Below are 113,401 nucleotides of genomic sequence, written 5' to 3' on the forward strand. Positions count from 1 at the left end.
GTCGTCGTACTCGAACCAGAGGATGGAAGTCCCGAGCACCCCGCGCTCTGCCAGGTACTCCTGGACGCCCGGCTCGAAGGCGCCCAGGTCTTCACCGACAACAACGGCACCCGCCCGCTCCGCCTCAAGCGCAAGAATGCCGATGAGCGCCTCATGGTCGTAGTACACGTAGGCGCCGTCGCCGGGCATCGAACCCTGCGGGATCCACCACAGGCGGAACAGGCCGAGGATATGGTCGATCCGGATGCCGCCCGCGTGGCGCAGGATGGTGCGCAGCATGTCGCGGTATGCGGCATAGCCGGACTCTGCAAGCCGCTCCGGGTGCCACGGCGGCTGCGCCCAGTCCTGGCCCTGCTGATTGAACATGTCCGGCGGAGCGCCGACGCTGATGCCGGAGGCCAGAACATCACGCAGGGTCCAGGCGTCAGCACCTGCGGGGTGAACGCCCACCGCGAGATCATGCATGATGCCGAGGTTCATGCCGGCTTCCATCGCGGCCTGTTGAACGGCTTCGAGCTGCTCGTCGCATAACCACTGCAGCCAGGCGTGGAACTCAATGCGGTCCTCGAGCTCGGTTCGCTGTTCCTCAAGAAACTCGGGATCGCTCCACTCTGCAGCACCTTCGGGGAGCGTTTCTGCGAGCGCGGACCACAGGGCAAAGTTCTCCAGCCCGGGACCGGCTTCGGAACGGAAGCGTTGGAACGCCTCCTCCCGCTGCGGCTGCCGTGGGACAGTGAACACCAGTTCGAGTGCCTGCAGCTTGGCAGCGTAACTGGGATCCCGATCGATGATGTCCGCGTTCTCGTTTGCGGCCCGGAACTCTGCCGCCAGATCGCGGATGGTGTGCGCCTGCGCCTCCGGTAGGTCCTCGAACTCGACGACGTTCTCCACGCGCAGGTAGATGGGATTGAAGAACCGGCGCGTTGTCGGCAGGTAGGGGGACGCCTCGACCGGCGGTTTGGGCTGGGCGGCATGAAGCGGGTTGATCAGCACGAACCCGGCGCCCTTGTCAGCTGAGATTTCCGCCAGCCTCGCAAGGTCATCGAGGTCCCCGATGCCCCACGAGGACCGTGACCGCACCGAGTACAGCTGCGCCATCAGTCCCCACGTCCGGGTCAGGGAATCGGCGGTGGTGAGCTTTCTCGGTGTCACAACGAGCGTGCAGTCGGCGGTACCGGATTCGAACCTAACCGTGAGGGTGTGCCAACCAAGCGGGAGATCGAGCGGGATCTCCACCGTGAACCGGCTGACCTCTGTCCCGTTCACCTCCCGGGTGCGTGCGGAACCCGCAGGCAGCGTCCGCTCGGTTCCGTCTTCCAGAAGGACGTGAATGGAGGGCGTGGTGCCGGCCGGCACAGTGACCGGCACGGTGGTGGCGTCACCGTCCCGGATGACGACGGCGGGAGGCAGCCTACGCAGCCACGGCGCACGTTCGGCTGCGCGGAGGGAGGCGGCGACGTCGTCGTTCGTTGCGCAGGGCACACCAAGCGCGGTGAGGACTGCGATCAGCGTTTCATCGCTCACCGTCTGGGGCGTGCCGTCCCAGCCCTTGAAGTCGATTCCGACGCGGTGCTGCTCGGCAAGTTGCTGGAGCGGTGTGAGCTGGGCCATGGTCCTAATCTATTGGCTAGCGGGACTTGGTGCTCGCACGCCGAGGTCCCCTCCCGCACCCGCGGGAGGGGACCTCGGTTATTCGGTTGTACTCGTTCAGCTACTGCACGATGGTGTAGCCGTTCCAGCCGTTGCCGATCTGGGTACGTGATCCGGAGAAGCCGCCGGCACCGTTTCCGTTGTACAGCCACAGCACTCCGGCGGTGTCCCTCGCGATCAGGTCACGGGTGGCCCCGGCTCCAAAGGCGCCCGGTGCCGTCAGCCCTGTCATGGCATTCCAACCGGTTCCGTAGACAAGGCGGGAAAGGAATCCTCCGGTGCCGTTTCCGCGGTACAGGTAGAGCCTTCCGCTGGCATCCCGGGCAAACAGGTCTGCCCTGGCGTCACCGCTGAAGTCGCCGGTTCCGACGATGGCGGTCATGCCATTCCATCCACTGCCGGGTTGGGTGCGCGTGCCCCAGGTGCCGTTGCCGTTACCCGGGTAGAGGAAGAGCCGTCCGGCGCCGTCACGGGCCAGCAGGTCTACCCCGCCGGTGCCATTGAAGTTACCGGGCGTGACCAGTGCGGTCATTCCCTGCCACCCCTGGCCGATCTGGACGCCATTAGTGATTCTGCCGGTGCCGGTACCGGCGTAGAGCCAGAGCCGTCCGGAGGTGTCCCGGGCCATGATGTCCGAGCGCCGGTCGCCGTTGAAGTCGCCCGGCTGCAGGATGGCGTTCATTGAACCCCACCCGGTGCCGATCAGAACCCGGGCCCCGAAACCGCCGGTGGCAGTTGACGGGTAAAGGTACAGGCGGCCACTGGCGTCACGAGCCACGATGTCGGGATTGCCGTCTCCGTTCATGTCCTTTTGCTCAGCGGTGCCCGCAGGAGGCGGTGGTGGCGGCGGCGTCGTGGTTGCGCCGATCCGCCAGGCGAAGGTTGCGTTCGCTCCGGTGTTACCCGCGACGTCCGTAGCCCGGACATTGAAGGTGTAGTTGCCCGCGAGCTGCTGATCGTAAGTGTGTGGCGAAGTGCACGCCCTGAATGTTGCGTTGCTCGGCAGCAGTTGGCATTCGAACGTCGCCGAGGCCTCACCGGTGAAAGTGAACGCGGGGGTTGTATCCGCACTTGGGTTCGACGGTGTACTGGTCAGTGTCGTTGCGGGGGCCGCGGTGTCCACCGTGATGGCAAGCACGCCGGAGTCGAGGGCCGGCGCCGTTTCCGTTGCCGGGATTCTCGCGGCAATCCGGTTGGGACCCGTCAGGAGTGCTGTGGTCGGCACTAGCGAGTAGCTGCCATCGGCCGCTGCGACAGTGGTCACGGTCGTAGCGCTTCCGTTGACAATCAGTTGCACCGTGGAGCCAGGCGTAGCCGTCCCAGTGAACGTCGGCGTCGCAACATTAGTGGTGTTGTCAGTATTCGAGCGTCCGCTGTCGCTAGCCGCTACGAGATCGGGAGTCGAAGGTGCACCGTCGACGCTGGAGTCAATGACACCCTGGACGTTGAAGGTGCTGACCCTCAATACGTTTACACCCGGGCCGCCCGCGTTCGGGCCGACAACCTCGACATAGTTGAAACCGGATGGAGCACCGGTGATGGGACCCGGAGTCGCGATGCTGCCGAGTGTCCCTGCGGGTGCGTTCGTCTGACGGATGAACGGCGCTGTCGTGCCGGTTCCACCGTAATCACCCAAGAAGGCTGTCTTCGCTTGGTTGAAGTCGCACGGTGTACCGCAGACACCCTCGTCAATGGTGACTCTGATTTCAGTCGGACGCGCAGGATCCTCGCCCGCCTGAAAAGTGTGCACTCCGTAGGGATGACTGATCGTGTAGTCGGCACCGTTGACCAGTCCGGTCAGCCGGAAACGTAACCGAGCGAAGGCGATCTGGGTACCAGGTGCCGCTTCCTCGCCGGTGTGGGCGGCCTCCAACGCTGCCTCATACAGCCCGAGGTTACCGCCCGCCGCTTCAGCAGCGAACCAGAACGCTTCACCGGGAAAATTTCCGGGGTAAGAGATCGGCTGATCCGGGAAGGGCAGTTCGGCCAGGCACCCTTCCGCGGGATCAACGCACAGCTTCAGGCGTACGTTTCCGTCCGAATACCAATCCGGGAAACCGTCGGCATCCGCCGCTGTGACGGGTGCGAAGGAGACGAGCTCCGCCTGCGCGGGCGCAGCGGCTAGAGGAGCCAGCGCAGTGATGAGCAGTGCGCTGGAGAGGATAGATGACGTAAGACGTAGTTTGCGGCGACCCTTCGGCGGATCGACCGCATTGCGATGGTTGGACATTTCAAAGCTCCCTTGTTGGAAACCGAAACCATGCTTACTACCGGTCTCGGTGTGCGCCCACTGTGCGCTTCATTCCTTGGGTAATTCTTGGGAAAACATCAAGGTCGTTCTGATAATTCGATCTGTGCCGCTATGATTCGCTTTTCCTACCGGCGAGTAGCTTCGATCCAGGGCTGGATGCACCGATCCTGGGCGGCCTGAATCGCAGAAGATCCCCTCCAGTCGGAACGGAAGGGGATCCCCTGCGATTCAGTTGGATCGCCGCTTACGGAGCGATGGTGAATCCGCCCCAGCCGGTGCCGATCTGGGTGCGGGCTCCCGCGAAGCTGCCCGTTCCGCTGCCGTTGTAGACGTAGAGCCTGCCGGTGCTGTCGCGGGCCACCAGGTCGCTACTGGCGTTGGCAGTGCCCCAGGCACCCGTGCCGGTCATGGTGAATCCGTTCCAGCCGGTGCCGATCTGGGCCCCGGCGTTGAGCCTGCCGGTTCCGGTTCCGGTGTAGAGGAACAGAGCACCACTCGAGTTGCGGGCGATGACGTCGGATCGGTTGTCACCGCTGAAGTCGCCGGTGCTGAGGATGGCCGTGAACCCACCCCATCCGGACCCTGGCTGGGTGCGTGTGCCGAAGCCACTGGCGCCGTTGCCGGGGTAGAGGTACAGGGCGCCGGTGGTGCTGCGAGCCAGCAGGTCTGCCCTGTTGTCTCCGTTGAAGTCGCCCGGTGTGATCAGAGCGTTCATTCCGCTCCAGCCGGTGCCGATCAAAGCGCCGGCGTTGATCCGGCCGGTTCCGGTGCCCGTGTAGAGCCAGAGCCGTCCGGACGTATCGCGGGCCATGATGTCAGACCGTCCGTCGCCGCTGAAGTCACCTGGCTGCAGGATGGCGTTCATTGAACCCCACCCGGTGCCGATCAGAACCCGGGTGCCGAATCCGCCTGCGGCAGTTGAGGGGTAGAGGTAGAGATTGCCGCCCGAATCACGTGCCACGAGGTCGGGATTGCCGTCCCCGTTCATGTCCTTCTGCTCTGCCGTGCCGGCAGGAGGCGGTGGCGGAGTGGTGGTGGCGCTACCGATCCGCCAAGCGTAGGTTGCGTTCCCTCCGGTATTCCCAGCGACATCGGTAGCCCGAACATTGAACGTGAAGTTGCCGCTCAATTGCTGGTCGTAAGTGTGCGGCGATGTGCAGGCACGCCATGTCGCGTTGCTGGGGAGCAACTGGCATTCGAACGTCGCCGAGGCCTCACCGGTGAAGGTGAATGCAGGGGTTGTATCGGCGCTGGGATTCGACGGGGTACTGGTTAACGATGCGGCGGGGGCCGTCCTATCTACCGTGAGCGTCAGCGCCCCGGACGTAAGCTCGGGAGTGGTTCCAGCCGCGGGAGTTCTAGCCGTGACACGATTTGCGCCATCGGCGAGTACGTTTGCTGCATTCGTCGCATTACTCACAGTGATGCTGTAACTGCCCTCCGCCGTCGCGGTAGTGCTGCCAAGAACCCTGGTCCCGGCGAGAAGCTCGACTGTGGAGCCAGGCGTGGCCGTACCGGTGAAGGTCGGCGTATTGACGTTGGTGATGTTGTCAGTGTTCGACCGTCCGCTGTCACTCGCAACTGCGAGGTCCGGAGTTGAAGGTGCACCGTCCACGCTGGAGTCGATGACGCCTTGAATCGCGAACGTACTCACCCTGAGGACATTTACACCCGGGCCACCTGCGTTAGGGCCCACCACTTCCACATAGTTGAAACCGGATGGAGCACCGGTGATTGGACCCGGAGTCGCGATACTACCGAGAGCTCCGGCGGGTGCGTTCGTCTGACGGATGAAGGGCGCTGACGTCCCGGTTCCACCGTAATCACCCAAGAAGGCGGTCTTCGTCTGGTTGAAGTCACACGGCGTACCGCAGACACCCTCATCGATAGTCATATTGATGTCGTTTGGACGCGCGGCGTTGTGGCCGGCCCGGAAGGTGTGCACTCCGTAGGGATGACTAATTGTGTAGTCAGCGCCGCTGACCAGTCCGGTCAGCCGAAAACGCAGCCGGGAAAAGGCGATCTGGGTACCAGGTGCTGCCTCCTCGCCGGTGTGGGCGGCCTCCAAAGCCGCCTCATACAGCCCCAGGTTGCCACCGGCCGCTTCAGCAGCGAACCAGAACGCCTCACCGGGAAAATTCCCCGGGTAGGAGATCGGCTGATCCGGGAAAGGCAGTTCAGCCAGGCACCCCTCGGCGGGATCAACGCACAGCTTGAGCCGGACATTACCGTCCGAGTACCAGTCCGGGAATCCGTCGGAGTCGGCGGTCGTAACGGGCGCAAAGGAAACGAGTTCGGCATTCGCCGGTTGTGCTGCCAGCGGTGCAAGCGCAACGACCAGCATCGCACCTGCCAACACCGAGGCTGCGACTTTCTTGGGATGATGCGTGCGGCGCCCCGTGGCGGGACCAGCCGCCGGTTGATGGATTGACATTGTGAGCTCCCTCGTGTGAGACCGAAACCATGCTTACTACCGGCTCGGTGCAGAAAGGTTGCGTCGTTCTCCTTGGACATTCCTTGGGAAATCATAAAGACCGTTCTTTTAACTACGATTGTGACGGTAGGGTGACGTTTTCCTACTGGGGAGTAGCATTTACCCATGGCCGGGTTCCGGCTGGCGGAGCCTGCCGTTGAAGGGGGCTGCCATGAGCGCCGAAGCACTTCAGGAGAACGTCAACGAGCGCACTTCGCGGGAGGTGGCAGAGTCCGCCCGGGAAACGGAATGGAACCGGCCCAGCTTCGCAAAAGGCCTTTATCTGGGCCGCTGCGACATCTCCCTCATCCACCCGCACCCCTCTTCTTCACATGCCGGCGACGACGACGGCGAGGAGTTTCTCGCGCAGCTCACCTCGCTGCTGACCACGATGGATGGTCAGCGAATCGAGGTGAACTCGCAAATCCCGGACGAGTATCTTCGGGATCTGGCTGAACTGGGCGTCTTCGGCATCAAAATTCCCAAAGATTACGGTGGCCTGGGCCTGTCACTGGCCTACTATGGGCGGGCTCTGATGGTGCTCACCTCCGTCCACCCAAGCCTGGGTGCGTTGGTCTCCGCACACCAGTCCATCGGAGTGCCTGAACCCGTGCGCATGTTCGGCAGCGACGAGCAAAAGCAGGAGTACCTCCCCCGCTGCGCATCCGGCGCAATCTCGGCCTTCCTACTCACGGAGCCGGATGTCGGGTCCGACCCCGCCCGCATGAACGCCACCGCAACCCGTAACGACAACGACGGCACCTACGTTCTCAACGGCAGCAAACTCTGGACCACCAACGGAGTGATTGCCGAGTTGATCGTGGTGATGGCTAAGGTGCCTCCGCACAGCGGCGGCCGTGGCGGCATCTCCGCTTTCGTCGTGGAGGCGAACGCTCCGGGGATCACGGTGACGCATCGGAATGCCTTCATGGGCCTGCGCGGAATCGAGAACGGCGTTACCCGGTTCGAGAACGTCAAAATTCCAATCGGGAACCGGCTGGGCAGGGAAGGCCAGGGACTCAAGATTGCGCTTACCACCCTGAACACCGGGAGGCTCTCCATCCCCGCAAACTGCGCGGCCGCAGGCAAGTGGTCGCTGAAGATTGCGCGTGAATGGTCAAGCGAACGCGTCCAGTGGGGCCGGCCCATCGGCAGGCACGAGGCGGTCGCACAAAAAATCTCCTTCATCACTGCAACCGCTTTCGCGCTTGAGTCCGTCTTCGAACTCTCCGCGGCACTTGCTGATTCCGGGCAGAAGGACGTTCGTATTGAAGCTGCGTTGGCGAAGCTGTGGTCCAGCGAAATGGCCTACCGGATCGCTGATGAACTGATGCAGATTCGCGGCGGCAGGGGGTATGAGAGCGCGGCTTCCCTCAAGGCCCGCGGGGAACGGGCCGTTCCGGTGGAGCAGCAGCTGCGGGACCTGCGCATCAACCGGATCTTCGAAGGTTCCTCAGAGATCATGCACCTGCTCATCGCCCGTGAGGCAGTCGATGCGCACCTCGCGGCGGCAGGTGACCTGGCGTCGTCGGACGCTGATCTCAAGGCGAAGGCGAAGGCGGCGGCGGGCGCCAGCAGCTTCTACGCGGGGTGGCTCCCGCACCTTCTTGCCGGGCCCGGCCTGTCGCCGCGCTCCTACTCCGATTTCGGTCGGCTCGCCAAGCATGTGCGTTACGTTGAGCGGGCATCGCGGCGCCTCGCCCGCCACACCTTCCTCGGCATGGCCCGGTGGCAGGCGAAGCTCGAGCACCGGCAGGTGTTCCTCGGAAGGATTGTGGACATTGGAGCGGAACTGTTTGCCATGGCAGCTACGTGCTCCCATGCCAAACACCTTGAAGGGCAGGGCCGGCGGGAGGCAGGCGAGCTTGCCGAGGTCTTCTGCCGGCAAGCTCGAATGCGGATCGAGCAGCTTTTCACCGACCTATGGAAAAACACTGACAATGCGGACATGCGCCTCGCGGGGAGGGTGCTCGACGGCCGCCATACGTGGCTTGAAGAGGGCGTCCTTGACCAGTCCGAAGGCACTGGTCCCTGGATTGCCGATCATCCGGAGAGCACACCCGGCGAAGAAAATCTGCACCGAAAGTACCGCTGAAACTTAGCGGACCCAGTCGTGGAGGGCAGGACGCCGTGTGCTGGGTAGCGCGGTATTGATGCGCCACTCATGAATCCACTCGGGAAGCGCCAGGTCCGCCGGCGGATTTCCCATCGCTTCGAAGATTTCTGTGTTCGACACCGGTCCGTCGGAGCTGAGCAGGCGGGTGGCAATGTACGCGCGGGCGTAGATCTCGCCGCCATGCACCATGCGCTGCTCAAAGTAGATGGCGCGCTCATCGAAGCCCATGATCCGCGTCTCGATGGTGTAGCGCTGACCGAGCTGGAGTGACTTCCGGAATGTGATTGTCTCGGCGTTGACCACGGGCGTCCAGCCCTTCCGGCGCATGAGCTTCCAGATGCCACTTCTGATCATGAGGTCGAACCTGCCCAGGTCCATCAGGGAGAGGTACATGCCGTTGTTCACGTGCATCGCAATGTCGATGTCCGTCAATTGAACGCGTTGCGGGAGCGAGGCTGAATCCCACATGCTCACCTTCGCCCGGCGGCGTGAGGCAAACAGAATCCAGAGGGTCCGGAATAACAGGTGCATTATCCTATATTACCCGCGGGTAACTTCTCTTCTTTTGTGCAGAAAACATGGTGAACCAGATCACTTTATTAGCCAAACTGGGTGCGGGCTTGGAATAGTGGGCGGCTGCACTCAGCCAGTTCCAAGAATTCTGTGAAAGGAACCCATGACTGACCAGACCTTCCAATACCTTGCCATGGCGCTCTACATGGCCGCCATGCTGGGAATCGGCTGGTACGCGTACCGGAAAACGTCCGATCTCGATGATTACATGCTCGCCGGCCGCGGCCTCAAGCCCGGGGTAGCTGCGCTCAGCGCCGGTGCCTCCGATATGTCGGGGTGGCTGCTGCTCGGACTGCCAGGCGCTATCTATCTGTCAGGCCTGATTGAGGTCTGGATTGCCATTGGCCTGACCATCGGAGCCTGGCTGAACTGGAAGTTCGTGGCTCCTCGGCTGCGCAGCTATACCGAGGTGTCCAACAACTCGATCACCGTGCCGAGCTTCCTGGAAAACCGGCTTAAGGACCGCTCACGCGTTCTCCGCGTTGTCTCCGGCGTCATCATTCTGGTGTTCTTCACGTTCTACGTGTCCTCGGGCATGGTTGCAGGCGGTGTCTTCTTCGAGTCATCCTTCAACTCCAGCTACACCCTCGGCATGATCCTGGTTGCAGCGGTCACCATCTCCTACACGCTGTTCGGCGGATTCATGGGAGCCACCTTCACTGACGTGGCGCAGGGAATCCTCATGCTCATTGCGCTGATCGTCGTTCCGATTATCGGGTTCGTTCAGGTTGGCGGGTTCACCGGAATGACCGACTCCATCCGCGCCATCGATCCGACGATGCTCGAGTTCGTAGCGGGCGGGTCCATCCTCGCCATCATCTCGGCCGCAGCGTGGGGCCTTGGCTACTTCGGCCAGCCGCACATCATCGTCCGCTTCATGGCCCTGCGTTCCCCGCAGGACGCTACGGCCGGCCGCCGGATCGGCATCAGCTGGATGATCCTCACCGTTCTCGGCGCCGTTGCCACCGCTCTGGTCGGCATCGCGTACTTCGAGCAGAACCCGCAGCTGACGCTCGAGGACCCCGAGGCCGTGTTCCTGGCGCTGTCGCAGGCGTTCTTCCACCCCTTCGTGGCAGGCATTGTCCTCGCGGCCGTCCTCGCAGCGATCATGAGCACCATCTCCTCGCAGCTCGTCGTGTGCTCCTCCGCGCTCGTTGAGGACCTCTACAACATGGTCTCGAAGCGGAACCTGACAGCCAAGCAGGGGGTCATCCTCGGCCGTCTCGGCGTGCTGGTGGTCGCGATCGTCGCGATCGTCCTCGCCTCGGGCCGCAACGAATCGATCCTCGCGCTGGTTGCCTTCGCCTGGGCAGGCTTCGGAGCGTCCTTCGGCCCCACCGTGCTGCTCTCGCTCTTCTGGCGGAAGCTGACCATGCCGGGTGCACTGTCCGGGATGATCGTGGGCGCCGTCGTCGTCTTCGCCTGGGGCAACTCCCCGCTGGCGGCCACGATGTATGAGATCGTGCCGGCGTTCTTCGCCAACCTGGTTGTCGCCGTCGTAATCAGCCGTCTGACCTGGAAGCCGAACGCGGAGATCGAAGCCGAGTTCGACGCAGCGGTACGCGGCGTTTCCGAGCGCAAGGAACCGGTCACGGTTTCCTAGTTACCTTCGCTCGATCGCATGACCAGCGGCTCCCCGGTTGCTTCCGCTTCCGGGGAGCCGCTGCTGTTGAAGCAGCAGGCTCCAGGTCAAGCGCACGACGGCGGTGCACTCACCACCCGCTGCGCGTTGGCGTATGTCCCTTCCGGGCTTCCTCCGGCATGGACATCTCGGCCCGGAGACCAAGGAGCCGGATCGGCCGGCCGGATTCGATTTTCCCGACGAGGTCGAACGCGCCGGCAAGCACGAGATCGCGGTCGAACGTCTCGTGGATTCGCTTGGCGTACGTCTTGGTGAAAAAGGGCGCGTACCGCACCTTGAGGGTCAGCCCGATCACCGGCCGGCCCTCGGCGATGACATCCTCAAGCACGCGGGCCACGAGTTCCCGTACGGCGTCATCCACCTGTACAGGCTCGGTCAGATCCTGTTGGTAGGTCGTTTCCCTGCTGTGCCCACGGGCAACCCACGGGGTGTCATCAACCACCCGCTCGCCGTCCCCGCGTCCCAGCTGCGCGTACCAGGGACCCATCTTCGGACCGAACTCCGGAACGAGGTCACCCGGATTGGAGGCGGCGAGCTCGGCAACCGTTGTGATGTTGAGCGTCGCGAGGCGGCGCGATACTTTCGGTCCCACGCCCCACAGGTCGATGGTGGGCCGGCTACCCATCACCTCCAGCCAGTTCTCCTTCGTGAGACGGAAGACGCCGGCGGGCTTGGCGAATCCGGTGGCAACCTTGGCCCGCACCAGGGTGTCTCCGACGCCGACGCTGCAGTGCAGCTGCGAAGCGTCCAGCACCGCCTGCTGCACCCGCCGCGCGTAGGTTTCGGGGTCGTCGGTTGTCACCCCGATGAAGGCCTCGTCCCACCCCAACACCTGAACGGTGGCCTCCGGTTGGGCGCGCAGCGCCGCCATGACGGTGTCGGAAGCGGCCAGATAGGCTTCGGAGTCCACCGGCAAGATCACGGCCTCGGGCGCTTTCCGGGCGGCGATGCGCAGGGGCATCCCGGACCCGACCCCGAACGCGCGGGCCTCATAGGACGCGGTGGAGACCACGGCCCGCTCGGTCGGATCTCCGCGGCCGCCCACAATCACCGGTTTGCCCGCCAGCTCGGGCCGCCGCAGCACCTCGACGGCGGCGATGAACTGGTCCAGATCGACGTGCAGCACCCAGGGGCTGTGGCCTTGACTCACGGTCCCAGTCTGCCCTCAGGTTCCTTCCGGCACCACCGTTTCTTCCGGCCATAATCGGTCGCCGGATTGACGCATCACGGTCCCAGCTAGAAAGCTGGGAAGAAGTTTCACACCCGAACGATACGAGGAGAACATGACTGACGCAGCGGCACCAACCATAGAGCTCCTCAGCGGTGCATCCATTCCGGTGCTCGGTCTCGGCACCTGGCCGCTTGATGATGAGGAGGCGGCCACCGCCGTCGAGCATGCAGTGTCCGTCGGGTATCGCCTCTTCGACACCGCGGAGAACTACGGCAATGAGGCCGGGGTCGGGGAAGGAATCCGGCGGTCCGGTATTGAACGGGACCAGGTCTTCATCACTACCAAATTCAACAAGCAGTGGCACAGCGTGGACGGCGTCCGGAAGGCCTTCGAGCAGAGCGCGGCCCGGCTGGGCGTCGATTACATCGACCTGCTGCTGGTGCACTGGCCCAACCCGGAGCAGGAACGCTACGTGGACGCGGTCAAAGGACTCGCCGGGTTGCGGGAGGAAGGCCTGATCCGGGCCTTCGGCGTCTCCAACTTCAAGCCCGCCCATCTGGAGCGGGTCCTCGACGCGGGTCTCGTTCCGGAGGTCAACCAGATCCAGCTCGACCCGCGCCACACGCGGCCGGACTCAAGGCACTTTCACTCGAAGCACGGGATTGTGACCGAGTCATGGAGCCCGTTGGGCAAGGGCAGTGACCTGCTGCAGAGTACCGCCGTGGATCAGCTTGCGGACAAGTACGGCATGACTCCGGCGCAGATTGTGCTGCGCTGGCACATTCAGCTGGGACTGGTAGCTATCCCGAAGTCCGCCAACCCGCTGCGCATCAAGCAGAACATCAACCTGTTCGGGTTCGAACTTACTCAGGAGGAAGTCGAGTTCCTCTCGGCTCTGGACACCGGCGAGGGCGACATCACGGACTCCGACTCCTTCGGCCACTAGCGTTCAACCGGAAGTTTTGTGCACCTCCGGTGACTTCCGTCGAAGTGGAGTCACCGGAGGTGCACAAAACTTCAGGGCCAGAGGAGCTCGCGCCGCCAGCCCTCGCCGCTGCGCACGTAGAGCAGGCGGGTATGGCGTCGCTCCGGGTCCGCCTGCCAAAACTCCACCCGCTCAGGTGCCACCGTGTAGACAGTCCACGTTGCAGAGCCCTTGTCCTCGATCCCTTCCAGTTCGCGTTCGACGGCGGCGCTCACGGACTCTGAAGGCCGGATAGTTGCGCTTTGCGCGCCGGCGAGCACCAGGGCACGTGCGCCGGGATGACGACGGCGGAAGTCGGCGTCGTTCTCTGCCGCCGTTCCTGGCGTCACGGTGCCACTGACGCGGACCTGCCTGCCGACTGACTGCCAGAAGAAAGTCAGGGCGGCATGCGGTGTATTCCGCAGCTGTCGGCCTTTCGGGCTTTCGCTGCTGGTCGCGAAGGAAAAGCCGCGCTGGTCGAGGTCCTTGAGGATGACAACGCGGGCGGCGGGATGGCCGTCGTCGTCGGTCGTTGAAACGGTGACTGCGTGCGGAGCGGGGACTCCGCCGTCGATCGCGGCGCTGAGCCAGTCGGTGAACAGGTCCAGCGGAGAATTCGGGGCGGCAGCAGTGTCGAATGAGGCCATGTCTGTGGGGAAGACGGGCAGTCCGCGCAGCAGGTTCTGGACGGGTGTGTACATGGTGGCCAGCCTACGCCCGGCGCGTTCGCAGCCCTGCAGGGATCGGGCCGCGTTGCTAACCTCGAAGGATGTCATTCCAGGACCCGGAGAACGAAGACCATCACGTCGGCACCCGAGACCTTACCCGGTGGACTACCCCACTCGGCCGGTTTCTGGTTACGTGCGTCCGGGGAGTGGCGCAGTGGATCGGGCCGCGCTGGGCGCTGTTGCTGCTGCTCGTGGTGGGCATCGGCGCTGCTGTGTCCCTCACGGTCGCGTCAGCGGAGGTTTACGAGGCGGTGGCGGAGGAGGACGGAATCGCCGCCCTGGACCGGCCTGCACTCAACGCCGCGCTTGAGCTGCGCGAGCCCTGGCTCAATGGTGCGGCCACAGCGTTTACCCATCTGGGCGGACCAATCGGTATGCCCATCCTTGCTATCTGTGCAGTACTCGCGCTGACCCTGGTTCGCCGTTCCGTCACGCCTCTGATTCTCATGGTTGTCGCCGCGGGAGGTTCCCTGCTGATGACGGTCCTCGGCAAGGATGCCGTCGGGCGGTTGCGGCCCGACCTCCAATACGCGGTGCCGCCGTTCGAGATGTCACCGTCATTCCCCAGCGGTCACACCCTGAACGCAGTCGTCATTTCGGGGATCACCGCGTACCTGCTGGTGCTGCGCCAGCATTCAAAGCGGGCGCGGGCGCTGACCATTACTGCCGCCGTCCTCTTTGCGTTCATCATGGGACTCACCCGTGTCTACCTGGGGCACCACTGGGTCACCGATGTCGCCGTGGCGTGGACGCTGGGACTGGCGTGGCTCGCGCTCGTCATCACGGCGCACCGCCTGTTGCTGACGTTCCGCAACTATCGGCGGGAGCGGCGGGCGTAGTTCAGTCGCGACGCTGCGACTCCGCCTCCAGCCGGTCCGCCATCAGCCGGGTGTCGGTACCGTTGGCCCGACTGGCCAGCGCAGCAGCGCCGCCACTGGTCCGCCGTCGAGCGCGCCGGAGGGGAACAGCGCCACTTCGGCGTCGGTCAGGACCGCAGCACGCAACAACGACTACGGCGCCGGCACCTCCCCCAGCACGGTGGCACCGGCGGTTTCACCGTCGATCTCGGCGGTCCACGGCTCAGACCCAAGGGCCAGCAACCGGTGACCGTTGAGGCCCCGGCTTTCGAGGAAGAGCGTGTCGACCTGCGCCTGCTGCAGCGCATGCACCACCGAGCCGATGCCCTCGGTCGACTCCGGGTTGGCACGTCCCTTCTGGTTGTTCAGCCGCTCCAGCAGCTGGGCCTGCCGGCGCGCGATGCATTCGGCTACCCGCTTGTTGATTTCCTGTGCATACGCTTCCTTGTCAGCCCCCTCGGTGCGGCTGTGGCTTTCGACGACGGTGAGGATGTCCTTGGACTGCTCGCTCAGCTGTTCGGCGACGAGGTTGCGGGCACGGATGTCCCCTGCAACGACCAAAAGCCTCGCGCGGCAGCTGCGGACAACCTTGTCGATCTCACCGGCGATGTCAGCGGCGTTCGCCTTCCAGATGTTCTCGGTGCGGTGCTGGTAGCGACCCTGCGACCAGCCGCCGCTCGGGACCTTCTTGAGGTTCTCCGTATCTCCCTCGATGTGAGTCATGCTGTCATCCTGCAGGCCGTTCGCGCGGCGCAGGTGAATCTCACCGCCGTCGCGGCCTACTTCAGCCACAACGTAAGCGAAGTCGTCCGGACGGTGCCACAGCAGCGGGCACAGGTTCGGCACTTCGTTGACCGAGGTGAACTCGGGCAGCGCGAGCGGGCCGGGTAGAAACTCATCCAGTTCCACCGAACCGTTCGCCACCACGATCAGCCTCGCCACGGGATCCGGCAGGCCCTTCGCGGATCGGCGGAGCGCCTCCGCGACGGCCTTGCGGTCGTCCTTGGTGGCCCCTGCCTCCTCAAGTGCCGAGGCGATGTTCTCGGGCCGGACGTCGTCGGCATGAAGCGAATCGACATTCCCGGTGCTCGCATCCGTGTAGATGGTTACCCAGGGCCCGGGCTTCCGATAGACATCTGCAAGCGTGTGCAGGGTGTTGGTCACTGCGCCTCCTCATTGATAGCGTTACCGTCGGGTCTATCACTCTCTGAGCTCGAATAAAAGACCTTCCAGCTGAGCAGGGCAGAAGATGCTAACCAGGCGAAAAGATCCCGCACGCTACGCGGACCGCGGGGATGCCGGGCACTCCCTCGTGGCCGGGTTACGGCCCATCTTTGCCGCCGTTGAACCGCTCATCCTTGCCCTTCCACGCGGCGGCGTTCCGGTCGCTGCAGTCGTGACCGAGGCGCTTGGGGCACCGCTCGACGTCGTGATGGTGCGCAAGGTGGGCGTCCCTGAGTTTCCTGAACTGGCAATGGGCGCGGTTGCTTCGATTGGCGGCACCATCGAAACCGTCCGAAATGCGAAGGTGCTGGCCGATGTCAGGAATGCAGACGCGGTATTCGCACGGGTCGCGGAGCGTGAGCAGGAAGAACTCGTGCGTCGCGAACGGCTGTACCGGGAGGGGCTGGGCCCGTTGGAGGTCAGCGGGGCAACGGTGGTGATCATTGACGACGGCGTTGCCACTGGGGCCACAATGCTCGCAGCCATTGCGGCGCTCCGGAAAGCCGGCGCCAGCCGGATCGTTGCGGCCGCGCCCGTCTTCCTTGGTTCCGCCGCGGCAACGATCCAGGCGTCGGTTGACGATTTGGTGAACCCCTGGTCTGCGCCCGATCTGCCCGCCGTCGGCAGCGCCTACCGCAGCTTCGATCAGGTTCCGGACGCGGAGGTTCGGCGGTTGTTGCGGGACGTGCGCGGGCGTAGTTTGGGAACCATGACCGATTACTCAGATCTCCCCGAGTCCTACCGCGCGTACCTCGCAGGACTCGACGACAGCACGGCCGCGGCTCTCATGCCCGTCCTCAAGCAGTCCGTGGCCGGAGGCGAGCACGGTGTCCTGATCACTACCGGCCTCGGCCCTGACACACAGGCCGAAGTCTCCTCCGAAGTGCCCTTCGGCGAGGTCCGCGAGACAGTCCGGTAGCCGGTGTTTTCTGATGACGGCGGGCCCACCTCCGGCACGCTGATCTCCAGCGGACCGCTCACACGGTACCGCCTCGCTCCGAACCCAGGGCCGATGAGCCTCGACGGGACCAACTCCTACGTCATTTCGGCGCCCGATTCGCGGGCCGTGGTAGTGGTTGACCCCGGCCCACTGGACGAGGCCCACCTTGCGGCGCTGCAGTCCTGCGGGCCGGTGGAGCTGGTGCTCATCACCCACCATCACCGGGATCACACGGAGGCTAGCGCCCGTTTTCATGAGCTGACCGGGGCACCGGTTCGCGCCTTCGATTCTGCCTACTGTCACGGCGGAAACTCGCTGGCTGACGGCGAGGTTCTTTCCGCCGCCGGTGTGCGGATCAACGTCCTCGCTACTCCCGGGCACACCGCGGATTCGGGGTGCTTCCACCTGCCCGACGACGGGCCCAACGGCTCCGTCCTGACGGGGGACACCATCCTCGGCCGCGGCACCACCGTGCTGAGCTACCCCGACGGCACGCTCGGGGACTACCTCCGGTCCCTGGACGTGCTCGAATCTTTGGGCGCCTCCGCAGTCCTGCCGGCGCACGGACCGACCCTCCCGAACCTCGGGGACGTTGTCCGCGCGTACCGGACGCATCGTTTGGAGCGGCTTGATCAGGTGCGCGCTGCGCTCCTGACGCTTGGTCTCACAGCTGACCGGGCCGACGTCGGCTCCGTCACCGACCGGGTGTATGCCGATGTTGGCCCTTCGGTGCGCCGCGCGGCCGAGCAGTCGGTTGCTGCGCAGTTGCACTATCTGCGTGAGGAGCGTTCCTCCTGACCTGGCGGAACGACGAGCCTCTCTGCTGGGCATGACTTCTCCTCCTGGCGTGCCGGCGGAAGCGAGCGTATCCCCCGCCGCTCGGACGCTCAATGGACCAGAATGTTCCCATGGCCACTCTCTTGCCGCGTGATCCCGCGGTCGTTGCTCCCGGTGCCGTGCACGTTCCGGACTGGCTGAGCCTGGACCGCCAGCGGGAGCTCATCGGCGCATGCCGCGAGTGGGCTGCCGGACCCGTGCCCATGCGGCACACCCGGATGCCGAATGGTTCCAGGATGTCGGTCCAGACGGTGTGCCTCGGGTGGCATTGGGTTCCCTACCGCTACACCAAAACAGCCGACGACGTCGGCGGCGGGCAGGTCGCAGAGTTCCCCTCGTGGCTGGCTAGGTTGGGGCGGGACGCCGTCGAGGCCGCCTACGGGAAACGCGACGAGTCGTATGAACCCGACGCCGCGCTGATCAACTTCTACGACGCCGCAGCGAAGATGGGTATGCATCAGGACAAGGAGGAGAAGTCCCTTGAGCCTGTGGTGTCCCTGAGCATCGGGGACAGCTGCGTCTTCCGGTTCGGTAACCCCGAGAATCGGAACAAGCCGTGGACCGATGTGCAGCTGGAGTCAGGTGACCTGTTTGTGTTTGGCGGCGAGTCGCGGCTGGCGTACCACGGCGTGATGAAGACGTTTCCGGGAACGGCCGATCCGGTACTGGGACTGGACGGCCGGCTGAACATCACGCTGCGGGTGACGGGCTTGGCCCCGTGACGCTGGTCGTCCCAGCCACTCAAGCGCAAAATGCCGGCCGAGGGGCTGGAAAGAGCTAGTTGAGCAGCCCTCGCAGGTAAGCCGCCTGTCCCGCGTGCTGCAGGCAGTCCTCGATGACGCTGACCAGCCGCACTCGAAGGGTGACCGGTGGGTCCCAGGACGTATCAATGATGCGGTCCAGATCCGTTTCACCAAGGTTTCCGACGAATTTCATACTGCGAACGTGTACGGCGCGATGATACTCAACGAGCAGTTCGGCAGAGTCGACACGGACCTTGTCCACGTCATCGGACGCGTGCCCGTAGCCGGTGTCCTCTTTCGGCAGGTCGAGGCCGAACTTCTCCGCCCAGCCGTCGGCGAGCCACAATTCGTCGCGATCAGCGGCGTCGGCCAGGTGGTTGTCCTGCACCCGGGTGAGGTGCCAGATCAGCCAGGCGACGCTGTTCCCGGGCGAGCCCGAACTGTCGCCAAGCGTTGGCCGGTAGGCCAGTTGTCCGGCGTCGAGCCCGTCCACCGCCCGGGACACCGCGTCAGGGATTCGCCCGAAGGCCTCAACAAGCACGTCGCTTCCACTCATGCGCCCAGCCTAGTGACACGCAGAAGCGCCGGAAAGGTGCAGGATCGTGGTGACGACACCATGATCGTGCACATTCCCGGCGCTTTTGCCCTAGCGAGGCCGGGAACTTAGAGGTACGGCTCCACGAGGGACTCGTACCGGGCCTTCACCGTCGCCAGCACCGAAGCGGCCGGCGCATCCCAGATCTCCTGGTTGAAGATCTCCACCTCGACGGGTCCTGCATATCCGGTCGCAGCAAGCCAGCGGGTGATCGTCTCGAAGTCGATGTAACCGTCACCCATGTACCCGCGGGACAACAGTGCGTCGGCAGCGATCGGAAGATTCCAGTCGCACACCTGGTAGGACGCGATACGCCCCTCGGCACCGGCGCGCTGGATCGAGGACTCGAGCGCAGGGTCCCACCACACGTGGAAGGTATCGACGACAACGCCGACGGTCTCTGCCGGGAACGGCGCCGCAAGGTTTAGGGCCTGGTCCAGCGTCGAGAGCACCGCGCGGTCCGCCGCATACATCGGGTGCAGCGGCTCGAGAACCAGGCGGACGTCATGCTCCTGCGCCACCGGAACCAGTTCGGCAATGCGGTCGGCGACGCGCTGGCGGGCAGCGGTGACGTCCTTCGCGCCTGGCGCCGAAGGATCGACGGCGGTGCCACCGATGAGCGAAGCAGCAGCGGGCAGTCCACCCACCACCATGATCAGCTCACGGGTGCCCAGCGTTGCCGCTTCGACGATCGCCTGCGTGTTGTCGGCTAGCGCTGCCGCCTGACCTGCTTCATCGGCGGCGGTCAGGAACCCGCCGCGGCACAGGCTTGAGACGGACAGTCCGGCTTCGGAAACGAGCCGCGCGGCCTTATCCAGACCGGCCTCCGCAACCCGGTCCCGCCAGAGCCCGATGTGCGTCAGCCCGGCGTCGGCGGACAGGGCAACCGCCTCCGCCAGGGTGATGTTCTTGGTGGTCGCCGTGTTCAGCGAGAGGCGGCTCATGCACCCACCCCATAGCTCGCGAGCAGCCATTCGAACCGGTGCGCGGCGACGTCCGGATCAGCCAGCAGCCCGGCCTTGTCGGCGAGGCGGAACGTGTCAGCCAGGTGCAAAACGGACCGGCCGGAGTGCAGGCCTCCCACCATCTGGAAGCCGGGCTGGTGCCCGTTGACCCAGGACAGGAACGCAACCCCGGTCTTGTAATAGAACGTCGGCGCACTGAAGATGTGCTTCCCGAGATCCCGGGTGGAGTCGAGGATGGCCCGTCCGCGGTGAGCTTCGCCGTCGTCGTACGCCTGCAGGGCTGCCGACGCGGCAGGGTAGATCGCCGCGAAGATGCCCAGCAGCGCATCCGAGTAATGCGTTCCGTCGCCGTGGATGAGCTCCGGGTAGTTGAAGTCATCGCCGGTGTAGAGCCGGACGCTGGCCGGGAGGGCTGCACGCAGGGCGGTCTCGTGCGAGGCATCGAGCAGGGACACCTTGACGCCGTCCACCTTCTCGGGCTGCGCGCGGATGAGGTCCAGGAAGATGTCGGTCGCAGCGGAAACGTCATTGCTGCCCCAGTAGCCGTCCAGCGCCGGATCGAACATCGTGCCGAGCCAGTGCAGGATCACAGGCTCGTCCGCCTCGGCCAGCAGGATCCCGTACACGTACTGGTAGTCCGCGGGGCTCTGCGCTACGGCTGCGAGCGCGCGGGACGCCATGAGGATGACCTTCGCGCCGGCGTCGGACACTACCTTGATCTGCTCGCGGTAGGCCTCGACGACGGCGTTCAGCCCGGCCCGCCCGGACGGCAGGTCCGCGATGGAGAGCTGATCGGTGCCAGCACCGCAGGCAAGCAGGTCCCGGACCGTCTTGCCGCGCGTAGCGTCCGCATTCGAACCGACGACGGCGGCAGCCTCCGCGCCGGAGCGGCGGATCAGTTCCTGCGTGGCCGGCCAGTCCAGGCCCATGCCCCGCTGCGCGGTGTCCATGGCGTCGGCGATGCCGAGCCCGTAGGACCAGAGTTCCCGGCGGTAGGCGAGCGTGGTGTCCCAGTCGAGGACCGCGGGCGCACCGGGAGTGTTGTCCGCGGTGACCTCAGGAATAACGTGTGCAGCCGCGTACGCGTGCCGGGCGGTGAGCGGTGCCATCGGCTTGGCCCATTCCCGGGCGGGTGCGAGTTCGTAGCGCTCCAGCGAACCGGCCGCAGTGGGGAGGTAGAGCGAGGTCATAGCGTGATCTCCGGGATGTCGAGGGTGCGGCGCTCAGCGGAGGACTGCAGGCCGAGCTCCGCGAGCTGGACGCCGCGGGCTGCGGACAGCAAACCGAAGCGGTGCTCGCGGCCGGCGGAGACGTCGCGGAGGAACTCTTCCCACTGCAGCTTGAAGCCGTTATCCAGCTCGGCGTTCGCGGGTACTTCCTGCCACTGGTCACGGAAGGACTCCGTGACGGGCAGGTCCGGGTTCCACACCGGCTTGGGGGTGTGGGCTCGCTGCTGGGCAACGCACTTGTTGAGCCCGGCGACGGCTGAGCCGTGTGTGCCGTCGATCTGGAACTCAACCAGTTCGTCCCGGTAGACGCGGACAGCCCAGGAGGAGTTGATCTGCGCAAGCACAGGATCCCCCGCAGGTGTCTCCAGTTCGAAGATTCCGTACGCGGCGTCGTCGGCGGTTGCCTTGTATTCCTTGCCCTGCTCATCCCAGCGGGCGGGGATGTGGGTGACGGTGTTGGCGTTGACGGTCTTGACCTTGCCGATGATGCCCTCGAGCACGTAGTTCCAGTGGCAGAACATGTCCGTGGTCATGCCGCCGCCGTCTTCCTTGCGGTAGTTCCACGAGGGGCGCTGGGCCGCCTGGTGGTCACCCTCGAAGACCCAGTAGCCGAACTCGCCGCGCAGGGAGAGGATACGGCCGAAGAAGCCTTCATCCACCAGGCGGCGCAGCTTCACCAGACCGGGCAGGTACAGCTTGTCGTGGACAACGCCGGCGGTAACCCCGGCTTCCTGGGCGATCTGCGCCAGCTCTACGGCCTCGGCGAGGGTCTCCGCCGTGGGCTTCTCGGTGTAGATGTGTTTGCCGGCGGCCATGGCCTTCTTGAGGGTCGCGGCGCGCAGCGAGGTCATGGAGGCATCGAAAACGACATCAACGGTGGGGTCCGCAATGATCCCGTCCAGGTCCGTGGTCCAGTGCTCAACCTTGTGCTGCTGGGCCAGGTCGCGGATCTTCGCTTCGTTGCGTCCTACGAGGATGGGCTCAACCTGCACCTTTGACCCGTCCGCAAGGGTGACGCCACCCTGCTCGCGGATGGGCAGGATCGAGCGCAGCAGGTGCTGCCGGTACCCCATCCGGCCGGTGATGCCATTCATCGCGATGCGGATGGTCTTGGTCTCAGTCACGTTTACTCCCGAAGAGGAAAGAATGTTGATGGAAAGCGCTTTCCAATATAGGGTAGTGATCGAGACCACGTCAACCCCTCCCCGCTGAGTGAGCTTCCGACCGCACCAGAGGTCGCTATCCACGCAGGCAGCGGAAGGCAGAAACCATTCGAAGGAGCCCGGTGGCCGCTGTAACCCTGTCCGGTGTGGCCAGCCATGCCGGAGTTTCCCTGGCCACGGCATCCCGCGTGCTGAACGGCTCCTCCCGGCGTCCGGCGGAGGAGATCGCCGAACGGGTCCGCGCCGCCGCTCTCGAACTCGGGTACGTACCCAACGCGCAGGCCCAGGCCCTCGCGCGCTCCTCCACCGGCCTGGTTGGCCTCGTTGTGCACGACATCTCAGACCCCTACTTCTCCTCCATTGCCCGCGGCGTCCAGCACGCGGCGCGGCACTATCGGCGCCAGGTCCTGCTGGCCAGCACCGATCCTTCGGAAAGCGCGGAGCACGACGCCGTCAGCGCCTTCGCCTCCCATCGCACCGATGCCATCATCCTGGCCGGCTCCCGCCGCGCACAGGCAGATCCCGAGCTTGAGCACGAGCTGGCCCGGTACCAGCAGAACGGCGGGCGCGTCGTGACCATCGGCGGCTCCCCCGGCTCTGGACTGACCGTACCGGTGGGCAATGCCGACGGCGCGGCGGACCTCGTAGCTTCACTCGTCTCGCTTGGAGTCACGCGGTTCGCCATCCTGGCCGGGCCCACCGAACTGAATACCGCACGGGACCGCGTCTCCGGCTTCACCCGCGCACTGAAGGCAGCAGGGCTGGAGCCTGCCGCCGTCGTCGTCAGTGGGTTCGACCGTGAGGGCGGCTTCGACGCCGCACAACGCTGCTGGGACCAACTTAAGGGGGAACGCGGCGTCTGCCTGCTGGCGGTGAATGACGTGATGGCAATCGGCGCGATCGCCGGCCTGCGCGCCCTGGGCGTTTCGGTCCCCGCGGATGCCCTGGTGACCGGCTTCGATGACATCCCTACCCTGCGCGACTACTTCCCCGCGCTGACCACCGTGCACCTACCTCTCGAGCAGCTGGGTGAAGAGGCGGCGAACCTTGCACTGGATCCTGACAAGGCGCCTCCAGCACCGATCCCCGGAGAAGTCATCATCCGCGAATCCGCAGGAGCTTAGCCCGGCGCCATGAGAATCCTGATAGCACCGGACAAATTCAAGGGCACGCTGACCGGAGCCGAAGCCGCCGAAGCGATGGCCGCCGGCGTCCGCCGCGTACTGCCGGATGCGCGCCTCACCCTGCAGCCCATCGCGGACGGCGGTGAGGGAACCCTCGAGGCCGTCCTCGCTGCCGGAGGCGACAGGCGGCAGACCAGGGTCCGCGGACCGCTGGCCGACTGGGTGGACGCCCCCTGGGCGCTCACCGGTTCCACTGCCGTTATCGAGACGGCCCGTGCAAGTGGGCTCGAGTTCATCACGCCCAGCGAAACCACGGCCGCTTCGGCCCACTGCTACGGCAGCGGTGAGCTGCTGACTGCTGCTCTCGATGCCGGCGCCACGGAGATTGTGCTGGGCGTGGGCGGGTCGGCGATGACCGACGGCGGCTCGGGCGCCCTGCGTGCCCTGGGGGCGAAAATCCTTGACGACGACGGCGGGGAACTTCCGCTGGGCGGGCTGGCCCTGGCACGCGCGGCGGCCCTGGACCTCTCCGGCCTGGATCCCCGTCTTTACCGTGTCCGGCTGCGGATCGCGGTCGACGTACAGAATCCGCTCTTCGGGCCCGACGGCGCTGCGCACGTGTTCGGCGCGCAGAAGGGAGCCGACGCCGGCCTCCGCGCGGAGCTCGACGCCGCACTGACCCGGTGGGCACAACTTTTGGAAAACACCACGGGGGTTGACGTTCAGCAGCCCGGCGCAGGAGCCGCCGGCGGGTTCCCTGCCGCCTTCCTGGCTTGCTCGAAAGCCTCGCTGGAGCCCGGCTTCGAGCTGGTTGCCGGCCTCACCGGGCTGGACGAAAAGCTCGCTCACGCTGATGTGGTGCTCACCGGTGAAGGTTCACTCGACGCGCAATCGCAATTCGGAAAGGCTCCGCTCGGGTTGGCGGACCGCGCACGGGATCTCGGCCTGCCGGTGCTTGCTGTTGCCGGGCGCATCACGCTGTCCGACGCCGATCTGGCAGCCCACGGAGTAGTGCAGGCTCGTAGTTTGGCGGACACCGCCCCTTCGATTGCGGCCGCCATGGAGGGCGCAGCAGGGTACGCGGCTGACGCTTCCGAAGCTGTCCTGAGGGCACTCCTCTCAATTCCTGAGGCTTGACAGCTACCTTTCCCGCCCTGCACGGTTGATTCCATAGCAATCATAAGTAAGCTGATGATTAGATGGATAAATGAATCGACAGGGAAGGTGACAGCGCATGCCCGATCTTTCAGCCTGGTCGACAGGCCGGCTTCTCACGACAGCAGCGCGGCTCGTTGAGCAATCGTGGAACCAACGCCTGGCTGAACTGGACGTCACCCACGCCGGGTTCACTGCCCTGGCCGTACTGGCAGGTTACGGGCCGCTCCGGCAGGCGCAGCTCGCCGAACTGGTGCATGTGCAGGCTCAGACAATTGGGAAGACTCTCAATCGGCTTGAGGCCAAGGGGCATATTGAACGCACCCGGGGGAATGACGACCGCCGCAGCCAGACAGTCCGCATCACCGGAAAAGGTCTCGCGACGTTGGAGAAGGGCCGCGACATCGAGCGCACGCTGGTATCGGATGAGGCACTGTTGTCTCCCGAGCTACGCTCGCACCTGCGAGCCGCAATTGAGGAACTGGCGGAACCCCATCGTCAGGTCCGCGGGCGGAGTGGACTCCACGCAGTGGAGGATCAGTAGGGGAAGGTCAGTAGTCAGGACCCCTCGTCAGGCCCCGGAGAACCCGGCCTCTTTGTAGAAGCCCTCGATATGGTTCGCCACCATCTTTGCGGCGAGTGCGCCGTCGTCGTTCCTGATCGCATTGTGGATGTCGCGATGCTCGGCGCGGAGGCGGGCGGAGGTCGCCGCCCAGTCAGGCAGGGTGCGCGTCAGGCGGAGGGTGTAGCCCTCAATGGACTCCCTGAGCGAAGACATCATGGCGCCAATCAGCACGTTGCCGGCCGCGTCAGCCAGAGCAACGTGAAAAAGCGCATCGAGACGCAGGAATTCCTTCTCATCCGGAGCTGAAGACTCCATCGCCTCGAGGAGCGCCGCCGCATTCTCCATTGCGGGCGCTGCGGGCCTGGCATGGGCTGCAGCCCAGGTTTCCAGAAGCAGGCGCGTCTGGACGATGTCCTCGATCGGTAGGTGCGAGGTCGCCATGTGCAGGCGAAGTGCGGCGCCCAGCGCGGCACCGGGATTGGCAGTAATCACCGTCCCGGCACCCGGCCCGGAGCCGACGCCGGCCCGGACAATCCCCATTGCCTCCAGCACCCGTATCCCCTCGCGGGCCGATGCCCTGGAAATACCCAACTGTTCCGCCACCATGCGCTCACCCGGCAGCCGGTCCCCAACGGCAAGGTGCCCGGCCGCAAGCTGTTCCTCAAGCCATGACTGAACAAGCTGATGGGTGCGCATCAAACAAGGCTACCTTGCGTGGTCAGACCACATCGGGTTAGTGTGGTCGGACCACACGCCGACCCGAAGGTTTCCCATGTCCTACACGCCCGAAGCGCTGAAGCGCCGGATCCCCAAAGTTGCTGATCTGGCCCCTCTGATGCAGTTCAAGAAGCCGGAGTTCAGCCAAAGTGCCCGGTTGGGGCGTGCAAACACCATCGGCGATCTTCGAGCCATCGCCAAGCGGCGCACTCCCACTGCTCCCTTCGATTACACCGACGGCGCGGCGGAAGCGGAGATCACCCTGCGGCGGGCGCGCGAAGCGTTCCTTGACCTTGAGTTCCGCCCGGGGATCCTGAGGAACGTCGAGAAGGTGGATACCTCCGTCACGGTTTTGGGCAAGGAGTCTGCGCTGCCGTTCGGCATCGCACCCACCGGCTTCACCCGCATGATGCAGTCGGAGGGAGAATACGCAGGCTCCCAGGCAGCCGAAGCCGCCGGAATCCCCTACACCCTTTCCACCATGGGAACTGCATCCATCGAGGACGTGGCGCAGGCAGCGCCGTCGGGGCGCAACTGGTTCCAGCTGTACCTCTGGACGGATCGCGAGCGCTCCATGGAGCTCATCGAACGGGCAGCAGCGGCGGGCAATGACACGCTGATGGTCACCGTTGATACTGCGGTGGCCGGCGCCCGCCTGCGTGATGTGCGCAATGGCATGACGATCCCGCCGGCACTCACCGTCAAGACGGTCATCGACGCGTCCTACCGGCCGGCCTGGTGGTTCAACTTCCTGACTCACGAGCCGCTCGCGTTCGCCTCGCTCAACCGATACTCGGGCACCGTCGCTGACCTGATTAACTCAATGTTCGATCCCACTCTGACCTTTGATGACCTCGACTGGCTGCGCGAAGTGTGGAAGGGCAACCTCGTGGTCAAGGGCATTCAAACGCTCGACGACGCCAAAAAGGTGGTGGACCACGGTGCGGACGGGATTGTGCTCTCCAATCACGGCGGCCGACAACTGGACCGCGCCCCCATCCCCCTCCGGCTGCTTCCCGACGTCGCAGCCGAACTCAAAGGCAAGACGTCCATCATGCTCGATACCGGCATCATGAGCGGCGGCGACATCGTGGCCGCTCTCGCCCTCGGTGCGGACTTCACCCTCATCGGCCGGGCATACCTGTATGGACTCATGGCCGGAGGACGGGCAGGCGTAGACCGCACCATCACTATCCTGGCGAAGGAAATTACTCGCACCATGCAGCTGCTTGGGGTAACACGAGTAGAGGATCTAACACCGGATCACGTCCGGTTCCTTTGACTTCCTGTCGCCTGGTTGCCGCCTAATTCATTCAAAGCGGCAACCAGGCGACAAATACTTTCCCGGGGCTTACTATCATGAGAGGAACTCGCGGGGCGCGGGATCCGCGAGACCTGGGGGTCACATAAAATGAAGCGACGGCGGGTGTATTATCCGTTGAAATACAGGCGTGCCCGTACGGTAATTTACGCCGTCGCGCTCTTCTGGTTGTGGACGTGGCTCGGCAGCGCAGCTTTCATCGCCAGCCTGTTCAACTCCCCCATCCACGCCATCATCGCCATGTACGCGCTCTTCACCTTCATCCTGCTCTCTCTTCCCGTTTTCCTGCTGGCTCTTGCCCAGATGGCTTTGAACCGCCCGGTTGTTCCGGCAGAGGCCGCAGTCGTTGTCCGGCTCGATCCGCGCCGAACGGGCAACTCGGAGCGTACGCACACTGCCCGCACCGCTTCCTGATTTCATTTGCTTTTTACCTAATAATTAGGCTAGGCAATTATGAATTGCCTAGCATTTTTAACTCACTATTCCTCTTGCGGTTATCCTGCGGGAAAACTGAGCTTCCTTGGACAATCCTTTGCGAATTCCCGGCGATTTACCGGAGATAGCTAAACCTATACTTGGTGCGGGGCTTTTAGGGCTGATGGTCTCGAAACAGCCCGGGCGCCGTCGTAGGGGGACACGGCGGCGCCAGCCCCACCCCACACTCGTACCACCAAGGACTTCCATGCTTTCACTTCAGCGTTCTACAGCTGCGCTCACCGGCGTTTTGCTCCTGGCGGCAGGCCTTTCGGCCGGGGTACATCCGGCAGTGGCACAATCCGTCCAGCCCTCGCCGATTGCAACACAGGAGCCGGCTGTAACCTCACCTGCCGCAACCCAGGAACCGGTGCAGAGCCCGGTACCCCAGGATGTTTCACTCGCCGAATCCACGACCGGCGAGGTGGTGCCCGTTGAGGCGGTGCCGGCTGAGGTCGCGACTGTGGAGGAAGCGCCGGCCGAGGCCGCGGACATTCATGAGCTCTTCCCGGACGGGTTTCCCGCCCATCCCGACCACACTTTCGAGGGCCCGTTGGCAAAGGATGGTCGCTCGTTCACTTCCACGACTGAAGGGGCCGCGATGTCACCCCTCGGTGCGGGCGGAACGCTCTCGCGCGCAGGTGACATCAAGGTGCGGTTGGTGACCGTTGACCTGGCAGACAGCACCGCTACAGTTCCGCGCGCCACGGCTGAGAACTCGATCGCGGTCTCGAGTACCTACTGGAGGAGCATGTCGAACGGCCGGCTCTCCATGTCGGTCGCCTCACGGGTGTGGGACCATAAATCGGCCGCCAAGTCCACCGATTCCTATGACCAGATCATGAATAAGGTGACTTCGGAGCTTCGCTGGTCCTACAGCCCATACACGGCGCTGGTGGTCTTCATTCCAACGCCTTTGAAGGAGGGCTACCTCGGTTACGGCTGGAGCAGCAACGGAACCAGTGGCCGCATTCTGATGCCGCAGGTCAGCAACTTCACCACGAACGTCGTCACGCACGAGTTTGGGCACGTACTCGGCCTCATGCACTCCGACTCGCTGCAGTGCACGAGCGGCCAACCGGACACTGCAAGCTTCAGCTCGGGGTGCTCGATCCGGAGCTACGGCGACACGTCCGACCTCATGGGCATCTCCCGTTGGTTCGAAACTCCCGCTATCAGCTCGAGCTTCTGGGACTACGGTGGATTCGGACGCGGGGACGAAATCCGAAACGCCGGCGTGGCCTCCGGGAGCAAGACCTACACCCTTTACCCCTGGGCCGGTTCGGCCTCCAACCGGGCAGTCAAGTTCACGGATCCGAGGAGTGGCGAAACCTATTACCTCGAACTGCGTACCCCGGTCGGTTTTGACGCAGGAACCGCCATCCTGGGCAACCGTGGCGTCAAAATTGTGCAGAGCGGCGGGCTCACCGAAGCTTCATCACTGCTCCTGATGCCCTCAAGCAAGCCTTACTCGGGTTACTACGCAGAGAACACCGCGTGGCAGGCCGGCAGCACCTTCATGACGCACGCCGGGACCGCCGTCCGCATCAACTCCGTCTCCAACACTTCGGCTTCGGTCACCATCGACACCAACCCCTACCCTGCAGCCACCATCCCCTCCGCTACCTCGGGTGGCCGCACGGACATGAACCGGGACGGCAATCCGGACATCGTTGCACGCGACTCCGCTGGCCGACTCTGGATGTACCCGAGCACCGCCAGCGGCACTTTCGGGCGGAAGATGCAGATCGGCTCCGGCTGGAACATCATGAACATGATCCTCCTGCCGGGCGACTTCAGCGGTGACGGCATCCCCGATGTCCTGGCGCGCGACAAAGGGGGCCTGCTCTGGCTCTACGCAGGCACCGGAACCGGCGGAGTCAAGGCGGGAGTGCAGGTCGGAAGCGGCTGGAGCGGCATGACTGCTCTGGTCACACCGGGGGACTTCAGCGGTGACGGATTCCCTGACCTGCTCGCCCGTTCCGGCGACGGCGGACTTCATCTCTACCCCGGAAACGGCAGGGGCGGATGGGGCAGCAAGGCGAAGATAGGTCACGGCTGGAGCGGCATGACTGCGCTCCTGAGCACCGGAGACTTCAATGGTGACGGTAAGTCAGACCTCTTCGCCCGCGACTCAAGTGGTGCTCTGTACCTGTATCCGGGAAACGGCAGAGGCGGGTTCCTTCCGAAGTCGCAGCCCGGCCGTGGCTGGAACGGCATGACGGCGTTCGCCGGACCCGGACCATGGGGGTCGGATTCCAACGCTGACCTGCTTGCCCGCAACAGCAATGGCGACCTGTTCCTTTACAGCGGTAACGGATCCGGATCCTTCACCGGCGGTCAGAAGATCGGCCAGGGCTGGAACGGGATGTACATCGCGGAGTAGGCAGACCGCATCACGGTGAAAGGCCGCCGGTGTCGCTTTGACAGCGATACCGGCGGCCTCTGCGTTGAGACCTACTGCCGGTCATCCGGAAGGCCCTTCGGGTCCGGCAGATCCGGCTCAGTGCGGAAGTTGATGAGCTTATGCGTCCCGTCGCAATAAGGCTTGATTGTCGAGGCTCCGCAGCGGCATAGCGCCACAGTCTTACGACGACGAGGCACCGGTTCGCCCGCGGGAGTGACGATGGGCACTTCTCCCCTTACGAGCAGAGGCCCGTCGGGGCAGGCAACAATACTGACGTCGTCGTTCCGTGATGATCCCGGTGATGCGGATGATCCAGTCATGAGTCTCCCTGGTTGCACTTGTAGCCCTAGCCGACTCCTGCCCAGGATACTAAGCTGGCTGTCCACGTAGATCCCAGCGAGCTTGGCGGTTTGAACGAGAGTTTTCGTTGCGGTCTTGTGATCATATGCTAAGCATGCTTATTGTGTAGATGCGACGGCTTACCTTCCAGAAGTCCTCCACATCAATAAAGGAGTCATTATGAGCACACAGAACTGGTCAGAAGACCCGCTGGTTACTTCAACGCCGGGCGCGCCGAGCACCTCGTCCTCCGGACAGTCCACTAAGTCTGCTGCAAAGGATGAAGCCAAGGATGTAGGGCGGCAGGGCGCAGACGCAGCCAAGGGCGTCGCACAGACCGCGGGGTCAGAAGCGAAGAACGTGGCACACGAGGCCGGCGCCCAGGCCAGGAACCTTGTCGGCGAGCTTGGCTCCGACCTGAAGAGCCAGGCCGGAACCCAGCAGCAGCGCGTCACCGACGGTCTGCGTTCCCTTAGCGATGAGCTGAATTCCATGGCGCAGAACTCCGAGAGCGGCACCGCCCAGCATCTCGTGCAGCAGGCAGCGCAGCGAACCGGCAGCGCTGCTTCGTGGCTCGAGGGACGCGATCCGGGATCACTGCTAGACGAAGTTACCGGGTTTGCCCGCCGTCGGCCCGGTGCGTTCCTGATGGTCGCAGCCGGGGCAGGCCTCCTCGCGGGACGCCTCGCGCGCGGCCTTCAAGGCGGATCCGATTCGAGCGGCTCGCCCTCGACCGGCAGCCCCGCCGGATCGGCAACAGGCGGCCAGCACGTCGCTACCTACCCGCCGGTGCCTGACGAGTACGGGACCGACCAGCCGGCCTATGGCGCCGGCATCGACACACCGCCGGTGGCCCCGCCAACCACCACGCCTACCGTCACCCCAACCACTCCGCTTAGCCAGCCCGGAGTGACCGGCACTGAATCAGGGAGGGACTTCCGCTAATGACCGAGCCACACCTCCACGGATCACATGCGGCGCAACCGCCGCCGCCGCCGAGCCCGGATAATGACCAGGGTTCGAATGCCTCTTTGGGGCAGCTGCTCAGTGAGGTCACCAGTGACCTGTCGACGCTGATGCGCCAGGAACTCGAGCTCGCAAAAGCTGAACTGCGTGAGTCAGGAACGCGCGCGGGCAAGGGCGCTGGGATGTTCGGCGGCGCCGCAGTCGCTGGGCACTTCGTGCTTCTTTTTCTCTCCCTCGCTCTGATGTGGGGCCTCGCCGAGTGGATCGAGAGCCTTGGGTGGGCCTCGGTGATTGTTGCCGTGATCTGGGGCATCATCGCTGCAGTCCTCGCCCTAAAGGGGAAGAAGGAAATGAAGTCGATCAAGGGCATGCCGCAGACCGCTGAGACAGCCAAGGAAATTCCGCCTACGTTGAAACCAGGAGAGCACACGCCATGAACCAGACACCTGATGAAATCCGTGCGGACATCGAACGCACCCGCCGCGAACTGGGCACTGATGTTGACGCCGTCGCGGACAAGGTAAGTCCGTCGAACATTGCCCACCGGCAGACCGACAAGGTCAAGAGCGCGCTTGGCAACGTCAAGAACAGCGTGATGGGCTCAGCCCATGATGCCTCGCACTCTGCCAAAGGCAGTGCACACGGCGCTTCACAGTCAATGAAGGACTCGGCACACCAGGCAGGTGACGCGCTTCATGACGCACCGCAGCGCGTCACCTCGAAGGCGCAGGGAAACCCTCTCGCCGCGGGCTTGATCGCCTTCGGAGCCGGCCTCCTTGCCTCCTCGCTCATTCCGGCGAGCCAGAAGGAGAAGGAAGCCGCCCAGGCTGTAAAGGAAAAGGCACAGCCTCTCGTCTCCGAAGTGACAGATGCCGCCAAGCAGGTAGCCGAAGATATGAAGGAGCCGGCACAGCAGGCCATGGACTCGGTCAAGCAGACCGCCACGGAATCAGCCAATACAGTCAAGGAAGAAGGCACGAGTGCTGCCTCGGACGTCAAGGACCGGGCTCAGGATGCCAAGTCCAACGTTCAGAGCAGCTCGAACACGCCGTAACTCCTGAAAAACAAACCGCTGGCGCTGTACGGATTCCGTACAGCGCCAGCGGTTTGTTGCCTTGTTCAGCTGTTTTGGCCTGCCTGATCCACGCCGTTTCGAGGGAAACGGGCAGGAAGCAGATCCTCGATGACCTTCATCAACAGCCGGCGCAGTTCGGGAGACGCACGCTGCAGGTCGAGCGCGAATTCCCGCTCGTGACGCTCCGCCTCGGAGAGCAGCGATCTGCCAGGCTGGGTAAGGCTGACGACGAAGGTTCGGCGATCGCTTTCACTGCTGTGGCGGTGAACCAAACCCTGCTGCTCGAGGCGTGCCAGTGTTCGGCCGACGGTCTGCGCGGTGACGTGAAGATGGTCAGCCAGCTCAACCTGAGACAGCGGGCCGTGAGCCTCGACGGTGCGCAGCGTAATGAAGGCGGCATGCGTAATTCCTAGCGCGTGAAGACGCTCGTTCCAGGCATTCTCGGTCAGGCGGGCAGCGGTGGTGAGCATTCGTTCCGTCGTCCAATGGTCCGTGTCCGGCATCTCCGCCTCTTCTCATCTGGGTCCGGATTAAGGAATTCGTAATCAGTGGACCCGTGGATGACTTCTTCCTGCCAGGCCGGTGCAGAATCAACATACCGCGGCGGAAAGGGTATGTGGCGGAAGGTGCCTACGACGGAACAAGTGGAGCTTAGGGGAATCGAACCCCTGACCTTTTCATTGCGAACGAAACGCTCTACCAACTGAGCTAAAGCCCCGGAGCAACCAAGATACCCCAGCATGCGGGACAAGAACCAACTGTCAGCGCCCGACTGTACCCTCGAATCATGCAATCCTCCGCTCCGGAGATCCGGGCCTGGCCGGCGCTATGGTCGCTCGTTATCGGGTTCTTCATGATCCTCGTTGACTCGACCATCGTCTCTGTTGCCACGCCCGCCATCATGGAGGGTCTGCAGGCAGACATAGACAGCGCCATCTGGGTCACGAGCGCCTATCTCCTCGCCTACGCTGTGCCGCTGCTGGTCACGGGACGGCTGGGTGACAGGTTCGGGCCCCGCCGGATCTACCTCGCCGGCCTGGCCGTCTTCACTGCTTCGAGCGCCATGTGCGGCTTCGCCGGGAGCATCGAACTACTTATCCTCGCCCGCGTTTTCCAGGGGCTGGGTGCGGCCCTCATGACCCCGCAGACAATGTCCGTCATCACCCGCATCTTCCCTCCGGACCGACGGGGCTCAGCCATGGGTCTCTGGGGCTCCGTGGCGGGCATCGCCACTCTTGCCGGCCCCATTCTGGGCGGCGTCCTTGTTGACACGCTCGGCTGGGAATGGATCTTCTTCGTCAACCTGCCTGTCGGCGTCATCGGATTCTTCCTGGCCTACCGCCTGGTTCCAAACCTGACCACCACAAACCACTCCTTTGACCTCCTCGGCGTGGTTCTCAGTGCAGCAGGAATGTTCTGCCTGGTGTTCGGTCTTCAGGAGGGTCAGACCTACAACTGGGGTCCTATTGCCGGTCCCATTTCAGTGTGGTCCCTCATCATCACCGGTGCCGTGCTTTTCACTGCCTTCCTGGTATGGCAGCGCTACAACCGCAAAGAACCGCTGGTGCCGCTCAAGCTTTTCCGCGACCGCAACTTCTCGCTCGCCAATACGGCAATCTCAGCCATGGGTTTCACCATCACAACCATGAGCCTGCCGCTCATGCTCTATGCGCAGAACGTTCGCAACCTCTCACCCACGCAGGCTGCGATGCTGCTGGCCCCCATGGCGATCATCTCCGGTGCGCTGGCTCCTTTCATCGGAAAGCTCGTCCAACGCGGAAACCCCAAGTACATGGCCATTTTCGGCTTCACCGGCATGGCAGTTGCATTGTTCTGGCTCGCGTCACTGCTCACACCGACCACCCCCATCTGGCTGCTGTTGCTGCCGCTCGCGCTGATCGGCCTGGCAAGCGCAGGCATCTGGGCTCCGGTCTCGCTGACAGCCACACGCAATCTCCCGCCGTCGCTCGCCGGCGCCGGATCCGGTGTCTACAACACCACGCGTCAGGTGGGAGCCGTGATTGGAAGCGCGGGCATCGCGGCCATCATGCAGGCACGCCTGGCGGCAAACGGCGCCGTGGGCACACCGGCGCGGTCTGCGGAATATGCGGCAGCCATGGGTGAGTCGCTGCTTCTGCCTGGAACCGTCGTCGTCATCGGTTTGATCGCAGCGCTCTTCTTCGCCCGTCCGGAACAAAACCACCTATGGAGCGCTGACGTCGAACCGACGATGCAAACTTCCAAACAGCGGTAGTTGCTTTCCGTAACCACCGATAGGCTCAAGGGATGGCAGAAGAATTCGCAACTGAAAATACCACCGTCGAGAAAACGGAGCCCGACGCCGTCAAGGAAGTCAGCGACGACTTCGTGACACGGCAGCACACCGCTGCTTCGGGCCTCGAATACACCACCACCACCGGCCGGCTGGTTCTGCGGCGTGAAGAAACCAAAGACGGCAAATCGGAGGGGTTCAAGCCGAAGGCCGAAATCTTCGTCGTCGCGTACACCAAGGACAACAGCACGTCTGAGCGGCCGGTCACTTTCGCATTCAACGGCGGTCCAGGTTCTTCATCGGTCTGGCTCCATCTCGGACTGCTGGGACCACGTCGCGTGGACTCAGGTGATGTCGGGGCGATGACGCCCCCGCCCTTCGGTCTCGTTGACAACCCCGAGACTCTCCTCGAACACAGCGACCTCGTCCTGATCGACCCGGTGAGCACCGGCTTCTCGCGGGTGATCGAGGGTGAGAAGACCGACGAGTTCCACGCCTTCGTCGAGGACCGCGACCTCGTGGCGGAAGTCATCCGCCTGTGGACTACGCGCAACAACCGATGGCTCTCGCCCAAGTACCTCGTGGGCGAGTCCTACGGAACCCTCCGGGCGGTGGCCGTGGCCGGCCGCCTGTTCGATGCCTACGGCATGGCGGTCAACGGCCTCGGCCTCATTTCCACGGTGCTCAACATGTCCACACTCCGCTTCTTCCCGGGCAGCGACACCCCGTACGCACTCCACCTCCCCACCTACGCGGCGATCGCCCATTATCACGGCCGCCACCCCGGCAGGGAGCTCACCGACGTCGTTCGCGAGGCGGAGGAGTACGCCTCCCGCGATTTCGGTTATGCCCTCAGTCAGGGCGCCCGGCTCACCCCACCCGAATACGACGACGCCGTCGCCCGCCTGAGCGCGCTCACCACCCTCAACGAGGGCTTCATCCGCCGCACGAACCTCCGCTGGGCGTACCACGAATTCGCGGCTGAACTCTTGCGGGCGGAGGGACTCGCAGTGGGGCGGATCGACGGGCGCTTCACCGCGCCGCCGGCCAACCCGCAGTCCTCCAGCTCCACGGATGATCCGAGCATGCGCGCCATCACGGGGCCGTTCGCGGCGGCGATCAACCACTACGTGCGCGCCGAGCTTGGATATGAAAATGACCTCCCGTACGAGATCCTTACCGCGCGGGTCCAGCCCTGGAGTTACCGGACCTTTGAAGGCGCACCCGTTGACGTCAGTGACGTGCTTGAGCGGCTCATGGTCCACAATCCGGCACTGCGGGTACACGTGGATTACGGCTACCAGGACGGCGCCACTCCGCACTTCGCGGCCGAGTACGTATTCGCCCATATGGCGCTCAATGATGAGGCTCGGGCAAGGATCTCGCACCACTACCACGAGGCCGGTCACATGATGTATCTGAAGCCCGAGTGCAGGCTTGCGCAACTCGAGGCCCTCAAGAATTTCGTCACCGTCGATCCCGCACAGAATTGATCAGTGTGCTTACTATGGAGGTTCATTCCACGAAAGGCGGAACAACATGCTGAAGAAAATCCTTTGGATGCTCGCACCGGTCATTGCGTCAAAACTGCTTGGCAAGCGCCAGCAGGGCCAAACCAGCGCCAAGAACACGCGTGGGAAGAACCGCGGCTACCGGCGGTAAGCGTTCATTCCGGGCGGGTCAGCGCATGGCGAAATGTGCCCAGACGGCAAGGATCCATGCGCTGCCCGCCGCGCACGCAAGCAGGAGTTCGACCACGATCCCAAGGCCCAGGGCTTTCAAGGCCTCGCCGCTGGAGGATACAGCCGCCCTGAAATCGCGCAGCCTTGCGGCTTCGCTGAGCAGCAGGCCAACAACGAACCCGACAACCAATCCCACCACCGGGATGACGAACATCGCCGCGACGCCCAGCACCAGCCCTACAGTGATGGACCGCCCCGGAATCTTCCGCTGACGCAGCTTTCGCCCCGTCAATATAGTTCCCGCCAGGAGTCCGGCCAGCGCGCACACCCCGCCCACCGCGAGCGCAGTCCAGCCGGGACCGCTCGTCACGGTGAAAGCCCACGCCAACAGCGCACCGATGATGAGAATGCTGCCGGGGAGGATGGGGATGACCACGCCAGCCACTCCGACGGCGATGGCGAGCCCGCAGATCACGGTGACAAGAATTTCCCAATCCATACCCCAAGCATGCCACTGCGGAGCGGCGCCCTTGTATGCACAACGCCGCAATACTAAGGTTGCTTATGAAGTCGCCTTAGGGCCCTGACATCAGGAGGCACCATGAGTACACCAGGAACAGGGAACAACGATCGGGACTACCGCCCCAAGCATGCGGATGAGTCCACCCCTCTGGACGCCGGTGATTCCCGGCGCTCCGACGCGCGCACATCAGAGGCCGAGACCCGGGCGATGGACGTTGACCGCAATAACGACGGCGTTGACGACCGCTCCCAGCGCGATGACCGCGCCAGCCACACAGCGGCCGTACCCGTGTCACACACCAGTGACCGGAAGGACCACGACCGTCGTGGAAGGGACCTCGATCCCGACGCCAACCGGAATTACGACCGCAACCGCGATGTCACGCCGGTTCCCGTCGGAGCGGAGCGGGATGCGCTTCACCAGCGCGAGAAAGAGACGTTCGGCGGCATGAAGTTCGGCGCGGCCTTCTTCGGCTGGCTGACTGCCACTGGTATGGCTGTCATTCTCACCGCACTGGTAGCGGCTGCAGGCGCGGCGTTCGGCCTGTCGACCAACACCAGCCTGAATGAGGCAACCAACCAGGCGTCACAGAGTGCCCAGACGGTCGGAATCACAAGCGCGATCATCCTGCTTGTCATACTGCTCGTCGCCTACTACTGCGGCGGATACGTTGCGGGGCGCATGGCCCGGTTCAACGGCGCCAAGCAGGGCATTGCAGTGTGGCTGTGGGCCATCATCATCGCCATCCTCGTTGCCATTCTCGGCCTGATCTTCGGATCGCAGTTCGATGTCCTGGCCAACCTGAACAGCTTCCCCCGCCTGCCCCTGAATGAGGGCACGCTCACCACGGCCGGCATCATCGCCGTCGTTGTGGCGCTGCTTGCTGCGCTGGCCGGTGCGGTGCTGGGTGGCCTGGCCGGTATGCGGTATCACCGCAGGATCGACCGCACGGATTACGACGCCATCGACAACCGGTAGCGCAAGCGGAAGTTCTGTGCAGCTCCGGTGGGATCCGACGATGTCGGCCCACCGGAGCTGCACAATTTTCGCGGGAAGTTAGCTGATCATCGATGCAGTCGGACTTCTTCGTGTACGCGCCTCAGGGAACGCAGTGAGTTCCCTGCCTTCGCCAGTTTCGATCCGGCGTAAGGAATCCCGCCGGTCAGGCGAAGAAACAGGGCCGCCCAGACGGTCAGCATTCGCTCAGCCATCCACGCCGGTGCCCACAGGGCGGCTGTCGCCGGGAAAACCAGCCTGCCGCCCCGCCGTCGTCGTCCTGTTTCTGCCAGACCGACGACGGCGGCAACCGCCGGGACGGCAGGCGCACCATAGCAGCGCACTAGCAGGATCAGAGCGGGAAGCAGGGACAGCTCCAGGAGGAGCCGCGGCGGCTGGGCAAAGTCATCGTAGGCCTGCCGCACGCGTTGCCGGCGGAAGTGCCCGGCGCGAGGCGGGATCCTGCCGACGAACAGGTCATCCGCGCGGATTTCCTTCCCGCCCGCCACGCGCACCGTGCGCAGGAGCTCGAGATTTTCGAACAGGACGTCGCCGTCATAGCCCCCGGTGGCCCTCAGGATGGAGCGGCGAACACCCACGGTGCCCGGGAAGTCCGAGCCCAGCGCGCGGTTGAGCAGGGTTCGGCCGGTATCCCAGCGGGCATGCCACGGAAGGGGGAGGAAGTAGTTCTGGGCGCGGACGACGTCGGCTTCGTCGAGTAGCTTGAGCATCCGCCGGAACGCAAGCGAATCATAGCGGACGTCGTCGTCGGCGATGATTATCCGCTCGCAGGACGCCTCTGCCAGGCCGGTCAGCACCCCCGCCACCTTCCCGTTGCGACAGGTGAACCGGGGACGGAGGTGGCGCACCGCGGGCGGCAGTGCCGCTGCATGGCGGTTGAACAGTTCACCCGGCGACCCGTCCACCACGAGCACCTCAGCCTGCTGCGCAACTTCCTCGAGGTAGACAGCGAGCGCGGCCAGTCCGCAGTCCTCAGTCCACCGCAGGGGCAGGATGTAGGTTGCTGCGGGAAGTGTCATACCGGAGCGGGCGCGGTTACCCGGAGGGACGATTCACCTTTCTCCCAGCTGGCGATGATGTGCTCGCCCAGCATGCCGTCGAGGGTGAGGGCAGCCGTTGCTCCGAAGTAGACATCCTCGAGCAGTTCAGGCTCCGCCTCCACCAGCCCGCCCGCGAGGTCCCGCCCTGCGATTTGCTCATGGACGGCGTCGGCCTCGACGTGCTCGTCAAAGTACCAGGTCACGTCCTCGTCGAATCCGAGCCGTCGGAACCCGTTTCCGTACTGGCGGTTGGGCTGGGACGAGGTCATCTCGTACGCCGTGAGGTGTCCCACGATGGCGCCGCGCAGCCGCCGGTGCAGCCCGAACAGGGACATCATGTTGGATGACGCTAGGGTCAAGCCCGGCACGGCGTCAACGTAGTGACCGTAGGTGTCATCAAGTCCCACGCCGCGCATGGTGCGCGCGAAGAGCGCCGAGTGCATGCGGTCCGGTCGTCCGCCACCATATTCATCTGCCTGTATCTCGACCATCGCAGCCTTGGCCCGCCCCTTGAGCCGCGGGATGGCCCAGGTGTGAGGGTCGCCTTCCTTGAGCTGGTAGACCGATTTGTGGATCAGGAACTCCTGCGCCTGCTCAAGGGTGGCCTTCTTCGCAACGAACCGGGACACGCTCGGTCCGGTATCCGCAGCGGTGAGCTCGAACAGAACGGCCGCCACGCCGTCGCTGTCGCGCGGCTCCAGCGAGGGAAGCTCCACTGCGGCGCGGAGGGCAGCTTCAAAGTCCCGCTCCATCTCCCGGCGGACCGCAAGAAGCCCGGGTTCCCACTCCCAGTCGGAGTGCGCTCCGTCGATGCCGCCGTAGTGCAGCTCATAGAGGCAAAAGAGGGTCAGCTGAAGGTCTTCATCTGCCAGTATTCCGGCAGAACTGCCAAGCCCGGCACGCACTGCTTTCCGGAGGGTCTCGATGGCCTCACCATCCGGCGCCTGCGGGAGCCACTCCAACAATGCCGCGCTGGCGACCCCGCGTGGTTCAGGACTCTTCATGGCAAACCCCTTTCTACCCGGTGGGCCGACGACGTCGTCCCCATCACCACCATAGTACTAAGCCTGCTGTTTATTTTGAGACGTACCGCACGCGGAACAGCCCGCGACGCAAGCATGACGGGCTGTTCAACCGAAGGTCGAAACCTACTCCTTGTTCAGCTTGTCCTGCATGCGTCCGGCCATCTTCAGGATGGGTGGGCGGCGGCATGGGCGCCGATGTCGTGGGTCCGTCGTGTTACGTGAATTCACCCTTGCCGTCCGGCGCAGGACCGGACGCCCAGGAACCCTCGGCGGCCGCTTTCCCATCGGAGAAGTTCCGGTATTGGTAGGACACGCTTCGTTCCTCTTTCTTGAGGGGGAAATTGCTCGGCACAGGAAGGTTCTCCGAGCCTTCTTCCTGCAACTCCCTGCAGGCGTCCCAAGAATTTCCCAAGGTGCGTTCGCCATAGTGAAGGCGCAGGACAGAGGAGGGCGAGACCACCTTCTCCTCCTGCCGGCACTGGCATTGCCAGAGCCCCCCCGAGCGGGGCCGTCCCGTTTCCCCGACTGAGACGGCCCCGCCCGGGAATCACTCCGGATGCTTTCTTCTCCCGACGCTGCAGAGCGGCCCCAGAGCGGCGCGCACAAGCCGGGTTACGGCGTCGGGCTCCCACCGTTGACGTTCAGGGTTTCGCCAAGCACGTAACTCGACTCGGGCGACGCAAGGAAGACATACGCGGGCGCGAGCTCGGTGGGCTGGCCGGCACGTCCCAGCGGGGTGGACTTTCCGAACTCGGGCAGAGCATCCTTCGGCTGCCCATCCGAGACCTGCAGCGGTGTCCAGAAAGGACCGGGCGCGACGGCGTTCACGCGGATGCCGCGCGGCGCCAACTGCTGGGCGAGGCCCTTGGTGAAGTTGTTGATTGCAGCTTTGGTGCTGGCGTAGTCGAGGAGGGTGGGCGACGGGTTGTATGCCTGGATCGACGTGGTGTTGATGATGCTCGACCCTGCCGGCAGGTGCTTCAGCGCTTCCCGGGTGATGCGGAAGAACGAGTAGATGTTCGTCTTGAACGTGTGGTCAAGCTGCTCGTCGTCGATGTCCTCAAGCCGCTCCACCGCGATCTGCTTGCCCGCGTTGTTGACGAGGATGTCGAGGCCTCCCAGGCCCTCCACCGCGCTTGTCACCAGTTCCTTGCAGAACTCGCCGTCCTTGATGTCGCCGGGCAGCCTTACCGCCGTGCGGCCGCACTCTTCAATCAGGCGCACAATCTCGTCGGCGTCCGCCTCTTCCTCGGGGAGGTAGGAGAGCGCGACGTCGGCGCCTTCCCGAGCGAAGGCGATAGCCACGGCGGCGCCGATCCCGGAATCCGCTCCCGTGATCAACGCCTTCCTGCCTTCCAAACGGCCGGTGCCGCGGTACGACTCCTCGCCGCGGTCGCTTTGTGGTTCAAGCTGCTGGTCGAGCCCGGGCTCCGGCTGGTCCTGCTTGGGCGGAGAGATCTCGGGAAACCTGGTCACAGGGTTCTGGAAGGTGTACTGATCGCTCATGCTTTCTCTCCTGGTACATATGGAAGTTTGGGCAGCACCCTTGAGGGGCTCTCTGCAGTACAGCTAGGCTCGACACATATTGCTAAGCCTACTGATCACACTAGGACGGACCGGTTCACCCGTTCAAGAGCCGCCAATGGAAAGGTCCGCGCATGCCCCTCATCGGATTTCACGCCTCACACGAACAGATCGCCCCCGCACAGCTCCTCGCCGATGTGCAGTTCGCTGAGCAGGCTGGTTTCGACGCCGCAATGTGCTCCGACCACTTTGAGCCGTGGTCCGCGGTCCAGGGTCACTCAGGTTTTGCCTGGTCATGGCTGGGAGCCGCGCTTGCCACCACCAACCTGCGCTTCGGCGTCGTCACTGCCCCCGGCCAGCGCTACCACCCCGCCATCATCGCGCAGGCAAGCGGCACGCTGGCGAGCATGTTTCCCGGCCGTTTCTGGGCAGCGCTGGGCAGCGGGGAGAATCTGAACGAACACATCACGGGCGATTCCTGGCCCGCCAAAGAGATCCGGCAGCAGCGCCTGGAGGAGTGCATAGACATCATCCGCCGGATGCACGACGGCGAGGAGGTTACCCACCGCGGCCTGGTCACCGCAGAGCGGGCGCGGCTCTGGGATGCGCCGGAGGTCAAACCACCCTTGATAGCCCCGGCCGTGAGTGTCGAAACCGCGGCGCGGAGCGCCGGTTGGGCTGACGGGCTGGTGACCGTGAACCAGTCGCACGAGAAGCTGACGGAAATGATCACTGCTTACCGGAGCAACGGCGGCCAGGGCAAACTCATCCTTCAGGTACACCTGTCCTGGGCACCTACCGAGGATGAAGCTCTCGAGGTGGCGCGCGTCCAATGGGGGTCAAACTCCCTGACCCCACCCACTACGTGGGATCTCGCCCGCCCGTCCGAGTTCGAGGAAGCAACCCGGGAAGTTACCGAGGAGCAGCTTCGAAGCACCGTACAAATCTCAGCCGACCTCGCTGTCCACGCCCAACGGTTACGCGAGTTCGTTGATCTCGGCTTCGATGAGCTGTACCTGCATTACGTGGGGACGGAGCAGAAGCCGTTTATTGAGGCCTTTGCCGCGCATGTCCTGCCCGAGGTCCGCTGATGCGCGTCACGGACACCTCGGACCTCTGGTGGAAGAACGCGGTCATCTATTGCCTGGACATCGAGACTTTCTGTGATTCCGACGGCGACGGCGTGGGTGACTTCGCCGGTGCTGCCCAGCGGTTGGATTATCTCGCCGAACTCGGCATTACGTGCATCTGGCTGATGCCGTTCTATCCTTCGCCGCAGCGTGATGATGGGTACGACATCGTGGACTTCTACGGCGTAGATGGGCGGCTGGGCTCCCTCGGCGATCTGGTGGAGTTCATCCGTACTGCCAAGGACCGCGGGATGCGGGTCATTGCGGATCTGGTGGTCAATCACACCTCAGACCAGCATCCCTGGTTCACACAGGCCCGATCCTCGAAGGACAACCCCTACCGCGACTTCTACGTCTGGCGATCAGACCCGCCGCCGGATACCTCCAGCGAGGTGGTGTTTCCGGACAAGGAGAACTCCATCTGGAGCAAGGACCGGAAAACGGGTGAGTGGTATCTGCACCGCTTCTATTCGCACCAGCCGGACCTCAATGTTTCGAATCCCATCGTCCGCGACGAGATCGCCAAGGCAATGGGCTTCTGGCTGGAACTCGGCCTTTCGGGGTTCCGCGTGGACGCTGTGCCGTTCTTCCTGGAGACGAAAGGCATTGATCATCAGGCCGGGGATCCGCACGACTACCTGCGCAACCTCCGCCGGTTCCTCTCCCGGCGCACCGGTGACGCGGTGCTTCTCGGTGAGGTCAATCTGCCCTACGAGCAGCAGGTTGAGTTCTTCGGGGATGCCGCTGATGAGCTCAACATGCAGTTCGACTTCGTGACCATGCAGCAGATGTACCTGTCCTTGGCCCGGGGCGATGCGCGCGCGTTGGCACGTACTCTCACGGACCGGCCCTCGATCGATCCCGACAACCAGTGGGCCACGTTTGTCCGGAACCATGACGAACTGACCCTGGACAAACTGCTGGACTCCGAACGGCAGGAAGTTTTCGACGCGTTCGGACCTGAGAAGAACATGCAGGTGTACGGCCGCGGCCTCAAGCGGCGGCTCCCTCCCATGCTGGGCGGGGATCCGCAGCGTATCCGCATGGTGTATTCGCTGCTGTTTTCCCTACCCGGGACGCCGGTGCTCTTCTACGGCGAGGAGATCGGGATGGGCGAGAACCTGACAGTCGAGGGCCGGCTGGCAGTACGCACCCCGATGCAATGGACAGATGAGGACAGCGCAGGGTTCTCCTCCGCTCCGCCGGACAAGCTGGTGGCACCTCTCGTGGCAGGCGAGTTTGGGCCCGGTCAGGTCAACGTGGTGGCCGCCCGGCGGGATCCGTCTTCCCTGCTCAGCTTCATGGGCATCCTGATTCGCCGATACCGGGAATGCCCTGAGCTGGGCTGGGGAACCTTTTCGCTGATCGACACCCCCAACCCCGCTGTGCTGGCCCACCGTTGTGATTGGGAGGAGAACTCCCTGTTCATCTTCCACAACTTTGCGGCCGAGCCCGCCGAAGTATCGGTGAAACTGAACGACGGCGATGTGCCGAGCGGCGGCGGCATCCTCACGGACCTGCTCGAGGACACCCGCGCGGAAATCCAGCCGGGCGAGACGCTCACCGTGGAACTTCCCGCCTACGGATACCGGTGGCTGCGGATTCAGGTTCCGGGTGCCGGCCGCCTGTGGTGAATGCAGCGAAAGTAGCTCTAGAAAATGGTGACGAAGAAGCCGGCTCCGATGGAGGCCACCATGGCGATAACGACGAGCCAGACAATCGGGGTGCGGTACTTGTTGATGAAAGTCATGATCAATCCAGTGTACGAGGACAGGAGTAGGCATGTCGGACACGACCGGCGTTGATGAGGTCTGGGACGAGTGGAAGGAAGCCGTCAATATGACGGCAACCCAAGTGGAGAAGTGGCTGGACACCCAGGAATCGAAGGAGGTGGGCCAGAAGGACGACGGCGGCGAATCAGTGGGGCACGCATCCGGCCGCCGCATCATCAAAATCCTGTCCACAAAGAAAGCGGACCTCACTGATTCCGACGCTGCACACATGCGCAAGGTGGTGGGCTATGTCCACCGGCACCTGGCGCAAAAACCGTCCTCCGACGTCGAGCATTCGAAGTGGCGGTACTCGCTCATGAACTGGGGGCATGACCCGTTGAAGGACTGAACCGCTCGGCTGCCAGCCGCTTCAGCCCGTCTGCCGGACGGATGGGCACCGGCCAACGCGGTTCAAAGTCATCTCCGAGGGTAACGTTGCGCAGACGCCGTCCGAACATCGGGATCACCCACTCGCCCCACCACACTGATTCCCGGCGGAGCATCTCGGTCATGGTCAGCCGCTGCCGGGGCCGCAGGGGCTTGGACGTGAGCGTGTGGTCGATGCCGAGCTCGCGCAGTACGTGGGCGGCCATGTTCCTGTGGCCTGCCGGTGACATGTGAAGCCGGTCGATGTCCCAGAAACGCGGGTCGTGATACTCATCGAAGCACCAGTAATCCACAAGGAGTGCGCCGTACGTTTCGGCGATCCGACGGACGTGGTCGTTGTAGATCCAGTTTCGGCGTCGCATCGGTTCGAGGACCGGGTGGAGCCGCACGTCAAAGCCCGTGAAAAGGAGCGGGCGGGCACCGGCGGCCGCGATGCGGGACACCATGTCCTCGTAGGTCTCCATGAGCGGGGTGATGCTGGCGCGCAGTTCGAGGATGTCGTTTCCGCCGGCGTACACACTGACAACGGTGGGGTGGAGGTCAAGCGCAGGCTGCAGTTGTTCGTCGACGATCTGTCGAAGCCGCTTGCTCCTGATCGCGAGATTGGCGTAGCGCCAGCTTGGGTCTTTTTTACTCAGCTGTTTGGCAACACGGTCCGCCCAGCCACGGACGCCGTTGGGATAGCGGGAGTCCCAGTCCCCCACTCCCTCCGTGAAGGAATCACCGATTGCGACATAGAGTCTCGACACCGCTCCACGGTAGGGATGACGGACGACGTCCCTTCGTCGTCCATGTTTCGCTGCGGGAAAGCCAGGGTGAATTCGGAATATCTGAGCTTGATCGCGCGCTCAACCCAACATGACTCCACGACTCGCAGTTACCGGCTCAACAGGACACGTCGGCGGCGAAGTAGCCCGCCTCCTGTCCAATGCGGGATACGAGCAGAAACTCATTGTCCGCGACCCAACTCGGGCGCCCGATCTGCCGGGAGCGAAGATAGCCCAGGCCAGCTACGCCGAGCGGGAGGCCGCGGTTGAGGCGCTGCGCGGGAGTGAGGTGCTGTTCATGGTGTCCGGCGCCGAAGCCCAGGACCGCGTGGATCAGCACCGTACCTTCATCGATGCCGCCGCCGAAGCCGGTATTCAGCACATCATCTACACCTCCTTCCTTGCCGCCGCGCCGGACGCAACCTTCACGCTGGGCCGGGACCATTGGGCAACGGAGGAGCACATCCGCAACTCCGGGATGGCCTACACATTCCTTCGCGACAACTTCTACCTCGATGTTTTGCCCCTCTTCGCTGGGAACGAAGGCGTGCTGCGCGGACCTGCCGGCGATGGCCGGGTGGCAGCAGTGGCACGGACAGACGTGGCGCGTGCCGCCGTCGTCGTGCTTGAAAATCCGGTGGCGCACGTAGGGCGGACCTGGGATCTCACCGGCCCCGAGGCTCTCTCGCTCAGCGAGGTTGCCGCAATCATCACGCGGGTGACCGGCCGCCCAACCCGCTACGAGGAGGAGACGGTCGAGGAAGCCTATGCCTCGCGCGCCCCCTACGGGGTGCCGGACTGGCAGCTGGACGCGTGGGTGAGCACCTACACCGCAATTGCCTCCGGCCAGCTGGAACGGACAACGACGGCGGTGCAGGAGCTCACCGGGTCAGCACCACTGGATCTCGAAAAACTGCTCACGAGGTAAGGCGCCTGTGTCCGTTTCGGCGCCGGGAACGATCCTTGACTCCGTGACACGGCAGGTCTACCGTTGTATTCAACCAACTCGTTGATAAAGGATACAGTTGACCATGGACGTGGATGCTGATCGTCTGGATCGGGCCTTTATGGCTCTGGCAGACCCGGCGCGCCGCAGCATCATCGCTCATCTCAGCCGGGGCCCGGCAACCGTCAACGAGTTGGCTGCACCGTTCAACATCACCAAGCAGGCAATCTCCAGGCACATTCAAGTCCTTGAACAGGCTGAACTGGTAACCCGCTCGCGTGATGCCCAGCGTCGCCCCGTGCACCTGAACCCCGCACGGCTGGAGTCGCTCACCGCGTGGATTGACCAATACAGGCTTACCCGTGAGAGCCAGTTCCGCGCACTCGATGATCTACTCGGATCTCAGGCCAGAGATGGCCGTTCACCCAAGGACAAACCATGAGCAATCCACTGAAGCTTTCCGTGCCGGAAGGCGTTCCCTACATTGACGTCGAGCGGGAGTTCGATTTCCCGGTCGAAGCCGTCTTCGAAGCCCACAGGGATCCCGCGATGATCGCGAACTGGCTCGGGCCTCGCGGAATGAAGGCGGAGATCGACCACTATGATTTCCGCACCGGCGGCAGCTACCGCTACACCCATGTCAGCCCGGACGGTGAGCGCTATGACTTCAGCGGCGTGTTCCACACCGTGCGGGACAACGAGTTCGCTATCCAGACCTTCGAGTTTCTCGGCTATCCCGACGTCGTCAGCATTGAGTTCCTGACCTTTGAGGACCTGGGCGGCGGGCGTTGCAAGCTGGTCGGCCATTCCGTTTATCCCTCACAGGAGGCCCGGGACGGCATGGCGCAGTCCGGCATGGAAGGCGGCATGACCGAGGGCTACGAGCGCCTTGATGAACTGCTTGCAAGCCTTCCGTCGCGTGCTTGATGCCGAGCGTCCCAATCAAAGACGGGTTTCACTGGGAGTGTCTGGACATTCCCAGTGAAACCCGCAATCCAGTGGGATGCTGCACCGCCGCACCTTAGGCTCGGTACATGCGCAGGGACTTCTATCGCGACCAGCACTCAGCCGCCGCCTTCTACAAACTCTTGACAGCGACGGTGGTGCCGCGGCCCATTGCGTGGGTGGCGTCGCGGTCGGAGAACGGTGTCGATAACCTCGCACCGCATTCCTTCTTCACCGTCGCGTCAACAGACCCCCCGATCATCCAGTTCACGTCTGTCGGCGAGAAGGACAGCTTGCGAAACATCCGTGCGAGCGGCGAGTTCACCGTGAACTTCACGCCGGAGAACCTGTTCGAGCGCGTCAACGCAACGGGCACCGCGTTCGAGCCGGAGGTGAGCGAGTTCGACGCCGCTGGCTTGCAACGCGAGGCGAGCACCCTGATCAGCACTCCGCGCGTATACGAATCTCCCGTTGCGCTGGAGTGCCGTCTGCACAGTCTCATTGCCGTCGGGAACTGCACGCTGATCCTGGGTGAGGTGGTCCACGCAGCCGTCTCCGAACAGGTGCTCGACGGCGATCACCCCCGCGTGGATCTACTCGAACCGTTGTCCCGCCTCGGCCGGGACGAATGGGGAACTCTCGGCGAGGTGCGCCGGATCAGGCGAATCCGCCTCGAGGACTGGCCCGGCTCATTCTCGGCAGGCGGTCAATGATGGTCCCGGGAAACCCGGCCGCCCGGTTCGGGGCCCGGCCCAACTCATGCTCCGCGGACCGTCGATGACGCCAACCCCGAACCCGATCGCCGGCTTCGAGGACTGGCCCGCAGCTCTGCGGCAACTCGGTAGACACGAGGGACACAACACCGCGAGCGCCAGTCTTGCCCAAGCCCTCGGCGTACCCGCACCCATCCCCGCACCGCCCGTCACGGTGCGCCGCGCTCAGGTGTTCGACGGCGTCGAGCTGCAGGAACTGGAGTGGCAGTTGCCGTACGGTCCCCTCACGAAGGGCTACTTGCTGACGCCTGCAGGAGCGAAGAGCCCTCTTCCCGGCGTTCTGTGGTTGCACTGTCATGCCGGCAACAAGTGGCTGGGTGCAGAGCGCTTGATCGCCGGCGCTGAGACCAGCGCCGACGTGGACACGCTTCAGCGGAACCTCTACTCAGGCCACGCCGTCGCCAACGACCTGGCTCGCGCAGGCTTCGCCGTGCTGGTCCACGATTCCTTCAGCTGGGGCAGCCGGCGGTTCCTGCTCAATCCGCCACCGGAACGGGTAGCTGAGGGGCTCGACGCATGGCGGGCGCTCTGGCATCAGGAAGGCGTGCAGCCAACGCCATCCATGGAGTACAACGCCGCTGCCGCCCTCCACGAACATACAATCGCGAAGACCGCAGGCCTGCTCGGCACCAGCTACGCCGGGATGGTGGCCTTCGAAGATCTGGTTGCGCTGGATGTCCTGCACAACCTGCCCTGCGTCGAGAAGGGACGTGTCGGCGTCGGCGGTTTCTCGGGTGGTGGAGGCCGGGCGCTGGTGCTGTCGGCCCTTGCGCCCCAGGCGCGTGCCGCCGTTGTCTGCTGCATGATGACCACCTTCGAGGGCCTCTTTCCTTCCCACCTGGACGCTCACTCGTGGCTGCTCGCCACTCCGGGGCTGTCGCGGTTGTTCGACTGGCCGGAACTTACGGCCGTCAACACCGCGTGCCGCTACCTCGTCCAGTACGCCGGTGAGGACCCACTTTTCACACCCCAGGGCATGCACGACGCCGACGCGGTGTTGGGTGCACTCGCGCATGATGCGCCGGGTCGCTATACCGGATCCTGGTACGACGCCGGCCATGTGGTCACTGTTGACATGCTTCAGGACGCCCTGATGTTTCTGGCTGATTCCCTCAGCAACTGATCATTCCCTCCCTTCCATAAGGTCCGACCGGCAATTGCGATGGCGTGTGACGGCGGGAGCGCTGCCAGAAAACGTTTTCCTTGACGTGTGGCGCATCACACACTAGGGTCGTTTGCAGTCCTGAGAAAGCGTTTTCTCAGATTGCCTGCAAGAGCCCTACAACCCGACAGAAGGTTCCCATGAAGCTTCCGAACGACGCGTTCGCGACGGCGCCGGAATGCGCCCGCCAGATCGCGGAAAGGAGCGGCGATGTCAGCTCTGAATGAGATGTCCGGGCTGAAGAAAGAGCCGCGAGGAAAGAAGCGGAAGCTGACAGCCGCCGAGAGGAAGGAGGAGCTGGTTTCCTACCTGTTCCTCGCTCCCTGGCTGGTGGGTCTGGCCATCATCACAATCGGTCCGATGGCGGCGTCGCTGTACCTTTCCTTCACCGACTACAACCTCCTCCAGCCACCGGAATGGACCGGACTGGACAACTACCTTCGGATGTTCGAGGACACCCGGCTCCAGAACTCCCTGGGAGTGACCTTCCTCTACGTCTTTGTCTCCGTTCCCCTCCAGCTCATTGCAGCACTGGCGCTTGCTCTGATCCTGGACCGCGGCATGCGGGGCCTGAGCTTCTACCGCTCGGTCTACTACCTGCCGTCCCTGCTCGGTGGCTCCGTTGCCATCGCAGTGCTGTGGCGTCAGATCTTCGGCACCTCCGGGCTCATCAACCAGCTTCTGGCACTGGTCGGTATCGAGGGCATGGGCTGGATCGCTGATCCCTCCACTGCGCTAGGCACGCTGATGGTGCTCAACGTCTGGACGTTTGGCGCACCGATGGTGATCTTCCTGGCCGGTCTCCGCCAGATCCCCACCATGTACTACGAGGCAGCGGCAATGGACGGCGCGTCGAAGGTGCGCCAGTTCACCACCATCACGGCCCCGCTGCTGACCCCAATCATCTTCTTCAACCTGGTGCTCCAGATCATCGGTGCTTTCCAGTCCTTCACCCAGGCATTCGTGGTGTCCGGCGGCACCGGCGGCCCTGCGGACTCAACGATGTTCTTCACGCTGTACCTCTACCAACAGGGCTTCGGCAATTTCAATATGGGGTACGCCTCGGCCATGGCGTGGCTGCTGCTGCTCATCATCGCCGCCTTTACCTTCATCAACTTCATCGCCTCGAAATGGTGGGTGTTCTATGACGACTAATATCGCGCCCCAGGCCAACACAGCCCCTGCTGCCACCCGAACGCCGACAAAAGCGGCACCGCCGGTCCGCCGGAAGAAGCGGAATGACGAGGAACTGAGCGGAAGCACCGGGAGCCGGTTGCTGAAGCACATTGTGCTCATCGCTTTCGGCATCATCATGCTCTACCCGCTGCTGTGGATGCTTGTGAGCTCGCTGCGTCCAAACGATGTGATCTTCCGGGAGGCCGGCCTCTGGCTCACCACCTTCGAGATCAGCAACTACACCGAAGGCTGGAACGCCCTTCAATCACCGTTCGGGCACTACATGATCAATTCGATGATCGTGGTGGTCGGCTCGATCATCGGTAACCTGGTGTCCTGCTCAATGGCCGCCTACGCCTTCGCCCGGCTGAAATTCCGCCGTCGTAACCTGCTGTTCGCCATCATGCTCATGACGATCATGCTGCCCATTCACGTGATCATCGTGCCGCAGTACATCATCTTCTCGGAGCTGGGCTGGGTGAACACCTTCATTCCGCTGGTGCTGCCCAAGCTGCTTGCCACGGACGCGTTCTTCGTGTTTCTCATGGTGCAGTTCATCCGCGGACTGCCGAAAGAGCTGGACGAAGCTGCACGCATCGACGGCTGCGGCCACGTGCGGATCTTCACCCGCATCATCCTCCCCCTGATGATGCCCGCACTGGCAACAACCACCATCTTCACCTTCATCTGGACCTGGAACGACTTCTTCAGCCAGCTGATCTACCTGACCGACCCCGAAATGTACACGGTGCCCGTTGCGCTGCGGTCCTTCGTTGACAGCACCGCCACCTCTTCCTGGGGCTCGATGTTCGCCATGTCCATCGTCTCCCTCCTGCCCGTCTTCCTGGTGTTCCTGTTCGGCCAGAAGTACCTGGTCAAGGGCATCGCCACCACAGGCATCAAATAGACCGCTCCGGTCACAAGACAACTCGAAAGATTGGAAAGAGATTCAATGAAGAAGTTCTCGCGTCCTGCCCGCACCCTTACCGCAGCCTCCCTCGCCGTCGTCCTCGGACTATCGATGGGCGCCTGCGGAAACGGCGGAAGTGAATCCGCCGGCGACGGCAACCTCCGCTTCTCCTGGTGGGGCTCGGACCCACGCCACGAAGCCACGCAGGAAATCATCGACATCTACGAGTCGAACAACGAGGGCGTCACCGTAGCCGGTGAATTCTCAGACTTCTCCGGCTACTGGGACAAACTGGCGACGACGACGGCCGGCCGGGATGCGCCGGATGTCATCACCATGGACGAGAAATACATCATGGAATACGCCGGCCGCGGCGCGCTGACTGACCTCACCGAACTCGAAAACCTCGACCTGTCCAAGTTCCCCGAGGCCGCACTGGACCTCGGACGCTACGAGGACGGCGTGTACGGGCTGAGCACCGGCCAGAACGCCTACTCCGTGATGGTCAACGCGGACCTCTTCGCCGAAGCCGGCGTCGAGATCCCGGATGACAGCACCTGGACCTGGGATGACTACTACGAGATCTCGGCCACGATCAGCGAGAACCTGGGCGAGGTTGCGGGAACCGACTACGGCGCACTCGACGGCGACCTGCGCATCTGGCTGCGCCAGAACGACGAAAAGCTTTACAGCGAGGATGAGCCGGGCACCGTGGGCTACTCGCAGGAGAACCTGCTCTCCTGGTTCGAGCACCTGCTCCATGTCCGCGACACCGGTGGCGGCGTCAGCGCGGCACAGTTCACCGAGGCCGCTGCCGGCACCTTCGAGGCCGAGAACTTCCCGACCAAGAAGACCGCCATGGGCTGGTACTGGTCCAACCAGCTCGGCGCCCTGCGTGCCGCCACCGGTGACGACATCCGCATTCTCCGGGTGCCCTCGCCGTCCGGCAACGCCGAGGACAACGGCATGTACTACAAGGCCTCCATGTACTGGTCCGTCTCCAGCCAGTCCGATAACCAGGCAGCCGCAGCGGACTTCGTGAACTTCCTGGCCAATGATCCCGCGGCCGCCGAGAAGATGCTCGTGGACCGCGGTGTTCCCGCCAACCCGGAGATGGCTGCAGCCATCGAACCGAAGCTCGATGAGTCCCAGCAGACGGTTGTCTCCTTCCTCGAGGAAATTGAACCCGAGGTCTCCGACTCACCGAAGCCCTCCCCCATTGGAGCGGGAACCGTTCAGGAGACCATCGTCCGCTACGTCGGTGAGGTCCTGTTCGACAACCTCACTCCGGAAGAGGCAACCGAACAGTTGACCGCTGAAATCGAAGGCATGATCAGCGCAGGCTGACCACGCAGCATCGAACCGAACCGCTATTCACCCGATAAAACAGGAAGAGATTCAATGAAGAACTTCTCTCGCTCGACGCGAACTCTCACAGCTGCGGCTGCCGCGGTTGTGCTCACGGTGTCACTGGGCGCCTGCGGGAACGGCGGCGGTGACAGCGCCGCAGCAGGTGACGGGAATCTCCGCTTCTCCTGGTGGGGCTCGGATCCACGCCACGTAGCCAACCAGGAGATCATCGACATGTTCGAGGCCGAGAACGAGGGCATCACCATCGAGGGTGAATACTCGGACTTCGGCGGCTACTGGGACAAGCTCGCGACGACGACGGCCGGCCGGGATGCGCCGGATGTCATCACGATGGATGAAAAGTACCTGCAGGAGTATGCCGGCCGCGGCGCCTTGGCGGACCTCAGCACGCTCGAAGGCCTGGACACCTCCAAGTTCGACGACGCCGCCCTCAACCTTGGACGTTATGAGGACGGCCTGTACGGGCTGACCACCGGTCAGAACGCCTACGTGATCATGGCAAATCAGGACCTGTTCGCGCAGGCAGGCATGGAACTCCCGGATGACACCACCTGGACGTGGGACGACTACTACCGCATCTCGGCTGAGCTGACTGAGAAGCTGGGCGGGGACATCGTCGGCACCGAGTATGGCGCCCAGGACGTGGACCTGCGGATCTGGCTCCGCCAGCAGGGTGAAAACCTCTACAACGAGGATGAACCCGGCACCGTGGGCTACTCGCCGGAAACTCTGACCGCCTGGTTTGAACACCTCCTGGAGGTGCGCGACGGCGGGGGCCCGAGTGCCGCCCGCTATACCGAGGAGCTGTCGGGATCCTTCGAAGCCGGCGGTTTCGCCACCAACCGCGCGGCAATGGGTTGGTACTGGTCGAACCAGCTGTCGGCTGTGGAGTCCGCCAGCGGCAGCGAAGTGACCATGCTTCGTCCGCCGTCGGAGTCAGGTAACGCCGCTGAGAACGGCATGTACTACAAGGCCTCGATGTACTGGTCCGTCTCCAGCCAGTCCGATGACCAGGAAGCTGCCGCCGAGTTCGTGAACTACCTTGCGAACAACCCTGAGGCTGCGAAGAAGATGCTCGTTGATCGCGGGGTACCCGCAAACCCGGACATGGCCGCCGCCATCGCCCCCGAGCTGAACGAAACCGATCAGACGGTGGTCGACTTCCTCGAGGAGATCAGCCCCGACATGGCCGCAGCCCCGCTGCCCTCCCCTGTTGGTGCCGGTGGCGTCCAGGACACGGTCAAGCGTTACGTCTCCGAGGCCCTCTTCGACAACCTGACTCCCGCTGAGGCAACGGAGAAACTAACCGCCGAAATCGAAGGGATGATCAGCGCAGGCTGATTGTCCCGGAACGGAACATTGATCATGCTTGACCCCGCATCCCGTCTGGCGCCTTCCCGGTACAGGACAGGAAACCCCGTTGCTGACGACCCCGCCCGCGTTGCACGTGTGGCCCTGGTGGGCGTTCATGGCTTCGGTGCCCGGCACCTCGACAACCTTCGCCGGTTGGAGGACGACGGCGCCGCCCGGCTGGTTGCCGTGGCGGACCCCCGTCCGCCCGAGGACGGGACGCTGGGTGCCGGGGTCGGTGTGTTCAACAATCTGGAGGACCTTCTCGCCGCAGGGGTGGCGCCCGACGTCGTCGTTATTGCCACCCCCATCCAGGCGCACGCGCCGCTCGCCCATGCGGCGATCGAGGCCGGCGCGGATGTGTACGTGGAGAAGCCTCCGGTGGCGTCGATGGAGCAGTACCACTCGCTCCTCGCCGCTGCTGACAAAGCAGGCGTTGCCGTGCAGACCGGGTTTCAGAGCCTGGGCTCGGCAGCGCTTGACCGGCTCGACGATCTCGTGGCATCGGGATCGCTGGGTTCGGTTCGGGGCGTCAGTGCGCTGGGGACCTGGGTGCGAACCCGGGGCTACTTTGGACGTTCCCGTTGGGCGGGAAAGCGAACGCTGGACGGCGTGGACGTGGTCGACGGCGTGGCCACCAATCCGCTTGCCCATGCGGTTGCGACCGCCCTTCGTGTGGCCGGTGCACGGAAGACGTCCGACGTGGCTACCGTCGAGACGGACCTGTACCGGGCCCACGACATCGAGTGCGATGACACGTCCACCATCCGGGTTCGGACGGCGTCCGGGACGGTGGTCATGCTCGCACTCACCCTGTGTGCCGCGGAGCAGACGCGACCCAGCGTCACGCTCCACGGCACGCAGGGAACCGCCGTGCTGTATTACACGGAGGACGAACTGGCCGTCACCACGGCGGACGGCACCGTCATTGAGCACTTCGGGCGCGCCAACCTGCTGGAGAATCTGCTCGAACACCGGGCGTCCGGCACTCCCCTGCTCAGCCCGCTCGCCTGCTCCGGCGCGTTCATGCGGGTGCTCGACGCCGTCCGGCTGGCCCCACCGCCGCAACCCATTGATCCCTCGTACGTCACCTGGATCGGCGACGGCGACGAAGCCCACCCCGTGGTGCACGGCATCGAGGACCTCCTGCAGCGCGCGTGTCACGCCCAGGCGACTATCGGCGAACTGTGCCCGGGCTGGGCGCGGCCGTCGCCGTCGTCGTCCGTGTCGCCGTCGTCGTTACCGCTTGTGCTGGACGGCCGCGAGGTCGGGTTCTACCGGGACGGCATCGCCGTCTCTCCCTTCCTTTCGCCGCGCCCCTACCTGCATCCCGTGGCCACGCGCGACGGCGTCATTGTCACCGACCACTTTCCCGCGGACCACGTGTGGCACCTCGGCGCGGGCATTGCGGTGCAGGACGTCGACGGCGTCAACGTCTGGGGCGGCCGGACCTACCGTCGCGAGGCGCAGGGTTACGTGTGGCGCGCGGACCACGGCCGGATCTCCCGCACCGGAATCACGCAGCATGGCGACTCCCTCGAGGAGACGCTGCGCTGGAGCGGCCCCGACGGCGGCGCCCTGCTGCACGAAGCCCGCCGCATCAGCTGGCGTACGGTGAACGAGGCCGCCTGGGCGCTCACCATCGACTTCTCGCTGACACCCGCCGGCGAGAACCCGGTGGCCCTTGGGAGCCCGGGCTCGAATGGGCGGTCCGGCGGCGGCTACGGCGGCTTTTTCTGGCGCCTCCCCACCAGCGAAAACATCACTATCACGACGGCGGATGCCTCCGGTGAAGCGGGTGTCCACGGCACAGTGTCGGATTGGCTGTGCTGGCAGGGCATCTTTAGCGGCCGGCCGGCGACGCTTCTTTTCCTGCCCAACGACAACGCCATCGACCCCTGGTTCGTGAGGGCAGAGGGTTACCCCGGGGTGGGGCTTGCCCTCGCCTGGGACCGGCCGGTCACCACCACGCGCGAGGCTCCCCTGGCCCGCTCCGTCACCATCCTCATTGCCGACGGCGCTCTGACTCCTGACGCCGTGAGCACCCTCGCGGCCGAAGAAAGGCACCCATGACCACCACTTCAGCCCCCGGCCTTGACACGCTTTCGGCTCCAACTGCCGCGCCAACTGCCGCGCGTGTCGATGACTCCGGCGACGAGCGCGCCATCAAGCGCAGCCGGGTACTTGAGATTCTTGACCGTACCGGCCACGAGTCCCTGCTGTTGACCAGCAACACGGCGATGACGTGGTACCTGGGCGGGAGCCGTCTGCACATCAGCCTCGCGGGGGATCCCATCGCCATGCTGCTTGTTGACCGCGAACGGGACCACCTGGTCACGTTCAATAACGAAGCGGACCGGCTGATGCGCGAGGAGCTGCCGGCCGACGTCGTCGTTCATCCGGTTCCCTGGCACGGATCCATGCACGAGGTGATGAGCCGGCTGTCCCCTTCGCAGCCGCTGGATGAGGCGAGCGTGCGGCGGGAGCTGCGCAACGCGAGGCAGTCGCTGCTTCCCGTGGAAGTGGAGCAGTACACAGAACTGAACACGGAGGTCGCGGGTGCGCTGACCGATGTGCTCTCCGCTGCCAGGCCGCATACACCGGAACGGGACATCGCCGCTGAACTGGGCGCGCGGGTCATCGCCATGGGCGCTGAGCCACTGGTTCTGCTCTGCAACGGCCGTGAGCGGTCTGCTTTCCGGCACCCGCTGCCGACGTCGTCGCCATTGGGTCGGCGGGCGATGGCGGTCGTGTGCGCGCGGCGTCGGGGAATGGTTGCTAACGTCACGCGTTGGGTCCGGTTTGACGGGTCAACGGCCGCCGAGCGTGACGCCGAAGCACGCATTGCTGCCGTGGAGGCTGACATTTTCGCGGCGACCGTGCCGGGTGCGCGGTTGGACGGAATTTTCGATGTCATCCACAGTTCCTATGCCGCTCACGGCTTCGGGCCCGACCAGTGGCGGCTGCACCATCAGGGCGGCCCCGCCGGCTACGCGGGCAGGGATCCGCGGGTCACGGCGTCGACTGATGACGAGGTTGTGCCCAATCAAGCGTTCACCTGGAACCCGTCCGGCCCCGGAGTGAAAATCGAGGACACCGTGCTGCTCACTGCCGAAGGGATCCGGGTGCTCAGCGTCGATGAACGCTGGCCGACGGTCGAGGTGAACGGCCTGCAGCGGCCAATGACCCTCGAAATCTAGGGCACTTTTGCGCAGCTCCGGTGGGTTCCAGCGCCGTGGAACCCACCAGAGCTGCACAAAATTTCCTGTTCGATGGAGTTCCTGGAGGTCAGCGGCGGCCCAGCCAGTCAACCGCCGCTTCCAGGTCTGCGCGATCAATACCGTGACCGCCCTCCCGAAGAACCTGTTCGACGTCGGCGCCCTGCCGCTGCAATTCGCCCACCAGCGTAGTGACGCTGGGCAGCGGCGCCATGGGGTCGGACCGCCCATTCAGCACCAGGAAGCTGCTGCCGGAAAGGGAAACCTCCGTGCTCCGCTCACCGAACGGGTACATGCCCGAGAACGCAACCACGCGCTTCAGCGCTTCCGGGTGCAGCATCGCGGTGGCCAAAGCGATGTTGGCACCATTGGAGAAGCCGACGGCGATGATCTCCCGGTTGCCGGCGTCATAGTGCTGCCGCGCTTCGGCGATGAAACCGGCCAGTTCTCCCGCACGGAGGATGACGTCGTCGACGTCGAACACGCCCTCCGCGCGCCGGGCAAACCAGCGCAGCATGCCGTTCTCCTGCACCCTGCCGCGTGGCGCAAGCACAGCTGCGGCCGGATCCAGCTGCGCTGCGAGCGTCGCAATGTCCTCCTCGTTTGAACCCGTACCGTGCAGCATCAGGAGGAGTGAACGCCCGGGGTCGCCCTCATGGTAGAGGTGCGGCCAGTCATTGAATTGCGGTGCGGACATCAGGCGATGCCTCCGGCTGGCTGATCATTGTGGCCGGCGAGCACATTGTTGTCTTCCGGAACCTCGATACGCGCCACCGAGGCTTCGATGTCCTCGCGCGAGGGCTCGAGCCACGGCGGCAGCTTCAGTGAGCGCCCGAGTTCCAGGAGCGGCTCATCGACGTTGAAGCCCGGAGTGTCCGTCGCAATCTCGAAGAGCACGCCGCCCGGTTCGCGGAAGTAGATCGAGGTGAAGTACTGGCGGTCGAGAATCGCTGTCACCGCGAACCCGCGCTCAACGAGATCCTGTCGCCACAGCTCCTGGGTCGCCTTATCCGGAACCCGGAAGGCGATGTGGTGCACGGTTCCGCCGGCCACGAGTCCGTAGGGCCCGGCAGGATCAGCAATGACGTCGATAATGTTCCCGGGGCCGCCGTCGCCTGCTTGTAAACGGGTGCGTCCGGGAGCCTCGTCGGAGATTCTCAGCCCGAGGTCTTCGGTGAGGACGCGCAGGGTGTGCTCGGGGTTCGAAACCGTTAACACGGAGGAGTGCTGGCCGCGGACGGCATGCTCCGCAGGGACAAAGGACGAGTCCCAGGGGTTGCGGGGATCGGAGGTCGAGGAGGCCACGAGGTCGAGCTGGAGTCCGTCAGGATCGCGCAGCGAAAGCCTTTCCTCATCCTCGGACGCCAGCGAGATGGAGGACTCCACGCCGAGGTCGCGGAAGTGGTTCTGCCACCAGCCGAGGCTCCCCTCGGGCACCGAGAAGGCGGTGGTGGTGGACTGGCCCGAACCGATTCGACCGGGTGCCACCTGGCCCCACGGGAAGAAGGTCATGAGCGAGCCCGGTCGGCCGGCGTCGTCGCCGTAGTACAGGTGATAGGTGGACGGGTCATCGAAGTTGACCGTCTTCTTCACAAGCCGCAGTCCGAGTCCGCGGATATAGAAGTCGATGTTGGCCTGCGGGTCACCCGCAATGGCGGTGACATGGTGCAGGCCAGTGGTGTGCGCTGTCATGGTGATCCTCCGGAAGGTTCCGGTCGGCCCGGCGGTCGACGTTGTACATGCAAATGCATATACCTTCGCACTTATTCCCCGGACCGGACGCTAGTGTGTGACCGTGAACGATGCGCTCTACGAGCTGAAAGCAGCCGTTACCGACGCCGTGGGCGGCCCCGTTACTGCACTGGCTGACGTCGAGCGGATCCCGCTGGATTACGACGCCTTCCTCGCCCACCGGACGGTGAGCCGAATCCAGGGACACGCGCTCGTTGGGGGTGAACGCGTTGCATGGTCCATGATCGAGAAGCGCACCGAGGGGCCGGCCCTGGCCTCCGCGTACCTTCTTGACAACGGACGGCGTGAGGTCAACGCCTACGCCTCCGGAGTGCTGGCTGGAATAGCTCCCGGCATCGGCACACCACGGATGCACGGGAAATTGCGTGATGCGGAGGGAGGAATGACCCTCTGGCTTGAGGAGATCCGTCATGGAGGTGCAAGACCGCTGGACGCGGAGACTGTCCTCGCCGCAGCGCGTGATCTGGGCGGCATGGGCGGGCTGTGGGCCGGGCGCCGGCTCTCAGAACCCTGGTACTTCTCTGGGTGGATTGACCGCCATAGCCAGCCTGAAGCCATTGAGCAGGGCCTGGCCACACTGCGGCGCCGGGACCCACGCGCAGCTGCCCATCTCGGTGACCGGCTGGCTGCCGCCGAGCAGCTGGTCCTCAACCAAGCCCGTTACCGCGGGATTCTGGAATCGCTCCCGCAGACCCTGTGCCACCACGATGCCGGAGGCGCAAACGTCTTCCACTCGGGCGGCCGGACCGTTCTGATCGACTGGGAATCCATCGGTCCCGGCCCCGTGGGAGCGGACCTGGCTTCGTTGCTTTTCTCCTCGGTCCGCCGTGGCGATGCCCTCGCGAGCGTCGTGATGCCGCTGGTTGAAGAGGCTCTGGACGCTTACTCCACAGCCCTCAGGGCAGAAGCACCCACCGTCACGTTTGAGGACATCCGCCTGGGGTTCGACGCCGCGGTTGCACTTCGCTGGAAGCTGGCCGTCGACGTCGTCGCTGGTATCGAGAAGGGTGAGCCCCCGCGGCGGGGAAGCCTCCCGGACGAGGACCCGGCAGCGGCACTGGAGGAGCTGATAGCACTCGTGGATCTGCTCCTCGCGTCAGCCGGCCGCGCACTCCACAAAGCCCCGTGAGTTAGGTACGATCTCCAGGCCCAGTCCCGGCTGGCCGGTCACCGTAAGCCCGGATTCCGTGATGCTGACCGGCGAAGGACCGGCGAGGATGCCCAGCTCAGTCATGGTGGCGCCGTCGACCGCTTCCACCCACACCGTCTCCGCCAGGGTGGAGGCAAGCTGTCCCGAAAGCTCCGGAAGCAGGTGCGGAGCCACTGCGATGCTGTTGGCCCGGGCAAGCTCAACGATGCGCCGGAACGGAGTGATTCCACCGACGCGGATGATGTTGGGTTGGATGATGTCGACGGCGTCCGCCTCGATAAAGTCCCGGAACCGGTAGATGGTGTGCACGTTTTCACCCAGTGCGATGGGCACCGGCGAGGAGCGACGCAGCCGCCGGTAGGCAGAGAGGTCGTCTGCGCGGATCGGTTCTTCGAGCCAGTGCAGGCCGTATTCCGCCAGCCGTTCAAGCGCCCGCAGGGTTGTGGGCAGGTCCCACCGCTGGTTGGCGTCAATCATCAGTGCGCGGTCGGGACCGATGACCTCGCGGACTGCGGCGATCCGCTCCGCATCCTCGCGCAGGTCCGGCTTACCCACCTTCACCTTGACCGCCTGCCGGCCTTCTGTAACCCACCGCTGGGCCTGCTCAACGAGCTCCTCAAGCGTGTAGTGCAGGTTCACTCCCGATCCATACACCGGCACGGTTTCCCGACGGCGGCCCAACAGGTCAGGTACGGAACACCCGGCCTGCTTCCCTGCCAGATCCCACAGCGCAAGGTCGACGCCAGCCATCGCGATGGTGGTCAGCCCTCCCCCGCCTGCCTCATGGAGCCGGACCCAGAGTGCATCCCACACCTCCTCCGCACGGGCAGAGAGGCCCTCCACAAAGGGGGCGATGTCATATTCCAGCAACGCCAGCACTGCCTGCGGCCCGATGGTGGGCGTCCACGAAAAGCCGTGTCCCACACCGCCGTCGTCGGTTGTCACCGTCGTCGCGATGAAGTGGTTTTCCGGCACGTCCGCTCCCCAGGCACGCCGAAGCGGCGCCGTGACCACGCGCGAGGACAGGCCGGTGATCTTGACATTCATGCGCCCACGAGCTCACGGCCGGCGGCAGGAACGGCCTTATTGAACTGCATGACTCACCGTGCTTCCTGGCTTGCGGTTGCGAGCTCCGGTGGAACGAGTTCCAATGGAACGAGTTCCTTGCGCCAGCTACGTTTCGGCTCCCAGCCGAGCAGCTTGCGCGCCTTGTCGATCGAGAAGGCCGGGCTGGTTCCGTGCAGGTTCCCGGCGAGCGCACCCACCGCGGGGAGGTAGCGCGGGATGAGCTCGGACAGCGGCTCGCGTGCCAGTGCATCGGCTGCGCCCACGAAGAAGGTCTCAGCGTTCGGGATTCTATCCATGGACTGCAGCAGCACGTCAAGGAAATCCGCGACGTCCCGTGCGTCCACGTAGTTGAAAATGGCCGGCGCGGACAACGCGGGATCATCCAGCCGTTCGACGACGGTGTGCCCCTGCTGCGTCGGCGCACCAGCCCACTCCTCCGGCGAGATGACATAGCAGGGCCGGAACGCGGCGTACCGGATCCGCTCGCCCTGCGCGGCCGCGAACATGCGCATGGTTTGCTCGGCAAGCAGCTTGGAGAGCGCGTAAGCGTTCCAGGGCTTCGGCGTTGTCTGCTCATTCAGCGGGAAGGCGTCCGGCATCCAACCGGCGGGTGCGCCGTAGCCAAGCACCGTGGGGCTTGACGCCGTGATGATCCTGCCGACACCAAGGGTGGTCGCTGCGTCCATCACCTGGAAGGCGAGTTGGCTGTTGGTCTGCAGGATCACGTCCTCCGGCGCACTGAAGGGCACGGCGATCGCGGCAAGGTGGATGACGGCGTCGGGCCGGTGGTTTTCCAGCACGCTTAGCGCAACGCCGGGAGCCAGCAGGTCAGCCGCTTCCTGGCGGATCTGAGTGGGGAACACGCCGTCGAGAACCGGCGCGCGGTCCACAGAGACGACGTCGTAGCCTGCCTCAGCGAGGCCGGTCACCACACTGCGGCCCAGCCTGCCGGAGCCTCCCGTCACCAGGACGGTAGTCTGCGCCAGCTCAGCCACGGCGCACCGCGCCCTTGGACGCGCGGTCGTCGGCGGCACGGTCGGCTGCAAGGTCCGCTCCGAGGCCGAGTTCGCTGATGCGTACGGGCAGCGAGGATTCGAGTGAGGCGTTGCCGGCAATACCGACCGCGACGGCGCGCAGACCGTCCAGATAGCCTGACGGCCTGCCCAGCGGGTCCTCGCCGGGGCCCTCGAAGAGGTCCGTGAGCAGCAGCGCATCACCGCCGCCGTGGCCGCCCTCTCCGTTCACAATCGGCACTTCGACGGCGGGTTCCCAGTGGCGCTGCAGAATGAGGCGTTCGCCGTTGATCCGGACGGCGTCGTCTTCCTGCACCGGTGTGGCATTGGGATCGACGACGTTCTTTTGATCCGTGCTGCCGGAAACTGCGGCCCGCTCCACGACCTCGAGTTCAACGCGGCCCAGCGTTCCGTTCACGGCAACCCGGTAGCCCTCCCAGGGGCTGTGCGCGTTCAGCGAGTAGCTGAGGGTCGCTCCGGAGGCGTAGTCCACCACGAGGGCAAGGTTGTCCTCAATGGTGATGCCGGGGGCGAAGACGTCCTGGTCGCGCTGATACCCGTCGTGGTGTTCGTTGGCGTAGTAGAGGTTGTTCAGCTTCTCATCCTCACGCAGGTCGAGGGCGAACGGATCCCCCGCGGCCGAGTCTGTGGTTCCGCGCCCCGGCCGGTCCGTCAGCCCGCGCCCGGCAGCGTTGCGGTCCCCGTAAAAACGCAGCCCGCCGCTGGCGAAGACACGTTCAGGGACGTCATCGATCCACCAGTTCACGAGGTCGAAGTGATGTGACGCCTTGTGAATCAGCAACCCGCCGGAGTTCTCCTTCTGCCGGTGCCAGCGGCGGAAGTAGTCGGCGCCGTGGACAGTGTCCAGCATCCAGCTGAAGTCGATGGACGTCACGGTGCCGATCGCGCCGCTCCGGATGATCTCCTTCAGCGCGCTGTTGCGAGGTGAATACCGGTAATTGAAGGTCACGACGACGTCGCGTCGCGTGCGGTCAACTGCCTCGCAGATCCGGCGGCAACCCTGGGTATTGATGGTCAGCGGCTTTTCGACGACGACGTCCGCTCCCGCTTCCAGCGCCTCGACGATGTAATCGGCATGCGTGTAGTCAGGTGTGGTCACGATGACGCGGTCAATGCCGTTGTCCCGGATGAACTGCGTCAGCTCCTCCGGGCGGAACTGCGCGACTTCTGTCTCCGCCGAGAGTTCGGCGGCGAGATCGAGGTAATACTCCACCCGTCCCGGGTTGGTGTCGCTGATTGCCACGAGCTCGGCTGAGGACGCATGATCGCCGAGGGCAGCGCGTACGTACATTTCCGCCCGCGAGCCGGTGCCCACGAGCACCAGACGGGTACGTTTGCGTTGCTCCGACGTCGAATTGGCCTGCTGCTGGGCAGGAAGCGTATGGGGGGCGGTGCTCATGGGGCTCCTTCGGGTACCTGCATCAGCGGAAGATGCGACACCGTGACTGTGAGAAGTAACTGTCAGCGAAAACTATGAGAAAACGTTTTCTGAATTAGGTTATATGCTTTCTATCAACACACCGGCGTACCCGTCAACCATTCGCTGCCGGTACGCCGATCTCCAGCCCGGATGAGGAACCTATGGCCAGGAAAGCAGCCAACCGCAGGGTAGGCATCACGGACGTCGCGCAGCGTGCAGGAGTCTCGCTGGCCTCGGTTTCGCGCGTCATGAACGGCAACTTCTCCGTGGACCCGGACATAGCGGCCCGGGTCCGGAGCGCAGCCGCGGAACTGAACTACCAGCCCAACGCGGTGGGACGGAGCCTGGCGCTGGGCAAGACCGACACCATCGGCGTCGTCGTGCCGGATCTGGCCAACCCCACCTTCCAGGGGATGCTCCGCGGAGTAAGCCGCGCGGCCGCACAGGATGGCTACCGCGTGCTGATCGCGGACTCCTCCGAAGTGTCCAGCGAGGAATCGATTCTGGCGGGCGAAGCACGACGGCGGTGTGACGGCGTCGTACTCTGTGCACCACGCATGAACGAGGCAGAACTGGAGGCCCTCCTTCCGTCGCTGCGCCCGCTGGTTCTGGTCAACCGCTCGACGGCGGACGCCGAGACTCCCAGCCTGGTGGTCGACTACGGGCAGGGCGTGCAGGATCTGGCTGCGCACCTCGTGGAGCTCGGCCACACCACTCTTGCGTTTCTAGAGGGGCCTGAGCGAAGCGCGTCCAACCAGGCACGGCTGCAGGGGCTCGAGAAGTTCCGCGTGGACAACCCGGAAATTCAGCTGACGGTCCTTTCGGGAGGGTCGAGCTTCGAGGCCGGGCACGGTTCGGTGGACAGCGTCCTCGGAACCGGCGCTACCGGCGTGCTGGCCTTCAACGACCTCGTCGCCATGGGGCTTTTGAGCGGACTTCATGAACGTGGCATTGACGTCCCCAGGCAGATCTCGATCACCGGGTTCGATGACATCCCGTTCGCGAACTACACCACGCCGCCGCTCACCACCGCGGCGGTGCCGATCAATGACATCGGCGAGCAGGCGTGGCACGAGATGCGCCGGCTCCTGGGGGACGGCGGGGATGAGCCCTCGCACACCACGTTCCAGCCTGAGCTCAGGCGCCGCGGAAGCACGGGCCCGGCCGCCCGCCCGCAGTAGGGCGCCCTTCCTCACTCAGAAACTGCCCGCGGGTGCAGGGTCGCCGGTTCGAACCGGCGACCCTGCACCTCCGGGCAGTTTCTGTGCGATTGAGTCCGGCAACCGCAGCGAGTTGCCCTCACTAGAAAGCAGGCTTAGTGTTCTCGGAGGAAACACTCATCTACAGGAGGCATCATGATTGGTTTCATCATCGCCGGATTGATCATCGGGGCACTCGCTCGGCTCATCAAACCGGGTAAGCAGAACCTCGGACTGCTCGCGACCCTGCTGCTGGGGCTTGCCGGCTCCGTCATCGGCGGTTTGATAGCAAGCTTCTTCCACACCGGCGGGATCTTTGAGCTGAACATTCTCGGCTTCATCCTGGCAGTGATCGCGGCGGTTCTGCTGATCGGCGTCGCTGAGTCACTTTCGGGCCGCCGCAACCGCAGCGTCCGCCGGTAGTTCACCAGCAACGCTCCAAGTGGCCATAACACTCGGCTCGAAGCCCACACTGGCGCCCGAACAGCGGCAGTCAGTCTTCTCAATCATCGCCGACGTTGACCCGCGGCTTGGGTTGTTTGCATCCTTCACGATGGCCGTGACAATTGCCTTCCTGATGCGCGAGCGCATGGCAGGCAAGCTTGGCGGCGGCCACTGAGGTAGATGCGGGTGCCCTCAGGCGGACTCCCGCCACACCACAGAGGTGTTGAGCATCCGCACCTCAGCCTCGTTGCCCTCGATCTGGGCGAGGACAAGCTCTGCGGCCGCGCGCCCCAGCAGGTCCGCCGGCTGCTTGACCGTGGACAGTTGCGGCTTGCAGCGCAGTGCCCAACTGCTGTCATCAAAGCCAACTATCCCGACGTCGTCCGGCACCCGCCTGCCCTGCTCCTGCAGGGTGGCCATGGCGCCCGCGGCCACCGCGTCAGAGGCGGCGAAAACGCCGTCGATATCCGGGCGCCTGCGCAGGAGTTCAGCCATGCCGTCAGCGCCGGCAGCATAGGTGTAGAGCGGAAACTCAAGAACAAGGTCCGGGTCGAATGCCGGCCCCAGCGCTGTCCGGAAACCTTCAAGCCGGTCCTGGCCGGAATCGCGGTCCAGCGCACAGGCGATCATGCCCACCCGCGTCCTGCCGGTGTCCAGCAGCCGCCGCACAATTGTCTGGGCGGCTGCCACATTATCGATCCCCACATACGGAATGTCCGGCGTGCCCGGCGGATGGCCGACGAACGCAGCCGGAATCTTCAGGTTCCGCACCGCCGTCGCAATGGGATCGGAGGTTCGTGCAGAGATGATGACAGCACCGTCCACGAGCCCTCCGCGCAGGTAGTCCGCCACCCGCCGGCTGTCCCGTGCCGTGTCGATTATCAGGGAGACCAGCTGGTAGTCCGCGGCGGAAAGCACCGAGTTGGCGCCGAGGAGGATCGATCCGATGTTGGGATCCTCGAACAACAGGGAGTGCGGCTCGTGGATGATGAGGCCGATAGCCCGGGACTCCTGCCGCACGAGGTTCCGGGCCGCCGAGTTCCGCACGTAACCGACCTGCGCGATAGCCGACTCCACGGCCATCTTCGCCTCGGGCGAGACGTACTTCTCCCCGTTGACCACACGCGAGACCGTCCCCCGGGACAGGCCCGCCGCGGAGGCAACATCATTGATTGTTGCCCGCCGGCGGCGAACGCGAGTGGAGTCCATACCGATACTGTAACGGAGCTGTCGAAGCGGTGGATCCGAATTAAAACGTTGACACGTCGGTGTGACGCAGACTACTCTGTGAACGTTCCCAGATTGAGCAGAACATCGCGCTTCGCACTTTCTGGGAACGTTCACAGAAGCAACAGCGAACAGTCAAGGAACTCCGTGCCGCCCAACACCTCGCCGATCACCCAACTCGCCCCCGACGGCGGTCTGGTGTTCGGCTGCGACTACAACCCGGAACAGTGGGACGAGGCCACGTGGGCCGAAGACATGCGGCTGATGCGCAAGGCCGGGGTCAACCTGGTGGCAGTCAACATCTTCGGCTGGGCGGAACTCCAGCCCGACGCCGAAACCTTCCATTTCGACCGGCTGGACGCCATTCTGGACCTCCTCCATGAGAACGGCATCGGCGTCAACCTGGGAACAGGCACCGCTTCCCCGCCGCCATGGCTCACCACGGCGCACCCCGGGATCCTTCCCGTGACGGTTGACGGCGCCACCCGCTGGCCCGGCGGGCGCCAGGCCTGGTGCCCCAGCTCCCCCGTCTTCCGGTCCTCTGCACTCACGCTGGTTGAAGCAGTTGCCCGGAGGTACGGCGCGCATCCCGCAGTGCGCCTCTGGCACGTATCGAATGAGCTCGGCTGCCACAATGCGCTGTGCTACTGCGACACGTCCGCCGCATCCTTCCGGCGCTGGCTGCAGGACCGTTACCTCACACTGGACGCCCTGAACACTGCGTGGGGTACGGCGTTCTGGAGCCAGCGGTACTCGGCCTGGGAACAAATCCTCCCACCGCGCACCCCGCACGCCACACCCAACCCCACTCAGGTCCTGGACTTCCGCCGCTTCAGCTCCGACGAACTCCTCGCGTACTACCGGGCCGAAGCAGATACCCTCCGCGCACACAGCACGCTGCCCGTCACCACCAACTTCATGGTCACCGCGCACATCCGCACCCAGAACTACTGGCAGTGGGCGCCGGAGATGGACTTCATCGCCAATGACCACTACCCGGACCACCGGCTCGAGGACCCCGTACAGGAGATCGCCCTGGCCGCTGACCTCACCCGCGGTCTGGCCCGGAACCGGCCCTGGATCCTGATGGAACACGCCACCAGCGCAGTCAACTGGCAGCCCCGGAATATCGCCAAGGCGCCCGGCGAGCTGCTGCGCAACTCCCTTTCCCACCTGGCCCGCGGTGCGGACGGCCTGTGCTTCTTCCAGTGGCGCGCCTCCCTGCAGGGCAGCGAAAAGTTCCACTCGGCCATGCTCCCCCACGCGGGCACGGACTCGAAGATCTGGCGCGAGGTCACCGAGCTGGGCGAGACGCTGGGCCGGTTGCGTGAAGTCGCAGGCAGCACTGTCACGGCGCGGGCAGCCGTGATCTTCAGCTGGGAGGCCTGGTGGGCCTGCGATTCCGACTCCCACCCTTCCGCCGACCTCCGCTACCTCGATCAGGTGCACGCACTCTACGGCGCGCTGTGGGATGCCGGCATCACCGCTGATTTCCTGCCGCCGGACGGCGACTTCACCGGTTATGACCTGGTGCTTGTCCCTGCCCTCTACCTCGTCGCCGACGACGACGCCGACCGGATCACCGACTACGTCCGCAGCGGCGGCACCGCCGTCGTCTCCTTCTTCAGCGGCATCGTGGATGAAAACGAGAGGGTGCGCCCGGGCGGTTACCCCGGCGCCTTCCGCGACCTGCTTGGCATCCGCGTCGAAGAGTTCCACCCGCTGGCCGCCGGCCAGAAACTACAGCTCTCAAACGGCACGACGGCGGCACTGTGGAGCGAAGCCCTCCGCACCACAGGCGCTGAAGCCGTTCTCACCATCACCGAGGGTCACCTCGCAGGAACAGCTGCGGTCACCCGCAATTCCTTCGGGAACGGCGACGCCTGGTACCTGGGCACGTCGCTCGGCAAGGAAACCCTGCTGGAAGTTCTCGGCGACGCCGCCCGTTCGGCCGGGATCCCTGCCTCGGGGACGCGCGGCGTCGAAACTGTCGAGCGGGTATCCGGGGACGCACACTATCTCTTCGTCATCAACCACACCACGCACGACTACAAGCACCGGGTCACCGGAACTGAACTGGTGTTCGGCACGGAAGTTGCCGACGTCGTCGTTGTTCCGGCGGGCACCGTCCGCGTTGTACGCACTCATTCAACAGGCAGCACCGTATCAACAGGCAAGGAGGCCTCCTGATGGCTACCCTGGACCAGGCCCAGAACCCGCCGGGCACCAACCCGCCGGGCAACAAAAATTCCCGGCTTGTTTCGAACAAACGGCGCAGCACGCGCAAAGCAGTTGCCGTGTTCGTGGCGCCGTTCGCCGTGCTCTTCATCCTCTTCTACGCGGCACCGATCATCTTCGCGATCATCCAGTCGCTCCTGGTGGTCGAGCGGGAGGGAACGTTCGGGGCACCGCAGCAGGTCTTCGGCGGTCTCAGCCAGTACGCTCTCGTCTTCCAGGACCAGGCGTTCTGGGCCTCCGTGGGCAGGGTACTGCTCTTCGGCGTCGTACAGGTGCCGATCATGTTGGGCATGGCGTTGCTGTTTGCACTGCTGCTCGATTCGCCGCTGCTCAAGGGAAAGAAGTTCTTCCGGCTGGCATTCTTCGCTCCGTACGCGGTACCGGGTGTTATTGCCGCCATCATGTGGGGGTTTCTGTACTCCCCCTCGCTCTCACCGTTCAGCGCGGTCACCTCGGAAATCAACTTCCTCGACGGGTCCCTGGTCCTGTGGTCCATCGCGAACATCGTCACCTGGGTGTACGTGGGCTACAACATGCTCATCATCTACGCGTCACTGCTTGCCATCCCCACGGAAATTTACGAGGCGGCACGGCTTGACGGCGCTTCCAACGCCCAGATCGCCTGGCGGATCAAGATCCCGCTGGTGACTCCCGCGATCATCCTCACCGGGGTGTTCTCCATCATCGGCACCCTCCAACTCCTCGCCGAACCCCAGACCCTGCGCAGCTTCAGCTCGGCGATCAGCAGCACCTACACACCGAACCTCGCGGTCTACACCACGGCGTCGATCCCCAACTACAACCTCGCCGCTGCATTCTCGGTTGTCCTCGCGATCGCCACCTTCATCCTCTCCTTCGTCTTCCTGAAGGCAACCCAGCGGAAGGTATCCCAATGACCACGGCAGCCGTCCCCCAGTCCGCTCCGGAGAAGCCGCGCTCCCGGGGCCCGCGCCAAAGCATCATGTCCCGCAGTGCAGCCATGCTCATCATGGGCGTCTTCACCCTGTACTTCCTGACCCCGATCTGGTGGCTATTGGTCACCTCGACGAAATCGGGCGGAGACATCACCGGGACGTCCGCGCTGTGGTTCACCCCCGACTCCGTTGCCACGTTCTTCACCAACATCACCGGCCTGTTCGCGTATGAAAACGGACTCTTCGTCAAGTGGCTGCTGAACAGTGCCCTGTACGCGGGGGTCGGTGCTTTCCTTGGCACCATCATTGCGGCGATGTGCGGTTACGCGTTGTCCAAATATGAGTTCAAGGGCCGCGAAGCCATCTTCAACGTGGTCCTCAGCGGAGTACTGGTCCCAGCCACCGCGTTGGCGCTGCCGCTATTCCTGATTTTCAGCGAAGTGAACCTGACCAACACCTACTGGGCGGTCTTCCTGCCCAGCCTCGTCAGCCCGTTCGGCGTCTACCTTGCGCGGATCTACGCCGCTGCATCGGTTCCCGGCGAGCTCCTCGAGGCTGCCCGGCTGGACGGCTCCGGTGAGGTGCGAACCTTCTTCACCGTCTCCAGCCGCCTCATGGCGCCGGCGCTGGTCACGATCTTCCTCTTCCAGTTCGTCACCATCTGGAACAACTTCTTCCTTCCGCTGATCATGCTCCGCGATCAGGCTCTCTTCCCGGTGACGCTGGGCCTATACGCGTGGAACAGCCAGATCAGCCAGATCCCGGAGCTGCGCACGTTTGTGATCATCGGTGCGCTCGTTTCCATCCTGCCTCTCATCATCGCCTTCCTCGGTCTGCAGCGCTTCTGGAGCAGCGGACTCGGTGCCGGAAGCGTCAAGTAAACAAGACCGCAAGAAACTGCCGGAGACACCCGTCGCCGGCACCGTCCATACACAAAGGAAAAACAGAATGCGTATGCATCACGGAAAGACCACCGCCGCCGTCGTCATGGTCTCCGCTCTGGCCCTCGCGGGATGCGCCGGTGGAGGCGACAGCTCCGGCGCTCCCGAAGCAGCAGCGTGCGAGCCCTCGAGCGAGCCCGTGGAACTGACCTTCACCACGTGGGTTCCGGGCATGGACGAGGTGGTGAAGCTGTGGAACGAGGAGAACCCGGACATCCAGGTCGAGGTTCAGACCGGCCCCAACGGCAACTCCGGCACGTACCAGAACTTCTTCAACCAGCTGCAGGCGGGCAACGCGCCGGACCTCGGCCAGATCGAGTATGACGCCCTACCGAACTTCCGTGTCCAGGACGGGCTCGAAAACATCGCCGCCTGTGAGGGCGTCGGTAATGCCGGGGACCAGTTCATCGACTGGACCTGGAACCAGGTGACCTTCGGTGAGGAAGACGCGGTCTACGCCATCCCGCAGGACAGCGGACCCATGGCCCTCTTCTATCGGGCGGACCTCTTCGAGCAGGCCGGCATTGAGGTTCCGACCACCTGGGAGGAGTATGCAACCGCCGCCGAGCAGATCCGTGAGGAAGGCGCGTACATCACCAACTTCCCGCGTTCGGATGTGAACTGGTTCGCTGGCCTCGTCTGGCAGGCGGGCGGCGAGTGGTTCAGCAGCGAGGACGACGGCTGGGAGGTCAACCTGACCGGCGAAGAGTCAACGCAGGTGGCCGAGTACTGGCAGGGGCTGCTCGAGGATGACCTCGTGTCCACCCTCCCCTCCTTCTCCGACGAGTGGAACGCGTCCTTCAACGAGGGCGACCAGTGGACCTGGGTCTCCGCAGTCTGGGGTACCTCGACGCTGCAGAGCGGTGCACCGGATACCGCGGGTAAGTGGGCTGTTGCGCCCATGCCGCAGTGGGACGCCGGCCAGAGTGCTGCAGGCAACTGGGGCGGCTCGTCCACAGCAGTCCTGAAGGGCTCGGATCACCCGTACGAGGCCTCGCAGTTTGCACTGTGGCTGAACACCGATCCTGAAGCGCTGGCGCTGGCGAACGAGCTCGGCGGACTGTACCCGGCTGCGAGTGCCGGTGCGGACCTCGAAGCCTTCGCCGGTGAGTCCGAGTTCTTCGGCGGACAGGCCGTCTATGACGTCTTCGCCGAGGCCTCTGAAAACGTCGACCCCGAATTCACCTGGGGCCCCACCATGACGCAGACCTACACGGATGTCTCTGACGGCTTCGGCGCTGCCATCGGCGGCGAGTCCACCCTCACGGAGGCGCTGCAGCGCGGTGAACAGCAGACCATCGACGCATTGAAGGCGCAGTCCATCCCTGTCATCGAGTAACCGCTTCCCCTTTTCGGGCCAGCCGTTCGCCGGCTTGCTGCCAGGCCACCGTTGATTTCGGTAGGTCGGGCAGCAGGCCGGCGTTTTCGCGTCCGCGGTCGTGACGTTGAATAGTCAGCAGACTGCATATTTCCAGCGCACCATCAGGCAGCGCCTGTAGCATTGGAGGATCTTCGGGGAAATGGGGACCCTTTCACGGCTGGGAAGTCGATTTTCGACCTCAGGGATTTTCATGACCATCACTTCACCCGCCCGCAAAGTTCGCGTTTCAAAACCGAACGACGTCGTTGCCTCCTACGCCACGCTGCTCAAGCAGGTGCGCAAGGAAGGCCTGCTGACCCGCAAGCGCGGCTTCTACATCTCGATCATGGTGCTTCTCGGCCTGGCTCTTGGGGCGGCCTGGACCGGTTTCGCACTGCTCGGTGACACCTGGTTCCAGCTGCTGATCGCTGGTGCACTGGGGGTCGTCATGACGCAGATCGCGTTCCTGGCGCATGAGGCGTCTCACCGCCAGATCTTTGCCTCCCGCGGCGCGAACGATTGGTCCGGTCGCATCCTGGCTGCCGGCGTCGTCGGGATCAGCTACCAGTGGTGGATGAACAAGCACTCCCGCCACCACAATGACCCCAACGTTGTGGGCAAGGACCCAGACATCGAGGTGGATACCATCTCCTTCCTGGAGGAAGACGCCGCCAAAGCCAAGGGGATCCAGGCCTGGATCACGCGCCGCCAGGGTTACCTGTTCTTCCCGCTCCTCACCTTCGAAGGCCTGAACCTTCACGCCCGCTCGATTGCCACTCTGTTCCGCCCGGGCGCAGTCCAGGGCCGGTGGGTTGAGCTTGCGCTCCTCGCGACGCGCTTCGGCCTTTACCTCGGCGTGCTGTTCTGGTTCCTGCCCGTCGGCATGGCGTTCGCATTCCTTGGCGTGCAGATGGCGGTCTTCGGCATCTACATGGGCGCCTCATTCGCGCCGAACCACAAGGGCATGCCGGTTATCCCGAAAGACAGCAAGCTGGACTTCTTCCAGAAGCAGGTCCTCACCTCACGCAACATCCGCGGCGGCAACTTCATCAACAACGCCTTCGGCGGCCTGAACTTCCAGATTGAGCACCACCTCTTCCCCGACATGCCGCGCCCACACCTGCGCAAGGCAGCGGTGATTGTGCGCGAGCACTGCGAACGCCTCAAGGTCCCCTACACCGAGGTTGGTGTGGCGGCGTCCTACGGTGCGGTTGTCTCCTACCTCAACCGGGTGGGACTCGCAGCCCGCGATCCCTTCGATTGCCCCATGGTCAACCGGTACCGCCGGCGCTGATTTCACACCGCTATGACGACGACGGCGACCCTCACCCTTCGGTGAGCGGTCGCCGTCGTTGTTTGTGCTGTTGTTCTTTGTGCTGGAGAAGGTCAGGCGTTCCAGAGTCCGTAGGAGTCCGCCAGCGAAGAGATCTTCTGAGCGCGGGCAAGCCGTGGCAGGTAGGAGCCGTCACCCACTACGGCGCCGGAGGCGTGGGCGTCGAGGAGTTCGTGGGCCCACTGGATCTCGGACTCGCTGGGCGAGAGGCCGTGGTTGATGGTGTCCGCGGCGTCGGGGCGCAGGCAGAGCTTTCCGGTCATGCCCATCGATGCGGTGACCTTGCACGCCTCCAGCAAGTCGTCGCCGAGGGCGCCAACGGTGGGTCCGTCGATTGGGCCGGGGAGCTGCCCCACCCGGGAGGCGACCACCAGCTTGGCGCGGGCGTAAGCGAGGGCCATCGGATCGTCAGAGGCGCCGGTGTCGCGGCGGAAATCGCCCACTCCGAATGCCAGACGGAACGTGCCCGGAGCGCTGGCAATGGCCGTAGCATTCTCGATGCCCAGCGCCGATTCAACCAACGCGAGCACCGGAGTGCCTGCCTGGAGCCGCATCGCCGTGTGCGTGACCTGCTCCGGCTTCTCCGTCATCGCGAGCATGACGCCCCGGAGGCCCGGCGCTTTGGACAGCGCCGCAAGGTCCTCGGCCCAGTAATCGGTTTCAATACCGTTGACCCTGACCCAGGCCGTCATGCCGGTGGAGAGAGCCTCGACCACCCGTTCACGCGCCTCCGGCTTGGACTCCGCAGGCACGGCATCCTCAATATCGAAGACCACAGAATCGGCCTCGGAGGCGAGCGCCGGCGCGAAGTTTTGTTCCGATGCTGCCGAGGCGAGCAGCCAGGAACGGGACAGCTTGGCGGGAAGCGCAGCAGCGCGGCTATTACGAAGGGGGGCCATACCTAGAACCTTACGCAACCGGCGTCGTCGTAATCCACCGTCCGGCCGGATGGAATGGTGAACACTACGACCAAAAGAGTCTTTTGACCGCTCCACCTGTGGAAACTAAGCTTCTCACAATACAGTAATGAAATATCACTAGACGAAAGAGTAGCGCATGAGTAATCAGCTTGCGGTCGGAGATCCGGCCCCCTCGTTCACCCTTCCTGACGCTGACGGGCAGTCGGTCAGCCTCGCCGAGTTCCGCGACCGCAGCGTTGTCGTGTACTTCTACCCCAAGGCGGAGACGCCGGGCTGCACCACCGAGGCCTGCGATTTCCGGGACAACCTCGCGTCGCTGCAGGGCGCGGGCTTCAGCGTTGTGGGCATCTCGCCGGATGGCCCGGAGGAGCTCGCTTCGTTCACCAGCAACCATGGGCTCGCGTTTCCCCTGCTCTCGGACGTGGACCATGAAGTCGCCAAAGCCTGGGGCGCCTACGGCGAGAAACAGTTCAAGGGTGAGACCGTCGTCGGCATCATCCGGTCCACTGTCGTCGTGGGTCCGGACGGCACAGTGCAGCACGCGGAGTACGGCGTTGACGCGAAGGGTCATGTGGCACGCCTGCGGGAGCAGCTGAACGTCGCCTGACTCCGTGTAGTCCAGCACTGCAAGAGGTAGTGGAGTAATGCAAAAGGCCCTCCCGCGGCGAAAGGGGGAGGGCCTTCTGCGTTCCCGGACGGACGTGCTAGCACCCTTCCGGAGTCTGTCGCATCGAGGAGGCGCTAACTACCTGCGCTCGCACGAGAGGTGGTTCTGCGCGCCCACTCGATGCATGTCCTGTGTCGGATCAGGCCGCTCCTCGGCGGAGCAGGCGACCCGTCGGCTTCTCAAGATCCAGCACCTCACCGCGGAGGTAGGTCGTGCGGACGATCCCGGACAACGCCTTGCCCGCGTAGGGCGAGATGGGGTTCTTGTGATGGAGCTTGTTCACGTCCACCACGAAGGTGTCATCCGCTGCGAAAACGGAGAAGTCCGCGTCGTAGCCCAGCGCGAGCTGACCCTTGCGCTGCAGGCGGGCCAGCTTGGCCGGACGGGCCGACATCCACTCCACAACCCGCTCAAGCGGAATGCCTCGCTTCCGAGCCTCCGACCAGATCAGCGAGAGGCCCAGCTGCAGCGAGGACACACCGCCCCAGGCCACGCCGAAGTCACCGTTCTCGAGATCCTTGAGGTCCAGGGTGGACGGCGAGTGGTCAGACACAATGCAGTCGATTGTCCCGTCCACCAACCCCTGCCACAGCAGCTCGCGGTTGGACGCTTCACGGATCGGTGGGCAGCACTTGAATGCCGTGGCCCCGTTCGGAATCTCCTCCGACAATAGCGTCAGGTAGTGCGGGCACGTCTCAACGGTGAGGTGCACGCCGTCGCGCTTGGCCGTTGCAATCATGGGCAGCGCGTCCGACGACGACAGGTGCAGGATGTGCGCACGAGCACCCGTCCAGCGGGCACGTTCAATGACCTCGGCGATAGCCACGTTCTCGGCACCGCGTGGGCGGGAGGCGAGGAACTTCGAGTACTGGTCCCCCTCCGCGGACGGTGCACGGTCAATGGAGCGCGAGTCTTCGGCGTGAACGATCATCAGGGAGTCGAAGGTCTTCAACTCCGCCATGTCCGTTTCCATCTCATCGGCCTCGAGATGTGGGAACTCGTCCACACCGGAGTGGAGCAGGAAGCACTTGAACCCGAAGACGCCCTCGTCATGAAGCGGACGCAGATCCGCTGTATTGCCGGGGATGGCACCGCCCCAGAAGCCGACGTCAACGAAGGACTGAGTTTCCGCCGCCGCACGTTTCTGCTCAAGCGCGTCCACGTTGACCGTGGGCGGGATGCTGTTCAGCGGCATGTCGATGATGGTGGTCACTCCCCCGGCAGCAGCAGCCTTCGTGGCGGACGCGAAGCCCTCCCACTCGGTGCGGCCGGGTTCGTTGACGTGCACGTGCGAGTCAACCAGACCCGGGATCAGCGTCTCATCGGGAGCGAGTTCGACCACCGTGGCGCCGTCGAGGGCGTTGCCCAGGGGCTCCATTGCCACAATGACGCCGTCCCGAACGCCGATTTCGCGCGGCGCGATCCCCGCCGTGGTCAGGATCCGCTCACCGCGGATAACGAGGTCGTATGTTTCGCTGCTCATGGCTTTCCTCCGTTTCCGGCCCCCACGCCAATGGAGGCGGCAATATTTTGCCCTACCTGCTCAAGCAATACCCCGGCGTTGGCGATGCATGTGCCGACGTCGGGCTCCAGGTCGGTCAGCGCGTACACGCTCTTGAACCCTGCCGCTGTGACCTGTTCATGAGTCAACGTTGTGCGCCCGCACACGGCAATCACCGGGATATTCCCGGCCGCCATGGCCACTCCCAGCGGGGTCTTGCCGCCGAGGCTTTGCTCATCCAGGCTCCCCTCGCCGGTGATCACCAGATCCGCACCGTCCAGCTTTCCAGCCAGTCCGGTGAGCTCCAGTACGACGTCGATACCCGGTCTGCGCTCGGCGTTCAGTACAGCAAGGGCTGCGTAACCGACACCACCTGCGGCGCCGGCACCGGGCGCCGCAGCCAGTGCGGCGGCACGCGGACCCAGTTCCTTCTCCAGCACCTCAACGAAGCGGGCCAGGGCCCCGTCCAGGTGAGCGACGTCGTCGGGCGTTGCTCCCTTCTGGGGGCCGAATACGGCTGCAGCACCATTGGTGCCCAGCAGGGGATTGTCGACGTCGGACGCGAGGGTGATCGCCGTCGTGGCAAGCCGCGGGTCAAGGTCTGACAGATCGATCCAGGCGAGGTCCGCGAGCGCCGCGCCCCCGCCGGGGAGGGCGCTGCCGGCGTCGTCAAGCAAAGCGGCGCCGAGGCCGGTAAGCATCCCGGCGCCGCCGTCTGTGTTCGCGCTGCCGCCGACTCCGAGCACAATATTGGTGCAGCCGGAGTCCAGTGCGTAGCGGATCAGCTCACCGGTGCCGAGACTCGTCGCTTCGCGGGCCCGCAGCACTCCCCCGGGGAGAACGGCAAGGCCGGACGCGAGCGCCATCTCGATCACCGCAGTCGAATCGCGGATGGCAATCGGAGCTTCGATCGGTTCGCCCGTCGGTCCGGAGACCGTGACCGTATGGCGGTCGAACCCGGCGGCGAGGGCGGCATCGAGTGTGCCCTCACCGCCGTCGGCCACGGGGACGGTGTCCACGGTCAGGCCCGGGTCCGCGATCAGCAGCCCGGCATGCAGCCGTTCTGCGACCTCGGGAGCCGTGAGCGAGCCCTTGAACTTATCCGGTGCAATGACGATTCGCATGACGCTATTGAACCAGCCCTCTAGACGAGCAGGGAGATGGCGGTGGGGGCGTCGTCGGAAGATTCGGCGAGGTCCTCGAACTCGTTGACCGCGTCGATTCCGGCGGCGCCCATCGAGATGTTGGTGACGCGTTCGAGGATGACCTCCACGACCACCGGCACACGGTACTCCTGCATGAGGGCGCGGGCCTTCTCGAAAGCAGCCTGCAGGTCATCAGCCTCGCGGACGCGGATCGCCTTGCAGCCCAGGCCCTCAGCGACCTTGATGTGGTCCACGCCGTAGCCGTCAAGCTCGGGTGCATTCACGTTCTCGAAGGCGAGGGACACGTGGTAGTCCATCTCGAACCCGCGCTGCGCCTGGCGGATAAGGCCGAGGTAGGAGTTGTTCACAACCACGTGGATGTACGGCAGCTGGAACTGCGCACCGACGGCCAGCTCTTCGATCATGAACTGGAAGTCGTAGTCACCGGAAAGCGCGACGACGGTCTCCCCCGGACTTGCCTGTGCAACGCCGAGCGCTGCGGGAAGGGTCCACCCCAGCGGGCCTGCCTGGCCGCAGTTGATCCAGTTCCGTGCCTGGTAAACGTGCAGGAACTGAGCGCCGGCGATCTGAGAGAGCCCGATGGTCGAAACGTAGCGGGTGTCCCGACCAAAGGCGCTGTTCATTTCCTGGTACACGCGCTGCGGCTTGACCGGAACGTTGGTGAAGTTGGTCTTGCGCTGCAGCATGGACTTCCGCTGCGCACAGTCTTTGACCCAGGCGTTCCAGTCCGGAAGGCCCTGCTGCTCCTTGCGTTCGCGGGCCACTTCGACCAGACCGCTGAGGGCGGCACCGGCGTCGGACACGATGCCGAAATCCGGCGCGAACACGCGGCCGATCTGCGTGGGCTCGATGTCGATGTGCACGAACGTGCGGCCCTTGGTGTAGACGTCCAGGGCACCGGTGTGGCGGTTGGCCCACCGGTTGCCAATGCCGATCACGAAGTCCGACTCCAGCATGGTCGCATTGCCGTAGCGGTGTGAGGTCTGCAGGCCCACCATGCCGGCCATCAGCTCGTGGTCGTCCGGGATGGTGCCCCAGCCCATGAGGGTCGGGATGACGGGGATGTTCAGCAGTTCGGCGAGCTCCACCAGCTGCTCGGAGGCGTTGGCGTTGATGATGCCGCCGCCGGCCACGATCAGGGGCTTCTCCGCCGCCGTCAGCATGTCCAGGGCCTTCTCCAGCTGCTTGCGCGTGGCTGCCGGCTTGTGGACCTGGAGCGGCTCGTAGGTCTCGGGATCGAACTCGATCATTGTCTGCTGGACGTCGATCGGCAGGTCGATCAGCACGGGCCCCGGGCGGGCGGTCCGCATTTCGTGGAACGCCTTCTGGAACGTGCCGGGAACCTGGCCCGCTTCCATGACGGTCACGGCCATCTTGGTGACCGGTCCGGCGATGGATGCGATATCCACGGCCTGGAAATCTTCCTTGTGCAGCTTGGCCACGGGCGCCTGGCCGGTGATGCAGAGGATGGGGATGGAATCCGCCATGGCGGAGTAGAGCCCGGTGATCATGTCCGTCCCGGCGGGGCCGGAGGTGCCGATGCAAACGCCGATGTTGCCCGGCTTGGCACGGGTGAAACCCTCGGCCATGTGCGAGGCGCCCTCAACGTGGCGGGCGAGGACGTGGTGGATGCCGCCGTGGGCGCGCATCGCGGAATAGAAGGGGTTGATTGCTGCTCCGGGCAGGCCGAACGCCGTGGTGGCGCCCTCCTTCTCCAGGATCGCAACGGCTGCATCGACAGCGCGCATTTTAGGCATGGTGTGCTCCTACTTCGGGAAGTTTTGCGCAGCTAAGGTGACTTCCGACGTCGTCGGCTCGCCTGATCTGCACGAAAGTTTGGGGTCTATTTGCCGGACAGCTGGTTGATCAGCTTGAAGAGGCCGGAGTGGTCGAGGCCGCCGTCGCCCGTGTTGACGAGCGAGGCAACCAACTGCGCGACGACGGCACCCAGTGGGGTAGCCACGCCGGCTTCGCGGGCGGCTGAGGTGACAATGCCGAGATCCTTGTGGTGAAGGGCTAGCCGGAAGCCCGGGTCGAAGTTGCGGTCCAGCATCTTCTGGCCCTTCTGGTCGAGCACCTTGGAGCCGGCAAGGCCGCCGCCAAGGACCTTGAGGGCGGCGTCCGTGTCGACGCCATAGGCCTCGAGGAAGACGATAGCTTCAGACAGGACGCCGATGTTGACGGCGACGATGAGCTGGTTGGCGGCTTTCACGGTCTGGCCGGAGCCGGACGGACCCACATGCACGATGGTCTTGCCTACGGCGGTCAAAACGTCCTGTGCGGCGTCGAAGTCTTCCTTCTCTCCGCCGACCATGATCGAGAGCACGGCGTCGATGGCGCCCTGCTCGCCGCCGGAGACCGGCGCATCCAGCGGCTTCAGACCGGCGTCGCGCGCCTGCCTGGAAAGCTCAACCGCGACATCCGGCCGGATGCTGCTGGCGTCGATCCAGAGGGCGCCCTTTTGCGCGTTGGCGAAGACGCCGTCGTCCCCGCTCACCACGCCCTCGACATCCGGTGAGTCCGGCACCATGGTGATGACGACGTCGGCATCCTTGACGGCGTCAGCGATGCTGGTTGCCGCTGAACCGCCCTCGGAGACAAGCTTGTCCATCTTGTCCTGGCTGCGGTTGAAGCCGGTGACGGTGTGGCCGGCCTTGACGAGGTTGATGGCCATGGGCAGGCCCATGATGCCGAGTCCGATGACTGTTACTTTGCTCATAGCGAGTTCCTTTGTAAGTTCTTTGGGGCTTAGCGGGAGGCGTGTTCGCGGATGGCCCAGTTGAAGGCGGTGTCCGCCGGTTCCTTGTACTCGAGCCCGATGTAGCCCTCGTACCCGAGTTCGCGGCTGCGGGAGATCCACTCTCCGAGCGGGAGGTTGCCACTTCCGGGAGCTCCGCGGCCGGGGGCGTCGGCAATCTGGATGTGGCCGAAGTCCTTGGCGTGGTTCTCGATGACCTGCGCAACGTCATCGCCGTTGACCGCCAGGTGGTAGAAGTCAGCGAGGAGCTTGATGTTGCTCCTGCCGGTCTTCGCGATCACGTTCAGCGCGTCCTGTGCCGTGAGCAGCGGGTACTTCTCGGCACCGCTGACCGGCTCCACAAGAACGACGCCGCCAATTGCAGCAACGGCTTCAGCCGCGAAAGCCAGATTGCCGACGGCGACCGCGTCCTGTTCCTCGGCGCTCACGCCATCGATCCGGTTGCCGTACAGCGCGTTGAAGGCCTTGCAGCCCAGCCGCTCACCGATCCCGACGACGACCGGCACGTTCGCGCGGAACTCATCCTGCTGCTCCGGCCAGGAGACCAGTCCGCGATCGCCGCCGGGCATATTGCCGGCGTTGAAGTTGAGGCCGGTGAGCTGAACACCTGCATTGGTGATAGCGCTCTCGAAGGCTTGCAGGTCAGCCTCGGACGGCGTGGAGGTTTCGAACGGCCACCAGAACTCGACGGCGTCAAAGCCGGCCTTCTTCGCAGCAGCCGGCCGCTCCAGCAGCGGCAGTTCGGTGAGGAGGATGGAGCAGTTCACGGTGTAGGTCATCGTCGATCCCTTTGCGTTCTTTCGGCCTGATCGTTCTTCCGTAATGTGGAAGGAACTTTCTGTCTTATGAAATGGTAGGGGTTAGATGTGATGTGAGTCAACCGGCGGAGGGACAGAAACTGCCCGGAGGTGCAGGGACGCCGCTTCGAACCGGCAGCCCTGCACCTCCCGGCAGTTTCTGTGGGTTAGGAGGGACAGCCAGGGAGCCATCACGAAAGAGCACCTCGTCCGTCGGTGCATAGTCGAAGTACTTCGTTCGACCGTCAAACTCCAGCGCGAGCTTGATGCCCTGCCAAGCGAAATCCAGCCGATGCACACCGTTGTGCATGGGAACCGTGAATTGCTGGACCGGCATCGGCAGGCGCATCTTCCTCAGAAAACTCCAGGTGAGCGTTTCCCCTGGAGATTCCGACAGGGCACTGGCATGCGCGAATACGTTCCTGGCTCGGGCGACACCCTTGTAGCCGGCCAAACGGTCGATGGTTTTCCGGATCAGTTCCGAATCTGCGCCGAGGTGAAGCGCATGCTCAGCGATAATCAGCGCCTGCCTGAACGGGAGTATTCGGGCGCAATCCACTACCGTCCGCTCCAGGGACGTGACCCGTAGGTTGGACCTCCGCGTCACTTCGAACGGCTCCAGCCGTGCTTGATGATTCCGGACGTCCGATGCGTGACTTGTGGCTGAGATATTCGACGGCTGCGTCAGGTGTATGACCGAGTCAACCTCCCACAGGTAGAGCCCGTGGCCTCGGGCAGCAGTCGTGTGGCTGTAGGTTCCGGACCCTGAACCCGTTGCAACCGTGGCGTGCCTGTGTGCGTGGATCAGTCGGAGAGCACCGGCGCTCGGCGACAGCTTCTTCCAGGCCCTGGCTGACATGTAGCAGCCCCTTCGGAGCCGCACGAGCTGGCCCGACTTCACCAGAGTCTGAAGGTTCCGCTTCGTCAGGCCCCTGTCCATGAGCGCCTCAGTGAGCCAGAGAGTATCGCCGCCGGTGAGCCATTCAGTCGATTTCACCCTTCAAGGATGGAAGGTCGTCGGGTCCCGCGGGCCGAGTACCTGGCGTATGTGGATAAGTCGGAGCGGAGGCGAACACAGAAACTGCCCGGAGGTGCAGGGCCGCCGCTTCGAACCGGCAGGGCTGCGCCTCCGGGCAGTTCCTGCGGTTAGCGCGCGAGCGCCGTGCGGGTCGCACGGGCCGCACGGCGCACGCCGGCGCGATAGCCTTAAGGGAGGAGAGGGGACCGATGCAACGCGCGCACAGGCATGACGAACTTACGGCAATGATCGAATGGCCGCGACCCTTGAGCCCGCAGGCACTCAAGATCATCAAGAACGTCCTGCTCGGTGTGCTGGTTGTCACCGCGCTCGTGCAGATCATTCCGTTTCAGGTGCTCGGCGGTCTGGTCAACCACCTCTTCACGATTCTCCTCCTCCTGTCCTGGGCCGGACCGGCGCGGCGCTTCCTGCGGCGACGAGCCGCTGAACGCAACGGCGACACCAACGAGGGACGAAACGAAGAACGCGAGGGACCGGCAGCGCCCGAGGAAAAGTAGCCAGCAACCGGAACCGAATCAGGGTTCAGGAACCAGAAGCTCGCTCACGGTGACGCCCCCTTCAATAACCAGCCGGACCACCGCCGGCATGGCATCAGACCCCCCCGCAAGAGGAATCTCCACGTCCCCGGCGTAGCCGGCCGCAACGAACGCCGCACCCCATTCCCGCCAGGTATCCGCAGGCCCGGGCACCACAATCCGCAGCAACCCACCGGCACTCCGGGCAACGCGCACCGAGACCGACGCCGGCGCAGCCCCGCCCCACCCGCGGTAAGTCAGCAAAGCACGCAGCAGGGCGGGGTCGGCGACGGTCACGGCAGTCCCCTGCAGGGGCGTCTCCGGCACCAGCAGCGCGTTTACGGATTCGTCGAAGAGTTCAGCCCGGATCCAGGAGCCACGCCTCCGCGCCGGACTACCCGAGCCGGACACCACGAGGGCAACCGCCAACGGCAGGTCCACCGCGGAACGTCCAATCAGCAGGTCATACGTTCCCGGCTCCACCAGCATTCGCCCCGCAGCCGGGCTGAAGACTGCAAGTTTCTCCTCTGCCACCGGAATCGAAACCACCGTCCGTTCCCCTGGCTTCAGCGACACCCTCGCGTGCGCAACAAGCCGCCGCCTGGGGTAGCCCGGCAGATCCGAGGTGCCATACACCTGCACCAGTTCATGAACATCCCGCCCACCGGCGTTCCGCACGGACACCGCGAGCGCACCGTCACCATACGATGCCGACTCGTACTCCACAGCTGCGTAACCCAGCCCGTGACCCAGCGGGTAGAGCGGTTCAGCAGTGCTGTAGGAATAGGTGGACCGGGACCCGATGATGTCGTAGTCGAGGATGTCAGCGAGGTCCGCATCCCGCGCCCACCACGTCTGCGGCAGCCGCCCGGATGGTTCATGGTCACCGCTGAGCACGTCCGCCACTCCGCGCCCGAGCTCCTGCCCTCCGTGCGAGGACCACACAATTGACGGCACCCCCGCCAGCTCCCCGAGCGCGTAGGGGTAGGACGAGACGATCACCAGCACCGTCCGCGGATTCGCCTCCCGCACCACCCGGATCAGCTCCTGCTCACTCTGCGGCAGGTCCAGCGTAGTGCGGTCGATTGTCTCCCGCCCGCCCAGATGCGGATCATTACCGACGACGACGACGGCGACATCCGCTGACGCCGCTGCCTTGCGTGCCGCTTCAGCTCCGGACCGGATGGTGCGCAGGGCGAAGCGGTCCGCGTCCTGCTCGGATCCCGTCACGAGCACGGCGCTGCCTGTTCCTTCCTCCACCCGGACCCACTTTCCGGAAGCAATGTGCCGCAGGGCGACCGAACCCTCAACTGAGCGGTGCAGCGCGAACGTCTCCTGAACCACCCAGCCACCAACCCGCTCCGAGGTGGCACGGAGATACCCGCTCTCACCCGAGACAAAGCGTCCGTTCACCGAGGACCGCAGCGTGTACTCGCCATTCCCCCAGTCCTTGAGCACAAGTGATTCCGCAGAACCCGGTGACCCCGCCAAAGCTGTCAGCGCCGCAGAGCCATCCGGCACTCCCACATACCGGTTGGTGCGGGTGCTGCGAAGCGCAACGAGGTCCAGCCCTTCCTCCGCGATCACGCTGCCGTACCGCTCCTCGATGCCGGCCGCGATACTCACGGGATGCACGAGAGTTCCGCTGTACCAGTCGCTCAGCACGTGGGCCCCCAGCGATCCGATGACGGCGATGGCGCCCGGCTCGTCCCGCAGGGGAAGGATAGGACCGGCATCAGCTGAGATTCCAACGGAGGAAGCGGCGTTGCGGAGAACCACTACGGACTTCCGAGCCGCCTCCCGGGCAAGGGCAGCGTGCTCGGGAGTCAGAAGCTCATCCGCAGGGATCGACCCATACACGCCGCCGTCGGACTCGAACTCGCCCGTGCGTTCGCGCAGGGTCAGCAAGCGAAGGACCGCCGCGTCGATATCCGCAACAGAGATGAGCCCACGTTCCAGCGCCTCCTCAAGGTAGGCAATGGACGGCGCGGAGTCGTCGCCGTCGTCCGTGAAACTGTCAACGCCGGCACGCAGGGCAGCTGCGTAGGCAGAAGCGCCGTCGTCGAAATACTTCTCGGCCGTGAACAGGGAGGACGGTGCGCCGGCGTCCGTCACGACAGCGAGTGAGTCGCCATTGCGCCACGTGCGCAGGTGTTCGGCCACCAGATCGGAGACGTGTGCGGGCCGCCCGTTGACCAGGTTGTAGGACAGCATGACGGCGCCCGCGGCACCCGATTCGATGGGAAGCCGGTAAGCGGGCAGTTCGTATTCGTGCAGGACGCGCGGCGGCAGCTGGCTTGAGGTGACGTTGCGGTCGCGCTCATTGTTGTAGCCGAGGAAGTGCTTCAGCGTAGGGACGGTCAGCCACTGCTCGGCGGAATCACCCTTTAGGCCTTCACAGTAAGCGGTGGCCAGCGAAGCAGTGAGCCCGGAATCCTCCGAAAATCCCTCCTCATTCCGCCCCCACAGCGGGTGCCGGAGCGGATTGACCACGGGCGCCCAGACGTTCAGGCTCACGGTCGGATCGGCGGCCTTTTTTGCGCGCATCTCGACGCCGACAGCCCGCCCCACCCGCCGCAGCAGGTCCTCGTCCCAGCTGGCCGCGAGACCGACGGTCTGCGGAAAGACCGTCGCGTCACCGAGCCAGGCAACCCCGTGCGCCGCCTCCGCGCCGGTATGGAAGTAGGCCAGACCGGCGTCGGGAAGTGCCGGCGAGTGCTGATGGAGTAGGGCGATCTTCTCGGCCCGGGAGAGCGTTGCGAGGATGCCCTGCGCGGTACGGACGGCCAAACGGGTTTCGGTCACGAAAAAGTTCCGATCCTTGGGAGAATTGTTTAAGCGCTTGCACAGCGCTGTTCGACCACCATGCTGACATTACGCGCTGTGATACGCAACACAGTTTCCTATTGTCTCGAGACAAAAGATGCCCTACGGTTGGATCAATCGAAGCGCTTCGACTAATCGACCCGGACGACGCGCCGCCAATTCTGATTGCAACCATGCAAGCGCCCTATCGGCGCGCCTGGACACGAAGGAGTGCACCATGCCAAACATCTCGGACGCCGCGAACGGCACAACTACCCGCAAGCCCCTCGGTCGCCGGTCTTTCCTCGGCCTGCTGGGCGGAGCTGCCTTCTTCGCCGCCTCCCCGGCACTGTTGACCGCATGCAGCACCGGTGCGTCAGCTCCGCAAGCAACGACGGCGGGCGGGTTGGCGGAAGCCGTCGCCAAGCTGGTGCCCAAGTACATTCCGATGAATCTGGTCCAGCCGGACATCCCGGGTGTCAACGGGTCCACGCCGGGATTCACTACAATCCCCACCCAACTGGTGAAGTCCGTCCCGAAGCCTCCCGGAAGCGGCGGCACCTACACGGCCATGTCGCCCGCGTGGTGGGCCATTCCCCGCGGCCTGCCGGACAACGCGTACTACCAGGCGGTGAATGAGCGCCTTGGCGCCACCGTCGAGTTCCAGGCCAATGACGGCAATACCTACGGCGATAAAATCCAGACCGTCCTCGCCTCCCCGCGCGACGTTCCCGACTGGGTGGTCATCCCCTCCTGGAACATCCCGCCGCGGTTCGGACAGGCAGCCAAGGGTCTGTTCACGGACCTCTCCCCCTACCTCGCGGGCGACAAGGTCGAGAAGTACCCCAACCTCGCCAACATTCCGACGGCAGCGTGGAAGTACAGCTGCTTCGAGGGCGGACTCTACGGTCTGCCCATGCCTACGCCGCTGGTCAATGACGCGTTCTTTTACCGCACGGACCTGTTCGAGGAGATGGGACTCGAACAGCCGAAGACCGCAGATGAATACATCACCATCGCCAAGGAAATCACTGACCCGTCGAAGAACCGCTGGGGTTCCGAGGACGTCTGGAACGGCGCGCAGATCATGCACGGGGTCGTCCCAAAGTGGAAGCTCGTGGACGGCACGCTGGTGAACAAGTTCGAGACCGAGGAATACCGGGCCGCCCTCGAGTGGATCATCAAGCTCTTCAAGTCCGGCGCTGTCCACCCGGACGCTGTTGCGGGCAACGCCCAGCAGGCAAAGCCGCGCTTCGAGTCCGGTGCCACGCTGATGACGGTCGACGGCGTCGGCGGCTGGCACGAGGCACTCGGCCGCGTACTGCCCACCAACCCGGACTTCAACATGCAGCCGATGGACTTCTTTGCGCCCGACGGCGGTGATCCCACCCTATTCAGCGGCCAACCGGCCGGAATCTTCAGTTTCATCAAAAAGACTGGGGACACCGCAAGGATTGAAGAACTCCTGGCACTTGCGAACTTCATGGCCGCACCCTTCGGAACGGAAGAGAACCTCCTCATCACCAGCGGCGTCGAGGGCAAGCACTTCACGCGCGACGCCCAGAACATCCCGCAGATGACTGACCTCGGACGCGCGGAAGTCACGAGCACGTACCAGTTCCTCGTCAGCCCGCCCACCGTCAACTCGCAGGTCCAGTATCCCGGCTTCGTCGAGGCCAAGACCGAGTGGGAAGCCCGCCAGGCCCCCTTCGTGCAGGAAGACGTCTTCTTCGGCATGCAGATCCAGGAGCCGCCGCAGTACGGATCCCTCGGCGCACCGTTCGACGACCTCGCCAAGGACATCGCCCGCGGCCGCAAGAGCCTCAAGGATCTGGATTCGGAGATTGCCACCTGGAAGCAGAACGGCGGCGAAAAACTCCGCGAGTTCTACGCCGGCTTCCTGACCGCATAGCACCGGCCATGACCACCACAGATTTCATCCGCCGCGGCAACCGGGCGGCAGGCAAGCACGACGACGACGTCACGACCTTGCCCGCCCCGCCGCCTGTCCGGCGCAAGCAGGGTTTGAAAGCCCGGTTCCGCCGCGACCGCTCGCTGGTCCTGATGGCACTTCCCGTCGTCGTCCTTCTGGTTGTGTTTGCCTACGTGCCCTTGCTCGGCAATGTGGTCGCGTTCCAGAGTTACTCGCCGTTCATCGGTATCCCGGCCAGCCCCTGGGTGGGCCTGGAGAACTTCGCGCGGGTGTTCGGCGATCCGAACTTCTGGAACGCAGTCCGCAACACGCTGGTCATCACGGGCTTCCAGCTCGTGTTCTTCTTTCCCGTCCCGATTGCGCTGGCACTGCTGCTCAACTCCCTGCTTCGGCCGGCGATGCGTGCCACCATCCAGGCGATCGTCTACCTCCCGCACTTCTTCTCATGGGTGCTCGTGGTGTCCGTCTTCCAGCAACTGCTGGGCGGCGCGGGGCTCCTGAGTCAGATGCTCCGGGCCAATGGCTGGAGCGGCATGGACATCATGACCAACCCGGACACGTTCCTGTTCCTCATCACGTCCCAGGCGGTCTGGAAGGACGCGGGGTGGGGAATCATCGTCTTCCTGGCCGCCCTGGCCGCCATTGACCCCGAGCAGTACGAGGCAGCGGCCGTCGATGGCGCCAACCGGTGGCGCCGCATGTGGCACGTGACGCTTCCGGGGCTGCGGTCCGTCATCGTCCTGCTGCTCATCCTGCGGCTGGGCGACGCACTGACAGTCGGGTTCGAGCAAATGATCCTGCAGCGCGACGCCGTGGGCGCCGAGGCTGCAGAGGTGCTGGACACCTTCGTCTACTACACCGGCATCCAGAACGGTGATTGGAGCTACGCGGCTGCCGCCGGGCTCATCAAGGGCGTCATCTCGCTCGGGCTCATTCTCGCCGCCAACAAGGTGGCCCATCTCTTCGGTGAAAACGGGGTGTATTCCAAGTCATGACAACGATCATCAAGCCAGCCCGGCCCCGCCGTAGCGGTCCTTCGCGGCCCGCGTGGGAAGAAGAACCGGGAATTGCGACCAAGGCGGGAAAGGTAGTGATCCTGACCCTCGTGGTGCTCGCAGTCCTCGGCCCGCTCTACACCATCCTGCTCACGAGCATCTCGTCACAGGGCACCATCACCCAGGCGGGCGGCCTCGTCCTCATCCCGGGTGAATTCTCACTCGACGCGTACCGCCAGATCCTGAACGGCGGCGTGGTGACCCGCGCCGTGCTGGTGAGTGTCGGCATCACCGTCACCGGAACCCTGCTCAGCATGGTGGTGTCGATCCTGTGCGCCTACGGCCTCTCACGGCCGGGCTCCTTTGCTCATACGCCGATCCTGTTCACCCTGCTGATCACGATGTTCTTCAGCGCCGGAATGATCCCGTCCTACCTGCTGGTTTCCGGCCTCGGCCTCATCAACTCCTACTGGGCACTGATCCTGCCGAGTGCGGTGTCCGTCTTCAACATCATCATCCTGCGCGGATTCTTCATGGGGATTGACCGCGGCATCCTCGACAGCGCGCGCATCGACGGGGCCAGCGAGTGGCGCATCCTCGCCCAGATCGTGCTGCCCATGTCCAAGGCGGTGACTGCCGTGATCGCGCTGTTCTACGGCGTCGGCTACTGGAACGCCTTCTTCAACGCGGTGCTCTACATCAATGACAGCTCCAAGAACCCACTACAGGTGGTACTGCGCTCCTACGTGCTGCAGGGTGTGTCCGTGCCGGGGCAGATCGACGTCGGCCAGGGCGTGGCGCCATCGCTCGCCCTGCAGATGGCGGTCATCGTGATCGCCATGGTGCCGATCCTCATGGTCTACCCGTTTGTGCAGAAGCACTTCACCAAGGGCGTCATGATCGGCGCGGTGAAAGGATGACGGCGTTGTGCAGGTCAGCGCGCGCTCGACGTCTCCCGCTGGACCAGCGTCGGAACGATCAGCCGCACCTCAACCGGCTTGTCCGAGTTGAGCCGGTCCATGACCATTTCCACGGCGGCGCGGCCGATGTCGTGCGCCGGAATGGAGACGGCAGTCCATGGCCTGGCGGCGGCGAGCGCCACGTCCTCCGGGGCAATCACTACTACCGAAATGTCCTCGGGAATGTGCAGGCCGCGCCCGGCCAGGGCCTCATGCAGCAGCGGCAGCAGTCCCTCGTTATGCACCACGAGGGCAGTGACTGCGGTGGCGCCGCCGTCGTCGAGCACTGCAGTGAGCGCCTCGGTGAGGGCTAGCATGGAAGCCTCGCAGGCACGCAGCGTAGAGCTGACACCGGCGGCATCGCAGGCCTCGGTGAAACCCTTGCGGGCGCGGTCGGCGTACGTGGCGTGGCGCTCAAGGGAGGCCTGCGGGGATCCGATGAAACCGATACTGCGGTGATTCAGGTCCACCAGGTGCCGGACCGCCGTCCGGGAGGCGCCCGCGAAGTCGAAGTCAACGCAGCTGAGCCCCTGCGGATCATCCGGGAGGCCGATCAGCACTGCCGGCTTGCGCAGTTTGGCGAGCAGGGGGATGCGCGGATCGCGCGCTTCGATGTCCATCATCAGCAGTCCGTCCACCATGGACTGCGACGTGACGCGTTCCAGCCCGCCGGCGTCGTCCTGGGTCAGGAGAAGGACGTCCTGGTTGTAGGTGCGCGCCGTGGTGACCACGGCTGCCACGAACTGCATAATCACGCTGACGTTCACGTCCGCACGGAGCGGCGCCATCAGTCCCAGCACGTTGGAGCGGTTGGAGGCGAGCGCCCGGGCACCGGAATGGGGGCTGTAATCGAGCTTCCGGATTGCACTCTGAACAGCCAGCCGGGTCTCTTCGGAGATGGTTCGCTTCCCGCTCAGTACGTAGGAAACAGTGCTCAGCGATACCCCGGCTTCCCGGGCGACATCATTCATGGTGGCCACGGCTTCCATCCTAGCTTCGACACGCTTCGATTCGTATTCGTAACGATTCAACCGTCCGCGAAAGAGAAGCGCTTCGACACCGACACACCAACTTTGAACGCACCATCTGAAGGAACATCATGAAATTCACTGACGGTTACTGGATGTACCGCAAGGGCCTCGCCGCCCTGCATCCACGGGACATTTCCGACGTCGTTGCCACCGATTCCGGACTCGAGATCTACGCGCCGACGCAGCGGATCAATGCCCGCGGCGATGCGCTGAACTGCCCTCAGCTGACGGTCTCCTTCACGTCGCCGCTTGAAGGCGTGATCGGCGTGACCATCGAGCACTTCCAGGGCGCACTCGATCCCAATCCACGGTTTGAACTGCAGGACGCGCACCCAGCCGTCGACGTGTCCGTCGGCGAAACGCACGCCACTTTGACCTCCGGTGCGCTCACCGCGTCCGTCAGCCTGAGCGGTGACTGGACGGTTGACTTCACCGGCGACGGGAAGCTGCTCACCAGTTCGGTGCCGCGGAGCGTGGGTTTCATTACCGACGACGCCGGCCGCTCCTTTGTGCATGAGCAGCTCACCCTGGGCGTCGGTACCAATGTGTACGGGCTCGGCGAGCGCTTCGGCGCGTTCGTGAAAAACGGCCAGTCGGTGGACGTGTGGAATGAGGACGGCGGGACCTCCAGCGACCTCGCCTACAAGAACGTGCCGTTCTTCCTGACCAACTCCGGCTACGGGGTATTCGTGAATCACCCCGAGCGGGTCTCGTTCGAGATCGGGTCAGAGGTGGTCTCCCGTGCACAGTTCAGCGTGGAGGGCCAGAAGCTCCAGTACTTCGTGATCTACGGACCGTCCCCCAAGGACATCCTGCGCCGGTACACGGAGTTGACCGGCAGGCCTGCGCGGATTCCTGCGTGGTCCTACGGGCTGTGGCTTTCCACCTCCTTCACCACCGATTACGACGAGGACACCGTCATGTCCTTCATCGACGGGATGGCGGAACGAAATTTGCCGCTCTCCGTGTTCCACTTCGACTGCCACTGGATGCGTGCCTTCCACTGGAGCGACTTCGTTTGGGATCCCGCAACGTTCCCGGACTCCGAGGGGATGCTCCGGCGCCTGCACGAGCGCGGGCTCAAGGTGTGCGTGTGGATCAACCCGTACATCGCGCAGCGGTCCCACCTGTTCCGGGAGGGCCAGGAGCTTGGCTACCTGGTGCAGCGGGCTGACGGTTCCGTGTGGCAGTGGGACCTTTGGCAGGCAGGTATGGGGCTGGTGGACTTCACCAATCCCGACGCCGTCCGCTGGTACCAGGACAAGCTCCGCACGCTGCTGGGGCAGGGCGTGGACTCATTCAAGACCGACTTCGGCGAGCGCATCCCCACCGACGTGGTCTGGCATGACGGTTCGGACCCGCAGCGGATGCACAACTACTACACCCAGCTGTACAACGAGGCAGTGTTCCAGTTGCTCGAAAAAGAGTTGGGGGTTGGCGAAGCGGTCCTGTTCGCGAGGTCGGCAACCACCGGCGGCCAGAAGCTGCCCGTCCACTGGGGCGGGGACTGTGAATCGACCTTTGCCGCAATGTCCGAATCCCTGCGCGGCGGCTTGTCCCTGGCGTCCTCCGGGTTTGCGTTCTGGAGCCATGACATCGGCGGGTTCGAGGGCACGCCGGAGCCGGAGATGTTCAAGCGCTGGATCGCGTTCGGCCTGCTGTCATCGCACTCGCGTCTACACGGGTCCAACTCCTATAGGGTGCCGTGGCTGGTCGATGAAGAGTCCGTCGATGTGCTGCGCCACTTCACCGAGCTGAAGATGAGCCTGATGCCGTACCTGGCCGGCGCAGCCGAGGAAGCCTATTCCTCCGGGACTCCGGTGATGCGTCCCATGTTCCTGGAGTTCCCCGGCGATCCCGGGTGCGCGCATCTGGACCGGCAGTACATGCTTGGCGGCAGCCTGCTGGTTGCGCCGGTGCTTGAGCCGGGCGGTGAGCACTCCTTCTACCTTCCGGAGGGGACGTGGACGCACCTCGAGTCGGGCGACACCCTTGAGGGCCCCCGCTGGCACACCCGGTCTTTCTCGGTGCTGGAAGCTCCGGTCTTCGTTCGGCCCGGGACCATCCTGCCGCTGGGCACGGTCTCCAACCGGCCGGATTACGACTGGGCAGCCAACGTCGAATTCAGCGCCTTCGTGGTCGGGGAGGGGCATCGCTCACGTGTTCAGGTGCCCTCTCCCGACGGTTCATCGACCACTTATGAGGTGACCGCCGCCCAGGGTAAGGCGAGCGCCGTCGTCGTGGGCTAGCTGTTGCTGGCCGGGAGGTTGTTGGCACGCGCCCTCGTAGGGCTGGGATCCAATATCACTGGAGTAGGCGATCGACGAACTCGTTTATGGCGGCGTCGACGGACAACCCGGTATCGAGTGGGGCGGTGAGGTGGTCAAGCATCAGGCCGTCAATGGCGTAGTGAAACAGGGCTATCTCCGTTGGCCCCCCGGGCAGACCGGAGTCACCATTGAATGCGACATCCTCCTGGAACGCCCGCTGTCGCCACGCTCCAAGCGCCTCAGCAACAGCAGGGCGTCTAGCAGCTTCCAATCTCAGCTCGAAGAGAGCGAGCGACACATGCGGATCAGCGCTGAGTCGTCGCACGACGTCGCGCAGATAGTCGGCAAAGAGTGCCCGGTCAGCAGACCGGGAGTTGTGAGAAGGAACGGCCTCGGGGTCGGGCAAGAGCCGCTCTCCGATGCGCTCAACCAATGCAGAGATGAGATCGTCGCGGGTCGGGAAGTAATTCGATGCGGTGCCGCGCGGCGTGCCGGCCACGGCGTCAACAGCGCGGTGAGTGAGGCCGCGGGCTCCCTCCTCGGCGAGCACGCGGATCCCGGCGTCGGCGAGAGCGGAGCGTCGTTGGTCGTTGCGAGCCATGTAGCCCACACTAGCGAAACCACGACTCCTGTTGTACTTTAACTAGGACAGATGTCGTGATTGGAGATGCCTTGCGAAACCTCGTCTACTACGTCGCCGTTAGCGTCGACGGATACATCGCGGACCCGACAGGCGGGTTCGATGCGTTCCTCGTCGAAGGCGATCACGCGTCCGTGGTGTTCGGCGAGTACGCGGATGCGCTGCCCGCACATGCGCACGCAGCGCTGAAGATCAAGCCGCCGAACACGCGATTCGACACCGTAATTATGGGGTGGAATACGCTCACCCCCGCGCTTGATAGTGGTATTACCAGCCCCTACCCACACCTGCGTCAGGTCGTAGCAAGCCGTCACCCACGCGACGTCGACCACGCGATCACCCTCACTGACGCTCCGCTCGCAACGGTTCGCAGCCTGAAGCAGGAAGACGGCCTGGACATCTGGCTCTGTGGTGGCGGCGAGCTCGCGGGCGCCCTCCTATCCGAGATCGACCACCTCGTCCTGAAACGCAATCCCGTCATCTTTGGCTCCGGCATCCCCATGTTCGGCAACGCCCCCTACAAGCCGCGCGCGTTCGACTTGACCGGAACCCGCTCATTCGAGTCGGGTGTCGTGATCGAGGAGCACGTCTCCCGAGGCAGAGCGTGAGCACCGTGATTGTGCAGGGTCCGTCGCCGTCAACAACCTCCTGACCCCATACAGCAGGCGCTACTTCTTGATCGCCACCGACTCCGCCATGAACTCGGCGACCACCTGCTGGGAGATGGCGACGTCGAGGACGAAGACGCCGTCGTCGTTGGTTGCCAGCCAGGTCTCCAGTTCGGCGAGGTCGGCGAGGGTGTGCGCCTTGGCGCCCTTGGCACCGAGGGCGCGCCCGACGGCGGCGAAGTCCACCTCATCGATGAGCATCGCCTGGTTGTGCAGGCCTTTGGCCGCGTACTGGTGGAGTTCGGCGCCGTAGGCGGAGTCGTTGAGCACGATCAGCACACCCCTGCGGGTGGCGCGGAGGAAGGTCTCGAAGTCGGCCAGGCCCATGAGGCCGCCGCCGTCGCCGCTGACCAGGACGGTGATGCGTTCCGGCCGTGCCACCGACACGCCGGCTGCGGATCCGAAGCCCATGCCGATGGACTGGAAGGCGGTGCCCACCAGGATCATGGCGTGCGGATCGGGCACGGACAGGTACATGGGCGCCCAGCCAATGAAGTGCCCGCCGTCCATGACCACGGAGCGCTCGGCCGGGAGGATGTCCTCCAGTGCGGCGACCACGGCCCGGGGGTTGAGGCGTCCGTCGGGGCCGAACTCGACGGGATCTTCGATGGGATGGGAGGAGCGGAACTCCGCCTCGGCGACCTCAGGGATTTCCTGTCGCCAGGTGGGCGTTGTTGCCGGCTGCACGCGCTCCAGGAGGCCCTCAACGAACGGGCGGATGTCCGAGCGGATGTAATCCACCACGATGGGATGCTTCTCGTCAGGCTCGTTGTCCACGCGGATGATGCGGGTGCCCTCCGGGAACAGGGTTCCATACCGGGTCTGGAAGATGTTCATGCTGGCACCGACTACCAGGACGACGTCGGCCCTACGTGCCACTTCCAGTCGGTGGCGGCGCGTGAAGCCTCCGGCGACTCCCAGGTCCCACTCGCTGTCGAAGGCGTTGATCGCCATGACGGACGTCATAAAGAGGGTGCCGAGGCGATCACCGACCTCCTTGAGCGGCGCCGCGGCGTCCGCGAGGACCACCCCGCGGCCGGCGATCACGACCGGACGCTTTGCCGAGGCTAGCAGTTCGGTCACGCGCTCAAGGTCCGCCTCCTCCGGTGGCCATACGGCTTTGCCGGGCAGCGGCTCGAGGGGCTCGGGGTCGGTGAGCGGCGCAGTGGCGAGGTCATACGGGATGGCGACGATGACGGGCTGCACCGTCTGCAGGGCGAGGTCGAAGGCGCGGTGAGTGATCTCGGTGGCGTTGCCGGGACGGGCAACGAGGGTGGTCACCCCAGCCGCTTCGGCAGCTTTCGTCTGGTCGATGTCGAAGTTCCGCGGGGCCGCCGCCGGTGCATCGCCGACCACCAACACGAGCGGGATCCTCGCGATGCGCGCTTCCGCGAGCGTCGTGTAGGCGTTGGTGAAGCCTGCGCCGTACGTCGTAGTTGCCGCAGCCACCCCACCCGTTGCCCGGTGATACGCGTCAGCCATGGCAACGGTTGCGGATTCATGCCGGGCGGAGGTGAAGGGGAAGCCTCGCCTTGTAAGCCGGCTGATGAGGTGTGCGTTGCCGTTGCCCATGAGTCCGAACAGGTGGCCGGCCCGCTCCGCCACCGCATCAGCCACAGCCGCCGAAACGTGGCCCTCGTCGGGAAGCATCCCTGCCTCATCGGCTGCCTGGTCTTGTGCGCTGGCGCTCGTCATGGTGTAAGTCCACTCCTTCGTGTTTGTCCTCACTAGGTTAAGTGCTCCCAGTCAGCGCGCCCGCATCGCGGCTAGCCCGCCACAGCGCAAGGGACTTTGCCTTAAGCTCAGGAAGTTCAGTTCCGACAACCCGGCCTACAAAAACCAGTAAGGAAACCGCATGTCGTTCCAGGCTTACCTCGACGCTATTGAAGACAAGACCGGCAGAACTCCACGTGAGCTGGTTGAGCAGGCGAATGAGCGCGGTTTTGATAGCCCTGCCGTCAAAGCAACGGAGATAGTGGACTGGCTGAAGGCGGACTACGGCCTGGGCCGCGGGCATGCCATGGCGCTGGTCCACGTCATCAAGAAAGGTCCGCAGATCAGCGAAAAGCACGTCGGTTCCGATGGCACGCATCGGGATGAGTCCGCCGAATTGTGGCTGGACGGGAAAGCCACCAGGCCCGCGGACGAGTGACCTACGCCTGACGCACCAGTGCGTACCCGAATGACTCCAGATGCACCTTGTCCACGGCCTCACCGCTCAGCAGATCTGTCCCCGACACCTCGATTGCGACGGCGTCAACACCATGGTTGATTAGCGTCACCACGTCGCCGCGCTGCGCTGCTTCCACCAACTCCGGCAGCCCTTCAAGCACAGGCACGACGCCGGCACCTGCGAACACGTGCGCACTCACGAGGTGTGCGCCGTCGTCGTCGGGCACTGTTGCGAGGTAGTAGGCGCGGCCTTCACCGGCTGCACGCCCGGTGAAGGCGGGGAGACCCTCGGTGCGGCCGCCGCTGAAGGAGGCGATCACCTCCGCGTCGCCTGCGGCGATCTCCTCGGCCAGGTACAGTCCGTCGAAGGTTTCCGAACCGAAGGCGATGGGGGCAGTGCGCTGACCCGGTCCGGCAGCGGAAGGCGGCACCAGCGCGCCGAATTCCTCCAGCGTGACACCAAGCAGCGGGCCCAATTGGGTGAGATACCCGCCCTCGCGGAAGCGGTCGTGCTCGTCGACGACGTCGCTGAACGCGGTGACCAGCAGGTGCCCGCCGCCCTCGACGAAGCTCGTGAGGTTCGCCGCGCCATCGGTTGTCAGCAGGTACAGCTGCGGCGCGACGACGACGGCGTACTGCGCAAGGTCCGACGTCGGCTGCACGAAGTCGATCTGTACGTGCTGGCGGTGGATGGCGTTGTACCAGCGCTGCACGCACTCGACGTAGTCCAGGACGACCGGGTGGTCAGGGTTCTCGATGGCCCACCAGTTCTCCCAGTCGAAGACGATAGCCACGCGGGCATCCTTCGAGCCGGCGGGTAGCGCGGGCAGGGACGCAAGCTCCTCGCCCAACTGGACGACCTCGCGCCAGGTACGGGTGGACGTGCCGGCGTGCGGCAGCATCGCTGAGTGGAACTTCTCGGCGCCCGCACGGGACTGCCGCCACTGGAAGAACAGAATACCGTCGGCGCCGCGGCCGACACTCTGCATGGACAACGCCTGCATTTGCCCGGGAGCCTTCGGTGCGTTGGTGGGCCGCCAGTTGAGCGCATTCGTGGACTGTTCCATGAGCAGCCACGGGGTGTCCGGCTTGAAGGAGCGGATCAGGTCCCGTTGGAAGGCACCTGCACGGAAGCTCTCGGGCTCGTTCGGGTCCGGATAGCAGTCGTCGGAGATGACGTCCATCTCCGCTGCCCACTCCCAGTAGTTCGCGGGCTTGAAGGCGCCCATGAAGTTCGTCGTGACGGGCTGGGTGGCCCCGGCGGCGCGGATGATGTCCCGCTCCATCCGGTAGCACTCGAGCAGCATGTCCGAGGTGAACCGGCGGAAATCGAGCAACTGACCGGGGTTGTGGCTGTAGGGGGCTTTGCGCGGCGGGAAGATGTGGTCGAAGGACTCGTAATGCTGCGCCCAGAACCAGGTGCCCCAGGCAGCGTTCAACTCATCGAGCGTGCCGTACTTCCGCTCGAGCCAGACGCGGAAGGCATCGCGCGCGGAGTCGGAGTAGTCCAGGTTGAGGTGGCAGCCGTACTCGTTGTTGACGTGCCACAGCACCACCGCCGGGTGGTCCACGTACCGCTCGGCGAGGCGCTGCACCAGCGCCGAGGCAAGACGACGGTACGACGGCGACGTCGGCGCGTAGTGCTGCCGGCTTCCGTGCCAGTACGGTGCGCCGTTCTCGTCTGCGGCAAGGATGTCCGGATAGGCAACGGTCATCCACGGTGGGGGCGACGCCGTCGCGGTAGCAAGGTCAACGGCAATCCCACCCTCATGCAGCAGATTGATGACCCGGTCAAGCCACTCGAAGTCGTAGACGTCCTCCGCAGGCTGAATCCGCGACCACGCGAAAATCCCGAGGCTCACCATGGTGACCCCGGCTTCTTTCATCCGTTCAACGTCCTCGGGCCAGATGGATTCGGGCCACTGCTCAGGGTTGTAATCGCCGCCGTAGTGCACGGTGTTCCTTTCGGGAGTGTTGAGAAAATTAGCGCTTGCGCTCGCGTTCCTTCACAACGAGCACAGCAAAAACAAGGCAGCCCATCCCGGGCACAATCAGCGGCGGCAACTGCCAGGTCACGATGACGGTCAGCGCCAGTGCGACGAGCAGCGGGACAATCGCGCCCGGGTCCGAGCCGAAAGCCTGCACCCCGTCCCGCACTGCCTGCCACCAACCCTTCTCCGGCGTCCAGCGGACCGCCGACTGCAGCAGCGTCAGCGCGAAAGCGGCCAGTGCCAGGAGCCCGACGACGAATACCGCCTGCCAGCCGGGCAGCACCTGGGTGCCGGCGAGCAGGAGGTTGAAGAGCAGGACCAGGGCGAGCGCCGTCGTCGTCAATCCCACGACCCAACCAGTGCGGAGAGCAGACAGGAAGTCCGACCACCACTGGCCGAGCGTGGAACGCTCGGCCAGCAGGTAGCGATGGAGGTGCCGGTTGGAGGCTGCGATCGCCGCGGGGAGCGTGATCAACAGCAGGCCGCCGGCGACCGTGAGGATCCCTATCCACAGCACTTCCGCAAACAGCGCGAACTTCCCCTCGGCACCCGGCCACTTGAGCTGGGTGCCGTCTGGTTGGGGTCGTTCACGCCGTTTGCGGACGCTGCGGGGTGTCATCCCTTCAGGCCCTGGGTGGCAACGCCGTCAACGAGGAACCGCTGGAAGATCACGAAGAACAGCATGACCGGCAGCAGCGCCAGCACCGCGATCGCCACCGTGGCGCCGTAGTCGGAACCACTGGTTTGGTCATTGAACACCCGAAGTGCCAGCGGCAGCGGGTAGTTGTCGGGCGAGTTCAGGTACAGCAGCGGGCCGAGGAAATCATTCCAGCTCCAGATAAACGCGAAGATCGAGGAGGTGATGAGTGCCGGTTTGATCAGCGGAATGGTGATGGACCAGAAGATGCGCCAGTGCCCACACCCGTCAATGCGTGCTGCCTCGTCGAGTTCCTTGGGCAGGTTACGGATGAACTGGACCATGAGGAACACGAAGAACGCTTCAGTGGCCAGGAACTTGCCGACCAGGAGGGGGAAGAACGTGTCAATCATTCCGAGGTTACGGAAGATCATGTACTGGGGAATGATCAGCACGTGGAACGGGAGCAGGAGGGTGCCGATCATCATGGTGAAGAACAGCGGGCGGCCCTTGAAGTCCAGGCGGGCGAACGCGTAGGCGGCCATGGATGAGGAGATGACGGTGCCGATCACCGCGCCGATGCCGAGGATGGTGGAGTTCCAGAAGAACTTCCAGGTGGGAATACCGGCAACGCCCTCCATGACCTTGAAGAAGTTATCGAAGGTCGGGTTCTGGGGCAGGAAGCTGTTGTTCGCACCGAACTCGGCGCTCGGTTTGAACGAAGCCGAGATCATCCACAGGAGCGGATAGAGCACGACGGCGGTCAGCAGCACGATGCCGATGATCCAGGCCACCGTTGCTGCGGTCTTCCGCCGGGGCTGGCGTCGCTTCCGGTTTGCCTCGACCGGTGGAAGTGCGGTCGGATTGGTTTCGATCGTGGTCACTTTGTGTCACCTCCGTAGTGCACCCAGCTCTTGGAGGTGCGGAAAAGGATAAACGCGAGGATGCCTACGGCGATCAGGAGCACCCAGGCCATTGCCGAGGCATAGCCCATCTGGTTGTTCGTGAAGGCGCGGGTGTAGAGGTAAACGGTATAGAAGTTGGTGGCTCCGGCAGGTCCGCCGGTTCCTGACCCGATGATGTAGGCGGAGGCGAAAATCTGGAACGCACCGATCATTTCGAGCAGCAGGTTGAAGAAGATCACCGGAGAAAGCATCGGCAGGGTGACGCTGAGGAACTTTCGCCACGCCTTCGCGCCGTCCACTGACGCCGCTTCATACAGCTCGGTGGGAATCTGCTTCAGGCCCGCCAGGAAGATGACCATCGGGGCGCCGAACTGCCAGACCGCGAGCAGGATCATCATCGGCATGATCAGGGCCGGCACTCCGACCCAGCCGCCGAGATTGATGCCGAACAGGCTCAGCCCGCTGTCCACCGGGCCGTCCGCGGAGAACATTGCCCGCCACACGATGGCGATGCTGACCGATGCGCCGATGAGGCTCGGCGCGTAGAAGGCCGAGCGAAAGAACGCGGTGCCCTTGGTCTTGTAGTTCAGCAGCATGGCCACACCGAGAGCGGCGGCCAGCTTGATGGGTGTGCCGACAAGGACGTAGATCATGGTGATCTGGACCGAGCCCCAGAAGACGGTGTCGCCGGCCATCCGTTCAAAATTGCCCAGGCCGGTCCACTCGGGGGCTGTGAAGAGGTTGTAGTCCGTGAATGCGAGGTACAGCGAGTACAGCATCGGGCCCAGAGTAAGCGCGAAAAGCCCGAGCAACCAGGGGGAGAGGAAAAGGTACCCCGCGACGTTTTCCCTGTTGCCTTTGCGTCGGGGCTGCCCACCCGTCCGGCGGTTGCCCGCCGGACGGGTGCCGGGTTCGGCGGTAGTGCGGGTGTGTGTTGGCGCGTGCGCCGATCCCGTGGTCATAGCCTGCTCCTAATAGCGGTGATAGCTAAGGTCGGTGTTCAGCTGCCGAGCGTAACGGCAGCCTCGTCGAAGAACTGCTGGGCGGCCTCTTCAGGAGTGATGGCGTCCAGTCCGATCGAGGTACCGAGTGTCAGGAAGGTGTTCTCCAGTGCGCCGTAACCCACGATCGGAGCTGCAGGCGGCTCACCGATGCGGTCAGACACCGAATCCAGGTACTCCTTGACCTCAAGCTCGGGGCCTTCGAGCGCGGCACCTTCGAGAGCGGTTTCCGAGGCGGGGACGCCGAGCGATGCACCGAAGATCTCGCCAACCTCGGGGCTGTTGATCAGGAAGTCAACGAAGGCCACAGCAGCTTCGGGATGCTCGGTCTGAGCGCCGACCGCGTGCAGCATGGACGGCTTCTGGTAGAGGTCCTTCACGGAAGGATCGCTGGTGGGCGGTGCGAGGATCGTCAGGTCTTCGGCACCTGTGTCGCCAAGGTAGCCACCCATGAAGTTGGACCAGGTCATCTCGCTAGCGGTCAGATTCGCGCCGAAGCCGGACTTCGGGGCTACTTCCTCCAGCTTGCGGCCGGGGATGACTGCACCGCTTTCGCGCAGATCGGATGCGCTGCCCCAGAATTCAGCCAGTTCCTCCTGAGTGAAGTTCAGCTGGCCGTCCTCGGTGAAGAGTTCGCGACCTTCCTGGCGAAGCTGCAGCTCGAAGTTCTGGATGCGGCCGGTGTAGTCGGTACCGCCCCAGATTTCTTCGCCGGCTTCACTCACGCTGGCCATGTACGCCTCGTAGTCTTCCCACGAGGTGCCGCCTTCGTAGCCCTCGACGCCGGCCTGCTCGATCAGGGCCGGGTTCTCGAAGAGCGACCAGGCGTTGTAACCGGTGGGCACAGCGAGGGTCTGGTCCTCGAGCTTGCCGGTTGCCAGGAGGGTTTCGTCGATGGTGTCGGTGGTCAGCCCGTTGCCGACGTACTCGGTGAGATCCATCAGCAGCCCGTTCTGGCCGTACTGGCGCAGGTAGCTGTAGTCGAACTGCATGACGTCCGGCAGGCCGCCGCCGGCTGCCTCGGTCTGGCGCTTCTCCCAGTAGGCGGGGAAGTCCATGAAGGTTCCGTTGACGTCGATGTTCGGGTTCTGCTCTTCGAACAGCGCGATGGCTTCGTTGTAGCGGGTTGCGCGGTCCTCATTGCCCCACCAGGTGAAGTTGAGGGTGACTTCTTCGTTCGGATCAGGGGTGCCGCCGGCCTGACCGCCGCCGTTGCCGCCGCACGCGGTCAGCATGAGAGCTGCCGCCATGGTGAGCGCTACGCCGGACCCGGCGCGTCGTGAAAGTTTATTGAACATCTTTGTCCTCCTGGGAACGGCTCAGATTTGAGGTGAAGCTCTTTGGGCCGCTGGTACAGTGGTGTACATCACGGGAAAGCGCTCTCCATCGAGAGTAAATTGAATCGTCTCAATGCGCAAGGCCTACTCCTAGAATAATGTGAGCTGTGATACTTCCGAGACACAATGAGCGAAGGAATCCTTCAGATGCCACAGTTTGACCTCCCCCTCCGCGAGCTCGAGCAGTACGCACCGGATCGCACTGAACCCGCTGACTTTGACGCGTTCTGGGAGAAGACCCTCGCGGAGACGGCGGCCTTCTCACTCGATGCCCGTTTCGACGAGGTGGACGCCGGTTATTCAGAACTGGTCACTGAGGATGTCACCTTCGCGGGCTACGGCGGGCACCCCATCAAGGGGTGGATGCTCCGGCCGCGCTCGGCCTCCGGTCCGCTGCCCACCGTCGTCACGTATATCGGTTATGGCGGCGGCAGGAGTCTGCTCGGTGAGTGGACTGCCATCCCAAGCACCGGCGTCGCGCACTTTGTTATGGATCTTCGCGGGCAGGGTGCCGGTCACCGCAGTGGAGACACTCCCGACCCCGGTGTGGGCGGGCCCCATTTCGGCGGGCACCTGACGCTGGGTATTGACTCACCTGAGACCTATTACTACCGGCGCCTGTTCACCGATGCGGTGCGAGCGGTCGAAGCGGCGCAGGCGCACCCGTTCGTTGATCCTTCGCGGGTGCTGATCTCCGGCGGGAGCCAGGGCGGGGCGATTGCATTGGCCTCCGCCGCCCTGTCCCCCACCTTCCTGGAGCATGCACCGCTGGGCGCGATCGTGGACGTGCCGTTCCTTTCCCACGTCCGGCGTGCAACGGAGATCGTGAACACCGCTCCGTACAGCGAGCTGGTGCGCTATCTCGGCATCCAGCGCGGGCGCGAGGACGAAGTCTTCAACACTCTGGGTTACTTCGACGGCGTCAACTTCGCCGCCCGCGCCACCATGCCGGCGCTCTTCTCGGTAGGACTGCTCGACGACGTCTGCCCGCCGTCCTGCGTCTACGCTGCCTACAACTCCTACGCCGGACCGAAGTCCATGAACGTTTTCCCCTACAACGGGCATGAGAACGGCGGCGCGGTCCAGGCCGCCGAGCACATCCGGTTTCAGCGCGAGATGTTCGCTTTGGCCTAACCCCCTGGGAAGTTTTGCGCAGATATGGCGGGTTCGGATGCGCTCCAGCTCGCCAAAGCTGCACGAAACTTCCGAAACGTGGATCATTGAGCGGTGCCTGATACTCCCCCGCCGCAGCCCGGCGATGTTCCTGAGCTGACGCTCGGCGTCGTCATTCCCCCCTCGCTTGACCCGGCTTCGCTTCAGGATATGACTGATGCGCTGCCCCGCCTGCTCCGCGAGTCATACCCGGGCGTTGGGTGGCGCGTGTCAATGATGGTCGAAACCCTCGACGGACGCGCGCCGTCGGAGCTGCTGGAAACCGCCCGCGACCGGCTGCTGGACGAAGACTGGGATCTCGCCGTCGTCGTCAGTGATCTCGCGCTCCGCAGCGGACGGAAGCCGGTGCTCACCCAAATCAGCCCTGTCCACAGGGTGGGGCTGGTGGCGCTGCCGGCGCTCCGTGCGGTGGGCCGCAGGGAATCCATGACGACGGCGGTGGCCCGGCTGGTGGGCCCGCTGGCCGGCTGGGACGACGACGACGAAGCGGAAGACCGCGCCCGCCGCGCACGCGAGATGGCTGACGACCTCCCAGATCATGCGGACGAAAACCCGCTCCAGTTCACCGGCCGGGTGGTCGCTGGCAACGCCCGCGTGCTGCTCGGGCTGATCCTCGCGAATAGGCCGTGGCGGCTTGCGGTTACCCTGTCGCGTGCGCTGACGGCTGCGGCGGCCGCCGGCGTGGTGACCCTCGCGACGAGCGACCTCTGGCTGCTGGCCACCGCCTACGGTCCGCTTCGTCTGATCCTGCTGACCGTGCTCGCGGTCGGTGCCGTCACGCTCACCCTGATGATCGGCGCGGACCTATGGGAGCGTCCACGCCGGAGGGTCGAGCGGGAGCAGGTCACCCTGTTCAATCTGGCGACGACGGCGACCGTAGTGATCGGTGTGGTGACCTTCTTCGGGGCCCTTTTTGTCCTGTCTTTCCTGGCAGCGGTGCTGCTGGTCGACGCGGGAGTGTTCGCCGCCGTCGTCGGTGAGTCTGTGGGACTGGCGGAGTACGCGCAGCTGAGCCTGCTCACCGCAGCCCTGGCGACCGTGGGCGGAGCGCTGGGCGCGGGGCTGGAGAGCGACGACGTAGTCCGGGCCGCTGCGTTCACCCGTAACGACGTCTGACGGTGCCAAGGTTCACTTCGGCATCTCACGCACCGCAAGCCATCGCGCTCTTTGGCTACCGCCAACAGTGAGGGCGCGGCCGCTCAAGTAGAGTCACAATCATGACAACCTCTGAGAAGGCCAGTTCGCTGAAGGCCCTGCACGAAGCCCCCGAAATTCTCCGTGTCGTCAACGTCTGGGACGCCATTAGCACCCGAGCCGTTGCTGACCTGCCCGGAACGCGCGCGATCGCTACCGCCGGGCACTCGATCGCGGCAAGTCACGGATTTGCGGATGGCACCATGCCTTTCGATCTTGCGCTGTCTGCCTTGGCTCGGATCGTGCAAGCGACTGACCTGCCTGTCACCGCCGATCTGGACGCGGGTTTCGGAGACCCAGGCGAGTCGGTCCGCCAAGCGATCGGAGTCGGCGTCGTCGGCGCGAACGTTGAGGACCGGCTGGTTCCGCTGGCCGAGGCAGTCGCGAACGTGGAGGCCATCGTGCGGGTTGCGGAGCAGGAAGGTATAGCTTTCCAGCTGAATGCCCGCACAGACGCGATTGTGCGCGGCGGTGATCGCCCCCTTTCGGACAGCCTCGACGATGCGATCGAGCGGGGCAAAGCCTTCCTCGACGCCGGCGCGAGCCTCGTGTTTGTACCGGGTGTCCTGGATCAGGAGTCGACAGAACGTCTCGTCGCCGGTCTCGGAGAGCGCAAGCTCAGCGTCATCGGCCTGCCGGGGGCGCTGCCGGCGGGCGAGTACGAGTCACTGGGCGTAGCCAGAATCTCCTACGGACCGCTCACGCAACGCGTGGCCTTGCGGGCGCTGCAGGATATCGCGGCGGATCTCTATGCGAACGGGGTCATTCCGACGGACACTCCCGCGCTCAACTGAAGAAACGGCGGGAGACTACCGTTGGAGAACGGAAGTCTTGCGCAGATAAGGCGGGTTCAGCTGCGCTGAACCCGCCTTATCTGCCCGAAAGTTCCGGGAACCTGGCCCTGGCTTACCTCACCATTCCAAGCACCGTCTGCACCCCGTTCTCAAGGACGGCGCGAGCCGAATCTGAAACGACGTCGGGCTTCTTGCCCTGGTTCAGAAACTTCTCGAAGCGATCCATTGCCTTCCCGACGTTGGCCGTGTTGCCCTGCTCGACACCCTCCTGCGCCTGGGCCAGCGAGGCCTGGAGCTGCTTCGCGACCGGTCCCGCAACATCCCCGCTCTCGATGAACGACTCAAGCGTGGCCTGCAGGTACCCGATGAGACCCGGAGTCCAGGCATCCGGCACGGGAACATTCGCGAAGTCCATGTCCGAGGCGAAGTAGTAGCTCGTGTAGGAGGGCTGGTTGTAGGTGGTGTTCTGGCGCGCAACCTCCGCCCGGTACTGGGGATCATGCATGGGAGTGGTGAGCTTGTGGCCGGTGACCTCGGTGCTGAGGAACACGCGGATGGCGGAGCTGTCGGTCGTGCGGACAAACAGTTCCTCACGCCAGTCACCGAAAGCATCCGCCACAAGCGCCGGGTTGCCCTTGGTGCCGTTGTTGGTCAGGGTGCCCTCCGCGTTCAGCAGCGTTCCGCGGGTCCAATCGTCAATGGTGGGTGATCCGTCGCCGGAACGGTTCACAATCTGGGTGGTCATGTCGGCGGCCCACTTGATGCTCATGTTGGTGCCGGGGGTGCGGGCTTCCAGCTGCTCGCCGTCGGAGCTCAGCAGACCCGAGCCATCACTGCCACCCGGCATACTCGCCCAGACCTCAATGCCATCGACATCGGAACGCACGTCACCGATCATGCCGCGGCCAGTGTCTTTGCCGGAGTACGCACCGAACAGCACTTCGCCCGTTGCGGCGTCACGCATGGCGGAACCGTACGGGGCGAACCGTCCGCCCTCATGGACCGTCCAGATCTCCTGACCGGGGCGGTTCGGGTCGATGTCCGTCACGTGCATCGCGTCTCCGTGACCGAGGCCGGCCTCGGCGCCCGGCGTTGCACTGCCTTCCGGCATGGTGTCGAACGAGCTGTAAAGGAGGGAGCCGTCGTCGTCGATTGTTGCTGAGCCGTAGACGATCTCCTGCTTGCCGTCGCCGTCCACATCCGCGGCGCTGAGCGAGTGGAAGCCCTGCGTGGTGATGGAACCGAACTCGGGGTCGGTGCCGAGGCGGCCGTGCGGGCCGTCATTGAACGGGTTTGTCATCGGCGTCCAGCCGCTGTCCACGTTCCAGACCTTGGAAAGGTTCGTGCCGTCCCAGTTGTAGGCGGCGATGGTGGAGCGGGTGTAGTAGCCGCGGGCGAAAATGGCTGACGGGCGTTGGCCATCCAGGTAGGCGACGCCCGCGAGGAAGCGGTCCACACGGTTGCCCGGCTCGATGCGGGACATAGCGTAATCGCCCCACATGAGACCGTCGTCGTGCCGGCCCGGCTCGTAGTCCACTGTCTGAAGCTCGTCTCCAGTGGCGCCGTCGAACACGGTCAGGTATTCAGGGCCGCTGAGGATGAAGCCCTCGAAGGCGCGGAGGTTGTTCCTGCCGCTGCGGCTGGGCGCGTAGACATCCATGAAGTAGTCCGCCATGGCGCGCGCATCCGCGTCGGAGAGCGGGTACTCGTAGCGCTGTTCGATGCCGAACGCTTCCTCGAGTGTGGCGGGCCAGTTGCCCGCGACCACCTCGGGGTGCTCGTGCCAGGTGGCGAACATGTCCACGACGTGCTCGTAGTAGTCGGCCGCGCTCTTCCGGTAATCGTCGGTGTTGCTGTAACCGGCGGCGATGTCATCGGCCGGCATCGTGATGTACTCAGGCTCGCCGGCTACACCGTCCGTGTACTGCGTGACTGAGGTGCCCGGCGCGGTCTTCATCATCATCTCGGTGCGGCCATCGCCGTCGAAGTCGTAGACCATGAACTGCGTGTAATGGGCGCCGGAGCGGATGTTGACACCGAGGTTGATGCGATGGAGCAGCGTTCCGTCCATGGTGTACGTGTCGATGTAGGTGTTGCCGGTGTACCCGACCTGCGAGACATCCTTCGAGTTCGAGGGATCCCACTTGACTACGTACTCGTAGTCGCCGTCGCCGTCCGCGTCGCCAAGGCTCATGTCATTCGCGGAGTAGGTGTAGCTTTCACCGGCGGGGGTTACGCCGTCGGCCGGCTTCTGCAGCGGGATATCGGTGTAGCCCTGTGCCCAGGGGGCCACTTCTTCACTGCGCTGCAGTTCCACACCGCCGACGACGGCGGCAACCTGATAGGTGGCCCATTCCGTCGCGTCGGGGTCGAGGTAGTTGGTGCTGTCGGTGACCGTGGCGATCTTCTCGCCGTTGCGGTAGACGGCAAAGTCCGAGCCGGTCTGGCCGGTCTCGTTTGAGCCGGTGACTTCGGTGGTGAGGAGGCGCCAGCTGAGGAAGGTTCCCTCCGAGGTTGCTGCCGCGACGAGGCCGCGGTCCAGGTGTTCGAGCTGAATGCCGATCTGGGCATCGGGGGCCGGAGCAGCAGCGGCGGGAAGGCCGCCACCTCCGGCGATCAGGGCTGCACTGAGTGCCAGCGTTGCTGGTATTGGGATGACGCGAAAGCGCGGGTTCATCTTTGAATCCTTTCAACGGAAAACGCTTTCTCAACGCTAGGCGAAGGTTCGCGACCGGTCAAGGTTTTTCCAAGGTCGATGTGCTGGGGTTCCCGTTCGCCGGGCGGCAATCTGGTTTCAATCCGCTGACGGCCCGAAATTCGACCGGACCTGCGTCCCGCATCCGTGTGCTTACGAGCGGATTAGCTCCGCGTGGTTAGGCGACTACTCCTCTGGCTCTTCGGGCTCCCGGAACTCCAACGGGACCGCGTCGGGGTCACCATCCGGAGCCAGGAAAAGGTGTACGTGCGAGCCGCCTGACTCTACGGCGAGGGTATCGAGCTGCGCTGCCCCGGCTTGCCATAGGCGTACGGCCGCGTCGCGTCGCTCAGCCACTGTGCTTGCAAGCACAGTCTGCTCGTCGTCGGGCGCTGCCAGAAGGTGCTCGTATCCAGCCGCCGTCGACAGGAGCAACTGCGCGGCGCCGATGAAGGCCTCCCGCGCAACCGTCTGTTCAGATGTTCCTTCGTCGACGGTTTCCAATGCAGACACGGCAAGGACCAGCTCGTGGTTCCACCGGTCCACGTCACTGACACTGGCTGGGGCCGGACCCTCGCCCTCCTGCACCGGTACAGCGGCAGCGAGTTCCTGCAGCACCTGCGCCATCCGCCCCTGCGCTTCTTCGGCTGCTTCGGCCAGATCGGCATTGAGCTCAGCCCCTTCGCGCTCCTGCCCCGCGGCCAACTGTTCAGCTATCGCTTCGATGGAACCGGCTTCGGGCGAAGCGGCTTCAGAAGGACCGGCTTCAGAAGGACCGGCACCTCCTGCGGCAAGTGCAACGGTGAGCACAACGGTAACGGCTATCAGGACCGAGGCCGCGGCGGCGACGGTAAGGACCCGCGCCTTGCGGGAGCGACGGAGTGAATTTCTCAAGAGGATCGATGACCTTCCGACGTTGAATGAGCGACGTGCGGCCAGAACTGGTTGCGCGGCTATGCTGCGCAACCAGTTCCGGCCATGCTGCGTGAGGATAATCGGCGATGCCGCCGAACTGGCGCGTTACGCAGCGGCCAGCGCGGCGGAAGCCGGGGTTACTTCAACTCGCTCTGCCAAACCTGCAGGTCCTGCACCTTGCCGAGCAGCAAGCTGTGGGCGTCTGAGCCACGGTTGACGTGCGCCCTAACCTGGGCGGCAGCCGCGTTGAGCTTCTCCGCAGCATCGTCATGCGAACCGGCCTCGGCGAGTGCCCGCGCCTTGTCCAGCTGCTTTCCAATCTGGGTTGCCGCCTTCGATGAAATAGCTCCTTCAGCGAGCAGGTCCGCCGTCGTTGTTTCGACCTCATTCCAGGTGACACAGTCACCGCCGCCGTTCACCGCTCCGGCTGACCAGGCAATGCCGCCCAGCAGGTGCTCGAGGAAGACCGGGTCAACGTACGATGCCTCAGTGTGACCGCCACCGGTGTACCAGGAGCGGGCGGACTCAAAGTTATGGCACCAGGACAGCGGGTGGTCGGAACCCATGGCGTTACCGCCCGGGTTGTACGTGGTTTCGTCGAGGTTGGTGAGGACACGGACGGCATCGCGGGGGCTCTGGTTGAAGTTGTACCACTCGTCGAAGCGCGTCCAGGTTCCTGACAGGTGCTCGGTCGAAGGATGAGTGCCGTCTTCCACTACCTGAACGGCTGTTTGCTGGGCAGGATGGCTGACAAACCGCGCACCCCCGCCGGTGAGTTCGCTGTACCAGGGAACGGTGTGCATGGAATCCGTTGCCGCATGGACGCCGGCAAAGCCACCGCCGGAGCGGATGTAACCCTGGAACGCCTCCAGTTCACCCTCGTCGAGCAGCGTCGGTGTCGCAGGGTTGAGGCTGTTGGTGCCATCGACGGTGGAAACGAAGACGATGGTCTCGTACTTTGCAAGGTCCGATGCGCTGGTGAACGGTGTGCTTGGCAGCGTGCGGTCAGGCTGCCCCTGGTTTCTCGGCGAGGTTGGCGGATCCCAGACGTCGACGCTGAAACCGTTGGCGTCGCCGAGGGCCATAATCGCCGTAGTCGCCTCATCGATGCTGCTGTGACGAAAGCCCGTGGTTTTGCCGACAACGAGGACGTCGTAGTCCTCAGTCACCTCGGTCTGGACCGGCGCGGACTCGGCTTGCGCCGGAGCCGTTGCCAGGGCCGGCACAACGAGTGCCGCTCCAAGTATTCCGAGGGCTGCCTTACTGGTGTATCGCTTCATTGCGCTCCTTTGTTGTGGCTGTGCCCTAAGTCGCCGAAACACTGGGGACGGGCACCAGGATCAGCTGCCGGTTCAACACCTACCTCACCATGAACGGTCTCGGAGATTGTTGATTCGAACAACTTAATGCCAGTAAATCGCCTGTTACGCCGGAAAGCTACCCTCTGGCGCTATTTGTCCCGCATATTTCTTTCCGGCATGCGTCGGCCCAACGCGATTACCGGCGCATCACGGTCACACAGCAGCACGCCGGCCGCAACCCACAGCCGCGCCTGATGCACCTCCGACCGGCGCAGCGCGTCTGCCTGCAGTTCGACGTCGTTGCTTCCGTCCCATTCCGGGTGGGTGAAGTAGAACGCAACGGCTTCAACACCGCAAACAACGACGTCGGCATGCCTGCCTACCTGCCTATCCTCCGGATGCACGCCGGCCGAATCGAGGATCAAGCCCTGCACCGACCAGGAAAGACCGTCATCCGAACGGTAGACGCGCTGGCCGCGCCACTCGTCCACGATCATCCAGAAGAACCCGCCCAGCTCGAAGACGTTCGGGCCCTCATGGGGCGCACCACCGATGACCTGCCCTTCGACGGACCAGTTGTCCCAGTCGGGACTGACAGCGGCGTAGGTAGTGGATGCTTCCGCCTCATCCTTGTACCAGAGGCGCAGGAGACCGTCGGCGGTCCGGGCGATGGCCGCATCGATCACGTAGTTCGAACTCAGCTCAAGGAAGCCCCGGTGCTTCCAGTGCTCGAGGTCGTCGCTGACCAGATGCACAATGCGCCGCTCATGGCCGACCCAGGTGGAAGGCACGCCCCGAATCCACGTGAGGTACATGTGGTAGCGGGTTCCGTCCCACGCGACCTCGGGCGCCCAGTGGGTGTTCGGGCCGGGCTCCCCAGCCGGGTCGAGACCGTCGACCACACCGCGGTAGAGCCAGCGCGCGCCGTCGTCGGATACGGCCGTGCCAATCCGGCTGCCGTGCACCCACTCGACGCCCGCGCCCGAATCGGCGGGGCGCCGCTGGGTGTAAAACATCCACCACTGTCCGGTCTGCTCGTTGCGGATGACCGACGGATCAGTCGGCCCGCCGAGCGGGTCGGCGAGCAGCGGTGCGCTCACCGACCGGGACGCAGATCCGTTACGGGAGCGCGCATGCTCCCGCGAAAGTCTGGCGCAGCGAGTTCCCCGCGGGTTACGGGAGCACCCCGCCCGGCCGATGCGTAGAGGGCAGCAACAATCTCGATAGCACGTGCAGGATCAGCGGCGACCGGCGGAACATCGGCCCCGGCAAGCAGTGATTCGTAGACCTCGGACAGGAGCACATCGTGCCCGCTCGGCACCTCATTCGACGGCAGCGCCCACGACGCCGCCCGTTCCGCACTGATGTGACGGGCCGGCGTCAGCTTCCAGCTCGCGTGGTTGTGGCCATAGAGGTGCTCGAGCTCGATGGTGGCGTGCTCCGTGTCGATGCGGATCAGGCTCGACTCCCGCGGCGCGAGCACAGTGCTCAGAACCGACGCGACGGCGCCGCTCTCGAAGACGACGACGCCGCACGAGGTGTCCTCGGTCTCCACCTCCCGGTCAAGCCGGAACAGCTGGCCGGACACCGAGCTCCACTCGCCGAGCAGGTAGGAGAGCAGGTCGATCTGGTGAATGCCGTGGCTCAGCGTGGTGCCGCCACCCTCGGTCTCCCACGTTCCGCGCCACGGCACGTCGAAGTACTCCGGACCGCGGTACCAGTGCGTGTGGCAGACAGCGGTCAGCGGCCTGCCCAGTTCACCCGACTGCAGCAGGTTCCGGACGTGAGTGGCGGCCGTGCCGGTTCGCTGCTGAAAGACGACGGCCAGCTTGCGGTCTGCCGCCACGGCGTGCGATCGCATGGTGTCCACCTCGGCGAGGGAAAGCGCAGGCGGCTTTTCGGCGATGACGTGAGCACCGGCGTCGAACGCTGCTTTTGTCTGTTCCGCATGTCCCGCCGGCGGAGTGCAAATATGCACGACGTCGACAGCCTCCTTGGCCAACAGCTCCTCCAGGGTGCCGTACCCGGCTGCGATTCCGTGCCGGGCGTTGAAGTCACGGACCCGCTCCTCGCTGGGGTCGGCTGAGGCAACCGCGGTGACGCCGTCGATCGCGGCAAGCGCCTCGGCATGGAGGTGCGCCACGGCGCCGGTGCCGAGGATGGCGGCGCGGAGGGTACGGGTCATTGGAGGGACCTTTCGAGTCAGGATCGCCGGTGCGTGGCACGTTCGTGGGGTCTTCCCGGCGAACCTGCCATTTTCCGGCTACTTTGCGGGCTGATGATCATTCGGCGTGGGCGTCGAGCTGGTCCTCGAGGTGAAAGACCTCCTCGATCCGCACAAATCCTTCGTCCGGCCGGCCGTCGAGCTCCACGAAGAACTCGCCCATCTCGGCCTGCCAGCGGGCATTGACGTCGGTCTCGGCCATAGCGCTCTGGGCTGCGGCGAGGTCATCCGACTCGACGTACCCGATCAGGAGGCCATCCGGCCGGAGGAAGAGCGAGTAGTTGTTCCAGCCGGTGTCCTTGAGGGCGCGGAGCATGTCCGGCCAGACGGCGGCATGGCGCTCCTTGTACTCCTCAAGGCGGTCGGGCTTCACCTGCAACTGGAAGCAGACGCGTTCCATAGTTCTCCTCGTCGAGCGGGTATGAATCGTTTCATGGATGCTACCACTGCGACTTGCCAGGGAGCTCGCCTGCCCGCAACTTTTGCGCACCTACGGTGACTCAAATCGGCGTCGGACTCGCCGGAGCTGCGCAAAAGTTCCCAAGAATGCGACGGGCTAGAGAGTGCTCCCCCGGCTGACCAGCTCCGGCTGGAAGATGACCTGGCGGCTCTCGGGTGAAGTCCGGTCAATCGCCTCAAGCAACAGTTCGACGGCGGTGCGCCCCATCAGCTCCGTTGGCCGCCGCACTGTGGACAGCGGAACAACCGCGGACTGGGCGAAATCGATGTCGTCGTAGCCGATCAGCGCGAGGTCCTCCGGAATCCGCAACCCGCGGATGAGCAGCACAGCCTGCATCACGCCGATGGCCAGCAGATCGTTGGCGCAGAAAATGCCGTCCGGCAGGCCTTCCCTGCCGCGCTCCGCAAGGAGTTCACCGGCCGCACGCCCCGCCAGCACGGTCATCGCGGCGGCTTCCACCACCTCGAGCTCGGCATCCGGGTACTCCTCCACAGCCTGCTGCGCTCCGGTCAGGCGGTCCGCAACCTGCTGGATGTCGGTGGACGCTCCGATGAACGCGATGCGCCGCCGCCCGCGCGAGAGCATGTGCTTCACCGCCATGTAA

Annotated in this window: 102 protein-coding genes, 1 tRNA gene and 1 pseudogene (2 of these 104 cut by a window edge); 54 read left to right on the top strand and 50 right to left on the bottom strand. The window is 64.4% G+C overall.

From position 1 onward, the window contains the following. The 3 genes from malQ to ASH00_RS03315 all read right to left on the bottom strand — a co-directional run. Positions 1–1,611 carry the 5' portion of a 4-alpha-glucanotransferase gene (gene malQ / locus ASH00_RS03305; RefSeq protein WP_056544970.1) on the bottom strand. It extends 462 nt beyond the left edge of the window, so 1,611 of the gene's 2,073 nt are visible here — the first part of the coding sequence; the start codon lies at positions 1,609–1,611; its stop codon lies beyond the left edge, outside the window. 100 nt (positions 1,612–1,711) lie between these two features. Then, positions 1,712–3,880, bottom strand: a complete 2,169-nt coding sequence (locus ASH00_RS03310; RefSeq protein ID WP_056544973.1) for an FG-GAP-like repeat-containing protein — start codon at positions 3,878–3,880, stop codon at positions 1,712–1,714. Positions 3,881–4,145: 265 nt separating this feature from the next. Next, positions 4,146–6,335, bottom strand: coding sequence for an FG-GAP-like repeat-containing protein (locus ASH00_RS03315; RefSeq protein WP_056544977.1), 2,190 nt, complete (start codon positions 6,333–6,335; stop codon positions 4,146–4,148). A gap of 211 nt (positions 6,336–6,546) precedes the next feature. Between ASH00_RS03315 and ASH00_RS03320 the strand changes: the two genes are divergently transcribed. Further along, positions 6,547–8,469, top strand: a complete 1,923-nt coding sequence (locus tag ASH00_RS03320; protein ID WP_056544981.1) for an acyl-CoA dehydrogenase family protein — start codon at positions 6,547–6,549, stop codon at positions 8,467–8,469. A 3-nt stretch (positions 8,470–8,472) separates the two neighbouring features. Here ASH00_RS03320 and ASH00_RS03325 read toward each other — a convergent pair whose 3' ends face one another. After that, entirely contained in the window at positions 8,473–9,021 is a 549-nt protein-coding gene (locus ASH00_RS03325) for an acyl-CoA thioesterase (protein WP_056544983.1), read from the bottom strand. 145 nt (positions 9,022–9,166) lie between these two features. Here ASH00_RS03325 and putP point away from each other — a divergent pair, with 145 nt between their 5' ends. Beyond that, positions 9,167–10,666, top strand: a complete 1,500-nt coding sequence (putP, locus tag ASH00_RS03330) for a sodium/proline symporter PutP (protein WP_056544987.1) — start codon at positions 9,167–9,169, stop codon at positions 10,664–10,666. Positions 10,667–10,775: 109 nt separating this feature from the next. Here the strand turns inward: putP and ASH00_RS03335 are convergent, their stop codons facing one another. Further along, complete coding sequence (locus tag ASH00_RS03335) at positions 10,776–11,855, bottom strand: DNA polymerase IV (protein WP_442854335.1); 1,080 nt, start codon at positions 11,853–11,855, stop codon at positions 10,776–10,778. A 133-nt stretch (positions 11,856–11,988) separates the two neighbouring features. Here ASH00_RS03335 and ASH00_RS03340 point away from each other — a divergent pair, with 133 nt between their 5' ends. Beyond that, positions 11,989–12,822 (top strand): aldo/keto reductase, encoded by an 834-nt coding sequence (locus ASH00_RS03340; RefSeq protein WP_056544989.1) that lies wholly within the window; start codon positions 11,989–11,991, stop codon positions 12,820–12,822. 71 nt (positions 12,823–12,893) lie between these two features. On the opposite strand, the gene ASH00_RS03345 is transcribed toward ASH00_RS03340, so the two are convergent. Continuing rightward, positions 12,894–13,541: a pyridoxine/pyridoxamine 5'-phosphate oxidase gene (locus ASH00_RS03345; protein ID WP_056546575.1), complete on the bottom strand. Its 648-nt coding sequence runs from the start codon at positions 13,539–13,541 to the stop codon at positions 12,894–12,896. A 68-nt stretch (positions 13,542–13,609) separates the two neighbouring features. On the opposite strand from ASH00_RS03345, the gene ASH00_RS03350 reads away from it, so the two are divergent. Then, positions 13,610–14,407 carry a phosphatase PAP2 family protein gene (locus ASH00_RS03350; protein WP_056544992.1) on the top strand — a complete coding sequence of 266 codons (798 nt, stop codon included), beginning with the start codon at positions 13,610–13,612 and terminating at the stop codon, positions 14,405–14,407. Between the two features lie 171 nt (positions 14,408–14,578). Here ASH00_RS03350 and ASH00_RS03355 read toward each other — a convergent pair whose 3' ends face one another. Beyond that, on the bottom strand, positions 14,579–15,589 hold the full coding sequence (locus tag ASH00_RS03355) for a baeRF2 domain-containing protein (RefSeq protein WP_235563139.1): 1,011 nt from the start codon (positions 15,587–15,589) through the stop codon (positions 14,579–14,581). A gap of 85 nt (positions 15,590–15,674) precedes the next feature. On the opposite strand from ASH00_RS03355, the gene ASH00_RS03360 reads away from it, so the two are divergent. The 3 genes from ASH00_RS03360 (at position 15,675) to ASH00_RS03370 (ending at position 18,148) form a co-directional block, all read left to right on the top strand. Next, positions 15,675–16,568: a phosphoribosyltransferase gene (locus ASH00_RS03360; protein ID WP_056544994.1), complete on the top strand. Its 894-nt coding sequence runs from the start codon at positions 15,675–15,677 to the stop codon at positions 16,566–16,568. A 3-nt stretch (positions 16,569–16,571) separates the two neighbouring features. After that, a complete protein-coding gene (locus tag ASH00_RS03365; protein ID WP_056544997.1) occupies positions 16,572–17,387 on the top strand; it encodes an MBL fold metallo-hydrolase in 816 nt (271 codons plus the stop codon). A gap of 110 nt (positions 17,388–17,497) precedes the next feature. Continuing rightward, positions 17,498–18,148, top strand: coding sequence for an alpha-ketoglutarate-dependent dioxygenase AlkB family protein (locus ASH00_RS03370; RefSeq protein WP_056546577.1), 651 nt, complete (start codon positions 17,498–17,500; stop codon positions 18,146–18,148). A 55-nt stretch (positions 18,149–18,203) separates the two neighbouring features. Here ASH00_RS03370 and ASH00_RS03375 read toward each other — a convergent pair whose 3' ends face one another. The 4 genes from ASH00_RS03375 to ASH00_RS03390 form a co-directional block, all read right to left on the bottom strand. Continuing rightward, on the bottom strand, positions 18,204–18,725 hold the full coding sequence (locus ASH00_RS03375) for a mycothiol transferase (RefSeq protein WP_056544999.1): 522 nt from the start codon (positions 18,723–18,725) through the stop codon (positions 18,204–18,206). A gap of 107 nt (positions 18,726–18,832) precedes the next feature. Then, entirely contained in the window at positions 18,833–19,708 is an 876-nt protein-coding gene (locus ASH00_RS03380; RefSeq protein ID WP_056545001.1) for a sugar phosphate isomerase/epimerase family protein, read from the bottom strand. Beyond that, entirely contained in the window at positions 19,705–20,919 is a 1,215-nt protein-coding gene (locus tag ASH00_RS03385; RefSeq protein ID WP_056545003.1) for a dihydrodipicolinate synthase family protein, read from the bottom strand. Before ASH00_RS03385 ends, ASH00_RS03380 begins: the two co-directional genes overlap by 4 nt. Further along, a complete protein-coding gene (locus tag ASH00_RS03390; RefSeq protein ID WP_056546579.1) occupies positions 20,916–22,052 on the bottom strand; it encodes a Gfo/Idh/MocA family protein in 1,137 nt (378 codons plus the stop codon). The genes ASH00_RS03385 and ASH00_RS03390 overlap by 4 nt, the downstream gene beginning before the upstream one ends. A gap of 191 nt (positions 22,053–22,243) precedes the next feature. Here ASH00_RS03390 and ASH00_RS03395 point away from each other — a divergent pair, with 191 nt between their 5' ends. From ASH00_RS03395 to ASH00_RS03405, 3 genes are all read left to right on the top strand, one after another. After that, a complete protein-coding gene (locus tag ASH00_RS03395) occupies positions 22,244–23,245 on the top strand; it encodes a LacI family DNA-binding transcriptional regulator (RefSeq protein WP_056545005.1) in 1,002 nt (333 codons plus the stop codon). Positions 23,246–23,254: 9 nt separating this feature from the next. After that, a complete protein-coding gene (locus ASH00_RS03400) occupies positions 23,255–24,382 on the top strand; it encodes a glycerate kinase (protein ID WP_056545013.1) in 1,128 nt (375 codons plus the stop codon). A 97-nt stretch (positions 24,383–24,479) separates the two neighbouring features. After that, a complete protein-coding gene (locus ASH00_RS03405) occupies positions 24,480–24,944 on the top strand; it encodes a MarR family winged helix-turn-helix transcriptional regulator (RefSeq protein ID WP_056545018.1) in 465 nt (154 codons plus the stop codon). A 27-nt stretch (positions 24,945–24,971) separates the two neighbouring features. Here ASH00_RS03405 and ASH00_RS03410 read toward each other — a convergent pair whose 3' ends face one another. Continuing rightward, positions 24,972–25,661 carry a FadR/GntR family transcriptional regulator gene (locus ASH00_RS03410; protein WP_056546582.1) on the bottom strand — a complete coding sequence of 230 codons (690 nt, stop codon included), beginning with the start codon at positions 25,659–25,661 and terminating at the stop codon, positions 24,972–24,974. A 76-nt stretch (positions 25,662–25,737) separates the two neighbouring features. On the opposite strand from ASH00_RS03410, the gene ASH00_RS03415 reads away from it, so the two are divergent. From ASH00_RS03415 to ASH00_RS03425, 3 genes are all read left to right on the top strand, one after another. Continuing rightward, positions 25,738–26,964 (top strand): alpha-hydroxy acid oxidase, encoded by a 1,227-nt coding sequence (locus ASH00_RS03415; protein WP_082565862.1) that lies wholly within the window; start codon positions 25,738–25,740, stop codon positions 26,962–26,964. Between the two features lie 156 nt (positions 26,965–27,120). Then, entirely contained in the window at positions 27,121–27,417 is a 297-nt protein-coding gene (locus tag ASH00_RS03420; protein WP_235563140.1) for a hypothetical protein, read from the top strand. A gap of 268 nt (positions 27,418–27,685) precedes the next feature. After that, entirely contained in the window at positions 27,686–29,863 is a 2,178-nt protein-coding gene (locus ASH00_RS03425; RefSeq protein ID WP_056545024.1) for an FG-GAP-like repeat-containing protein, read from the top strand. Positions 29,864–29,934: 71 nt separating this feature from the next. Here ASH00_RS03425 and ASH00_RS16330 read toward each other — a convergent pair whose 3' ends face one another. Continuing rightward, positions 29,935–30,204 carry a CDGSH iron-sulfur domain-containing protein gene (locus ASH00_RS16330; RefSeq protein ID WP_082565864.1) on the bottom strand — a complete coding sequence of 90 codons (270 nt, stop codon included), beginning with the start codon at positions 30,202–30,204 and terminating at the stop codon, positions 29,935–29,937. Positions 30,205–30,403: 199 nt separating this feature from the next. Between ASH00_RS16330 and ASH00_RS03430 the strand changes: the two genes are divergently transcribed. The 3 genes from ASH00_RS03430 to ASH00_RS03440 are packed head-to-tail and all read left to right on the top strand — an operon-like array spanning position 30,404 to position 32,243. Then, a complete protein-coding gene (locus ASH00_RS03430; protein ID WP_056545027.1) occupies positions 30,404–31,168 on the top strand; it encodes a hypothetical protein in 765 nt (254 codons plus the stop codon). Further along, entirely contained in the window at positions 31,168–31,626 is a 459-nt protein-coding gene (locus ASH00_RS03435; RefSeq protein WP_082565865.1) for a phage holin family protein, read from the top strand. The genes ASH00_RS03430 and ASH00_RS03435 overlap by 1 nt, the downstream gene beginning before the upstream one ends. Next, positions 31,623–32,243, top strand: a complete 621-nt coding sequence (locus ASH00_RS03440) for a DUF3618 domain-containing protein (protein ID WP_056545030.1) — start codon at positions 31,623–31,625, stop codon at positions 32,241–32,243. The genes ASH00_RS03435 and ASH00_RS03440 overlap by 4 nt, the downstream gene beginning before the upstream one ends. Positions 32,244–32,308: 65 nt before the next feature. Here the strand turns inward: ASH00_RS03440 and ASH00_RS03445 are convergent, their stop codons facing one another. Next, complete coding sequence (locus ASH00_RS03445; protein WP_082565866.1) at positions 32,309–32,767, bottom strand: MarR family winged helix-turn-helix transcriptional regulator; 459 nt, start codon at positions 32,765–32,767, stop codon at positions 32,309–32,311. Positions 32,768–32,909: 142 nt separating this feature from the next. Continuing rightward, positions 32,910–32,982: transfer RNA gene (locus ASH00_RS03450), tRNA-Ala, on the bottom strand. Positions 32,983–33,051: 69 nt separating this feature from the next. Here ASH00_RS03450 and ASH00_RS03455 point away from each other — a divergent pair. The 3 genes from ASH00_RS03455 to ASH00_RS17100 are packed head-to-tail and all read left to right on the top strand — an operon-like array spanning position 33,052 to position 36,198. Then, positions 33,052–34,518, top strand: coding sequence for a DHA2 family efflux MFS transporter permease subunit (locus tag ASH00_RS03455; protein WP_056545036.1), 1,467 nt, complete (start codon positions 33,052–33,054; stop codon positions 34,516–34,518). A gap of 32 nt (positions 34,519–34,550) precedes the next feature. Beyond that, positions 34,551–36,029, top strand: a complete 1,479-nt coding sequence (locus ASH00_RS03460) for a S10 family peptidase (protein ID WP_056545038.1) — start codon at positions 34,551–34,553, stop codon at positions 36,027–36,029. Positions 36,030–36,075: 46 nt separating this feature from the next. Continuing rightward, positions 36,076–36,198, top strand: coding sequence for a hypothetical protein (locus tag ASH00_RS17100; RefSeq protein WP_268760483.1), 123 nt, complete (start codon positions 36,076–36,078; stop codon positions 36,196–36,198). 18 nt (positions 36,199–36,216) lie between these two features. Here ASH00_RS17100 and ASH00_RS03465 read toward each other — a convergent pair whose 3' ends face one another. Next, positions 36,217–36,717, bottom strand: a complete 501-nt coding sequence (locus ASH00_RS03465) for a DUF456 domain-containing protein (protein WP_056545041.1) — start codon at positions 36,715–36,717, stop codon at positions 36,217–36,219. Between the two features lie 102 nt (positions 36,718–36,819). Here ASH00_RS03465 and ASH00_RS03470 point away from each other — a divergent pair, with 102 nt between their 5' ends. Next, a complete protein-coding gene (locus tag ASH00_RS03470) occupies positions 36,820–37,719 on the top strand; it encodes a hypothetical protein (protein WP_056545044.1) in 900 nt (299 codons plus the stop codon). A gap of 86 nt (positions 37,720–37,805) precedes the next feature. Here the strand turns inward: ASH00_RS03470 and ASH00_RS03475 are convergent, their stop codons facing one another. From ASH00_RS03475 to ASH00_RS03490, 4 genes and pseudogenes are all read right to left on the bottom strand, one after another. Continuing rightward, positions 37,806–38,777, bottom strand: a complete 972-nt coding sequence (locus tag ASH00_RS03475) for a glycosyltransferase (RefSeq protein ID WP_056545047.1) — start codon at positions 38,775–38,777, stop codon at positions 37,806–37,808. After that, on the bottom strand, positions 38,774–39,802 hold the full coding sequence (locus ASH00_RS03480; protein WP_056545050.1) for an iron-containing redox enzyme family protein: 1,029 nt from the start codon (positions 39,800–39,802) through the stop codon (positions 38,774–38,776). Before ASH00_RS03480 ends, ASH00_RS03475 begins: the two co-directional genes overlap by 4 nt. Before the next feature lie 238 nt (positions 39,803–40,040). Beyond that, positions 40,041–40,229: pseudogene (locus ASH00_RS03485) on the bottom strand (manganese catalase family protein); the annotation flags it as partial. A 206-nt stretch (positions 40,230–40,435) separates the two neighbouring features. Then, entirely contained in the window at positions 40,436–41,329 is an 894-nt protein-coding gene (locus ASH00_RS03490) for an SDR family oxidoreductase (protein WP_056545057.1), read from the bottom strand. 152 nt (positions 41,330–41,481) lie between these two features. Between ASH00_RS03490 and ASH00_RS03495 the strand changes: the two genes are divergently transcribed. The 3 genes from ASH00_RS03495 to ASH00_RS03505 all read left to right on the top strand — a co-directional run bounded on the left by ASH00_RS03495 (position 41,482) and on the right by ASH00_RS03505 (position 44,598). Then, a complete protein-coding gene (locus tag ASH00_RS03495; protein WP_056545060.1) occupies positions 41,482–42,438 on the top strand; it encodes a TIGR03885 family FMN-dependent LLM class oxidoreductase in 957 nt (318 codons plus the stop codon). Then, positions 42,438–44,111: an alpha-amylase family protein gene (locus ASH00_RS03500; protein ID WP_056545063.1), complete on the top strand. Its 1,674-nt coding sequence runs from the start codon at positions 42,438–42,440 to the stop codon at positions 44,109–44,111. Before ASH00_RS03495 ends, ASH00_RS03500 begins: the two co-directional genes overlap by 1 nt. 148 nt (positions 44,112–44,259) lie before the next feature. Continuing rightward, positions 44,260–44,598, top strand: coding sequence for a DUF3140 domain-containing protein (locus ASH00_RS03505; RefSeq protein ID WP_056545066.1), 339 nt, complete (start codon positions 44,260–44,262; stop codon positions 44,596–44,598). Here the strand turns inward: ASH00_RS03505 and ASH00_RS03510 are convergent. Next, positions 44,564–45,385, bottom strand: a complete 822-nt coding sequence (locus tag ASH00_RS03510) for an SGNH/GDSL hydrolase family protein (RefSeq protein WP_056545069.1) — start codon at positions 45,383–45,385, stop codon at positions 44,564–44,566. The two genes, ASH00_RS03505 and ASH00_RS03510, sit on opposite strands and share 35 nt — an antisense overlap. 109 nt (positions 45,386–45,494) lie before the next feature. On the opposite strand from ASH00_RS03510, the gene ASH00_RS03515 reads away from it, so the two are divergent. The 11 genes from ASH00_RS03515 to ASH00_RS03565 all read left to right on the top strand — a co-directional run bounded on the left by ASH00_RS03515 (position 45,495) and on the right by ASH00_RS03565 (position 57,236). Then, entirely contained in the window at positions 45,495–46,331 is an 837-nt protein-coding gene (locus tag ASH00_RS03515; protein WP_056545070.1) for an SDR family oxidoreductase, read from the top strand. 103 nt (positions 46,332–46,434) lie between these two features. Beyond that, entirely contained in the window at positions 46,435–46,791 is a 357-nt protein-coding gene (locus ASH00_RS03520; protein ID WP_056545073.1) for an ArsR/SmtB family transcription factor, read from the top strand. Then, positions 46,788–47,276 carry an SRPBCC family protein gene (locus ASH00_RS03525; protein WP_056545077.1) on the top strand — a complete coding sequence of 163 codons (489 nt, stop codon included), beginning with the start codon at positions 46,788–46,790 and terminating at the stop codon, positions 47,274–47,276. Before ASH00_RS03520 ends, ASH00_RS03525 begins: the two co-directional genes overlap by 4 nt. A 107-nt stretch (positions 47,277–47,383) precedes the next feature. After that, the gene (locus ASH00_RS03530) at positions 47,384–48,007 is read left to right on the top strand and encodes a flavin reductase family protein (protein WP_056545081.1); all 624 of its coding nucleotides are present in this window, start codon (positions 47,384–47,386) and stop codon (positions 48,005–48,007) included. 64 nt (positions 48,008–48,071) lie between these two features. Further along, positions 48,072–49,190, top strand: coding sequence for an acetylxylan esterase (locus ASH00_RS03535; protein WP_056546592.1), 1,119 nt, complete (start codon positions 48,072–48,074; stop codon positions 49,188–49,190). Between the two features lie 249 nt (positions 49,191–49,439). Continuing rightward, positions 49,440–50,384: a carbohydrate ABC transporter permease gene (locus ASH00_RS03540; protein WP_056545084.1), complete on the top strand. Its 945-nt coding sequence runs from the start codon at positions 49,440–49,442 to the stop codon at positions 50,382–50,384. Further along, positions 50,374–51,312, top strand: coding sequence for a carbohydrate ABC transporter permease (locus tag ASH00_RS03545; protein WP_056545087.1), 939 nt, complete (start codon positions 50,374–50,376; stop codon positions 51,310–51,312). The genes ASH00_RS03540 and ASH00_RS03545 overlap by 11 nt, the downstream gene beginning before the upstream one ends. 45 nt (positions 51,313–51,357) lie before the next feature. Further along, on the top strand, positions 51,358–52,662 hold the full coding sequence (locus tag ASH00_RS03550; RefSeq protein ID WP_056545090.1) for an ABC transporter substrate-binding protein: 1,305 nt from the start codon (positions 51,358–51,360) through the stop codon (positions 52,660–52,662). Between the two features lie 54 nt (positions 52,663–52,716). Further along, entirely contained in the window at positions 52,717–54,027 is a 1,311-nt protein-coding gene (locus ASH00_RS03555) for an ABC transporter substrate-binding protein (RefSeq protein WP_056545092.1), read from the top strand. A gap of 24 nt (positions 54,028–54,051) precedes the next feature. Continuing rightward, positions 54,052–56,109 carry a DUF6807 family protein gene (locus ASH00_RS03560; RefSeq protein ID WP_056545095.1) on the top strand — a complete coding sequence of 686 codons (2,058 nt, stop codon included), beginning with the start codon at positions 54,052–54,054 and terminating at the stop codon, positions 56,107–56,109. Continuing rightward, a complete protein-coding gene (locus ASH00_RS03565; protein WP_056545098.1) occupies positions 56,106–57,236 on the top strand; it encodes a M24 family metallopeptidase in 1,131 nt (376 codons plus the stop codon). Before ASH00_RS03560 ends, ASH00_RS03565 begins: the two co-directional genes overlap by 4 nt. An 88-nt stretch (positions 57,237–57,324) precedes the next feature. On the opposite strand, the gene ASH00_RS03570 is transcribed toward ASH00_RS03565, so the two are convergent. Together ASH00_RS03570 and ASH00_RS03575 are read right to left on the bottom strand one after the other, a co-directional pair. Next, positions 57,325–57,951, bottom strand: coding sequence for an alpha/beta hydrolase (locus ASH00_RS03570; protein WP_056545100.1), 627 nt, complete (start codon positions 57,949–57,951; stop codon positions 57,325–57,327). Then, a complete protein-coding gene (locus ASH00_RS03575) occupies positions 57,951–58,946 on the bottom strand; it encodes a ring-cleaving dioxygenase (protein WP_056545103.1) in 996 nt (331 codons plus the stop codon). The genes ASH00_RS03570 and ASH00_RS03575 overlap by 1 nt, the downstream gene beginning before the upstream one ends. 103 nt (positions 58,947–59,049) lie before the next feature. On the opposite strand from ASH00_RS03575, the gene ASH00_RS03580 reads away from it, so the two are divergent. Next, positions 59,050–60,135 carry a phosphotransferase gene (locus ASH00_RS03580; RefSeq protein WP_157358982.1) on the top strand — a complete coding sequence of 362 codons (1,086 nt, stop codon included), beginning with the start codon at positions 59,050–59,052 and terminating at the stop codon, positions 60,133–60,135. On the opposite strand, the gene ASH00_RS03585 is transcribed toward ASH00_RS03580, so the two are convergent. From ASH00_RS03585 to ASH00_RS03595, 3 genes are read right to left on the bottom strand one after another with little or no spacing between them, the layout of a single operon-like run. Then, positions 60,103–61,203 carry a mandelate racemase/muconate lactonizing enzyme family protein gene (locus ASH00_RS03585; protein WP_056545107.1) on the bottom strand — a complete coding sequence of 367 codons (1,101 nt, stop codon included), beginning with the start codon at positions 61,201–61,203 and terminating at the stop codon, positions 60,103–60,105. The genes ASH00_RS03580 and ASH00_RS03585 overlap by 33 nt on opposite strands. A gap of 53 nt (positions 61,204–61,256) precedes the next feature. Beyond that, the gene (locus tag ASH00_RS03590) at positions 61,257–62,219 is read right to left on the bottom strand and encodes an NAD-dependent epimerase/dehydratase family protein (protein WP_235563141.1); all 963 of its coding nucleotides are present in this window, start codon (positions 62,217–62,219) and stop codon (positions 61,257–61,259) included. Further along, a complete protein-coding gene (locus tag ASH00_RS03595; RefSeq protein ID WP_056545109.1) occupies positions 62,212–63,657 on the bottom strand; it encodes a Gfo/Idh/MocA family protein in 1,446 nt (481 codons plus the stop codon). Before ASH00_RS03595 ends, ASH00_RS03590 begins: the two co-directional genes overlap by 8 nt. Before the next feature lie 182 nt (positions 63,658–63,839). Between ASH00_RS03595 and ASH00_RS03600 the strand changes: the two genes are divergently transcribed. From ASH00_RS03600 to ASH00_RS16585, 3 genes are all read left to right on the top strand, one after another. After that, on the top strand, positions 63,840–64,859 hold the full coding sequence (locus ASH00_RS03600; RefSeq protein WP_056545111.1) for a LacI family DNA-binding transcriptional regulator: 1,020 nt from the start codon (positions 63,840–63,842) through the stop codon (positions 64,857–64,859). Between the two features lie 174 nt (positions 64,860–65,033). Next, positions 65,034–65,300 (top strand): GlsB/YeaQ/YmgE family stress response membrane protein, encoded by a 267-nt coding sequence (locus tag ASH00_RS03605; protein WP_056545113.1) that lies wholly within the window; start codon positions 65,034–65,036, stop codon positions 65,298–65,300. 19 nt (positions 65,301–65,319) lie between these two features. Next, positions 65,320–65,496: a hypothetical protein gene (locus ASH00_RS16585; RefSeq protein ID WP_157358983.1), complete on the top strand. Its 177-nt coding sequence runs from the start codon at positions 65,320–65,322 to the stop codon at positions 65,494–65,496. A 17-nt stretch (positions 65,497–65,513) separates the two neighbouring features. Here ASH00_RS16585 and ASH00_RS03610 read toward each other — a convergent pair whose 3' ends face one another. Beyond that, a complete protein-coding gene (locus tag ASH00_RS03610) occupies positions 65,514–66,530 on the bottom strand; it encodes a LacI family DNA-binding transcriptional regulator (RefSeq protein ID WP_056545115.1) in 1,017 nt (338 codons plus the stop codon). Positions 66,531–66,695: 165 nt separating this feature from the next. Here ASH00_RS03610 and ASH00_RS03615 point away from each other — a divergent pair, with 165 nt between their 5' ends. From ASH00_RS03615 to ASH00_RS03635, 5 genes are all read left to right on the top strand, one after another. Next, positions 66,696–68,738 (top strand): beta-galactosidase, encoded by a 2,043-nt coding sequence (locus ASH00_RS03615; protein ID WP_056545117.1) that lies wholly within the window; start codon positions 66,696–66,698, stop codon positions 68,736–68,738. Continuing rightward, entirely contained in the window at positions 68,738–69,682 is a 945-nt protein-coding gene (locus ASH00_RS03620) for a carbohydrate ABC transporter permease (RefSeq protein ID WP_082565867.1), read from the top strand. The genes ASH00_RS03615 and ASH00_RS03620 overlap by 1 nt, the downstream gene beginning before the upstream one ends. Before the next feature lie 65 nt (positions 69,683–69,747). Further along, positions 69,748–70,581, top strand: coding sequence for a carbohydrate ABC transporter permease (locus tag ASH00_RS03625; protein WP_056546600.1), 834 nt, complete (start codon positions 69,748–69,750; stop codon positions 70,579–70,581). 67 nt (positions 70,582–70,648) lie between these two features. Further along, positions 70,649–71,980: an ABC transporter substrate-binding protein gene (locus ASH00_RS03630; RefSeq protein ID WP_056545119.1), complete on the top strand. Its 1,332-nt coding sequence runs from the start codon at positions 70,649–70,651 to the stop codon at positions 71,978–71,980. Between the two features lie 232 nt (positions 71,981–72,212). After that, the gene (locus tag ASH00_RS03635) at positions 72,213–73,295 is read left to right on the top strand and encodes a fatty acid desaturase family protein (RefSeq protein WP_056545121.1); all 1,083 of its coding nucleotides are present in this window, start codon (positions 72,213–72,215) and stop codon (positions 73,293–73,295) included. 92 nt (positions 73,296–73,387) lie between these two features. Here the strand turns inward: ASH00_RS03635 and ASH00_RS03640 are convergent, their stop codons facing one another. After that, positions 73,388–74,233, bottom strand: a complete 846-nt coding sequence (locus ASH00_RS03640) for an HpcH/HpaI aldolase/citrate lyase family protein (RefSeq protein WP_056545123.1) — start codon at positions 74,231–74,233, stop codon at positions 73,388–73,390. 157 nt (positions 74,234–74,390) lie between these two features. Between ASH00_RS03640 and bcp the strand changes: the two genes are divergently transcribed. After that, positions 74,391–74,861, top strand: a complete 471-nt coding sequence (gene bcp, locus ASH00_RS03645) for a thioredoxin-dependent thiol peroxidase (RefSeq protein WP_056545124.1) — start codon at positions 74,391–74,393, stop codon at positions 74,859–74,861. 199 nt (positions 74,862–75,060) lie between these two features. Here the strand turns inward: bcp and allB are convergent, their stop codons facing one another. The 6 genes from allB to ASH00_RS03675 all read right to left on the bottom strand — a co-directional run bounded on the left by allB (position 75,061) and on the right by ASH00_RS03675 (position 82,140). After that, the gene (gene allB / locus ASH00_RS03650) at positions 75,061–76,404 is read right to left on the bottom strand and encodes an allantoinase AllB (protein ID WP_056545125.1); all 1,344 of its coding nucleotides are present in this window, start codon (positions 76,402–76,404) and stop codon (positions 75,061–75,063) included. Next, the gene (locus tag ASH00_RS03655; protein ID WP_056545127.1) at positions 76,401–77,546 is read right to left on the bottom strand and encodes a glycerate kinase; all 1,146 of its coding nucleotides are present in this window, start codon (positions 77,544–77,546) and stop codon (positions 76,401–76,403) included. Before ASH00_RS03655 ends, allB begins: the two co-directional genes overlap by 4 nt. Positions 77,547–77,566: 20 nt before the next feature. After that, entirely contained in the window at positions 77,567–79,345 is a 1,779-nt protein-coding gene (gene gcl / locus ASH00_RS03660) for a glyoxylate carboligase (RefSeq protein WP_056545129.1), read from the bottom strand. A gap of 86 nt (positions 79,346–79,431) precedes the next feature. Next, entirely contained in the window at positions 79,432–80,367 is a 936-nt protein-coding gene (locus ASH00_RS03665) for a 2-hydroxy-3-oxopropionate reductase (protein WP_268760493.1), read from the bottom strand. Further along, positions 80,337–81,125 (bottom strand): hydroxypyruvate isomerase family protein, encoded by a 789-nt coding sequence (locus ASH00_RS03670; RefSeq protein WP_056545134.1) that lies wholly within the window; start codon positions 81,123–81,125, stop codon positions 80,337–80,339. The genes ASH00_RS03665 and ASH00_RS03670 overlap by 31 nt, the downstream gene beginning before the upstream one ends. A 97-nt stretch (positions 81,126–81,222) precedes the next feature. Further along, positions 81,223–82,140, bottom strand: a complete 918-nt coding sequence (locus tag ASH00_RS03675; protein WP_056545136.1) for a type IV toxin-antitoxin system AbiEi family antitoxin domain-containing protein — start codon at positions 82,138–82,140, stop codon at positions 81,223–81,225. Between the two features lie 230 nt (positions 82,141–82,370). Here ASH00_RS03675 and ASH00_RS03680 point away from each other — a divergent pair, with 230 nt between their 5' ends. Continuing rightward, positions 82,371–82,679, top strand: a complete 309-nt coding sequence (locus ASH00_RS03680; RefSeq protein ID WP_056545138.1) for a hypothetical protein — start codon at positions 82,371–82,373, stop codon at positions 82,677–82,679. A gap of 18 nt (positions 82,680–82,697) precedes the next feature. On the opposite strand, the gene ASH00_RS03685 is transcribed toward ASH00_RS03680, so the two are convergent. After that, the gene (locus ASH00_RS03685) at positions 82,698–85,502 is read right to left on the bottom strand and encodes a glycoside hydrolase family 3 C-terminal domain-containing protein (protein WP_082565868.1); all 2,805 of its coding nucleotides are present in this window, start codon (positions 85,500–85,502) and stop codon (positions 82,698–82,700) included. Between the two features lie 238 nt (positions 85,503–85,740). On the opposite strand from ASH00_RS03685, the gene ASH00_RS03690 reads away from it, so the two are divergent. The 3 genes from ASH00_RS03690 to ASH00_RS03700 are packed head-to-tail and all read left to right on the top strand — an operon-like array spanning position 85,741 to position 89,350. After that, positions 85,741–87,414 (top strand): extracellular solute-binding protein, encoded by a 1,674-nt coding sequence (locus ASH00_RS03690; protein WP_056545141.1) that lies wholly within the window; start codon positions 85,741–85,743, stop codon positions 87,412–87,414. Positions 87,415–87,422: 8 nt separating this feature from the next. Continuing rightward, on the top strand, positions 87,423–88,430 hold the full coding sequence (locus tag ASH00_RS03695; protein WP_056545143.1) for an ABC transporter permease: 1,008 nt from the start codon (positions 87,423–87,425) through the stop codon (positions 88,428–88,430). Next, positions 88,427–89,350, top strand: a complete 924-nt coding sequence (locus ASH00_RS03700) for a carbohydrate ABC transporter permease (RefSeq protein ID WP_056545144.1) — start codon at positions 88,427–88,429, stop codon at positions 89,348–89,350. The genes ASH00_RS03695 and ASH00_RS03700 overlap by 4 nt, the downstream gene beginning before the upstream one ends. Positions 89,351–89,364: 14 nt before the next feature. Here ASH00_RS03700 and ASH00_RS03705 read toward each other — a convergent pair whose 3' ends face one another. Further along, positions 89,365–90,360, bottom strand: a complete 996-nt coding sequence (locus ASH00_RS03705; protein WP_442854341.1) for a LacI family DNA-binding transcriptional regulator — start codon at positions 90,358–90,360, stop codon at positions 89,365–89,367. 128 nt (positions 90,361–90,488) lie between these two features. Here ASH00_RS03705 and yicI point away from each other — a divergent pair, with 128 nt between their 5' ends. After that, positions 90,489–92,669 carry an alpha-xylosidase gene (gene yicI / locus ASH00_RS03710; protein WP_056545148.1) on the top strand — a complete coding sequence of 727 codons (2,181 nt, stop codon included), beginning with the start codon at positions 90,489–90,491 and terminating at the stop codon, positions 92,667–92,669. Between the two features lie 55 nt (positions 92,670–92,724). Here the strand turns inward: yicI and ASH00_RS03715 are convergent, their stop codons facing one another. After that, entirely contained in the window at positions 92,725–93,291 is a 567-nt protein-coding gene (locus ASH00_RS03715; RefSeq protein WP_056545151.1) for a TetR/AcrR family transcriptional regulator, read from the bottom strand. A gap of 56 nt (positions 93,292–93,347) precedes the next feature. Between ASH00_RS03715 and ASH00_RS03720 the strand changes: the two genes are divergently transcribed. Further along, complete coding sequence (locus tag ASH00_RS03720) at positions 93,348–93,938, top strand: dihydrofolate reductase family protein (RefSeq protein WP_442854336.1); 591 nt, start codon at positions 93,348–93,350, stop codon at positions 93,936–93,938. 60 nt (positions 93,939–93,998) lie between these two features. Here the strand turns inward: ASH00_RS03720 and ASH00_RS03725 are convergent, their stop codons facing one another. Beyond that, the gene (locus tag ASH00_RS03725; protein ID WP_235563142.1) at positions 93,999–95,693 is read right to left on the bottom strand and encodes a thiamine pyrophosphate-binding protein; all 1,695 of its coding nucleotides are present in this window, start codon (positions 95,691–95,693) and stop codon (positions 93,999–94,001) included. Positions 95,694–95,853: 160 nt separating this feature from the next. Here ASH00_RS03725 and ASH00_RS03730 point away from each other — a divergent pair, with 160 nt between their 5' ends. Continuing rightward, positions 95,854–96,150, top strand: a complete 297-nt coding sequence (locus ASH00_RS03730; RefSeq protein WP_056545153.1) for a DUF4287 domain-containing protein — start codon at positions 95,854–95,856, stop codon at positions 96,148–96,150. 1 nt (position 96,151) lies between these two features. On the opposite strand, the gene ASH00_RS03735 is transcribed toward ASH00_RS03730, so the two are convergent. The 5 genes from ASH00_RS03735 to ASH00_RS03755 are packed head-to-tail and all read right to left on the bottom strand — an operon-like array spanning position 96,152 to position 102,002. After that, positions 96,152–98,125, bottom strand: a complete 1,974-nt coding sequence (locus ASH00_RS03735) for a beta-galactosidase (RefSeq protein ID WP_056545155.1) — start codon at positions 98,123–98,125, stop codon at positions 96,152–96,154. Between the two features lie 28 nt (positions 98,126–98,153). Then, positions 98,154–98,780 carry a hypothetical protein gene (locus tag ASH00_RS03740; RefSeq protein ID WP_056545157.1) on the bottom strand — a complete coding sequence of 209 codons (627 nt, stop codon included), beginning with the start codon at positions 98,778–98,780 and terminating at the stop codon, positions 98,154–98,156. After that, entirely contained in the window at positions 98,777–99,682 is a 906-nt protein-coding gene (locus ASH00_RS03745; RefSeq protein ID WP_056545159.1) for a carbohydrate ABC transporter permease, read from the bottom strand. Before ASH00_RS03745 ends, ASH00_RS03740 begins: the two co-directional genes overlap by 4 nt. Further along, complete coding sequence (locus ASH00_RS03750) at positions 99,679–100,665, bottom strand: carbohydrate ABC transporter permease (RefSeq protein ID WP_056545161.1); 987 nt, start codon at positions 100,663–100,665, stop codon at positions 99,679–99,681. The genes ASH00_RS03745 and ASH00_RS03750 overlap by 4 nt, the downstream gene beginning before the upstream one ends. Positions 100,666–100,703: 38 nt before the next feature. Beyond that, positions 100,704–102,002 (bottom strand): ABC transporter substrate-binding protein, encoded by a 1,299-nt coding sequence (locus ASH00_RS03755; protein WP_056545163.1) that lies wholly within the window; start codon positions 102,000–102,002, stop codon positions 100,704–100,706. Between the two features lie 186 nt (positions 102,003–102,188). Here ASH00_RS03755 and ASH00_RS03760 point away from each other — a divergent pair, with 186 nt between their 5' ends. The 3 genes from ASH00_RS03760 to ASH00_RS03770 all read left to right on the top strand — a co-directional run bounded on the left by ASH00_RS03760 (position 102,189) and on the right by ASH00_RS03770 (position 105,202). After that, a complete protein-coding gene (locus ASH00_RS03760; protein WP_056545164.1) occupies positions 102,189–103,175 on the top strand; it encodes an acetylxylan esterase in 987 nt (328 codons plus the stop codon). A 93-nt stretch (positions 103,176–103,268) separates the two neighbouring features. Continuing rightward, positions 103,269–104,330: a hypothetical protein gene (locus ASH00_RS03765; RefSeq protein ID WP_056545166.1), complete on the top strand. Its 1,062-nt coding sequence runs from the start codon at positions 103,269–103,271 to the stop codon at positions 104,328–104,330. A 101-nt stretch (positions 104,331–104,431) separates the two neighbouring features. Further along, entirely contained in the window at positions 104,432–105,202 is a 771-nt protein-coding gene (locus ASH00_RS03770; protein WP_056545169.1) for an isocitrate lyase/PEP mutase family protein, read from the top strand. A gap of 112 nt (positions 105,203–105,314) precedes the next feature. Here ASH00_RS03770 and ASH00_RS03775 read toward each other — a convergent pair whose 3' ends face one another. The 7 genes from ASH00_RS03775 to ASH00_RS03805 form a co-directional block, all read right to left on the bottom strand. Continuing rightward, a complete protein-coding gene (locus ASH00_RS03775; RefSeq protein ID WP_056545171.1) occupies positions 105,315–107,879 on the bottom strand; it encodes a rhamnogalacturonan lyase in 2,565 nt (854 codons plus the stop codon). A 204-nt stretch (positions 107,880–108,083) separates the two neighbouring features. Next, complete coding sequence (locus tag ASH00_RS03780; RefSeq protein WP_056545173.1) at positions 108,084–108,791, bottom strand: hypothetical protein; 708 nt, start codon at positions 108,789–108,791, stop codon at positions 108,084–108,086. 158 nt (positions 108,792–108,949) lie between these two features. Continuing rightward, the gene (locus ASH00_RS03785; RefSeq protein WP_056545175.1) at positions 108,950–110,092 is read right to left on the bottom strand and encodes a ThuA domain-containing protein; all 1,143 of its coding nucleotides are present in this window, start codon (positions 110,090–110,092) and stop codon (positions 108,950–108,952) included. A gap of 170 nt (positions 110,093–110,262) precedes the next feature. After that, positions 110,263–111,213 carry a hypothetical protein gene (locus tag ASH00_RS03790; protein WP_056545177.1) on the bottom strand — a complete coding sequence of 317 codons (951 nt, stop codon included), beginning with the start codon at positions 111,211–111,213 and terminating at the stop codon, positions 110,263–110,265. Continuing rightward, positions 111,210–112,298: a Gfo/Idh/MocA family protein gene (locus ASH00_RS03795; RefSeq protein WP_056545179.1), complete on the bottom strand. Its 1,089-nt coding sequence runs from the start codon at positions 112,296–112,298 to the stop codon at positions 111,210–111,212. Before ASH00_RS03795 ends, ASH00_RS03790 begins: the two co-directional genes overlap by 4 nt. A 97-nt stretch (positions 112,299–112,395) precedes the next feature. Then, positions 112,396–112,737 (bottom strand): L-rhamnose mutarotase, encoded by a 342-nt coding sequence (locus ASH00_RS03800; RefSeq protein WP_056545181.1) that lies wholly within the window; start codon positions 112,735–112,737, stop codon positions 112,396–112,398. Between the two features lie 156 nt (positions 112,738–112,893). After that, positions 112,894–113,401: the 3' portion of a LacI family DNA-binding transcriptional regulator gene (locus ASH00_RS03805; RefSeq protein ID WP_056545183.1), read on the bottom strand. It continues 491 nt past the right edge of the window; 508 of the gene's 999 nt are visible here — the last part of the coding sequence; its start codon lies off the right edge, out of view; it ends in the stop codon at positions 112,894–112,896.

Origin of the sequence: Arthrobacter sp. Soil782 (assembly GCF_001428435.1) — a bacterium.
Lineage (GTDB): Bacteria > Actinomycetota > Actinomycetes > Actinomycetales > Micrococcaceae > Arthrobacter_D > Arthrobacter_D parietis.

Bases quoted from the DNA above. Each gene is read 5' to 3' on its own strand.
- ASH00_RS03785 (WP_056545175.1), bottom strand. From the start codon at position 110,092: ATGAAGCGATACACCAGTAAGGCAGCCCTCGGAATACTTGGAGCGGCA.
- allB (WP_056545125.1), bottom strand. From the start codon at position 76,404: ATGAGCAGCGAAACATACGACCTCGTTATCCGCGGTGAGCGGATCCTG.
- ASH00_RS03620 (WP_082565867.1), top strand. From the start codon at position 68,738: ATGGCTACCCTGGACCAGGCCCAGAACCCGCCGGGCACCAACCCGCCG.
- ASH00_RS03570 (WP_056545100.1), bottom strand. From the start codon at position 57,951: ATGTCCGCACCGCAATTCAATGACTGGCCGCACCTCTACCATGAGGGC.
- ASH00_RS03695 (WP_056545143.1), top strand. From the start codon at position 87,423: ATGACCACCACAGATTTCATCCGCCGCGGCAACCGGGCGGCAGGCAAG.
- ASH00_RS03380 (WP_056545001.1), bottom strand. From the start codon at position 19,708: ATGAGCCGCCTCTCGCTGAACACGGCGACCACCAAGAACATCACCCTG.
- ASH00_RS03575 (WP_056545103.1), bottom strand. From the start codon at position 58,946: ATGACAGCGCACACCACTGGCCTGCACCATGTCACCGCCATTGCGGGT.
- ASH00_RS03775 (WP_056545171.1), bottom strand. From the start codon at position 107,879: ATGAACCCGCGCTTTCGCGTCATCCCAATACCAGCAACGCTGGCACTC.
- ASH00_RS03635 (WP_056545121.1), top strand. From the start codon at position 72,213: ATGACCATCACTTCACCCGCCCGCAAAGTTCGCGTTTCAAAACCGAAC.
- ASH00_RS17100 (WP_268760483.1), top strand. From the start codon at position 36,076: ATGCTGAAGAAAATCCTTTGGATGCTCGCACCGGTCATTGCGTCAAAA.
- ASH00_RS03630 (WP_056545119.1), top strand. From the start codon at position 70,649: ATGCGTATGCATCACGGAAAGACCACCGCCGCCGTCGTCATGGTCTCC.
- ASH00_RS03605 (WP_056545113.1), top strand. From the start codon at position 65,034: ATGATTGGTTTCATCATCGCCGGATTGATCATCGGGGCACTCGCTCGG.
- ASH00_RS03725 (WP_235563142.1), bottom strand. From the start codon at position 95,693: ATGACGAGCGCCAGCGCACAAGACCAGGCAGCCGATGAGGCAGGGATG.
- ASH00_RS03800 (WP_056545181.1), bottom strand. From the start codon at position 112,737: ATGGAACGCGTCTGCTTCCAGTTGCAGGTGAAGCCCGACCGCCTTGAG.
- ASH00_RS03490 (WP_056545057.1), bottom strand. From the start codon at position 41,329: ATGAGCGATCAGTACACCTTCCAGAACCCTGTGACCAGGTTTCCCGAG.
- ASH00_RS03325 (WP_056544983.1), bottom strand. From the start codon at position 9,021: ATGCACCTGTTATTCCGGACCCTCTGGATTCTGTTTGCCTCACGCCGC.
- bcp (WP_056545124.1), top strand. From the start codon at position 74,391: ATGAGTAATCAGCTTGCGGTCGGAGATCCGGCCCCCTCGTTCACCCTT.
- ASH00_RS03585 (WP_056545107.1), bottom strand. From the start codon at position 61,203: ATGAATGTCAAGATCACCGGCCTGTCCTCGCGCGTGGTCACGGCGCCG.
- ASH00_RS03495 (WP_056545060.1), top strand. From the start codon at position 41,482: ATGCCCCTCATCGGATTTCACGCCTCACACGAACAGATCGCCCCCGCA.
- ASH00_RS03565 (WP_056545098.1), top strand. From the start codon at position 56,106: ATGACCACCACTTCAGCCCCCGGCCTTGACACGCTTTCGGCTCCAACT.
- ASH00_RS03655 (WP_056545127.1), bottom strand. From the start codon at position 77,546: ATGCGAATCGTCATTGCACCGGATAAGTTCAAGGGCTCGCTCACGGCT.
- ASH00_RS03360 (WP_056544994.1), top strand. From the start codon at position 15,675: ATGCTAACCAGGCGAAAAGATCCCGCACGCTACGCGGACCGCGGGGAT.
- ASH00_RS03370 (WP_056546577.1), top strand. From the start codon at position 17,498: ATGGCCACTCTCTTGCCGCGTGATCCCGCGGTCGTTGCTCCCGGTGCC.
- ASH00_RS03640 (WP_056545123.1), bottom strand. From the start codon at position 74,233: ATGGCCCCCCTTCGTAATAGCCGCGCTGCTGCGCTTCCCGCCAAGCTG.
- ASH00_RS03595 (WP_056545109.1), bottom strand. From the start codon at position 63,657: ATGAGCACCGCCCCCCATACGCTTCCTGCCCAGCAGCAGGCCAATTCG.
- ASH00_RS03475 (WP_056545047.1), bottom strand. From the start codon at position 38,777: ATGACACTTCCCGCAGCAACCTACATCCTGCCCCTGCGGTGGACTGAG.
- ASH00_RS03760 (WP_056545164.1), top strand. From the start codon at position 102,189: ATGCCACAGTTTGACCTCCCCCTCCGCGAGCTCGAGCAGTACGCACCG.
- ASH00_RS03550 (WP_056545090.1), top strand. From the start codon at position 51,358: ATGAAGAAGTTCTCGCGTCCTGCCCGCACCCTTACCGCAGCCTCCCTC.
- ASH00_RS03795 (WP_056545179.1), bottom strand. From the start codon at position 112,298: ATGACCCGTACCCTCCGCGCCGCCATCCTCGGCACCGGCGCCGTGGCG.
- ASH00_RS03440 (WP_056545030.1), top strand. From the start codon at position 31,623: ATGAACCAGACACCTGATGAAATCCGTGCGGACATCGAACGCACCCGC.
- ASH00_RS03540 (WP_056545084.1), top strand. From the start codon at position 49,440: ATGTCAGCTCTGAATGAGATGTCCGGGCTGAAGAAAGAGCCGCGAGGA.
- ASH00_RS16330 (WP_082565864.1), bottom strand. From the start codon at position 30,204: ATGACTGGATCATCCGCATCACCGGGATCATCACGGAACGACGACGTC.
- ASH00_RS03535 (WP_056546592.1), top strand. From the start codon at position 48,072: ATGACGCCAACCCCGAACCCGATCGCCGGCTTCGAGGACTGGCCCGCA.
- ASH00_RS03770 (WP_056545169.1), top strand. From the start codon at position 104,432: ATGACAACCTCTGAGAAGGCCAGTTCGCTGAAGGCCCTGCACGAAGCC.
- ASH00_RS03555 (WP_056545092.1), top strand. From the start codon at position 52,717: ATGAAGAACTTCTCTCGCTCGACGCGAACTCTCACAGCTGCGGCTGCC.
- ASH00_RS03390 (WP_056546579.1), bottom strand. From the start codon at position 22,052: ATGAATGGCATCACCGGCCGGATGGGGTACCGGCAGCACCTGCTGCGC.
- ASH00_RS03345 (WP_056546575.1), bottom strand. From the start codon at position 13,541: ATGTACACACCCGTCCAGAACCTGCTGCGCGGACTGCCCGTCTTCCCC.
- ASH00_RS03430 (WP_056545027.1), top strand. From the start codon at position 30,404: ATGAGCACACAGAACTGGTCAGAAGACCCGCTGGTTACTTCAACGCCG.
- ASH00_RS03705 (WP_442854341.1), bottom strand. From the start codon at position 90,360: ATGAATGATGTCGCCCGGGAAGCCGGGGTATCGCTGAGCACTGTTTCC.
- ASH00_RS03375 (WP_056544999.1), bottom strand. From the start codon at position 18,725: ATGAGTGGAAGCGACGTGCTTGTTGAGGCCTTCGGGCGAATCCCTGAC.
- ASH00_RS03470 (WP_056545044.1), top strand. From the start codon at position 36,820: ATGAGTACACCAGGAACAGGGAACAACGATCGGGACTACCGCCCCAAG.
- ASH00_RS03755 (WP_056545163.1), bottom strand. From the start codon at position 102,002: ATGTTCAATAAACTTTCACGACGCGCCGGGTCCGGCGTAGCGCTCACC.
- ASH00_RS03460 (WP_056545038.1), top strand. From the start codon at position 34,551: ATGGCAGAAGAATTCGCAACTGAAAATACCACCGTCGAGAAAACGGAG.
- ASH00_RS03320 (WP_056544981.1), top strand. From the start codon at position 6,547: ATGAGCGCCGAAGCACTTCAGGAGAACGTCAACGAGCGCACTTCGCGG.
- ASH00_RS03385 (WP_056545003.1), bottom strand. From the start codon at position 20,919: ATGACCTCGCTCTACCTCCCCACTGCGGCCGGTTCGCTGGAGCGCTAC.
- ASH00_RS03310 (WP_056544973.1), bottom strand. From the start codon at position 3,880: ATGTCCAACCATCGCAATGCGGTCGATCCGCCGAAGGGTCGCCGCAAA.
- gcl (WP_056545129.1), bottom strand. From the start codon at position 79,345: ATGCCTAAAATGCGCGCTGTCGATGCAGCCGTTGCGATCCTGGAGAAG.
- ASH00_RS03740 (WP_056545157.1), bottom strand. From the start codon at position 98,780: ATGACACCCCGCAGCGTCCGCAAACGGCGTGAACGACCCCAACCAGAC.
- ASH00_RS03530 (WP_056545081.1), top strand. From the start codon at position 47,384: ATGCGCAGGGACTTCTATCGCGACCAGCACTCAGCCGCCGCCTTCTAC.
- ASH00_RS03560 (WP_056545095.1), top strand. From the start codon at position 54,052: ATGCTTGACCCCGCATCCCGTCTGGCGCCTTCCCGGTACAGGACAGGA.
- ASH00_RS03500 (WP_056545063.1), top strand. From the start codon at position 42,438: ATGCGCGTCACGGACACCTCGGACCTCTGGTGGAAGAACGCGGTCATC.
- ASH00_RS03465 (WP_056545041.1), bottom strand. From the start codon at position 36,717: ATGGATTGGGAAATTCTTGTCACCGTGATCTGCGGGCTCGCCATCGCC.
- ASH00_RS03600 (WP_056545111.1), top strand. From the start codon at position 63,840: ATGGCCAGGAAAGCAGCCAACCGCAGGGTAGGCATCACGGACGTCGCG.
- ASH00_RS03610 (WP_056545115.1), bottom strand. From the start codon at position 66,530: ATGGACTCCACTCGCGTTCGCCGCCGGCGGGCAACAATCAATGATGTT.
- ASH00_RS03400 (WP_056545013.1), top strand. From the start codon at position 23,255: ATGAGAATCCTGATAGCACCGGACAAATTCAAGGGCACGCTGACCGGA.
- ASH00_RS03415 (WP_082565862.1), top strand. From the start codon at position 25,738: ATGTCCTACACGCCCGAAGCGCTGAAGCGCCGGATCCCCAAAGTTGCT.
- ASH00_RS03435 (WP_082565865.1), top strand. From the start codon at position 31,168: ATGACCGAGCCACACCTCCACGGATCACATGCGGCGCAACCGCCGCCG.
- ASH00_RS03445 (WP_082565866.1), bottom strand. From the start codon at position 32,767: ATGCCGGACACGGACCATTGGACGACGGAACGAATGCTCACCACCGCT.
- ASH00_RS03455 (WP_056545036.1), top strand. From the start codon at position 33,052: ATGCAATCCTCCGCTCCGGAGATCCGGGCCTGGCCGGCGCTATGGTCG.
- ASH00_RS03520 (WP_056545073.1), top strand. From the start codon at position 46,435: ATGGACGTGGATGCTGATCGTCTGGATCGGGCCTTTATGGCTCTGGCA.
- ASH00_RS03425 (WP_056545024.1), top strand. From the start codon at position 27,686: ATGCTTTCACTTCAGCGTTCTACAGCTGCGCTCACCGGCGTTTTGCTC.
- ASH00_RS03625 (WP_056546600.1), top strand. From the start codon at position 69,748: ATGTCCCGCAGTGCAGCCATGCTCATCATGGGCGTCTTCACCCTGTAC.
- ASH00_RS03505 (WP_056545066.1), top strand. From the start codon at position 44,260: ATGTCGGACACGACCGGCGTTGATGAGGTCTGGGACGAGTGGAAGGAA.
- ASH00_RS03700 (WP_056545144.1), top strand. From the start codon at position 88,427: ATGACAACGATCATCAAGCCAGCCCGGCCCCGCCGTAGCGGTCCTTCG.
- ASH00_RS03340 (WP_056544989.1), top strand. From the start codon at position 11,989: ATGACTGACGCAGCGGCACCAACCATAGAGCTCCTCAGCGGTGCATCC.
- ASH00_RS03515 (WP_056545070.1), top strand. From the start codon at position 45,495: ATGACTCCACGACTCGCAGTTACCGGCTCAACAGGACACGTCGGCGGC.
- ASH00_RS03715 (WP_056545151.1), bottom strand. From the start codon at position 93,291: ATGGCTCGCAACGACCAACGACGCTCCGCTCTCGCCGACGCCGGGATC.
- ASH00_RS03730 (WP_056545153.1), top strand. From the start codon at position 95,854: ATGTCGTTCCAGGCTTACCTCGACGCTATTGAAGACAAGACCGGCAGA.
- ASH00_RS03410 (WP_056546582.1), bottom strand. From the start codon at position 25,661: ATGCGCACCCATCAGCTTGTTCAGTCATGGCTTGAGGAACAGCTTGCG.
- yicI (WP_056545148.1), top strand. From the start codon at position 90,489: ATGAAATTCACTGACGGTTACTGGATGTACCGCAAGGGCCTCGCCGCC.
- ASH00_RS03690 (WP_056545141.1), top strand. From the start codon at position 85,741: ATGCCAAACATCTCGGACGCCGCGAACGGCACAACTACCCGCAAGCCC.
- putP (WP_056544987.1), top strand. From the start codon at position 9,167: ATGACTGACCAGACCTTCCAATACCTTGCCATGGCGCTCTACATGGCC.
- ASH00_RS03525 (WP_056545077.1), top strand. From the start codon at position 46,788: ATGAGCAATCCACTGAAGCTTTCCGTGCCGGAAGGCGTTCCCTACATT.
- ASH00_RS03680 (WP_056545138.1), top strand. From the start codon at position 82,371: ATGCAACGCGCGCACAGGCATGACGAACTTACGGCAATGATCGAATGG.
- ASH00_RS03480 (WP_056545050.1), bottom strand. From the start codon at position 39,802: ATGAAGAGTCCTGAACCACGCGGGGTCGCCAGCGCGGCATTGTTGGAG.
- ASH00_RS03750 (WP_056545161.1), bottom strand. From the start codon at position 100,665: ATGACCACGGGATCGGCGCACGCGCCAACACACACCCGCACTACCGCC.
- ASH00_RS03670 (WP_056545134.1), bottom strand. From the start codon at position 81,125: ATGACCTACACCGTGAACTGCTCCATCCTCCTCACCGAACTGCCGCTG.
- ASH00_RS03545 (WP_056545087.1), top strand. From the start codon at position 50,374: ATGACGACTAATATCGCGCCCCAGGCCAACACAGCCCCTGCTGCCACC.
- ASH00_RS03315 (WP_056544977.1), bottom strand. From the start codon at position 6,335: ATGTCAATCCATCAACCGGCGGCTGGTCCCGCCACGGGGCGCCGCACG.
- ASH00_RS03350 (WP_056544992.1), top strand. From the start codon at position 13,610: ATGTCATTCCAGGACCCGGAGAACGAAGACCATCACGTCGGCACCCGA.
- ASH00_RS03405 (WP_056545018.1), top strand. From the start codon at position 24,480: ATGCCCGATCTTTCAGCCTGGTCGACAGGCCGGCTTCTCACGACAGCA.